Consider the following 115,343-nt stretch of genomic DNA (forward strand, 5'->3'; position numbering starts at 1 on the left):
TGCTGGACGACCACGGCACCGGCGGCGACGCCGACGAGCCCCGCGCCGAGCTGAATCGTTCACACCGAAGAGGTCACTGGTTCGAACCCAGTATCGCCCACCGGATCATCAGGCGGCCCGGCTCACCAGTGGTGAGCCGGGCCGCCTCGTCGTGTGCGGCCGGCGTCGCGCGTTCGCGGCGGGCCGCCACCGGGTGAGGCTCCCTCCCGTGTGTCCGAGGCGTTCCGCTTCCGGTCGCCTTCATCCAACCGTGACCTTCCGCCACGCCTGTCCCGCTCGGCCCCGTCGCGTTCGATCGGTCGGCCGCAGGGCTTCCACCTGGGCTTTTGTGGTCGGGCGGAGCCCTGCGGACGAGACGGCCGGCGCCGGCGCCGGGGCGCGGCGCCCATGAATTCCTGTCCGAATCATTGACGTGCCCGTAGGCCCTCCGTAACTTGTGCCAGCAAGCGCTTACTTGAAACGATTCATGAGGCGGAAGCGAACGTCGCTGGGGAGGCTCATATGCAGCAGGGTGGGAATGTGGAGAGGCGGACGATCCTCAAAGCGGCGGGGGCCTCGCTGGCCGTCGCGGGGCTGGGCGCGACGGCCACCGCGTGCGGCGGCGGCAGTGGTTCCGGGGACGGGACGGTGACGCTCCGCTACGCGTGGTGGGGTGGCGAGCCGCGCACCATCGCCATCAAGAAGACGATCGAGCTCTTCGAGAAGAAGTTCCCGAAGATCAAGATCAAGCCGGAATTCACCGACTACGAGGCCTTCTGGGAGAAGTTCCAGACCCAGGCCTCCGGCGGGAATCCGCCGGACGTTTTCCAGAATGCGGTCGGCTTCCTGCGCAAGTACGACAAGCGCGGTGTTCTGCTGGACCTCAAGTCGCAGGCGGACGCCGGGAATCTGAACCTCGAGAACTTCCGCAACGGCGTCCTGGCCAACGGCCAGGTCGACGGCAAGCAGATCGCCGTCCCCGTCGGCGCCAACACCATGGCGCTCGTCATCGACCTCAAGGCCTTCGAGAAGGCCGGGGTGGAGGCGAAGTTCGGCTGGACCTGGGACGAGTACTTCGACGCGCTGCAGACGATCCAGGACAAGCTGAAGATCGCCGGTGACACCGGCTACTTCAGCATCATGTACCTCTACGACCTCTACCTGCGCCAGAACGGCAAGGCCTTCTTCACCGACACCGATCTCGGCTTCACCGAGGACGACCTGACGCAGTGGTGGGAGGACGGCTACAAGCGCGTGCGGTCCGGGCTCGTCGCCGACCCGAAGAAGGTCGAGCAGGTCAAGCCCAAGTCGGCGCTCTCCGCGGGCCTCGCGGCGTCCGAGTTCACCTGGGACAACTTCTCTATCCGCTACGAGGGCGAGGGCGAGTCGGACTACGGGCTCGCGCCGATCCCCACCACGGACGGCAAGGCCACCGGCCAGTACCTCGGTTCGCTGATGCTGAGCGCCTTCTCCGGGACCAAGCACCCCAAGGAGGTCGCCCAGTTCATCGACTTCATGGTCCACGACCCCGAGGTCGGCGAGATCATGGGCTACGACCGCGGCATCCTCGCCACCACCGAGCAGTACGAGGCGTTCACGCCCACCGACGAGAACAACAAGGGCGTCAAGGCGTACGAGGAGGAGGTCGCCGCGGCCGGCGTCCTCGGCAAGATCACCCCGCACCCGTCGGGCGCCGACGTCATCGAGGCGGCGTTCCTGCGCATCGGCGGCGAGGTCGCCCAGGGCAAGACCAAGCCGGCCGACGCCGCCAAGGCACTGTTCAGCGAGGCCAAGGCCGCGTTCGCCGGCTGAGGGGACGTACCACCATGACGCTCGTCAAGGAAGCGCCCGCGCGCCCGGCCGGGAAGCGGCCCGCCGCTCCCGCCGCCGGGCGGCGCGGGCGGCGCCGCGAGACCCTCGCGGGCTATCTGTTCATGTCGCCGTGGATCGCGGGGTTCCTGCTGCTCACGGCGGGGCCGATGATCGCGTCGCTCTACTACGCGTTCACCAGCTACAACCTGTTCACGCCGCCCCAGTGGGTGGGCCTGGACAACTTCACGACGATGTTCCAGGACCCGCGCTGGCAGAAGTCGGTCGAGGTCACCCTCAAGTACGTCGTCGTGGCGACCCCCCTGAAACTGCTGCTCGCGCTCGGCGTCGCGCTGCTGCTCGCCCAGAAGCGGCGCGGACAGGGCCTGTACCGGGCCGCGTTCTACATGCCCTCGCTCATCGGCGCCAGCGTCTCCGTCGGCTTCGTGTGGCGGGCGCTGTTCTCCGACGACGCGGTCGTGGACCGTACGCAGAAGATCTTCGGTCTCGACGTGGGCGGCTGGATCGGCAACCCGGACTACGTCATCTACGCCCTGGTGGCCCTGAGCATCTGGCAGTTCGGCGCCCCCATGGTCATCTTCCTGGCCGGTCTCAAGCAGGTCCCGCAGGAGCTGTACGAGGCCGCCGAGATGGACGGTGCCGGACCGCTGCGCAGGTTCTGGAACGTCACGCTGCCGATGATCTCCCCGGTGCTGTTCTTCAACGTGCTGCTGGAGTCCATCCACGCGTTCCAGGTGTTCGGCTCCGCCTACGTCGTCTCCGACACCCGGTGCGGGCCCGCCGACGCCACGCTCGTCTACACCTGTTACCTCTACCAGAAGGGCTTCAAGGAGGCCCAGATGGGCTTCGCCTCCGCGATGGCCTGGACGCTGGTGGTCGCGGTGGCGCTCGTGACGGCGGTCCTGTTCTGGTCGCAGAAGAAGTGGGTGCATTACGAGGAGGCCGCCAAGTGACCAGTGCCACCAGCCCCGCCCTGCCCACCGCCGGCGAACGGCGGCGCGTCGGATCGATCGCCTGGCACGTGGGCGCGCTCCTCGTCCTCGCGGTCGTCCTCTATCCCGTGGTCTGGGTGGTCGGCGCCTCGTTCAAGCCGAGCAAGGACATCATCGCCAGCCTCGACCTGCTGCCCACCGAGCCGGTCTGGGCGAACTTCTCCGGGCTCGCCGACGGCATCTCCGGCATCCCCGTCAGCAGCTTCTTCTGGAACTCGCTGATGTACGCGGTCCTCGCCGTGGTCGGTGTCGTGCTGTCCAGTTCGCTGACCGCGTACGCCTTCGCCAAGATCCGGTTCGCCGGGCGGAACCTGCTCTTCACGCTGATGATCGGCACGCTGCTGCTGCCGTACCACGTGCTGCTCATCCCGCAGTACGTGCTCTTCCGCAACATGGAGCTCACCGACACCCTGGTGCCGCTCGTCGCGGGCAAGTTCCTGGCCACGGAAGCCTTCTTCGTCTTCCTGATGGTGCAGTTCATGCGCGGACTGCCCAGGGAGCTGGACGAGGCCGCCAAGCTCGACGGCTGCGGGCACCTGCGCACCTACTGGTCGATCGTGCTGCCGCTGAGCCGGCCCGCGATCATCACCAGCGCGATCTTCACCTTCATCAACGCCTGGAACGACTTCATGGGGCCGCTGATCTACCTCAACACCCCCGAGAAGTACACCGTCTCGCTCGGCCTGATGATGTTCCGCGACCAGGAGGGCATCTCCAACTACGGCAGCATGATCGCGATGTCGCTGGTGGCGCTGGTGCCGGTCATCGCCTTCTTCATGGCCTTCCAGCGCTACCTCATCGACGGCATGGCGACCTCCGGACTGAAGGGCTGAGGCGGTCACCATGGCGCAAGCACGCGTGAAGGCGCGCACCTCGCGCAGGGAGTCCGTGTTCGGCGAGCGCTTCGCGGTCTTCGCCGAGTGCCTGCTCACCGGCGTGTGGATCGCCGTGGCCTGTCTCGGGGTCGTCACCTACCCCGCGGCCTTCGCCGCCGGCGCGCGGCACCTGCGGCGCCGCACCACCCACCAGGGCGGCGGCCTGCGGGAGTTCACCGCGGACTTCCGTACGGCCGTGCGCGGCGGGTGGGCCGTCGGGCTCGCCGGATGGGCCGTGGCCGGCGCGGTCTGGGTGGACGTCCTGGCCGTGCGGGCCGGACTTCCCGGCGGGCCGCTCGTCGGGGCCGTCGGTGTCCTCGCGCTGATCGGGGCCGCCGTGGCCCTGCTGCGGGCGGCCGCCGTCTGGGCGCCCGGTGCGACCTGGCGGACGCTGCTCGCCGACGCCGGGCGGCGGACCGTGCTCGACCCGGCCGGGTCCTTCCTGGTCGTCTGCGGACTGGCCGTCGTGGCCCTGTCCGCGGGGTTCGTCCCGCCGCTGGCGGTCCCCGTCCTGGGGGCCGTCGCGGCGGCGGCCGTCGCCGTGGAGGAGCGGTACCGGCACCGCTGACGGGCGGTGCCCCTTCTCGAGGTCGGCGCTTCGGCGCCGCACCTCTTTCTGTCATGCCCTTGACATCACCTTGCTCGTCGCAACGGAAAGGAAAGGCCATGTCCCCCATCCCCCGCAGATCCCTGCTCAAGGCGGCCGCCGTCGCCGGAGCCGCCGCCCAGTTCAGCTGGGCCCTGGGAACGCAGAACGCCGCCGCCGCGCCCCGCGCGGAAGCCGCCGGCGCCGACCCGGTCACCCTCGACTGGCTGGAGGACGGCGGCCTCGGCGCGGCCCCCGGCTCCACCGTCGGCGTGCCCTGGCCCAGGGGCGCCCACCAGGAGGACCAGACCTTCGCGCTGACCGACGCCGACGGGAAGTCCGTCCCCGTCCAGTCCTGGCCGATCGCCTACTGGCCCGACGGCTCCCTCAAGTGGACCGCGCACGCGGTGAGTTCGGGCTCCGGCAAGCTCACCCTGACCGCCGGGGCACCCGCCGCACCCGAGAAGAAGGTCACCGTCGACAGGCGCGGCGGCACCATCGACGTCTCGACCGGCGTCATCACCGCGAGGATCGGCACGTCCGGCGCCACCCTCGTCAAGTCGGTCACCCGCGGCTCCACCGAGATCGCCAGGAACGGCCGCCTCGTCGTCCTGCGGCAGCCCGAGTACGAGGACGGCGACCAGACCACCGTCAGGACCGAACGCTTCGACGGCGCCGTCACCGACGTCACCGTCGAACAGGACGGCCCCGTCCGCGCGGTCGTGCGCGTCGACGGAAAGCACCGCAAGGGCCACCGCGACCTGCTGCCCTTCTCCGTCCGCCTCTACTTCTACGCCGGCGCCGACTCCTTCCGCATGGTGCACACCATCACCTACGACGGGAAGCAGGAGCCCGGCAAGGCGAGCGGCGACTTCATCCGCGGCCTCGGCGTCCGCTTCACCGTCCCCCTGCGCGACGAGTCCTACGACCGCCACATCCGCCTCGGCGGCGAGGGCACCGGCCTGCTCCGCGAGGCCGTCAAGGGCATCACCGGACTGCGCCGCGACCCCGGAGCCGCCGTCCAGGCGGCCCAGTTCGCCGGTGAGAAGCTCCCCGACCCCGCCACCTGGGACCAGCGGGTCACCACCCGCCTGCAGTACATCCCCGAATGGGGCGACTACACCCTCTCCCAGCTCTCCGCCGACGGCTTCACCCTGCGCAAGCGCACCAAGAAGGGCCACGGCTGGATCGGCGCCGGCGGCGGCCGCCGCGCCTCCGGCTTCGGCTACGTCGGCGGCGTCAGCGGCGGCCTCTCCTTCGGCCTGCGCGACTTCTGGGAGAAGCACCCCGCCCAGCTCGACATCCGCGACGCCCACACCGACGAGGCCGAGGTCACCCTCTGGCTCTGGTCGCCCGAGGCCCAGCCCATGGACCTGCGCTTCTACCACGACGGCATGGGCCAGGACACCTTCCCCGAACAGCTCGAGGGCCTCAACATCACCTACGAGGACTACGAGCCCGGGTTCGGCACCCCGTACGGCATCGCCCGCACCTCCGAACTCCTCTTCTGGGCCAACGACTCCACCCCGAGCGCCGAGGAACTCGCCGAACAGGTCGAGGCCGTCCGCGTCCCCCCGCAGCTCGCCGCCCCGCCCCGGCAACTCATCACGGCGGGCGTCTTCGGCAAGGGCCTGTTCGCCGAACCGGACCGCTCCACCCCGGCCAAGGCGAAGATCGAGGACCACCTCGACTTCCTCTTCACCTACTACAAGGACCAGGTGGAGCAGCGCCGCTGGTACGGCTTCTGGGACTACGGCGACATCATGCACACCTACGACACCGTCCGGCACCAGTGGCGGTACGACGTCGGCGGCTACGCCTGGGACAACTCCGAGCTCTCACCCGACCTGTGGCTCTGGTACGCGTACCTGCGCTCCGGCCGCGCCGACATCTTCCGCTTCGCCGAGGCGATGACCCGCCACACCGGCGAGGTCGACGTCTACCACATCGGCGAGTGGGCCGGCCTCGGCACCCGGCACGGCGTCCAGCACTTCGCCGACAGCGCCAAGCAGCAGCGCATCGCCAACACCACCTACCGCCGCTACTACTACTTCCTCACCGCCGACGAACGCGTCGGCGACCTCATGCACGCATGCGTCGACTCCGACGAGACCTTCCTCGTCCTCGACCCCATCCGCAAGATCCGCACCGAGCCGTACACGCCGGACCGCAACGCCCTGTCGATCGGCTTCGGCACCGACTGGAGCGGACTGGTCTCCGCCTGGCTCACCGAGTGGGAACGCAAGGGCCCCAAGTGGGAGAAGGCCAGGGCCCGTGTCCTGTCCACCATGGAGACCATCGCCGCCCAGCCCAACGGCTTCGTCCAGGGCACCGGCCTGTACGACCTCGACACCGGGAAGTTCGCGATCGCGGAGGAGCCCGTGGTGGGCGTCTCCCACCTGTCGGCGGTCTTCGGCCTGGGCGAACTGTGCGCCGAACTCATCGACCTCGTCGACATGCCGGAGTTCAACGAGGCGTACTACGACTACTGCCGCTACTTCAACGCCACCAAGGCCGAGCAGGCGGCACGCTACGGCTCCCACTTCGGCAGCCTGATCCTCTTCCAGGGCCACTCCCGCCTCGACGCCTACGCCGCCGTGCGGACCGGTGACGAGAAGCTCGCGAAGCGGGCCTGGGACAAGTTCTACAACTCCGACGGCTACAAGGAGTCGGCACCCTGGAAGACCGAGAAGGTGAGCGGCCCGACGGCCCTGGTCGCCGGCAGTGAGGCCACCTGGGTGTCCACCAATGACACCGCGCTCTACGGCCTCGCCGCCATCGAGCTGCTGTCGCTGCTGGGGGACCGGATGCCGTAGGCACATCACGGGCGCGGGCGGGAACACTGCGTCCATGGACTGGAACCATCACCGCTTCCGCAGTCTGTGGACCCTGCCCGCGCCCGCCCCGGTGGTCCACCGGATCCTGGAGCGGATCGAGGACTACCCCCTGTGGTGGCCCCAGGTACGGGACGTCACCCGGCTCGACGACACCAGCGGGATCGTCACGATCCGCTCCCTCCTGCCGTACGACCTGACCTCGACCGTGCGGGAGGGCCGGCGCGACCCGGAGACCGGGATCCTGGAGGCCGGCCTGTCCGGCGACATCGACGGCTGGGCCCGCTGGACCGTCACCCGCCTGGGACCCCACCGCTGCCTCGCCCACTACGAGCAGGAGGTCGACGTCCGCAAGCCGCTGCTGCGCCTGCTCGCCGTGCCGGGGCGGCCCGTCCTCCGCGCCAACCACGCCCTGATGATGCGGGCCGGCCGGCGCGGCCTGGCCGCCCACCTGGAAGCGGTTTGAAGGAACCCTCCCCGGACCTGTATTGTTCAGTGCGTTCCCGGGCGATTAGCTCAGTGGGAGAGCGCTTCGTTCACACCGAAGAGGTCACTGGTTCGAACCCAGTATCGCCCACCGGGAAAGCCGGTCCGTCCCCGACGGACCGGCTTCTTGCGTTCCCGGGGGTGCTCTCAGGCCGCCGTCGGCAGGTCCGGACGCAGCGGCCACGCCGGGTCCACCACCTCCTCCGTACCGGTGCGCGCGAACCACGCCTGGAGCCCCCGCGCCTGCGCCGCGTGCCACACCGCCTGCAGGGTGTGCAGCTCACCGGGGGAGAGCCGCTCCAGCCGGGAGGCGAAACGCCGCCCCACCGCCCGGGTCACCTCCAGCGCGGCCACCGCGTCCGCCGCCGCGTCGTGCGCCCCCTCCAGGGCGACCCCGTAGTGCGCGCACAGGTCGGTCAGCGTGCGCCGGCCCTTGCGATAGCGGTCCAGGTGCTTGTCCAGCACCCAGGGGTCCAGCACCAGCAGCTGCGCCCGCTCCAGCCAGCGGCCCAGCGACGACGCCCGGTGCCGGCGCAACTCCCGGTCCAGCAGCGTCAGATCGAACGGCGCGTTCATCACCACCAGCGGCCGTCCCACCCTGGCCTGCTCCGCCAGCGCCTCCGCGACCTCGTACATCACCGGCGCCGGCCAGCGGCCGTGGCGCTGCAGATGATCGTCCGTCAGCCCGTGCACCTCCGTCGCCCCGGCCGGCACCGGCACCCCCGGATTCACCAGCCAACGGACCACCCGCGGCCGGGTGCCCGGCGCGTCCTGCACGACGAGGGCGGCCGACACGATCCGGTCGGTCTCGACGTCCACACCCGTCGTCTCCGTGTCGAAAGCGGCCAACGGCCCTTCGTACCAGCACGCCATACCCAACAACCCCTCGTTCCCCATCGGCAGCCGACACACAGTCCGCTGCCCGAAACGGTGATACCCGGGCTGTTTGCGCCGTACGCCGGAAGGAGACAACAGGAGTACGGGTCAGCGCAGTTCAGCGGCCCGCAGCGGGGATCCACCAGTGGGGAAGGCTGTTGGCCATGGCCGTAGCGCAGCCCGAGCGGGGCGGGCTGCTGCCCGAGCGCACCGCACCCGCTCGCGGCTCTCTCGCCACCACCGCCTGCATGGAGACACTGCAGGTCGGCTATCTGCACGCCGTCGCGGCCGCGGCCGGCTGCTCGTTGTCCCAGCCGTTCCCGGACAACGGCATCGACTGGCACGTCAGCCACAGCGCGCCCGGACACACCGTCGACGACGAGGTGACCATCAAGGTGCAGCTCAAGGCCACGTACCAGATCCCTCCGGACCCGCCGGGCCGCTTCTTCTCCTTCACCCTCGACAACGACCACCTGACGAAGCTCGCCCGCACGCCCGTGTCGGTGCACAAGATCCTCGTGGTGATGATCGTCCCGCGCTCGCGGGACCAGTGGCTGCGGGCCGGGCACGACCGGCTCGACCTGAGGCACTGCTGCTACTGGACCAACCTCGCCGGACAGCCGGTCACCGGCCGGCGCCGCACGACCGTGCGGATACCGACCTCACGCATCTTCGACGACCGGGCGCTGTGCGAGATCATGACGCGGGTCGGGACGGGAGGGACACCGTGACGCACCGCTCGACCGACGAGCCCCTGAGGCCCGTGCGCCCCCATCCCGCCGACGCCCTCCGGGAGGGCGCGCCGCCCGATCCCGGCGCGGTCGACCCGGCCGTGCTCGCCGCCCTGCTGCAGCGGCACGGCTGGCAGCGGCGCGGCGGCGCCCCCGGCCGCTACAGCCGCTGGACGCCGCCCGGACCGGGCCGCTCCGGCACCAGTCTGCTGGTGCCCGAGAGCCGTGCCTTCCCCGACAGCGAGGACCTGCTCGGCGAGGCCCTGCTCGCCCTGACCCGCAGCGGCACGCCCGCCGCCCGCGAGGTCCTCCTCGCCCTCGCCGTCCCCAGCGACGAGATCCGCTGGTGGCGTGATGCGCCCTCCGGTCCCGGGGACGCCGCACCCTGGACCGTCGAGGAGCGGCTGCGCACCGCCGCCCGCGCCGTGCTGCTCGCCGCCGCGCTCACCACGCGCGCGCGGGCCGGCTACCACGGCGCCCGGCACCGGCGCGCCGCCGCCGCCGCCCTGGAGGACGTCCTGGTCGGCCCCGCGCCCGGCGGCCGCCGGCTGACCGCGTTCGTGCCCGTCGCCACCGGCCGTCCGCTCGCCGTGTGCCTGCACCAGGCGCTGCACGCCACCCGCGAGGCCGTCGACTACCGGCGGGCCACCGGCGGCATGGACGCCTTCGACTCCGCCGTGGCGGCGGGGGTCAGCCACGAGCTGACCGAGGCGCTGGTCGCCCTGGTACGGGGCTCGGAGGGCGCCCGGATCGCCGTGGAGTGGGCCCCGGCCGCCGGCGTCCCCGAGGGCTGCGCGGCTCCGGCCGAGCCCGTCGAGTTCTCGCCCGGCGACCTGCCCGCCCTGCGCGAGGCCGGCCTGCGCTACCTCCGGGCCGAGCCGTCCGTGCCGGTGCGGATCACCGGCACGGTGGTGCGGATGCGCAGGTCGGGGCCGCGCGGTGCGGGCACCGTACGGCTGCGGGTGCTGGCCGGCGCCGAGGTCCCGCACGTCCGGATCGCCCTGGAGGAGGAGGCGTACCGCATCGCCGGGCACGCCCACCTCGTCGGACTGCCGGTCCGGGTGCACGGCCGGCTGGAGAGCCGGGGCGGCTTCCGGCGCCTCACCGGGGCGGGCGAGGTGGTCCCCGTACAGGTCGACGACGCGGAGCGGGACCGCCTGATGAAGGCGCTCCAGGAGGACCTCGACTTCTTCGAGGAGGTCTGCGGCGGGGACTGATTTCGCGGTGGGCGGCCCCGGGTCGGTACGATCCCAGGGACGCGTGCGCTCCGGTATGGCGCCGCGACCCCCCTTCAGTCAGGAGAGACCGGTGTCAGACGTCCGTGTGATCATCCAACGCGATTCCGAGCGGGAAGAACGCGTGGTGACGACGGGCACTACGGCCGCCGAGCTCTTCGCCGGCGAGCGCTCGGTGATCGCCGCGCGCGTGGCCGGTGAGCTCAAGGACCTCTCCTACGAGGTCGGGGACGGCGAGACCGTCGAGGGCGTGGAGATCTCCTCCGAGGACGGCCTCAACATCCTGCGCCACTCCACCGCGCACGTCATGGCCCAGGCCGTGCAGGAGCTGTTCCCCGAGGCCAAGCTGGGCATCGGCCCGCCGGTCCGGGACGGCTTCTACTACGACTTCGACGTGGAGAAGCCGTTCACGCCCGAGGATCTCAAGGCCATCGAGAAGAAGATGCAGGAGATCCAGAAGCGCGGCCAGCGCTTCTCCCGCCGCGTGGTGACCGACGAGGCCGCCCGCGAGGAGCTCGCCGACGAGCCGTACAAGCTGGAGCTGATCGGCCTCAAGGGCTCGGCCTCCAGCGACGACGGCGCGGACGTCGAGGTCGGCGCCGGCGAGCTGACGATCTACGACAACCTGGACGCCAAGACCGGTGACCTGTGCTGGAAGGACCTCTGCCGGGGCCCCCACCTGCCCACCACCCGGAACATCCCTGCGTTCAAGCTGATGCGCAACGCCGCCGCCTACTGGCGCGGCAGCGAGAAGAACCCCATGCTCCAGCGCATCTACGGCACCGCCTGGCCGTCCAAGGACGAGCTGAAGGCGCACCTGGAGTTCCTCGCCGAGGCCGAGAAGCGCGACCACCGCAAGCTCGGCTCCGAGCTGGACCTGTTCTCCATCCCGGAGCAGATCGGCTCCGGCCTCGCCGTCTTCCACCCCAAGGGCGGCATCATCCGCCGGGTCATGGAGGACTACTCGCGGCGCCGCCACGAGGAGGAGGGCTACGAGTTCGTCTACACCCCGCACGCGACGAAGGGGAAGCTCTTCGAGACCTCGGGCCACCTGGACTGGTACGCCGACGGCATGTACCCGCCCATGCAGCTCGACGAGGGCGTGGACTACTACCTCAAGCCCATGAACTGCCCGATGCACAACCTGATCTTCGACGCGCGCGGGCGTTCCTACCGCGAACTGCCGCTGCGGCTGTTCGAGTTCGGCACCGTGTACCGGTACGAGAAGTCGGGCGTCGTGCATGGCCTGACCCGCGCCCGCGGCTTCACCCAGGACGACGCGCACATCTACTGCACCCGCGAGCAGATGGCGGAGGAGCTCGACAAGACGCTCACCTTCGTCCTCAACCTGCTGCGCGACTACGGTCTGACCGACTTCTACCTGGAGCTGTCCACCAAGGACCCGGAGAAGTTCGTCGGCTCCGACGAGGCGTGGGAGGAGGCGACCGAGACGCTGCGCCAGGTCGCCGAGAAGCAGGGCCTGCCCCTGGTCCCGGACCCGGGCGGCGCCGCCTTCTACGGTCCGAAGATCTCCGTCCAGGCCAAGGACGCCATCGGCCGCACCTGGCAGATGTCGACCATCCAGCTCGACTTCAACCTGCCGGAGCGCTTCGACCTGGAGTACACCGGCGCGGACGGCTCCAAGACCCGCCCGGTCATGATCCACCGCGCGCTGTTCGGCTCGATCGAGCGGTTCTTCGCGGTGCTCCTGGAGCACTACGCGGGCGCGTTCCCGGCGTGGCTGGCGCCGGTGCAGGCGATCGGCATCCCGATCGGCGACGCGCACGTCGAGTACCTGGAGAAGTTCGCGGACACGGCCCGCAAGCAGGGGCTGCGCGTCGAGGTCGACTCCTCCTCGGACCGCATGCAGAAGAAGATCCGCAACGCCCAGAAGCAGAAGGTTCCCTTCATGGTCATCGCGGGCGACGAGGACATGGCCAACGGCGCCGTCTCCTTCCGCTACCGCGACGGTTCGCAGGAGAACGGCATTCCGGTCGACGAGGCCATCGCGAAGATCGCGAAGGTCGTCGAGGAGCGGACGCAGGTCTGACCGCGGATGACTCCGAGGCCCCCGGGAGCGATCCCGGGGGCCTTTTCCGCGGTCCTCCGGTGACGCCATATGCTGCACGCATGACGAGTGAGCCGGAGCAGCAGTCGGGAGTGGGCACGCAGGACGCGTTCCAGCGTCTGTGGACGCCCCACCGGATGGCGTACATCCAGGGCGAGAACAAGCCGAGCGGCCCGGGCGCCGACGACGGCTGCCCCTTCTGCTCCCTCCCGGCCAAGTCCGACGAGGACGGGCTGATCCTGCGGCGCGGCGAGCGGGTCTACGCGGTGCTCAACCTCTACCCCTACACGGGTGGTCATCTGATGACCGTGCCGTACCGGCACGTGGCCGACTACACGGACCTCACCGCGGAGGAGACGGCGGAGCTCGCCGAGCTCACCAAGCAGGCGATGACGGCGCTGCGCACGGCGTCGGGCGCCCACGGCTTCAACATCGGCATGAACCAGGGCACGGTCGCTGGCGCGGGCATCGCCGCCCACCTCCACCAGCACGTCGTCCCGCGCTGGGGCGGCGACACGAACTTCATGCCCGTGATCGGCCACACGAAGGTGCTGCCGCAACTGCTGGCGGACACGAGGAAGATGCTCGCGGAGGCCTGGCCCGTGGCTCCCTAGCCGCGGGCAGCCGTGCCCCCGCTCGAGCGGAGCCGAGAGCGGGGTCACGGCGGCACCTCGTCGGCGCCGAGCCGCGCCCCCACCCCCGCCCAGCCGCACCCCGCCGTACGTGACGCTCACGCGTCGTACACGTCGGCCTTCTTGGGCGTGGCCTCCTGCACCGCGGTGCTGAGGGACGACGACCGCGCACCGAACTTCGTGGTGTCCACCCCGTTCTCCTCCAGCACCTTGATCGCCGCCGAGTGCACCACCCGCAGCACCGGCGTGGCCGCCCGCAACGCGTCGTCGGCCATGAACCGGTGCCGCCACGGCCTGTCCGCCCACGCGTGCCGCAGACCGAAGGGCTCCGGCAGGCTCAGCTTGCCGCCCAGCCAGTACAGCAGCGGCGGGTACCAGGTCAGCGGCGCCCTGGCGGCCAGGCGCACCACCTCGTCCGAGTCGACCAGCGGGAGCTTCACCTTCCGGGTCTCCCAGAACCTGATCGACTTCTGGACCTCCTTCTCCTTGGCCGCCGGCTTGCTGGTGAACAGCGAGTGCACCGGCCCCAGCGCGTGCCCGGTGACCTCGATGCGCAGCGTCTCGTGCAGCACGGTCACGGTGATCAGCATGGTGATCACCAGCTGGCCGTCCCACAGCGTCCACTGCACGCCCAGGTAGTGCCGGTCGCCCGCGCCGAACTGCTGCTTGTTGCAGATGTCCTGTATGGCGTGCGGCTTGATCTGGTACGCCTCGACGTCCGTGCCCTCCGGCCGGGACACCGCCGTGGCGTTCTCCCCGATCGGTGTGACGATCCAGTGCCGTACCGACGGCTTGGTGAAGCCTCCGGTGTGCAGTGGTCCGCGCTCCAGCATCCGCAGCCGGTCGTGGATGGCCTTGATGACGTCCCAGCTGCGGAACGGGTTGATCTCCCGGTCCGGGTCGGCGGGCACCAGGTCCTCGGCGAGCTGCCAGCTGCCCCAGCGGGTGCCCATGCCGAGTATGCCCTTGGGCCCGGCGTAGAAGACCGAGTTGGACTGCTGCTCGGCGCTGAGCCGGGCCAGGGACTGGCGCAGTTGCTCGGCCGCCGTCTCGCCGGGACTGCTCGGCACCGCCTCGGGCACCTTGGCGCCGACGCTGCTGCCGGAGAGCAGGCTGTCCCAGCGCTCGCGCAGGTCCCTCGCCGTGCGCTCGCAGATCCGCTTGGCCCAGAACCAGCCCAGCACCGGGGCGACCACCGACGCGCGCGCGTACCAGCCCCAGAACCCGTCGAACGGCATGCGGAGCAGGAACAGCACGGCGAGGGCGCCCACCGCGACCAGCAGGGTGGTGGCCAGCGCGCCGGCCCGCTTGTCCTCCCGCCTGGCCATCGTCGTGCGGATCTGGAAGACCAGCAGCCACACCACCAGGCCCGGCAGGAAGAGCAGCCCGCACAGGACCATGACGGCGCTCAGCCAGTTGTCCCGCTCGCGGCGGATGCGGTGCGCCGCCAGCGAGTGCTCGACCACCACCTGGGGCTGGATGCCGAAGGACTGGATGAGCGGCGCGCGGCCGGAGCCGAGCATCCGGTCGATGATCGCCCTGGAGAACGCCTCGCCCAGATTCGGCCGGAACAGCTTCAGCCTGGGTGCGCTGACGGCTGATTTGTGCCACTCGTTGTCGGCCTTGAGTATCTCCTCGACCTCGTTGTCCCGATAGGCCGCCGAGGCCAGCGCGAACGTCGGCGTCTGCCCCTCGTCGCCCGTGCGCGGCACCTGCGGACCGAAGAACTCCGCGTAACCGCTCTCAACGGTCATTCCCGCCCCCGATCGCCGCGACTGTCGTCTTGCGGCCTTCCCGACTTCCCTGCTGCGCACACCTGTTGATCAGGTCTTCAGCGTATCCGTACCCGCCGTCGTCCGTAGGCGGACGGCCGAAGCCGTCCGCCACCACGGAGTGAAGCATTCCGAGACGGTTCCGGTGCGAGGCGCGTACGCGGGCGCCCGCCGGGTCCTCCCGGGTGCGCCCGTCGTCGGCTATGAGGCGGTACGCGCCTCCTCCTTGACCCGTTCCGCCACGTGCGGCGGCATGGGTTCGTGCCGCGCGTACCGGCGGCTGAACCGGGCGGTGCCGTGCGAGAGGGAGCGCAGGTCGATGGCGTACCGGCCGATCTCGATCTCCGGGACCTCGGCCCTGACGAGGGTGCGTCCGCCGGGCGACTGCTCGGTGCCGAGCAGCCGGCCGCGGCGGCCGGACAGGTCGCTCATCACGGCGCCGACGTAGTCGTCGCCGACCAGGACGCTCACCTCGGCCACCGGTTCCAGCAGGTGGATCCTCGCGTCCGCGGCCGCCTCCCGCAGGGCCAGCGCGCCGGCCGTCTGGAACGCGGCGTCGGAGGAGTCCACCGAGTGCGCCTTGCCGTCCAGCAGGGTCACCCGCACGTCGATGAGCGGATGTCCCGCGGCGACCCCCTTGACGGCCTGGGCCCGTACGCCCTTCTCGACGGAGGGGATGAACTGGCGCGGCACCGCGCCGCCGACCACCTTGTCGACGAACTCGATGCCCGAGCCGTTCGGCAGCGGCTCCACCTCGATCTCGCAGATGGCGAACTGCCCGTGTCCGCCGGACTGTTTGACGTGCCGGCCGCGCCCGGACGCCTTGCCGCCGAACGTCTCCCTGAGCGGCACCCGGTGCGGTACGACGTCGACCTGGACGCCGTAGCGGCTGCGCAGGCGCTCCAGGGCCACGTCCGCGTGCGCCTCGCCCAGGCACCACAGCACCACCTGGTGGGTGTCCTGGTTCTGTTCCAGCCGCATCGTCGGGTCCTCGGCCACGAGCCGGGACAGCCCCTGCGAGAGCTTGTCCTCGTCGGGTTTGCTGTGCGCCTGGATGGCCAGCGGCAGCAGCGGGTCGGGCATGTCCCACGGCTCCATGAGCAGCGGGTCGTCCTTGGCGGACAGGGTGTCCCCGGTCTCCGCGCGGCTGAGCTTCGCCACGCACGCGAGGTCGCCCGCGATGACGTGGGAGACGGGCCGCTGCTGTTTGCCGAACGGCGTGGACAGGGCGCCGATCCGCTCGTCGACGTCGTGGTCCTCGTGGCCGCGGTCGGCGAGCCCGTGTCCGGAGACGTGCACGGTCTGGTCGGCGCGCAGGGTGCCGGAGAAGAGCCGGATCAGGGAGAGCCGGCCGACGTACGGGTCGGAGGAGGTCTTCACGACCTCCGCGACCAGCGGGGCGTCCGGGTCGCACGGTTTCAGCTCGCGCGGCCTGCCGTCGACGGTGGTCACGCTCGGGGTGCCGTGCTCCAGCGGGGTCGGGAAGCCGCCGGTGATCAGCTCGAGGAGTTCGACCGTGCCGAGTCCCTGGCGGGCGCCGTCGGCGGCGGGCGCGGCGGCCAGGACGGGGAAGAACACCCCGCGCGCGACCGCCCGTTCCAGGTCCTCGATCAGCGTCCCGACGTCGATCTGCTCGCCGCCGAGGTAGCGGTCCATGAGGGTCTCGTCCTCGCTCTCGGCGATGATCCCCTCGATGAGCCGGCCGCGGGCCTCCTCCATCAGCGGCAGCTGGTCCTCGCCGGGCTCGGACTCCTTGCGTTCGCCGGTGGAGTAGTCGAACAGCTTCTGCGACAGCAGTCCGGTCAGGCCCGTCACGGGCGCGTGCCCGTCGGGCCCCTCCGGGCCGTGCAGCGGCAGGTACAGCGGCAGCACGGCGTCGGGGTCGTCGCCGCCGAACGCCTCCGCGCAGACGCGGGTCGTCTCCTCGAAGTCCGCGCGGGCCGCCTCCAGGTGCGTGACGACGATGGCGCGCGGCATGCCGACCGCCGCGCACTCGTCCCACACCATGCGGGTCGGGCCGTCCACGCCGTCCGAGGCCGAGACGACGAAGAGGGCCGCGTCCGCCGCCCGCAGACCGGCCCTGAGCTCCCCGACGAAGTCGGCGTACCCGGGGGTGTCCAGGAGGTTGACCTTGATGCCGTCCCATTCGAGGGGCACCAGGGAGAGCTGTACGGAGCGCTGCTGCCGGTGCTCGATGTCGTCGTAGTCGGAGACGGTGCCGCCGTCCTCCACGCGGCCCGCCCGGTTCACCGCCCCCGCGGTCAGCGCGAGGGCCTCCACCAGGGTCGTCTTGCCCGATCCGGAGTGGCCGACCAGCACCACATTCCGTACGGACGTGGGATGGTCGGCCGCCTGCGCCCTGCCGGCGGCTCCGGGGTGTGTGTGCGCCTTGTCGCCCATGATCCTGCCTCCCGTGCACGGTGAGGTCACTGTGGGCGCGGACCCGCGGAATCCGCGTGCGGTGCGGCTCCGGCGACGCCCGCGGTCCTTCGAGCTTTCCACTCCCTTCACGGTGCGTCCATACGAAGGACGTGATCCCGGCGTCCGGCCCTGCTCACGGCGGCGCCCCGCGGGCCGGGTGAGCAGGGACGACGGGGTGGTCCCGGGCGGGGGAGCCCCGCCGCGCGAGCGAAGCCGGGCGTGGGGGAGCCGGCGAGTGACGACAGCGCGGCCGGGGTGCCGTCCACGTCCTCCGGACAGCGGGGGAGTGCGCGCCGGGCACCGCGTCCCCGGCACGATCCGCCGGGCAGGACCCCGCCTCCGTACGGGCGTACGGGTGCCCCGCGGCCGCCCGTGCGTGCGCGTGACTACGATTGGGCCCGCCGGGTGGCCAGCAGGGGCCGCGCGGCCCCACCGACCGTCGGGAAGGCCATGCTGAACAAGTACGCGCGTGCATTCTTCACGCGTGTCCTCACACCGTTCGCCGCGTTTCTCATCCGGCGGGGGGTCAGCCCCGACACGGTCACGCTCATCGGCACCGCGGGAGTGGTCGCGGGCGCGCTGGTCTTCTACCCCGTGGGCGAGTTCTTCTGGGGCACGGTCGTCATCACGCTGTTCGTCTTCTCCGACCTGGTCGACGGCAACATGGCCCGCCAGCTGGGCCGCTCCAGCCGCTGGGGCGCCTTCCTGGACTCCACCCTGGACCGGGTCGCCGACGGGGCGATCTTCGGCGGCTTCGCCCTCTGGTACGCCGGGGGCGGCGACGACATCGCCCTGTGCGCGGTGTCGATCTTCTGTCTGGCCAGCGGCCAGGTGGTGTCGTACACCAAGGCGCGCGGCGAGTCGATCGGCCTGCCGGTCGCCGTCAACGGTCTGGTCGAGCGGGCCGAACGGCTGGTGGTCTCGCTGGTCGCGGCCGGTCTCGCGGGCCTGCACGCGTTCGGTGTGCCCGGCATCCGGTACCTGCTGCCGGTCGCCCTGTGGATCGTCGCCGTCGGCAGCCTGGTCACGCTGATCCAGCGGGTGGTCACCGTGCGCCGCGAGTCCGCCGAGGCGGAGGCCGCGGAGCGGCATGAGGCTCAGGGGCGCGAGGCCGCGACGTGAGCGCCCGGGAACGGCTGACCGACGCCCTGTACGGCGCCGGCTGGGGCACCGTCAAGAAACTCCCCGAGCCCGTCGCCGTGCGCCTCGGCCGGAGCATCGCCGATCTCGCGTGGAAGCGGCGCGGCAAGGGCGTCCTCCGGCTGGAGGACAACTACGCGCGCGTCGTGCCGGACGCGGGCCCGGAACGGCTGGCCGAACTCTCCCGCGCGGGCATGCGGTCGTACCTGCGCTACTGGATGGAGTCCTTCCGGCTGCCCGCCTGGAGCCCCGAGCGCGTCGCGTCCGGCTTGGACGTCAAGGACCTTCACCACCTGACCGACGGCCTGGCGGCCGGCAAGGGCGTCGTCCTGGCGCTGCCGCACCTCGCCAACTGGGACCTGGCCGGCGCCTGGGTCACCACGAAGCTCGGCATACCGTTCACCACCGTCGCCGAGCGGCTGAAGCCGGAGACGCTGTACGACCGTTTCGTCGCCTACCGCGAGGGCCTCGGCATGGAGGTGCTGCCGCACAACGGCGGCTCCGCCTTCGGCACCCTGGCCCGGCGGCTGCGCGACGGCGGGCTGGTCTGCCTGGTCGCCGACCGCGACCTGTCCGCCTCCGGTGTCGAGGTCGACTTCTTCGGCGAGAGGGCCCGGATGCCGGCCGGACCCGCCCTGCTCGCCCAGCAGACCGGGGCCCGGCTGCTGCCGGTGACCCTCTGGTACGACGACTCGCCCGTGATGCGGGGCCGGGTCCATCCGCCGGTCGAGGTCCCCGGGTCAGGCACGCGCGCGGAGAAGACGTCCGTCATGACACAGGCGCTGGCCGACGCCTTCGCCACGGGGATCGCCGACCATCCGGAGGACTGGCACATGCTGCAGCGCTTGTGGCTGAAGGACCTCGACCCCGCGCGGGATCCCGCGACGGCCCCCGGGCAGGACCGGGAGGGGACCCCGTGAGGATCGGCATCGTCTGCCCGTACTCCTGGGACGTGCCGGGAGGCGTCCAGTTCCACATCCGTGACCTGGCCGAGTACTTCATCCGGCTCGGTCACGAGGTGTCCGTCCTCGCCCCGGCCGACGACGACACCCCGCTGCCGCCGTACGTCGTCTCGGCCGGCCGCGCGGTGCCGGTGCCGTACAACGGGTCGGTGGCCCGGCTCAACTTCGGCTTCCTGTCCGCCGCGCGGGTACGGCGCTGGCTGCACGAGGGCGCCTTCGACGTCGTCCACATCCACGAGCCGACCTCGCCCTCGCTGGGCCTGCTGACCTGCTGGGCGGCCGAGGGGCCGATCGTCGCCACCTTCCACACCTCCAACCCGCGCTCCCGCGCGATGATCGCCGCGTACGCGATCCTCCAGGCCGCCCTGGAGAAGATCAGCGCGCGGATCGCGGTGAGCGAGTACGCCCGCCGCACCCTCGTCGAGCACCTGGGCGGCGACGCGGTGGTCATCCCCAACGGCGTCGACGTCGACTTCTTCGCCAAGGCCGAGCCCAGACCGGAGTGGCAGGGCGACACCATCGGCTTCATCGGCCGGATCGACGAGCCCCGCAAGGGCCTGCCGGTGCTGATGAGGGCCCTGCCGAAGATCCTCGCCGCCCGGCCGCGGACGCGGTTGCTGGTCGCCGGGCGCGGCGACGAGGAGGAGGCGGTCGAGTCGCTGCCCCGGGAGCTGCGCCCGCGCGTGGAGTTCCTCGGCATGGTCAGCGACGAGGACAAGGCCCGCTTCCTGCGCAGCGTCGACCTGTACGTGGCGCCCAACACCGGCGGGGAGAGCTTCGGCATCATCCTGGTCGAGGCGATGTCGGCGGGCGCGCCGGTGCTCGCCTCCGACCTGGACGCGTTCGCGCAGGTCCTCGACCGGGGAGCGGCGGGCGAGCTGTTCGCCAACGAGGACCCGGACGCGCTCGCGCGGGCGGCGGTACGGCTCCTGGAGGACCCGGAACGCCGCGCGGAGCTCAGTGACCGCGGCAGCGCCCACGTCCGCCGCTTCGACTGGTCGACGGTCGGCGCGGACATCCTGTCGGTCTACGAGACGGTGACGGCGGGCGCGGCGGCGGTGGCGACGGACGACCGCGCGACGGGGCTGAGGGCCCGGCTGGGCCTGGCACGGGACTGACGGCCGGGCAGCAGGTTCCGCCCCCAGGGACGGGATCCGCGGCCGGCGGTACTAGCCTTGCCGCCCGTGACCGCAACCCTCATCTGGATCCTCGTCGCCCTCGTCGCCGTCGGCCTCTACCTGAGCTGGACGGCGGGACGCCTGGACCGGCTGCACGCCCGTATCGACGCCGCCCGGGCCGCGCTCGACGCCCAGCTGCTGCGCCGCGCCTCCGTGGCCCAGGAACTGGCCACCTCGGGCGTGCTCGACCCCGCCGCGTCGATCGTGCTCTACGAGGCCGCGCACGCCGCGCGGCAGGCGGTCGAGGAGCAGCGCGAGGTCGCGGAGAGCGAGCTCAGCCAGGCACTGCGCGCGGTGTTCGGCGACGCGCAGCAGGTGGACGCGGTCAGGGAGGCGCCAGGGGGAGAGGAGGCGGCCCTGGAGCTCGCCGAGGCGGTGCGCAGGGTGCCGATGGCCCGCCGCTTCCACAACGACGCCGTACGGGCGGCACGGGCGCTGCGACGGCACCGCAAGGTGCGCTGGTTCCGGCTGGCGGGACACGCGCCCTTCCCGATGGCCTTCGAGATGGACGACGAGCCTCCGGCCGCCCTGGTCGAGCGGGCGGCCTGACCGCGGTATCCGGCCGCACGGCGGACCGCCGCCGACCGAAAAGGATCCACCGGCTACCCATTGGCCCTTGCTGTGGACTGCTCCGTTCACGTTTCCTCAGTGCTGCAGAAACCCCCTCCTTCCCCTCAGCGAGGTCATTCGTGTCCAGCACGCTCTCCGAAAACCAGGGTCCCGAGACCGGCACCGCCCGCGTGAAGCGCGGCATGGCCGAACAGCTCAAGGGCGGCGTGATCATGGACGTCGTCACGCCCGAGCAGGCGAAGATCGCCGAGGACGCGGGCGCCGTCGCCGTCATGGCCCTGGAGCGGGTCCCGGCCGACATCCGCAAGGACGGCGGCGTGGCCCGGATGTCCGACCCGGACATGATCGAGGGCATCATCGACGCGGTCTCCATCCCCGTGATGGCCAAGTCCCGCATCGGCCACTTCGTCGAGGCCCAGGTGCTGCAGTCGCTCGGCGTCGACTACATCGACGAGTCCGAGGTCCTCACCCCGGCCGACGAGGTCAACCACTCCGACAAGTGGGCGTTCACCACCCCGTTCGTCTGCGGTGCCACCAACCTGGGCGAGGCCCTGCGCCGCATCGCCGAGGGCGCCGCCATGATCCGCTCCAAGGGCGAGGCCGGCACCGGCAACGTCGTCGAGGCCGTGCGCCACCTGCGCCAGATCAAGAACGAGATCGCCCGCCTGCGCGGCTACGACAACCACGAGCTGTACGCCGCCGCCAAGGAGCTGCGCGCCCCGTACGAGCTGGTCAAGGAGGTCGCCGAGCTGGGCAAGCTCCCCGTCGTGCTGTTCTCCGCCGGTGGTGTGGCCACCCCGGCCGACGCCGCGCTGATGCGCCAGCTCGGCGCCGAGGGCGTCTTCGTCGGCTCCGGCATCTTCAAGTCCGGCGACCCGGCCAAGCGCGCCGCCGCCATCGTCAAGGCGACCACCTTCTACGACGACCCGAAGATCATCGCGGACGCGTCCCGCAACCTCGGCGAGGCCATGGTCGGCATCAACTGCGACACCCTCCCCGAGGCCGAGCGCTACGCCAACCGCGGCTGGTGACCGTGATCATCGGTGTCCTGGCCCTCCAGGGCGACGTACGGGAGCACCTCGTCGCCCTGGCCGCGGCCGACGCCGTGGCCAGGCCGGTCAGGCGCCCCGAGGAACTCGCCGAGGTCGACGGCCTGGTCGTCCCCGGCGGGGAGTCCACCACGATCTCCAAGCTGTCGGTCCTCTTCGGCCTGATGGAGCCCCTCCGCGCGCGCGTGCGCGAGGGCATGCCCGTCTACGGCACCTGCGCCGGCATGATCATGCTGGCCGACAAGATCCTCGACCCGCGCTCGGGCCAGGAGACCGTCGGCGGCATCGACATGATCGTGCGCCGCAACGCCTTCGGACGGCAGAACGAGTCCTTCGAGGCCGCGGTCGACGTCAGGGGAGTCGAGGGCGGCCCCGTGGAGGGCGTCTTCATCCGCGCCCCCTGGGTGGAGTCCGTCGGCGCCGGGACCGAGGTGCTCGCCGAGCACGGCGGCCACATCGTCGCCGTCCGCCAGGGCAACGCGCTGGCCACGTCGTTCCACCCGGAACTGACCGGCGACCACCGCGTGCACGGCCTCTTCGTCGACATGGTGCGCGCGTGCCGGGCGGCCGAGTCCTTGTAGGATTCCTGCGTTCGTTGCAGAGATGGGTTACGCGAAGGAGACAGGCAGATGTCCGGCCACTCTAAATGGGCCACGACGAAGCACAAGAAGGCCGTGATCGATGCCAAGCGCGGCAAGCTCTTCGCGAAGCTGATCAAGAACATCGAGGTCGCCGCGCGGATGGGCGGCGTCGACCTGGACGGCAACCCCACGCTCTACGACGCCGTCCAGAAGGCCAAGAAGCAGTCGGTGCCGAACAAGAACATCGACTCCGCCATCAAGCGCGGTGGCGGTCTCGAGGCCGGTGGCGCCGACTACGAGACGATCATGTACGAGGGCTACGGTCCGAACGGTGTCGCGGTGCTCATCGAGTGCCTCACCGACAACCGCAACCGCGCCGCCTCCGACGTGCGCGTCGCGATGACCCGCAACGGCGGCTCCATGGCCGACCCGGGCTCGGTGTCCTACCTGTTCAACCGCAAGGGCGTGGTGATCGTCCCCAAGGGCGGGCTGACCGAGGACGACGTCCTCACCGCCGTCCTGGACGCGGGCGCCGAGGAGGTCAACGACCTCGGCGAGAACTTCGAGGTGCTCAGCGAGGCCACCGACCTGGTCGCCGTGCGCACCGCCCTGCAGGACGCCGGGATCGACTACGACTCCGCCGAGGCCAACTTCGTCCCGACCATGCAGGTCGAGCTGGACGAGGAGGGCGCCAAGAAGATCTTCAAGCTCATCGACGCGCTGGAGGACAGCGACGACGTGCAGAACGTCTTCGCCAACTTCGACGTGAGCGACGAGATCATGGAGAAGGTCGACGCGTAACGCGTCCACTGCTCAGCGGGCCGGCGGGACACTTCCGTCGGCCCGTCGCCTTGTCAGTGGCACCCGATAGCCTGCACGGACAGGTGATCGAGGGAAAGGGCCGGCCGTGCGTGTACTGGGGGTGGACCCGGGGCTGACCCGGTGCGGTGTCGGCGTCGTCGAGGGCGTCGCCGGACGGCCGCTCACTATGCTCGGCGTGGGCGTCGTCCGCACACCGGCGGACGCCGACCTCGGCCACCGCCTCGTCGCCGTCGAGCAGGGCCTCGAACAGTGGCTGGACGAGCACCGGCCCGAGTTCGTCGCCGTGGAGCGCGTCTTCAGCCAGCACAACGTGCGCACGGTGATGGGCACCGCCCAGGCCAGCGCCGTCGCCATCCTGTGTGCCTCCCGCCGGGGCATCCCCGTCGCCCTGCACACGCCCAGCGAGGTCAAGGCCGCCGTCACCGGCTCGGGCCGCGCCGACAAGGCCCAGGTCGGCGCCATGGTCACCCGGCTGCTGCGGCTGGACGCGCCGCCGAAGCCCGCGGACGCCGCCGACGCCCTCGCGCTCGCCATCTGCCACATCTGGCGCGCCCCCGCGCAGAACCGGCTCCAGCAGGCCGTCGCCCGGCACGCCTCGAGAACCCCCCGCACACCCCAATCCCCGCACGCATCGAAAGGCCGTACGGCATGATCGCCTTCGTCAGCGGCACGGTCGCCGCCCTCGCTCCCGACGCCGCGGTGGTCGAGGTCGGCGGGGTCGGCATGGCCGTCCAGTGCACGCCGAACACGCTCTCCACGCTCCGCGTCGGACAGCCCGCGAAACTCGCCACCTCCCTCGTCGTCCGCGAGGACTCCCTGACCCTGTACGGCTTCGCCGACGACGACGAGCGCCAGGTCTTCGTACTGCTCCAGACCGCCAGCGGCGTGGGCCCCCGGCTGGCCCAGGCGATGCTCGCCGTGCACACCCCCGACGCCCTGCGCAGAGCCGTCTCCACCGGGGACGAGAAGGCGCTGACCGCCGTCCCCGGCATCGGCAAGAAGGGCGCCCAGAAGCTGCTCCTCGAGTTGAAGGACCGCCTCGGCGAGCCGCTCGGCGCCCCCGCCGTCGGCGCACCGGTCACCAGCGGCTGGCGCGACCAGCTGCACGCCGCCCTGATCGGCCTCGGGTACGCGACCCGCGAGGCCGACGAGGCCGTGTCCGCCGTGGCCCCCCAGGCGGAGGCCGCCGGGGGCACCCCGCAGGTGGGGCAGCTGCTGAAGGCGGCCCTGCAGACCCTGAACCGCGCCCGATAGCCCGCGCCCCCTGGCCCGTACGAAGAGCTGAGGCACACGCACATGAACTGGGACGACACCACCGACACCTCCGCCGAGGAGCGGCTCGTCGGGGCGTCCGCCGACCGCGAGGACCAGGCCGTCGAGGCCGCCCTGCGCCCCAAGGACCTGGGCGAGTTCATCGGCCAGGAGAAGGTCCGCGAGCAGCTGGACCTCGTGCTGCGCGCCGCACGCGCCCGGGGGGCCACCGCCGACCACGTGCTGCTCTCCGGAGCCCCCGGCCTCGGCAAGACCACCCTCTCGATGATCATCGCCGCCGAGATGGAGGCCCCCATCCGCATCACCTCGGGCCCCGCCATCCAGCACGCCGGTGACCTCGCGGCGATCCTCTCCTCCCTCCAGGAGGGCGAGGTGCTCTTCCTCGACGAGATCCACCGCATGTCCCGGCCCGCCGAGGAGATGCTCTACATGGCGATGGAGGACTTCCGCGTCGACGTGATCGTCGGCAAGGGCCCCGGTGCCACCGCCATCCCCCTCGAACTGCCCCCCTTCACCCTGGTCGGCGCCACCACCCGGGCCGGCCTGCTGCCGCCCCCGCTGCGCGACCGCTTCGGCTTCACCGCGCACATGGAGTTCTACGAGCCCGCCGAACTGGAGCGGGTCGTCCACCGCTCGGCGAGCCTCCTCGACGTGGAGATCGACCCGGCGGGCGCCGCGGAGATCGCCGGCCGGTCCCGCGGCACGCCCCGTATCGCCAACCGCCTCCTGCGCCGCGTCCGGGACTACGCGCAGGTCAAGGCCGACGGGGTGATCACCAAGGACATCGCCGCGGCGGCCCTCGCCGTCTACGAGGTCGACGCCCGGGGCCTCGACCGGCTGGACCGGGCCGTCCTCGAGGCCCTGCTCAAGCTGTTCGGCGGCGGACCCGTCGGCCTGTCCACGCTCTCCGTCGCGGTCGGGGAGGAACGTGAGACCGTGGAGGAGGTGGCCGAACCCTTCCTCGTACGGGAGGGGCTGCTCGCCCGCACCCCGCGCGGGAGGGTCGCCACCCCTGCGGCATGGGCGCATCTCGGCCTCACGCCGCCCCGCTCAGGAGCCCCCGGAAACGGACAAGGGGACCTGTTCGGGGCGTGACGGCGAGGACGTTGGCCCAGGCAGGAACCCCGGTGCGATGCTGAGCGTTGTTCCCTGCGCGCGGACTCGCTTAGACTCCGCCGATGCCGCCCTTGTCGGCGGCAGTACACACCCCCAACCATCAGGCCGTTCACCATCGCGGTCGTGTGAAGGAAGTTCCGACCCGTGAGTCTCGTGACCCTCCTCCCGTTCATTGTGCTCATCGGGGCCATGTTCCTGATGACCCGGTCGGCCAAGAAGAAGCAGCAGCAGGCCATCGACATGCGGAACCAGATGCAGCCCGGTTCCGGCGTCCGCACCATCGGGGGCATGTACGCCACGGTCAAGGAGGTCAGCGAGGACACGGTCCTCCTCGACGCCGGCCCGGGTGTGGAGCTGCTGTTCGCCAAGAACTCGATCGGTGCCGTCCTGACCGACGAGGAGTACAACCGCATCGTCCACGGCATCGAGCACGACCTGAAGTCCGACGCCGACCTCGTCCCCGACGACGCCTCCTCCCTCACCGAGACCGACGACTCCTCCGACGCTGCCGCCGCCTCCGACGACACGCCTGTCGACCTCGGCAAGAAGGACGCGGTCGACGAGCCGGCCGACACCGCCGACGAGGCGAAGGCGGACGCGCAGTCGAAGAAGTCCGACGGCGACTCCGACGCGAAGTAGTCGTGGCCCGGGGCGCGCGGGTGCTGCCCGCGCGCCCCGGGACATGCCCGACTCGCACGGAGTCCCGACACCATGTCATGGCCGCCGGCCCGCCGATCCGGCGCGAGGCGGCCCGAGAGGGAGTACGAGAAGGTGGCAGCAGTCAAAAAGGGACGGAACGCGAGCGCCACAAGTAAGCCGTGGCGCTCGCTGGCTCTGATCCTGATCGCCATCGTGGCGCTCACCGGAGGGATGTTCGCCTCCGGGCACACCACTCCGCGTCTCGGCATCGACCTGGCCGGTGGCACGAGCATCACACTGGCGGCGGTCCCCGAGGCCGGCCAGGAGTCCGCGATCAACAAGACCAACATGGACACCGCGGTCTCCATCATGGAGCGGCGTGTCAACGGTCTTGGCGTCTCCGAGGCCGAGGTCCAGACGCAGGGCGACCGCAACATCATCGTCAACATTCCCAAGGGCACGAACTCCGAGCAGGCCCGGGAACAGGTCGGCACCACCGCCAAGCTCTACTTCCGTCCCGTCATCGCCACCGAACTCGCCGGTGGCGGCGCCGCGCCCACGCCCAGCGCGACCGGCGACGGCTCGGCACAGGACTCCGACAAGGACAAGGCGACCGACAAGGCGACCGACGAGGCCACGGAGAAGGCGACCGACGGTTCCTCCCCGTCGGCGAGCGCCACCACCCAGGGCCGCGCCGTCACCGACGCCCTGAAGGCCGACGAGACGCCGTCCGCCTCCCCGAGCGGCGCGGCCGGCCCCTCCCCGTCCGCGACCGGCGGCACCTCCGGCGACGCGGACAGCAAGCTCCAGGCACAGTACGCCGCGCTCGACTGCACCAAGGAGAGCGTCCGCGCCAAGGCCGGTGACGGTTCCAAGGCCACCGACTCCACCGTGGCCTGCGGCCAGAACTCCCAGGGCCAGTGGCAGAAGTACATCCTCGGTCCCGCCGCGGTCGACGGCACGGACGTCGACGAGGCCAGCGCCGTCCTGAACACCCAGAGCGGTGCCGGCTGGGTCGTCACCATGGACTTCACGGACAAGGGCGCCAAGAAGTTCGCCGACATCACCGGCCAGCTCGCCCAGAACCAGTCCCCGCAGAACCAGTTCGCCATCGTCCTGGACAACGAGGTCGTCTCCGACCCGTACGTCAGCCAGGCCCTGACCGGCGGCAACGCGGAGATCTCCGGCAACTTCACCCAGCAGTCGTCGCAGGAACTGGCCAACATGCTGTCCTACGGCGCCCTGCCGCTGACCTTCCGCGAGGACAGCGTCAACACCGTCACCGCCGCGCTCGGCGGTGAGCAGCTGAAGGCCGGTCTGATCGCCGGCGCCATCGGCCTCGCCCTGGTCGTCCTCTACCTGCTGGTCTACTACCGCGGCCTGTCCTTCATCGCCATCGCCTCCCTGCTGGTCTCCGCGGCCCTCACCTACGTGATCATGTCGCTGCTCGGCCCGACCATCGGCTTCGCGCTGAACCTGCCGGCCGTGTGCGGTGCCATCGTCGCGATCGGCATCACGGCGGACTCGTTCATCGTCTTCTTCGAACGGGTCCGGGACGAGATCCGTGAGGGCCGCACCCTGCGTCCCTCCGTGGAGCGGGCCTGGCCGCGCGCCCGGCGCACCATCCTGGTCTCCGACTTCGTGTCCTTCCTCGCCGCCGCGGTGCTCTTCGTCGTCACCGTGGGCAAGGTCCAGGGCTTCGCGTTCACGCTCGGTCTGACCACCGTGCTCGACGTCGTGGTGGTGTTCCTCTTCACCAAGCCCCTGCTCACGCTGATGGCCCGCCGGAAGTTCTTCGCGAGCGGCCACAAGTGGTCCGGTCTCGACCCGAAGGCGCTGGGTGCGAAGCCGCCCCTGCGCCGTACCCGCCGTCCCTCCGCCCCTGCCCAGACGAAGGAGGCGTGAGAGATGTCGAAGCTCGGCACCCTCGGCGCCCGACTGCACCACGGCGAGGTCGGCTACGACTTCGTCAAGAACCGCAAGATCTGGTACGGCATCTCCATCCTGATCACCATCACGGCCATCGTCGGCCTGGCGGTGCGCGGCCTGCACATGGGCATCGAGTTCCAGGGCGGAGCGGCCTTCACCACCCCGAAGAACATGAGCGTCTCGGTCGCCCAGGCCGAGGAGTACGCGGAGGACGCCTCCGGCCACGACGCGATCGTCCAGAAGCTCGGCGACGGAAGCCTGCGCATCCAGGTCGCGGGCATCGACACCAACACGTCGGACAAGATCAAGGACACGCTCGCCGAGGACCTCAAGGTCGACGGCGAGCAGATCAACGCCGAACTGGTCGGTCCCAGCTGGGGCGAACAGATCGCCAACAAGGCCTGGCAGGGCCTCGGCATCTTCCTCGTCCTGGTCGTGATCTACCTGGCGATCGCCTTCGAGTGGCGCATGGCACTCGCCGCGTTCGTCGCCCTGATCCACGACATCACCATCACCGTCGGCATCTACGCCCTCGTCGGCTTCGAGGTCACGCCGGGCACGGTGATCGGTCTGCTCACCATCCTCGGTTACTCGCTGTACGACACGGTCGTCGTCTTCGACAGCCTCAAGGAACAGACCAGGGACATCACCAAGCAGACCCGCTGGACGTACAGCGAGATCGCCAACCGCTCCATCAACAGCACCCTGGTCCGTTCCATCAACACCACGGTGGTCGCGCTGCTGCCGGTGGCGGGCCTGCTGTTCATCGGTGGCGGTGTCCTCGGCGCCGGCATGCTGAACGACATCTCGCTGTCGCTGTTCGTCGGCCTCGCCGCCGGTGCGTACTCCTCGATCTTCATCGCCACCCCGCTCGTGGCCGACCTCAAGGAGCTCGAGCCGTCGATGAAGTCCCTGAAGAAGCGCGTCCTGGCCAAGCGCGCCCAGGGCGCGGCCGCGGGGGAGGCGCAGGAGTCCCCGGTCGCCGACGAGGACTACGACGACGAGCCCGAGGACGCCGCACCCGCGGTCGTCGGCCCGCGCGACCAGTCGGCCGCCCGTACCCGCGGCCGGGGCCGTTCCTCCGGGAAGCGCCGATGACGGAGATCCGAGAACTGCTGCTCAGCCGCATCCGGGACGTGGCGGACTACCCGGAACCGGGCGTGATGTTCAAGGACATCACCCCGCTCCTGGCGGACCCCGCGGCGTTCGCCGCGCTCAGCGACGCCCTGGCCGACATCGCCCGCGCCACCGGCGCCACCAAGGTCGTCGGTCTGGAGGCCCGTGGATTCATCCTCGGCGCCCCGGTCGCCGTCCGCGCGGGCCTCGGCTTCATCCCCGTGCGCAAGGCGGGCAAGCTCCCCGGAGCCACCCTCAGCCAGGCGTACGACCTGGAGTACGGCTCCGCCGAGATCGAGGTGCACGCCGAGGACCTGAGCGCGGCCGACCGCGTCCTGGTGGTCGACGACGTCCTCGCCACCGGCGGCACCGCCGAGGCGTCGGTCCAGCTCATCCGCAGGGCGGGCGCCGAGGTGGCGGGCCTGGCCGTGTTGATGGAGCTCGGCTTCCTCGGCGGCCGCGCCCGGCTGGAACCGGCCCTGGCCGGCGCCCCGCTGGAGGCGCTGCTCACGGTCTGACCAGCGGTGTCGCACGCGAACCGCGCACAGGGAACACCGCTCGGGCGGGCCCGGAGGAATCCGGTGCCCGCCTCGGGTGTTTCAGGGGCAGACCGTCCTCACGACCGCCCGCAGGCGATCCACGGCCACGGGATCGCTACCATGGGGTGTCCGGAGCCTGACCGGGGGACCCGGATCGCGCACGAGGAGCCCTCTTGCCAGACGAGGCCCAGCACCTGACCGCCGCCAAGCCCGAGTCCGCCTCGGCGGCCGCGGCCAAGCCCGCGCCGAGCGCGCCCCACGCGAAGAACGACACGCGCGGGCCGGTCCAGCACGCCCAGTCGGCGCCCGTCGACAAGCCCGAGCAGCCGCGCCCCAAGCCGGCCCCTCCCGAGCGTTCGGCCACCCTGGCCCGCCCCAACACCGGCCAGCCGCGCTCCGGCTCCTCCAACCGCGTCCGCGCCCGCCTCGCCCGGCTCGGCGTCCAGCGCGCCAACCCGTACAACCCGGTCCTCGAGCCGCTGCTGCGGATCGTGCGCAGCAACGATCCCAAGATCGAGAACGCCACGCTCCGCCAGATCGAGCGCGCCTACCAGGTCGCCGAGCGCTGGCACCGCGGCCAGAAGCGCAAGAGCGGCGACCCGTACATCACGCATCCGCTCGCCGTCACCACCATCCTCGCCGAGCTGGGCATGGACCCGGCCACGCTGATGGCCGGACTGCTGCACGACACCGTCGAGGACACCGAGTACGGCCTGGAGGACCTGCGCCGCGACTTCGGCGACGTGGTCACCCTGCTCGTCGACGGCGTCACCAAGCTGGACAAGGTCAAGTTCGGCGAGGCCGCGCAGGCCGAGACCGTGCGCAAGATGGTCGTCGCCATGGCCAAGGACCCCCGCGTCCTGGTCATCAAGCTCGCCGACCGCCTGCACAACATGCGCACCATGCGCTACCTCAAGCGCGAGAAGCAGGAGAAGAAGGCGCGCGAGACCCTGGAGATCTACGCGCCGCTCGCCCACCGCCTGGGCATGAACACCATCAAGTGGGAGCTGGAGGACCTCGCCTTCGCGATCCTCTACCCCAAGATGTACGACGAGATCGTCCGCCTGGTCGCCGAGCGCGCGCCCAAGCGCGACGAGTACCTCGCCATCGTCACCGACGAGGTGCAGCAGGACCTGCGCGCCGCCCGCATCAAGGCGACCGTCACCGGACGCCCCAAGCACTACTACAGCGTCTACCAGAAGATGATCGTCCGCGGCCGTGACTTCGCGGAGATCTACGACCTGGTGGGCATCCGCGTCCTCGTGGACACCGTCCGCGACTGCTACGCGGCCCTCGGCACCGTGCACGCGCGATGGAACCCGGTCCCCGGCCGGTTCAAGGACTACATCGCGATGCCCAAGTTCAACATGTACCAGTCGCTGCACACGACGGTCATCGGCCCCGGCGGCAAACCCGTCGAGCTGCAGATCCGCACCTTCGACATGCACCGCCGCGCCGAGTACGGCATCGCCGCGCACTGGAAGTACAAGCAGGAGGCGGTCGCCGGCGCCTCCAAGATCCGCACCGACGCGCCGAAGTCGTCCGGCAAGGACAAGGACGCCATCAACGACATGGCGTGGCTGCGGCAGCTCCTCGACTGGCAGAAGGAGACCGAGGACCCCGGCGAGTTCCTGGAGTCGCTGCGCTTCGACCTGTCCCGCAACGAGGTCTTCGTCTTCACCCCCAAGGGTGACGTCATAGCGCTTCCCGCCGGCGCCACGCCGGTGGACTTCGCGTACGCCGTCCACACCGAGGTCGGCCACCGCACCATCGGGGCGCGGGTCAACGGCCGCCTGGTCCCGCTGGAGTCGACCCTCGACAACGGCGACCTGGTGGAGGTCTTCACCTCCAAGGCGGCCGGCGCCGGACCCTCCCGCGACTGGCTCGGCTTCGTCAAGTCGCCGCGCGCCCGCAACAAGATCCGCGCCTGGTTCTCCAAGGAGCGCCGCGACGAGGCCATCGAGCAGGGCAAGGACTCCATCGTCCGCGCGATGCGCAAGCAGAACCTGCCGATCCAGCGCATCCTCACCGGCGACTCGCTGGTCACGCTGGCGCACGAGATGCGCTACTCGGACATCTCCGCGCTGTACGCGGCGATCGGCGAGGGTCATGTCTCCGCGCAGAACATCGTGCAGAAGCTCGTCCAGGCCCTCGGCGGCGAGGAGGCCGCCACCGAGGAGATCGACGAGTCGGTCCCGCCGGCCCGCGGCCGGGGCCGCAAGCGCCGCTCCAGCGCCGACCCCGGTGTCGTCGTCAAGGGCGTCGAGGACGTCTGGGTGAAGCTCGCCCGCTGCTGCACCCCGGTGCCCGGCGACCCGATCATCGGCTTCGTCACCCGCGGCAGCGGCGTATCGGTGCACCGCAGCGACTGCGTCAACGTCGACTCGCTGTCCCGGGAGCCCGAGCGGATCCTCGACGTCGAGTGGGCGCCCACCCAGTCCTCGGTCTTCCTGGTCGCCATCCAGGTCGAGGCCCTCGACCGGTCCCGGCTGCTGTCGGACGTCACGCGCGTACTGTCCGACCAGCACGTCAACATCCTCTCCGCGGCCGTCCAGACCTCCCGCGACCGCGTCGCCACCTCCCGCTTCACCTTCGAGATGGGGGACCCGAAGCACCTCGGCCACGTCCTGAAGGCCGTACGCGGCGTGGAGGGCGTCTACGACGTCTACCGGGTCACCTCGGCCCGCAACCGCACGTAGCGGACGGCAGACGCACGGAAGGGGGCTCCCGCACCTCGGTGCGGGAGCCCCCTTCCGTGCGTCGTGCGAGAGGTCAGCCGCCGAACTCCTGCAGACCCTTCAGCGCCTGGTCCAGCAGGGCCTGGCGGCCCTCCAGCTCCCGCTCGAGCTTCTCCGCCTTGGCGGTGTTGCCCTGTGCCCTGGCCTGCTCGGCCTGGCCCTTCAGCTTGTCCACGGCGGCCTGGAGCTGACCGGTCAGACCCGCGGCACGCGCGCGTGCCTCCGGGTTCGTCCGGCGCCACTCGGCCTCCTCGGCCTCCTGCAGGGCCCGCTCCACGGTGTGCATCCGGCCCTCGACCTTCGGGCGGGCGTCCCGCGGCACGTGGCCGATGGCCTCCCAGCGCTCGTTGATCCCGCGGAACGCGGCCCGCGCGGCCTTCAGATCCGTGATCGGCAGGAGCCTCTCGGCCTCCTCGGCCAGCTCCTCCTTGAGCTTGAGGTTCTCCGCCTGCTCCGCGTCCCGCTCGGCGAAGACCGAGCCGCGGGCGGCGAAGAAGACGTCCTGGGCACCGCGGAAGCGGTTCCACAGATCGTCCTCGTGCTCGCGCTGGGCGCGGCCCGCGGCCTTCCACTCCGACATCAGCTCGCGGTAGCGGGCGGCCGTCGCCCCCCAGTCCGTCGAGCCCGACAGCGACTCGGCCTCGGCGACCAGCCGCTCCTTGACCCGGCGGGCGTCCTCGCGCTGCGCGTCCAGCTGCGCGAAGTGCTGCTTGCGCCGCTTGGAGAACGCCGACCGCGCGTGCGAGAACCGGTGCCACAGCTCGTCGTCCGACTTGCGGTCCAGCCGCGGCAGACCCTTCCAGGTGTCCACCAGGGACCGCAGCCGCTCACCGGCGGCCCGCCACTGGTCGGACTGCGCCAGCTCCTCCGCCTCGGCGACCAGCGCCTCCTTGGCGTGACGCGCCTCGTCGGACTGCTTGGCCCGCTGTGCCTTGCGCTCCTCGCGGCGCGTCTCCACCAGCTCCACGAGCTTGTCCAGCCGGGCCCTGAGGGCGTCCAGGTCACCGACCGCGTGGTGCGCGTCCACCTGCTCGCGCAGGTGCCCGATCGCGGTCTGGGCGTCCTTGGACGACAGGTCGGTGGTCTTCACTCGCTTCTCGAGGAGGCCGATCTCGACAACCAGGCCCTCGTACTTGCGCTCGAAGTAGGCCAGCGCCTCCTCGGGGGAGCCGGCCTGCCAGGAACCGACGACCTGCTCGCCGTCGGCCGTACGCACGTACACGGTCCCCGTCTCGTCGACGCGGCCCCACGGGTCGCTGCTCACAGCGCCTCCTCCACATGATGCCGTCGAGGGGGCCTCGAAGCTCCCCCGGGCATCGTCCACAGTTTCGTCACGGCCAACATAGGCGACCGACGGGATGCCTGTCCGCATCCCGCGCGACCGAAATTTCGCAGTTGGGGGTCAGGATTTGGTGACGGTCGCCTTGTCGATCACGACCGTCGCGTTGGGCGCCCCGTCACCCGCTCCGGTGCTCTCCCCGGCGTCGGCGATCTTCTTCAGCACCTTCATGCCGGCGTCCGAGACGGTGCCGAACGGGGTGTAGCTGGGCGGAAGCTGGCTGTCCTGGTAGACCAGGAAGAACTGGCTGCCGCCACTGTCCTTCTGCCCGGTGTTGGCCATCGCGACCGTGCCCGCCGGGTAGATGTTGTCCTTCAGGCTTTTGTCCTTCAGGTTCTCGTCCGGGATCGTGTAGCCGGGGCCGCCGGTACCGGTGCCCGTCGGGTCACCGCACTGCAGCACGTAGATGCCGTTCGTGGTGAGCCGGTGGCACTTGCTGTGGTCGAAGTAGCCCTTCTTCGCCAGGAAGTCGAACGAGTTGACCGTGTGCGGGGCCGCCGACGCCTTCAGCGCCACGTCTATCCCGCCGCAGGTCGTGTCCAGCTTCAGGGTGTACTCCGCCGACTTGTCGATGGTGACCGCCGGCTCCTTCTTCCAGGTCTCCGACTTGACCTTGCCCTCGGCGGGCTTGTCGCACGGGTCGGGCGCCTTGCTCGGCGCCGAGGCGCTCGGCGTGACCTCCGCGTTCGCGTTGGTCTTGTCGTCGTCCTGCTTGAGCGTTCCGGTCGTGTACAGCGCGAGGCTGCCCACGAGGACCACACCGAGCACGGACGCGATCACCGAGTTGCGGATCCGCGACTTGCGCCGCGCTTCGGTGCGCCGCTGCTGCTGCCGCAAGAACTTCTCCCGGGCGAGCTGACGCCGCCGCTGTTCCTGGCTGACCACCGGGTTCTCTCCTCATGCGTCTCGTGTGCCGGCCGGTACGCGTGCGTGCGTGCGGTGAGCCGACCGCCTGCGTGTGCCCCGTACCGTATATGGGTTCGCTGAGGAATCGGCAGCGCCGGTAGGCTCTGACGACGGGCGCAGCCCTGTCGCAAGCCTCTCGTATCGACACAACGAAGGACGATCGTGCTCATTGCCGGGTTCCCCGCCGGGGCCTGGGGGACGAACTGTTATCTCGTCGCCCCCGCCGCCGGTGAGGAGTGCGTGATCATCGACCCCGGCCACCAGGCCGCCGACGGCGTCGCGGAGGCGGTCCGCAAGCACCGGCTCAAGCCCGTCGCCGTCGTCCTCACCCACGGCCACATCGACCACGTCGCCTCGGTCGTCCCGGTCTGCGGAGCGCACGACGTGCCGGCCTGGATCCACCCCGAGGACCGGTACATGATGAGCGACCCCGAGAAGGCGCTCGGCCGCACCATCGGCATGCCGCTCATGGGTGAGCTGACCGTCGGCGAGCCGGACGACGTCCGGGAACTGGCCGACGGCACGAAACTGGAGCTGGCGGGCCTGGAGCTGACGGTCGCGCACGCGCCGGGCCATACCAAGGGGTCGGTGACCTTCGGCCTGCCCGAGGCGGCGGACATCCCGCCGGTCCTCTTCTCGGGCGACCTGCTGTTCGCCGGCTCCATCGGACGCACCGACTTCCCCGGTGGCTCCATGGACGACATGCTCGAGTCCCTGGCCCGCGTGGTCCTGCCGCTCGACGACGCGACCGTGGTGCTGCCCGGTCACAACGACTACACGACCATCGGCCGGGAGCGTGCCACCAACCCGTATCTGCGGCAGGTGGCGGCCGGCCAGGGAGCCACGACCGAGGCCCCCCGACGAGGAATGTGACGAGAGACTTCCGTGAGCACCTTCAAGGCCCCCAAGGGCACGTACGACCTGATCCCGCCGGACAGCGCCAAGTACCTCGCCGTCCGCGAGGCCATCGCCGCCCCGCTGCGCGGCTCCGGCTACGGCTACATCGAGACGCCCGGCTTCGAGAACGTCGAGCTGTTCGCGCGCGGTGTCGGCGAGTCCACCGACATCGTCACCAAGGAGATGTACGCCTTCGAGACCAAGGGCGGCGACCGGCTCGCCCTGCGCCCCGAGGGCACCGCGTCCGTGCTGCGCGCCGCCCTGGAGGCCAACCTGCACAAGGCGGGCAACCTCCCGGTCAAGCTCTGGTACTCCGGCTCGTACTACCGCTACGAGCGCCCCCAGAAGGGCCGTTACCGCCACTTCTCCCAGGTCGGCGCCGAGGCGATCGGCGCGGAGGACCCGGCCCTCGACGCCGAGCTGATCATCCTCGCCGACCAGGCGTACCGCTCGCTGGGCCTGCGCGACTTCCGCATCCTGCTCAACAGCCTCGGCGACAAGGAGTGCCGCCCGGTGTACCGGGCCGCGCTGCAGGACTTCCTGCGCGGCCTCGACCTGGACGAGGACACGCTGCGCCGCGCGGAGATCAACCCGCTGCGCGTCCTGGACGACAAGCGCGAGTCGGTGCAGAAGCAGCTCACCGGCGCGCCCCTGCTGCGCGACTACCTCTGCGACGCCTGCAAGGCGTACCACGAGGAGGTCCGCGAGCTGATCACGGCGGCGGGCGTGGCCTTCGAGGACGACCCCAAGCTGGTGCGCGGCCTGGACTACTACACGCGCACCACCTTCGAGTTCGTCCACGACGGCCTGGGTTCCCAGTCCGCGGTGGGCGGCGGCGGCCGCTACGACGGCCTGTCCGAGATGATCGGCGGCCCCGCGCTGCCGTCCGTCGGCTGGGCCCTGGGCGTCGACCGCACGGTGCTGGCCCTGGAGGCGGAGGGCGTCGAACTCGAACTCCCCGCCACCACCAGCGTGTTCGCCGTCCCGCTCGGCGAGGAGGCCCGCCGGGTGCTGTTCGCCAAGGTCACCGAACTGCGCAAGAACGGCGTGGCGGCGGACTTCTCCTACGGCGGCAAGGGCCTCAAGGCCGCGATGAAGGCCGCCAACCGCTCGGGTGCCCGCTACGCCCTGGTGCTGGGCGAACGCGACCTCGCCGAGGGTGTCGTCCAGCTCAAGGACATGGAGTCCGGTGAGCAGACGGCGGTCGGCGTCAACGAGATCGTGGCGGAACTGGAGTCACGGCTCGGCTGACCTCCTCGCCCGGGAAGGAAGGCGCCGGACGCCCGCGCGGGGCACCGGCGCCTTCGTCGTCAACGCGCGCGGGCGGCTTCACCCGGCCGGACGGTCCGAGGGGAGCGTGTGCACGGCCGCCCCACGGACATCGGCCGAAACCGCACGCTCAGGGGCGAACGCCGGTACGTCCTTGTGCCCGCTCGACGGCGGACCACAGTTCCGTACGGCACAATGGCCCCTGCCCGAAGCAGGTCCACACTCCCCAGTGACGGAATCGGCGTGATGAGCAAGACGACAGTCAGGGACGTCGACATGGAGCCCGAGCCCTCGGCCGCACCGCGGCGCACCGCCTCCGTGCCGCGCACGGAGGGCGCGAGCCGGGCGTTCGCCCTGCTCCTGGTGATCACCGGCGCCGCCGGCGTGCTCGCCGCGTGGGTGATCACGCTCGACAAGTTCAAGCTGCTCGAGGCCAAGGTCAAGGGCGAGACGTTCGTCCCCGGCTGCAGCCTCAACCCCGTCGTCTCCTGCGGCAGCGTCATGGAGAGCGACCAGGCCTCCGTCTTCGGCTTCCCCAACCCGATGCTCGGCCTCGTCACCTACGGCATCGTCGTCTGCGTCGGCATGAGCCTGCTCGCCCGGGCCCGCTTCCCGCGCTGGTACTGGCTCACGTTCAACGCGGGCACCCTCTTCGGCACCGTGTTCTGCGCCTGGCTGATGTTCCAGTCCCTGTACCGGATCAACGCCCTGTGCCTGTGGTGCTGCCTGGCCTGGGTCGCCACGATCATCATGTTCTGGTACGTGACGTCGTTCAACATCCGCCAGGGCTTCCTGCCCGCCCCGGGCTGGCTGAAGGGCTTCTTCGGCGAGTTCACCTGGGTCATGCCGGTCCTGCACATCGGCATCATCGGCATGCTGGTCCTGACCCGCTGGTGGGACTTCTGGACCAGCTGACCGCCCGCCCCGGGCTTGTCGGTGCGGTGCTTTAGGGTTTCAGCGTGGAGCCCGACCTGTTCACCGCCGCAGCCGAAGAACGCCAGGAGAAGGACCCGACCGGCAGCCCCCTGGCGGTCCGGATGCGCCCGCGCACCCTCGACGAGGTGGTGGGCCAGCAGCACCTGCTGAAGCCGGGCTCGCCCCTGCGCAGACTGGTCGGCGAAGGCGCGTCGGGCCCCGCGGGACCCTCCTCGGTGATCCTGTGGGGGCCGCCCGGCACCGGCAAGACCACCCTGGCCCACGTCGTCTCCAGGGCCACCAACAAGCGCTTCGTCGAGCTGTCGGCGATCACCGCGGGCGTCAAGGAGGTCCGCGCGGTCATCGACGGCGCCCGCCGCGCCTCCGGCGGGTACGGCCAGGAGACCGTCCTCTTCCTCGACGAGATCCACCGCTTCAGCAAGGCGCAGCAGGACTCCCTGCTCCCGGCCGTGGAGAACCGCTGGGTCACCCTGATCGCGGCGACCACCGAGAACCCCTACTTCTCGGTCATCTCCCCGCTGCTCTCCCGCTCCCTCCTCCTCACCCTCGAACCGCTCACCGACGACGACATCCGGGACCTGCTGAAGCGCGCCCTCACCGACGAGCGGGGCCTGAAGAGCGCCGTCACGCTTCCCGGGGACACCGAGAACCACCTCCTGCGCATCGCAGGCGGCGACGCCCGCCGCGCGCTGACCGCCCTGGAGGCCGCCGCCGGGGCCGCGCTCGACAAGGGCGAGCCGGAGATAACCCTGGCCACGCTGGAGGAGACGGTCGACCGGGCCGCGGTGAAGTACGACCGCGACGGCGACCAGCACTACGACGTCGCCAGCGCCCTGATCAAGTCCATCCGCGGCTCCGACGTGGACGCCGCCCTGCACTACCTGGCCCGCATGATCGAGGCCGGCGAGGACCCCCGCTTCATCGCCCGCCGGCTGATGATCTCCGCGAGCGAGGACATCGGCCTGGCCGACCCGAACGCGCTGCCGATCGCGGTCGCCGCCGCCCAGGCCGTCGCCATGATCGGTTTCCCCGAGGCCGCCCTCACCCTCAGCCACGCCACCATCGCCCTCGCCCTGGCGCCCAAGTCCAACGCGGCGACCACCGCGATCGGCGCCGCCCTGGACGACGTGCGCAAGGGACTGGCCGGACCCGTGCCGTCCCACCTGCGGGACAGCCACTACAAGGGTGCGACGAAGCTGGGGCACGGGAAGGGCTACACCTACCCGCACGACCTGCCCGAGGGCATCGCCGCACAACAGTACGCGCCGGACGCCCTGAAGGACCGCGAGTACTACGAGCCCACCCGGCACGGCGCGGAGGCCCGGTACGCGGACGCGGTGGAGTGGACCAGGAAGCACCTCGGTCGGAAGCGGTCCTGACCACCCTGTAGAATCCGCAGGAGTGCTGAGTCCCGTGTCCGGCTCCGGTCGGCGCCTCAGGCGGGACACCCAGCCGGATCTTCGATCCAGGAGCGTCGCGCACCGTCGTAGGTGTCGCGGGCAGCCCACCACCCCCCGGACAGTCCCGGGACCGGTCGGTGGGCCGTTCGTGTGCTGCACGTATGTGTCCAGACCAGGGGAGCGGCTGCCCACCACGTCCCTCGCGGACCTGATGGGAATTCCCCGGCTGCGGATGCGACCTCCCGTAACCCTGAGGCAGCCGACAAGGAAAAGGAAAAGAAGTGGCGAACCAGTCCCGCCCCAAGGTCAAGAAGTCGCGTGCCCTCGGCATCGCGCTGACCCCGAAGGCCGTCAAGTACTTCGAGGCCCGCCCCTACCCGCCGGGTGAGCACGGCCGTGGCCGCAAGCAGAACTCGGACTACAAGGTCCGTCTGCTGGAGAAGCAGCGTCTGCGCGCGCAGTACGACGTGTCCGAGCGCCAGCTCGTCCGCGCCTACGAGCGTGCCTCCAAGGTCCAGGGCAAGACCGGTGAGGCCCTGATCATCGAGCTCGAGCGCCGTCTCGACGCGCTGGTCCTGCGTTCGGGCATCGCCCGCACGATCTACCAGGCCCGCCAGATGGTCGTCCACGGCCACATCCAGGTCAACGGCAAGAAGGTCGACAAGCCCTCCTTCCGTGTCCGTCCGGACGACGTGGTGCAGGTCCGTGACCGTTCCAAGGAGAAGACCCTCTTCACGATCGCCCGTGAAGGCGGCTTCGCCCCCGACGGTGAGACCCCGCGCTACCTCCAGGTGAACCTCAAGTCCCTGGCGTTCCGCCTGGACCGTGAGCCGAACCGCAAGGAGATCCCGGTGATCTGCGACGAGCAGCTCGTCGTCGAGTACTACGCCCGCTGACCCCGGCAGGCACGCGGTATCCCGAGCCCGCCGTCCCCCCGCCCCTCCCGGCGGGGGGACGGCGGGCTCGACTCGCTCCGTACGACTCCGTACGACTTCGCATCGCTCCGCATCGCGACTTCACCGGTGGCGGACGGTAATCCGGTACGGAGTCCCGTCACCGGCGCGATAGGCTCGACCCCACGACTTTCTCGATGTTCAGGCGCGTTTCAAGGGAGCGGGTGCACACAGTGTCCGGTGGCGAGGTGGCCGGAATCCTGGTGGCCGTGTTCTGGGCGATCCTGGTCTCCTTCCTCGCCGTCGCGCTGGCGAGGCTGGCCCAGACGCTCCGGGCGACCACCAAGCTGGTGGCGGACGTGACCGACCAGGCCGTCCCCCTGCTGGCGGACGCCTCGGCGGCGGTGCGTTCCGCGCAGACCCAGATCGAACGGGTCGACGCGATCGCCTCCGACGTCCAGGAGGTCACCTCCAACGCCTCCGCGCTGTCGACCACCGTGGCCTCCACCTTCGGCGGCCCCCTGGTCAAGGTCGCGGCCTTCGGCTACGGCGTGCGCCGCGCCGTCAGCGGCCGCAAGGACGACGCCCCGGCCAGGGAGCCGAGGCGTGACGTGATCGTGGGCCGCACCGTTCCGGGCGCGCGGCGTGACAAGCGGACCCGGGGAAAGAGGGACTGACCCAGCGATGTTCCGCCGAACGTTCTGGTTCACCACCGGCGTCGCCGCCGGAGTGTGGGCCACCACCAAGGTCAACCGCAAGATCAAGCAGCTGACGCCCGAGCACCTCGCCGTCACCGCGGCGAACAAGGCCATCGAGGCAGGCGGCAGGCTCAAGGACCGCGCGGTCGACTTCGCGCTCGAGGTCCGCGACAACATGGCCCGGCGGGAAGCCGAACTGGGCGACGCGCTGGGACTCAACGCCCCCGTCGACCGCGAACTCCCCGCGCCCCGGAGCTACGCCGTCATCGAGAACCGCAACAGCCCCAAGTACGTCGAGGGCCCGGCGCGGAAGCCGACGCACCCGACGTACCCGACGTACCCGTACAACCGGAATGAGGACCACTGATGGAGTCGGCCGAGATCCGCCGCCGCTGGCTGAGCTTCTTCGAGGAGCGCGGGCACACCGTCGTCCCTTCGGCGTCGCTCATCGCGGACGACCCGACTCTGCTGCTCGTCCCGGCCGGCATGGTGCCCTTCAAGCCCTACTTCCTGGGCGAGGTCAAGCCGCCCTTCGACCGCGCCACCAGCGTGCAGAAGTGCGTGCGCACACCCGACATCGAAGAGGTCGGCAAGACCACCCGCCACGGCACGTTCTTCCAGATGTGCGGCAACTTCTCCTTCGGCGACTACTTCAAGGAAGGCGCCATCAAGTACGCCTGGGAGCTGCTCACCAGCCCCCAGGACAAGGGCGGTTACGGCCTCGACCCCGAGCGCCTGTGGATCACCGTCTACCAGGACGACGACGAGGCCGAGCGCATCTGGCACGACGTCGTGGGTGTCCCGTCCGAGCGCATCCAGCGCCTGGGCAAGAAGGACAACTACTGGGACATGGGCGTCCCCGGCCCCTGCGGCCCCTGCTCCGAGATCAACTACGACCGCGGCCCCGAGTTCGGCGTCGAGGGCGGCCCCGCCGTCAACGACGAGCGGTACGTGGAGATCTGGAACCTCGTCTTCATGCAGTACGAGCGGGGCGAGGGTCCGGGCAAGGACTACCCGATCCTCGGTGACCTGCCGAGCCAGAACATCGACACGGGCCTCGGCCTGGAGCGGCTCGCCATGATTCTGCAGGGCGTGCAGAACATGTACGAGATCGACACCTCCATGGCCGTCATCAACAAGGCCACCGAGCTGACCGGCGTGGCCTACGGCGACGCCCACGCCTCGGACGTCTCCCTGCGCGTGGTCACCGACCACATGCGCACCTCCGTGATGCTCATCGGCGACGGCGTCACCCCCGGCAACGAGGGCCGCGGCTACGTGCTGCGCCGCATCATGCGCCGCGCCATCCGCAACATGCGTCTGCTCGGTGCCACCGGTCCGGTCGTCAAGGACCTCGTCGACGTCGTGATCGGGATGATGGGGCAGCAGTACCCCGAGCTCATCACCGACCGCGAGCGGATCGAGAAGGTCGCCCTCGCCGAGGAGAACGCCTTCCTCAAGACGCTGAAGGCCGGCACCAACATCCTCGACACCGCCGTCAGCGACACCAAGGCCGCCGGCGGCACGGTCCTCTCCGGCGACAAGGCCTTCCTGCTCCACGACACCTGGGGCTTCCCGATCGACCTCACCCTGGAGATGGCCGCCGAGCAGGGCCTGTCCGTGGACGAGGACGGCTTCCGCCGCCTGATGAAGGAGCAGCGGGAGCGCGCCAAGGCCGACGCCCAGGCCAAGAAGACCGGTCACGCCGACCTCGGCGCCTACCGCGAGATCGCCGACCGGGCCGGGGTCACCGACTTCATCGGCTACACCGACACCGAGGGCGAGTCCACCGTTGTCGGCATCCTCGTCGACGGCGTCTCCTCGCCGGCCGCCACCGAGGGCGACGAGGTCGAGATCGTCCTCGACCGCACCCCGTTCTACGCCGAGGGCGGCGGCCAGATCGGTGACACCGGCCGCATCAAGGTCGACACCGGTGCCGTCGTCGAGATCCGTGACTGCCAGAAGCCGGTGCCGGGCGTGTACGTCCACAAGGGCGTCGTCCAGGTCGGCGAGGTCACCGTCGGTGCCAAGGCCCACGCCTCCATCGACGGCCGCCGCCGTACGGCCATCGCCCGCGCCCACTCGGCCACCCACCTCACCCACCAGGCGCTGCGCGACGCCCTCGGCCCGACGGCCGCCCAGGCCGGCTCCGAGAACCAGCCCGGCCGCTTCCGCTTCGACTTCGGCTCCCCGTCCGCCGTACCGACGGCCGTGATGACCGACGTCGAGCAGAAGATCAACGAGGTGCTCGCCCGCGACCTGGACGTCCGTGCCGACGTCATGGGCATCGACGAGGCCAAGAAGCAGGGTGCCATCGCCGAGTTCGGCGAGAAGTACGGCGAGCGCGTGCGCGTCGTCACCATCGGCGACTTCTCCAAGGAGCTGTGCGGCGGCACCCACGTGCACAACACCGCGCAGCTGGGTCTGGTGAAGCTGCTCGGCGAGTCGTCCATCGGCTCCGGTGTGCGCCGCATCGAGGCCCTGGTCGGCGTGGACGCCTACAACTTCCTCGCCCGAGAGCACACGGTCGTCGCCCAGCTCCAGGAGCTGATCAAGGGCCGCCCGGAGGAGCTTCCGGAGAAGGTCTCCGCCATGCTCGGCAAGCTCAAGGACGCCGAGAAGGAGATCGAGAAGTTCCGCGCGGAGAAGGTGCTCCAGGCCGCCGCCGGTCTCGCCGAGTCCGCCAAGGACGTCCACGGCATCGCCCTCGTCACCGGTCAGGTCCCCGACGGCACCACGCCGGACGACCTGCGCAAGCTGGTCCTCGACGTGCGGGGCCGCATCCAGGGCGGCCGGGCCGTGGTCGTCGCCCTGTTCACCGTGAACAACGGCAAGCCGCTGACGGTCATCGCCACCAACGAGGCCGCCCGCGAGCGCGGCCTCAAGGCCGGTGACCTGGTGCGCACCGCCGCCAAGACGCTCGGCGGCGGCGGTGGCGGCAAGCCGGACGTCGCCCAGGGTGGCGGCCAGAACCCCGCCGCCGTCGGCGAGGCCGTCGACGCCGTCGAGCGGCTCGTGGCGGACACCGCCAAGTGAGCGAGGACCAGCGGGACACCCCGGCGCTGCGCCGGGGCCGCCGCCTCGCGATCGACGTCGGGGACGCCCGCATCGGGGTCGCCTCGTGCGACCCCGACGGGATCCTCGCCACGCCGGTCGAGACCGTCCCCGGCCGGGACGTCCCCGCGGCCCACCGCAGGCTGAGGCAGCTCGTCGAGGAGTACGAGCCGATCGAGGTCGTCGTCGGTCTCCCCCGCTCCCTCAAGGGGGGCGAGGGCCCGGCCGCGGCCAAGGTCAGGGGCTTCGCGCAGGAGCTGGCCCGCGGCATCGCGCCCGTCCCGGTGCGCCTGGTCGACGAGCGGATGACCACGGTCACGGCGAGCCAGGGCCTGCGCGCCTCCGGCGTCAAGTCCAAGAAGGGCCGCTCGGTCATCGACCAGGCCGCCGCTGTGATCATCCTCCAGCAGGCACTGGAATCCGAACGGGTGTCAGGCAGGCCACCCGGCGAGGGCGTCGAAGTGGTCATCTGATCGCGATACGGTAACGTTCCGCGCGATGCGGACGGTGTTCGAACAGCCGCCGCACAGAGAGAGGCGGGACGGGAGCCGTGGTCTTCAGGCGGCCGCGCGCCCGCCGCCTCGCGGCTCTAGGGGATCGATGACTGAGTATGGCCGGGGCCAGGGCTCCGAACCGTGGCATCCGGACGACCCGTTGTACGGGGACGGCGGATGGGGCGGACAGCAGACCCAGCAGGGTCAGCCGTCCCCCTACGGCGGCCAGCCGCAGCACTATCCGCAGCAGCCGCAGACGCAGACGCAGCAGCAGTACGGCGACTGGGGCACCGGCGAGCAGCACGGGTACGGCGGGCAGCAGTACCCGCAGTACGACCAGCAGCAACAGCCGCAGTACGACCAGCCGCAGTACGCCCCTCAGCAGCAGCAACAGCCGCAGTACGACCAGAACGGCTGGCCCACGGGCTCCTACCCGCAGGACCCCTACGCCGCCGACCCGACGGACCCGTACGGGCCGCAGTCCGGGACCTATGGCGGGGAGCAGGCCGACCACTACGGCACCCCCGACGCCTACCCACCGCCCGAGCCCCCCGGCCGCCGCCGCGCCGAACCCGAACCCGAGACGGACTGGGACCCGGGCCCCGACCAGGGCGAACACGCGTTCTTCGCGGGCGGTGGTGACGACGACGGCGAGCGCGACGACGAGCCGGGCGACAGGAGCGGGCGCGGCGACCGCCGGGGCCGGGGCGGCAAGGAGAGGAAACGACGCAGCGGCCTGGCCTGTCTCGTCGTGGTCGTGGTCTTCGGCGGCGGCATCGCCGGTGTCGGCTACTTCGGCTACCAGTTCTACCAGGATCGTTTCGGCAGCGCCCCGGATTTCGCGGGGGCCGGCAACGGCGAGCAGGTGACCGTCACGATCCCCAAGGGCTCCGGCGGGTACGCCATCGGCCAGGAGCTCAAGAAGATGGGCGTGGTCAAGAGCGTCGACGCCTTCGTCGCGGCCCAGGCGGCCAACCCGCAGGGCAAGAACATCCAGGACGGCGTCTACACGCTGGAGAAGGAGATGTCGGCCGCGAGCGCGGTCGAGCTGATGCTCAGCCCCAAGAGCCGCGACAACCTGATCATCGCCGAGGGCAAGCGCAACGCCGCCATCTACGAGCTGATCGACAAACGCCTCAAGGTGGACAAGGGCACCACGGCCGAGGTCGCCGAGACCGAGTGGAAGACCCTCGGCCTGCCCGACTGGGCCGTGAACCACGAGGACGTCAAGGATCCGCTGGAGGGCTTCCTCTACCCGTCCAGCTACGCCGTCGCCAAGGGCCAGAAGCCCGAGGACGTGCTGAAGCAGATGGTGGCCCGCGCCACCGAGAAGTACGAGGAGCTGGACTTCGAGGGGAAGGCCGAGAGCCTCGGTCTCGACGGGCCGTGGGAGCTGGTGACGGTCGCGAGCCTGGTGCAGGCGGAGGGCAAGACCCACGAGGACTTCCGCAAGATGTCCGAGGTCATCTACAACCGCCTCAAGGCCACCAACACCGAGACGAACCGGAAACTCCAGTTCGACTCGACCTTCAACTACCTCCTGGGTCAGAGCGAGATCGACATCTCCGAGTCGGAGATCAACAGCAACCCGGACCCGTACAACACGTACACCAATACGGGCCTGCCGCCCGGCCCGATCGGCAACCCGGGCGAGGAGGCCTTGCAGGCCGCGCTGAATCCGACGGGCGACGGCTGGATGTACTTCGTGGCCACGGACGGCATGCACAAGACCGAGTTCGCCAAGACCATCGCCGAGCACGAGAAGCTGGTCGAGAAGTTCAACGCGTCGAGGGGCAACTGATGTCCGCCGCCCGCAGGGCCGCCGTGCTCGGCTCACCGATCGCCCACTCGCTCTCCCCGGTGCTGCACCGCACCGCCTACGCCGAGCTGGGCCTGGAAGGCTGGACGTACGACCGCTTCGAGGTCGACGAGAAGTCCCTGCCCGGCTTCTTCGACACGCTCGGGACCGAGTGGGCGGGACTGTCGCTGACCATGCCGCTGAAGCGGGCGGTGATCCCGCTGCTCGACTCGATCAGCGAGACCGCGACGTCCGTCGAGGCGGTCAACACGGTCGTCCTCACGCCGGACGGCCGCCGGACCGGCGACAACACCGACATCCCCGGAATGGTCGCCGCCCTGCGTGAGCACGGCATCGACAAGGTGGAGTCCGCCGCCATCATCGGCGCGGGCGCCACCGCCTCCTCCGCCCTCGCCGCGCTGGCCCGGATCTGCTCGGGCGAGGTCACCGTGTATGTCCGCAGCGAGGCCCGTGCGACGGAGATGCGCCAGTGGGCCGAGCGGCTCGACGTCGCGGTGCGCATCGCCGACTGGGACGACGCCGAGCAGGCCCTGCACGCCCCGCTGGTCGTCAGCACCACCCCGGCCGGCGTCACGGACACCCTCGCCAGGGCCGTCCCGGAGCGTCCGACGGCCCTCTTCGACGTGCTCTACGACCCCTGGCCGACCGTTCTCGCCGCCCGCTGGTCGGCGTACGGGGGCGCCGTGGTCAGCGGGCTGGACCTGCTGGTGCACCAGGCGGTGCTCCAGGTGGAGCAGATGACGGGGCGTTCACCGGCCCCACTGGAGGCCATGCGAAAAGCGGGCGAGCGGGCTCTCGCGGCCCGCTAGGATCCACCCTCGGTTCCGCAGGGGGCGGAACGGGGGAGGGAAACGCGTTCCATGTCCGCAGGCATGCCGCTGGCGTCGGTGAAGTCCCAGATATTCGAGTCCGTGCTGGGTTTCCTGCCCGACTGGGTGCAGATCACGGTGCTGGCCCTGATCGTGCTCGCCGTCGTCGCGTCCTGGGTCGTCAAGATCAAGCGCAAGATCGCGTACCGCCGCGCCGTCCGCAACGGCCGGCCGATCCACGCGGCGGCCCAGCACGGCCAGGGCAGCGGGGCGGATCACCTGGGCCAGTACGCCCCGCAGCGGACCCGGCCCGCGCCGCAGGCTGCCCGGCAGCCGAGCGGCGCCGACCACCTGAGCCGATACGCGCCGCAGCAGGGCAGCGGCGCCGGCCACCCGGGTGCGCGGGCTCCGCAGCCGAGCGGCGCCGACTTCCTCGGCGCCTACGCACCCCGGCCCCGCCAGGACCAGGGCGGTCCGGCCTGATCCCTCCACCGCCCGGCCCGTGATCCCGTCCGTCCGCCTGATGGACCGGCGGCCGGGTGCCCGGCCCGGACGTGGGAGGATCGGAGGTGGCGGACCGGGGCCGCGCACCCCGTCACGCCACGCCGTACACGAGGACACGTGTACGCAGGGCAGTACCGGGGCGCGAGCATTGAGGAGCACCGTTGAGCAGGTTGCGCTGGCTGACCGCGGGGGAGTCGCACGGTCCCGCACTCGTCGCGACGCTGGAGGGCCTCCCCGCCGGCGTGCCGATCACCACGGACATGGTGGCGGACCACCTCGCGAGGCGGCGGCTGGGCTACGGTCGCGGCGCCCGGATGAAGTTCGAGCGCGACGAGGTCACCTTCCTCGGCGGCGTCCGGCACGGTCTGACCCTCGGTTCCCCGGTCGCGGTCATGGTGGGCAACACCGAGTGGCCGAAGTGGGAGCAGGTCATGGCGGCCGACCCGGTCGACCCGGAGGTGCTGGCCGGCCTGGCGCGCAACGCCCCGCTGACCCGCCCCCGCCCCGGCCACGCCGACCTGGCCGGCATGCAGAAGTACGGCTTCGACGAGGCCCGCCCGATCCTGGAGCGCGCCTCGGCCCGCGAGACCGCGGCCCGCGTGGCGCTGGGCGCGGTGGCCCGGTCGTACCTGAAGGAGACGGCCGGCATCGAGATCGTCAGCCACGTCGTCGAGCTGGCCGCGGCCAAGGCGCCGTACGGCGTGTACCCGACCCCTGCCGACGTGGAGCGGCTGGACGCCGACCCGGTGCGCTGCCTGGACGCGGACGCCTCGAAGGCGATGGTCGCCGAGATCGACCAGGCCCACAAGGACGGCGACACCCTCGGCGGCGTGGTCGAGGTGCTGGCGTACGGCGTCCCGGTCGGCCTGGGCTCCCACGTCCACTGGGACCGCCGTCTGGACGCGCGCCTGGCCGCCGCCCTCATGGGCATCCAGGCGATCAAGGGCGTCGAGGTCGGCGACGGCTTCGACCTCGCCCGCGTGCCCGGCTCCAAGGCGCACGACGAGATCCTCGCCACCGACGAGGGCATCAAGCGGGCCTCCGGCCGCTCCGGCGGCACCGAGGGCGGACTGACCACCGGTGAGCTGCTGCGCGTACGCGCGGCGATGAAGCCGATCGCCACCGTGCCGCGGGCACTGAAGACCGTGGACGTCGTCACCGGCGAGGAGGCCGCCGCCCACCACCAGCGCTCCGACGTGTGCGCCGTGCCGGCCGCCGGCATCGTCGCCGAGGCCATGGTCGCCCTGGTCCTCGCGGACGCGGTCGCGGAGAAGTTCGGCGGCGACAGCGTCACCGAGACCCGCCGCAACGTGACGTCGTACCTCGAGAACCTGGCCATCCGATGAGCTCACCGGTCATCGTGCTGGTCGGCCCCATGGGCGTGGGCAAGTCCACGGTGGGGCGGTTGCTGGCCGAGCGGCTGGGGGTCGGCTACCGGGACACCGACGACGACATCGTCACCGCCGAGGGCAGGACCGTCGCCGACATCTTCGTCGACGAGGGCGAGCCCGCCTTCCGCGCCATCGAGAAGCGCGCGGTGCGTACGGCGCTCACGGAGCACGACGGCGTCCTGGCGCTCGGCGGCGGCGCGATCCTCGACGCGGAGACGCGCGCCCTGCTCGCCGGACAGCGGGTCGTGTACCTCTCGATGGACGTCGAGGAGGCGGTCAAACGCACCGGCCTCAACGCCGCCCGCCCGCTGCTCGCGGTCAACCCGCGCAAGCAGTGGCGCGAGCTGATGGAGGCGCGCCGGCACCTGTACGAGGAGGCCGCCACGGCCGTCGTACCCACGGACGGCCGCACCCCCGAAGAGGTCACGGAAGCCGCCCTGAACGCACTGGAGTTGAAAGAAGCATGAGCGAGGCAGTGACGCGGATCGCCGTCGGCGGCACGGCGGGCACCGACCCCTACGACGTCCTGGTGGGGCGTCAGCTCCTCGAAGAGCTGGGCGGGTTGATCGGTGACCGGGCCAAGCGGGTCGCGATCGTGCACCCCGAGGCGCTCGCCGAGACCGGCGACGCGCTCCGCGCCGACCTGGCCGGCCAGGGGTACGAGGCGATCGCCATCCAGGTGCCCAACGCGGAGGAGGCCAAGACCGCCGAGGTCGCCGCCTACTGCTGGAAGGCGCTGGGCCAGTCCGGCTTCACCCGCACCGACGTCATCGTCGGCGTGGGCGGCGGCGCCACCACCGACCTGGCCGGCTTCGTCGCCGCGACCTGGCTGCGCGGAGTCCGCTGGATCGCGATCCCGACCACGGTGCTCGCCATGGTGGACGCGGCCGTGGGCGGCAAGACCGGCATCAACACGGCCGAGGGCAAGAACCTGGTGGGCGCCTTCCACCCGCCCGCCGGCGTGCTGTGCGACCTGGCCGCCCTGGACTCCCTCCCGGTCAACGACTACGTCTCCGGACTCGCCGAGGTCATCAAGGCCGGCTTCATCGCCGACCCGGTGATCCTGGACCTCATCGAGTCCGACCCCCAGGCCGCCCGCACCCCGTCGGGCCCGCACACCGCGGAGCTGATCGAGCGCTCGATCCGGGTCAAGGCGGAAGTCGTCTCGTCCGACCTGAAGGAATCGGGTCTCCGCGAGATCCTGAACTACGGTCACACCCTCGGCCACGCCATCGAGAAGAACGAGCGCTACAAGTGGCGCCACGGCGCGGCGGTCTCCGTCGGCATGCACTTCGCCGCCGAACTGGGCCGTCTCGCGGGCCGCTTGGACGACGCCACCGCGGACCGCCACCGCACGGTCCTCGAATCGGTCGGGCTCCCCCTGCACTACCGCTACGACCAGTGGCCCAAGCTGCTGGAGAACATGAAGGTCGACAAGAAGTCCCGCGGCGACCTGCTGCGCTTCATCGTCCTCGACGGTCTCGCCAAGCCCACGGTGCTCGAGGGACCGGACCCGGCCGTGCTGCTCGCCGCGTACGGCGAGGTCGGGGAGTAGTCCCGGGCACTCATCGCCGCCCCCGGCCGTTCACACAACGACGGCAGGGGGCGGTACCGTTCGGTAGCACGCGGGTCACCCCCGCTGTCAGCGCCCCATCGCCTGTACGAGACGGAGTGGCACCGGATGCAGCACGCAGTGGGTTCTCCGCTGCCGCCGCCCCACCAGCCGGGGCACGGACCGGCCGTCGGCTGGTCACCGGCCGCACACCACCCGGGCCAGCACCCGGGAGCGCACCAGGGACCCGTCCCTGTGCCCGGGCCTCCTCCGGCACCGGGCTATCCCGCGCCCCCGCCCGGACCCACCCCGCCCCCCGCGGATCCGCGGCACGCCTCGATGCCCCCGCCGCCGGACACCACCGGCCACGTACCGCTGCCGCCCGGCGGTCCGGTCGCCATGCCCAGCTCACCGCAGGCTCCCGCGGCCCCCGACCCGGCCGGCACGATCATCGCCGTGCTGCTCATAGGCCCCGCGGGCGCCGGCAAGACGAGTGTGGCCAAGTACTGGGCGGACCACCGCCGGGTCCCCACGGCCCACATCAGCCTCGACGACGTACGCGAGTGGGTCCGCTCCGGTTTCGCCGACCCGCAGTCCGGGTGGAACGACCACTCCGAGGCGCAGTACCGCCTGGCCCGCCGCACCTGCGGCTTCGCCGCCCGCAACTTCCTGGCCAACGGGATCTCGTGCATCCTCGACGACGCGGTCTTCCCCGACCGCCCGGTCGTCGGCCTCGGTGGCTGGAAGCGGCACGTGGGCCCCGGCCTGCTGCCGGTGGTCCTCCTGCCCGGCCTGGACATCGTCCTGGAGCGCAACGCGGAACGTTCCGGCAACCGACGCCTCAGCGACGAGGAGGTGGCCCGGATCCACGGCCGGATGGCCGGCTGGTACGGCTCGGGCCTCCCCATCATCGACAACTCCCAGCTGGACATACCGGAAACGGCCCGCATCCTGGACGACGTCCTGGCCCGTGCGATAGCGAGCCCTCCGCAGTGGTGAACGAGGGGCCCCGGGCCACCCGGGGGTACTTCCCAGGCCTTTAAAGCACTGGGGGAGGCGCGACTGCCCGCAGCTGGGTATTGCGGTTGCAGGGTCGTGCCGCAGACGCAGACGCAGACGCCGACGGACCGGAGCGGGGTGCGGGGGTGCGGCGGAGCCCGCCGCTCACCTGGTCCCCGCCCGGTCCACTGCGGCAGCGCCGGAGGGTCGCGACTGCGGCGGGCGAGCCGCACCCCCACACTCCCGACCGCACGACGCGACCGCACGCGCCCCCGCCGCACCCCTGCCACACACCCCCCGCCGCACCCCCACTCGGCCCCGCTCGACCGGCGACATCCAGCCACCGCTCCTACGCTCGAAGAATGTCAGAGGTCTACGCGGTCCGCCGGACGCGGCTACGGGAATGCTGCAACGCGGGCGGCAGCGCGGCGGCGCTGGTGTCCCGGCCCGCAAACGTGCGCTACCTCGCCGGCGCCGCCCCCGAGGGCGCCGTGCTCCTGCTGGGCAGGACCGAGGACCTGCTGGTCTGCGCCGGCCCACCCGACGACCGCTCACCGCAGAGCCGCCCCGACGAATCCCTCCGTGTGCACGTCGTACCCGGCATCGGCGGCGACGCCACCCTCGCGGCCGCCGGCCTCGCCGTCGGTCAGGGCGTCGACTCCCTCGCCGTCGAGGAGCACCACCTCACCGTCACCCGCCACCGCGCGATCCGCGACGTCGCCCCCCGCCTCCGCCTCGCCGGCATCGGCTGCGCGGTCGAACAGCTCCGCGTCGTCAAGGACGAGGAAGAGATCTCCTGCCTCCGCATCGGCGCGGAGATCGCCGACCAGGCCCTCGGCGAACTCCTGGAGTCCATCCTCGTCGGCCGCACCGAACGCCACCTCGCCCTGGAACTCGAGCGCCGCCTGGTCGACCACGGCGCCGACGGCCCCGCCTTCCCCACCTCCGTCGCCACCGGCCCGAACGCCGGCCGACCCGGCCACCGTCCCACCGACCGCCGCGTCGAGGAGGGCGACTTCCTCTCCGTCTGCCTGGGCGCCACCTACCGCGGCTACCGCTGCGAGATCGGCCGCACCTTCGTCATCGGCACGGCCCCCGCGGACTGGCAGATCGAGCTCTACGACCTCGTCTTCTCCGCCCAGCGGGCCGGCCGCGAGTCCCTCGTCCCCGGCGCCGCCTGCCGGGATGTGGACCGCGCGGCACGCCACGTCCTGGATTCCGCCGGGTACGCCGAGGCACTCCCCAAACTCACCGGTCACGGCGTCGGACTCGAAATCGACGAGGACCCTCAATTGACCCCCGCGGCCATGGGTAAACTGGACGCTTGCGTGCCGGTCACCGTCGAACCGGGGGTCCACCTCCCGGGCCGGGGCGGAGTCCGGATCGATGACACGCTCGTCGTACGCCCCGAGGCGGACGGCGGACCCGAGCTACTCACCATCACGACCAAGGAGCTGCTCGCGCTCTAGCCCCACGCTGGGCGCGGGCGCACGCCCCGGCCGTCGTCCACGTCAGTCCAGTCCAGGAGATTCCGCAACCGTGGCTTCCACGAACGACCTCAAGAACGGCATGGTGCTCAAGCTCGAAGGCGGCCAGCTCTGGTCCGTCGTCGAGTTCCAGCACGTCAAGCCCGGCAAGGGCCCGGCCTTCGTGCGCACCAAGCTCAAGAACGTGCTCTCCGGCAAGGTCGTCGACAAGACCTTCAACGCCGGCGTCAAGGTCGAAACGGCCACCGTCGACAAGCGCGACATGCAGTTCTCCTACATGGACGGCGACTACTTCGTCTTCATGGACATGGAGACCTACGACCAGCTCATGGTCGACCGCAAGGCCGTCGGCGACGCCGCCAACTTCCTCGTCGAGGGCTTCACCGCCACCGTCGCCCAGCACGAGGGCGAGGTGCTCTTCGTCGAGCTCCCGGCCGCCGTCGAGCTGACGATCCAGGAGACCGAGCCGGGCGTCCAGGGCGACCGCTCCACCGGCGGCACCAAGCCGGCCACGCTGGAGACCGGCCACCAGATCCAGGTCCCGCTCTTCATCACCACCGGTGAGAAGATCAAGGTCGACACCCGCACCAGCGACTACCTCGGCCGGGTGAACAGCTAACCGTGGCTGCCCGCAACACGGCCCGCAAACGCGCCTTCCAGATCATCTTCGAGGGCGACCAGCGCGGCGCCGAGGTCCTGACCGTCCTCGCCGACTGGGTCCGGCACGCCCGGTCCGACACCCGGCAGCCGCCGGTGAGCGAGTACACGATGCAGCTCGTCGAGGGCTACGCGGAGCACGCGCAGCGCATCGACGAGCTGCTCGCCCAGTACTCGGTCGGCTGGACGCTCGACCGGATGCCGGTCGTCGACCGCAGCATCCTGCGGCTGGGCGCCTACGAGCTGATCTGGGTCGACGAGACCCCGGACGCCGTGGTCCTCGACGAGATGGTGCAGCTGGCGAAGGAGTTCTCCACGGACGAGTCGCCCTCCTTCGTGAACGGGCTGCTCGGCCGACTCAAGGAACTGAAGCCGTCCTTGCGCCGGGAGTAGAAGCGCGCCCCGTAGGGGCGCGGGGAACTGCGCGCTCAGCCCTCGACGGCCCGCGGCCGGCAAGAGACCGCAGCCGGCTGACGAAAAACCGCCGGGGTGGCCGGAACCAACGTTGGTTCCGGCCACCCCGGCGGCACGTTTCTGCGTACCCGCGGAGCGGGTTACGCCTCCTCGTGCGTGGCCACCGCGCGGCGGGCGTCCGCGTCCAGGACGCCCCAGCTGATCAGCTGCTCGGTGAGGACCGACGGCGACTGGTCGTAGATGACGGCGAGGGTGCGCAGGTCGTCCTGGCGGATCGAGAGCACCTTGCCGTTGTAGTCACCGCGCTGCGACTGGATCGTCGCCGCGTAGCGCTGCAGCGGGCCCGCCTTCTCGGCCGGCACCGTGGCCAGCCGCTCCAGATCCAGGACCAGCTTCGGCGGCGGCTCGGCGGCGCCGCCCGGGGTCGTACCCGGCAGCAGCTCCTGCACCGGAACGCCGTAGAAGTCCGCCAGCTCCGCGAGGCGCTGCACGGTCACGGCGCGGTCGCCGCGCTCGTACGAACCGACCACGACCGCCTTCCAACGGCCCTGGGACTTCTCCTCGACACCGTGGAGGGAAAGGCCCTGCTGGGTGCGGATCGCCCGGAGCTTGGCCCCGAGCTGTTTGGCGTATTCGCTGGACATATAGCTCCCCGGCACTGTGTCGACGCGACTCTGGCTGGTTTCCATGCCGCGCGGCTGGTAACTCACTGTGAGGTTACGCAGCGTTACTCTCGTGCGTCAAGCCGAATGGTCCACACCGACTCTTCCGTGGTAGCGAAGATCGGCTACGCCATTGGAGTGATCGGGGGTGTCGCTCCGCGCGCATTGCGGCCTGATAGCCTGAGTGGCGCAATCCGACGTCCTTTAAGGTCCGTCCCGTGAGGCGGAGAAGGAGGTCCGTTTCACATGGACAAGCAGGACACGCAGGACAAGCAGGAACCGCAGTCCGATGCGCGGCCCGTTCTCGAAGGCCCCGACATCGCGCGGGTGCTGACCCGCATCGCCCACGAGATCGTCGAACGCGCCAAGGGCGCCGACGACGTGGTGCTCCTCGGCATCCCGACCCGAGGCGTCTTCCTCGCCCAGCGGCTCTCCGCCAAACTGGAGCAGATCACCGAGCGCAAGATCCCGGTCGGCTCGCTGGACATCACCATGTACCGCGACGACCTGCGCATGCACCCGCCGCGTGCGCTGGCCCGCACCGAGATCCCCGGTGACGGCATCGACGGCCGGCTGGTCGTCCTCGTCGACGACGTGCTCTTCTCCGGCCGCACCATCCGCGCCGCCCTCGACGCGCTGAACGACATCGGGCGCCCCCGCGCGGTGCAGCTCGCCGTCCTCGTCGACCGCGGCCACCGCGAACTGCCCATCCGCGCCGACTACGTCGGCAAGAACCTCCCCACGTCGCTGCGGGAGACGGTCAAGGTCCTGCTCGCCGAGGAGGACGGTCGCGACACCGTGCTGCTCGGCGCCAAGCGGACCGCCCAGTAGCACCGCGGAGCGCACGCCGACGGCGTGCGTCGGCCCGGCACGCCCACGCGCGTACCCGTCTGCCCGATTTCGCCTCATTGAACTGCCTTACGGAGCCTGACAGATGCAGCGTCATCTCATCTCGGCCGCCGACCTCACCCGCGACGACGCCGTCCTGATCCTCGACACCGCCGAGGAGATGGCCCGGGTCGCCGACCGGCCGATCAAGAAACTCCCGACCCTGCGCGGCCGGACCGTCGTGAACCTCTTCTTCGAGGACTCCACCCGCACCCGCATCTCCTTCGAGGCCGCCGAGAAGCGGCTCTCCGCGGACGTCATCAACTTCACCGCCAAGGGCTCCAGCGTCTCCAAGGGCGAGTCCCTGAAGGACACCGCCCAGACCCTGGAGGCCATGGGCGTCGACGCCGTGGTCATCCGGCACGGCGCCTCCGGGGCCCCGTACCGCCTCGCCACCTCCGGCTGGATCGACGCCGCCGTCATCAACGCGGGCGACGGCACCCACCAGCACCCCACCCAGGCCCTCCTCGACGCCTTCACCATGCGGCGCCGGCTGGTCGGCCGGGACGCCGGACTCGGGCAGGACCTGTCGGGACGGCGCATCACCATCGTCGGCGACGTCCTGCACAGCAGGGTCGCCCGCTCCAACGTCGACCTGCTGCACACCCTCGGCGCCGAGGTCACCCTCGTCGCCCCGCCGACCCTGCTGCCGGTCGGCGTGGACACCTGGCCCTGCGAGGTGTCGTACGACCTCGACTCGACGCTGACCAAGTCCGACGCGGTGATGATGCTGCGCGTCCAGCGCGAGCGGATGAACGCCGCGTTCTTCCCCACCGAGCGGGAGTACTCGCGCCGCTACGGCCTCGACGGCGACCGCATGGCGCGGATGCCCGAGCACGCCATCGTGATGCACCCCGGCCCGATGGTCCGCGGCATGGAGATCACCGCCGAGGTCGCGGACTCCGACCGCTGCACCGTGATCGAGCAGGTCGCCAACGGGGTCTCCATCCGGATGGCCGTCCTCTACCTGCTGCTGGGCGGCAACGAACCCGCCGTGACCCACGCCCGTACCACCGAGGAGAAGTAAGAACAATGAGCAAGATCCTGATCCGCGGTGCGAAGGTGCTCGGCGGCGAGCCGCAGGACGTCCTGATCGACGGCGAAACGATCACCCGGGTCGGCACCGGCCTGCCCGCCGAGGGCGCGGAGGTCGTCGAGGCCGGCGGCAAGGTCCTGCTGCCCGGCCTGGTCGACCTCCACACCCACCTGCGCGAGCCCGGCCGCGAGGACTCCGAGACCGTGCTGACCGGCACCCGCGCGGCGGCGAGCGGCGGCTACACCAGCGTCTTCGCCATGGCCAACACCTTCCCGGTCGCCGACACCGCCGGCGTCGTCGAGCAGGTCTGGCGGCTCGGCCAGGAGTCCGGCTACTGCGACGTGCAGCCCATCGGCGCCGTCACCGTCGGCCTGGAGGGGCGGAAGCTCGCCGAACTGGGCGCCATGCACGAGTCCGCGGCCGGCGTCACCGTCTTCTCCGACGACGGCAAGTGCGTCCACGACGCCGTGATCATGCGCCGCGCCCTGGAGTACGTGAAGGCCTTCGACGGGGTCGTCGCCCAGCACGCCCAGGAGCCGCGGCTGACCGAGGGCGCCCAGATGAACGAGGGCGTCGTCTCCGCCGAACTCGGCCTCGGGGGCTGGCCGGCCGTCGCCGAGGAGTCGGTCATCGCGCGGGACGTGCTGCTCGCCGAGCACGTCGGCTCCCGCGTCCACATCTGCCACCTCTCCACGGCGGGCAGCGTCGAGATCGTCCGCTGGGCCAAGTCCCGCGGCATCCGCGTCACCGCCGAGGTCACCCCGCACCACCTCCTCCTCACCGACGAGCTGGTCCGGTCGTACAACCCGGTCTACAAGGTCAACCCGCCGCTGCGCACCGAGCGCGACGTCATGGCCCTGCGCGAGGCGCTCGCCGACGGCACGATCGACATCGTCGCCACCGACCACGCCCCGCACCCGCACGAGGACAAGGACTGCGAGTGGGCCGCCGCCGCCATGGGCATGGTCGGCCTGGAGACCGCGCTGTCCGTGGTGCAGGAGACCATGGTCGACACGGGGCTGCTCGACTGGGCCGGCGTCGCCGACCGCATGTCCTTCACACCCGCGCGCATCGGACGGGCCGAGGGCCACGGCCGTCCCGTCTCGGCAGGTGAGCCCGCCAACCTCACCCTCGTCGACACGGCATACCGTGGTCCCGTGGACCCCGCGGGCTTCGCCTCGCGCAGCCGCAACACCCCGTACGAGGGCCGTGAGCTGCCGGGCCGTGTCACGCACACCTGGCTCCGGGGCAAGGCCACGCTCGTCGACGGGAAGCTCACGTGACACCTGTACTCCTGCTGGCCGCCGAGAAGGAATCGGCGGAAGTGACCGACTGGGCCGCCCGGATCGGCTGGGTCGTCGGACTCGCCCTCTTCGTGGCGCTCGTCTACTGGCTGATGCGCGAGGGCTGGAAGTGGCGCGGCACGCTCCAGGGCGACCTGCCCGAGCTGCCTGGCGCGCCGGACGACCCCGGCCCGGTGAAACTGAGCATGAGCGGCCGCTACCACGGCTCCACCACCGCCGGTCAGTGGCTCGACCGCATCGTGGCGCACGGCCTGGGCACCCGCAGCCGGGCCGAGCTCACGCTGACGGACGCCGGACTGGACGTCGTACGCCCCGGCGCGCACGACTTCTTCGTCCCGGTCGCCGCGCTGCGCGAGGCCCGGCTCGACAAGGGCATCGCCGGCAAGGTCCTCACCGAGGGCGGCCTGCTGGTCGTCACCTGGGAGCACGGCGACAGGCTGATCGACTCCGGCTTCCGCTCCGACCACGCGGCCGAGCACAACGAGTGGGTCGAAACACTGAACGACATGATCAACAAGACGGAAACGGAAGGCGCACGATGACGACCTCCACCCGGGGAGCCGGCAAGGCTCCCGCCGTACTCGTCCTGGAGGACGGCCGGATCTTCCGCGGCCGGGCCTACGGGGCCGTGGGGGCCACGTTCGGTGAAGCCGTGTTCTCCACCGGCATGACCGGCTACCAGGAGACCCTCACCGACCCGTCGTACCACCGCCAGGTGGTCGTGATGACCGCCCCGCACGTGGGCAACACCGGCGTCAACGACGAGGACATGGAGTCCAAGAGGATCTGGGTCTCCGGCTACGTCGTCCGCGACCCCGCGCGCGTGCCCTCCAGCTGGCGTTCCCGCCGCACGCTGGACGACGAGCTGGCCGCCCAGGGCGTCGTCGGCATCTCCGGCATCGACACCCGCGCCCTCACCCGCCACCTGCGCGAGCGCGGCGCCATGCGCGTCGGCATCTTCAGCGGTGACGCCATCCAGGACGACGCCGCTCTGCTGGCCCGTGTCCAGGAAGCACCCCAGATGACCGGCGCCGACCTGTCCGCCGAGGTCGCCACCACCGAGCCGTACGTCGTCCCCGCGATCGGCGAGAAGAAGTTCACCGTCGCCGCCGTCGACCTCGGCATCAAGGGCATGACCCCGCACCGCATGGCCGAGCGCGGCATCGAGGTGCACGTCCTGCCGGCGACCGCCACCGTCGAGGACGTGTACGCGGTCGACCCGGACGGCGTGTTCTTCTCCAACGGCCCCGGTGACCCGTCCACCGCCGACCACCCGGTCTCCGTCATGCAGGGCGTCCTGGAGCGCGGCACCCCGCTCTTCGGCATCTGCTTCGGCAACCAGATCCTGGGCCGCGCCCTCGGCTTCGGCACCTTCAAGCTGAAGTACGGCCACCGCGGCATCAACCAGCCGGTGCAGGACCGTACGACCGGCAAGGTCGAGGTCACCGCGCACAACCACGGATTCGCCGTCGACGCCCCGCTCGACAAGGTCTCCGACACCCCCTACGGCCGCGCCGAGGTCTCCCACGTCTGCCTCAACGACAACGTGGTGGAGGGCCTCCAGCTCCTCGACAAGCCGGCCTTCAGCGTCCAGTACCACCCCGAAGCGGCAGCGGGCCCGCACGACGCCGCCTACCTGTTCGACCGCTTCGTTTCCCTGATGGAGGGCCAGCGTGCCTAAGCGCACCGATATCCAGTCCGTCCTGGTCATCGGCTCCGGCCCGATCGTCATCGGCCAGGCCGCCGAGTTCGACTACTCCGGCACCCAGGCGTGCCGGGTCCTGAAGTCCGAGGGCCTGCGGGTCATCCTCGTGAACTCCAACCCGGCGACGATCATGACCGACCCGGAGATCGCCGACGCCACCTACGTCGAGCCGATCACCCCCGAGTTCGTCGAGAAGATCATCGCCAAGGAGCGCCCCGACGCCCTGCTGCCCACCCTCGGTGGCCAGACCGCGCTCAACACCGCCATCTCGCTGCACGGCAACGGCGTCCTGGAGAAGTACGGCGTCGAGCTGATCGGCGCCAATGTGGAGGCCATCAACAAGGGCGAGGACCGCGACCTGTTCAAGGAGGTCGTCGAGGAGGTCCGCAGGAAGACCGGCCACGGCGAGTCCGCCCGGTCCTACATCTGCCACTCCATGGACGACGTCCTCAAGGGCGTCGAGGAGCTCGGCGGCTACCCGGTCGTCGTGCGCCCCTCCTTCACCATGGGCGGCGCCGGCTCCGGCTTCGCCCACGACGAGGAGGAGCTGCGCCGCATCGCCGGGCAGGGCCTCACCCTCTCGCCGACCACCGAGGTGCTCCTGGAGGAGTCCATCCTCGGCTGGAAGGAGTACGAGCTGGAGCTGATGCGCGACAAGAACGACAACGTCGTGGTCGTCTGCTCCATCGAGAACTTCGACCCCATGGGCGTGCACACCGGCGACTCGATCACCGTCGCGCCGGCGATGACGCTCACCGACCGCGAGTACCAGGTGCTGCGCGACGTCGGCATCGCGATCATCCGCGAGGTCGGCGTCGACACCGGCGGCTGCAACATCCAGTTCGCGGTGAACCCCGAGGACGGCCGGGTCATCGTCATCGAGATGAACCCGCGCGTGTCGCGTTCCTCGGCGCTCGCCTCCAAGGCGACCGGCTTCCCGATCGCCAAGATCGCCGCCAAGCTCGCCGTCGGCTACACCCTGGACGAGATCCCGAACGACATCACGCAGGAGACCCCGGCCTCCTTCGAGCCGACGCTCGACTACGTCGTCGTGAAGGCCCCCCGGTTCGCCTTCGAGAAGTTCCCGAGCGCCGACTCCACCCTCACGACCACCATGAAGTCGGTCGGCGAGGCCATGGCCATCGGCCGCAACTTCACCGAGGCCTTCCAGAAGGCGCTGCGCTCGCTGGAGAAGAAGGGCAGCCAGTTCACGTTCGTCGGCGAGCCCGGCGACAAGGCCGAGCTGTTGCGCGAGGCCGTCCGGCCGACCGACGGCCGGATCAACGCCGTCATGCAGGCCATCCGCGCGGGCGCCACGCCGGAGGAGGTCTTCGAGCACACGAAGATCGACCCCTGGTTCGTCGACCAGCTCTTCCTCATCAAGGAGATCGCCGACGAGCTGGCCGCCGCCCCCGAGCTGACAAGCGAGCTGCTCGCCGAGGCCAAGCGGCACGGCTTCTCCGACCAGCAGATCGGCGAGATCCGCGGCCTGCGCGAGGACGTCGTCCGTGAGGTCCGCCACGCGCTGGGCGTCCGCCCGGTCTACAAGACCGTCGACACCTGCGCCGCCGAGTTCGCCGCGAGGACGCCGTACTTCTACTCCTCCTACGACGAGGAGACCGAGGTCGCGCCGCGCGAGAAGCCCGCGGTGATCATCCTGGGCTCCGGCCCGAACCGCATCGGCCAGGGCATCGAGTTCGACTACTCCTGCGTCCACGCCTCCTTCGCGCTGAGCGACGCCGGGTACGAGACCGTGATGGTCAACTGCAACCCGGAGACCGTCTCCACCGACTACGACACCTCCGACCGGCTCTACTTCGAGCCGCTCACCCTGGAGGACGTCCTGGAGATCGTCCACGCCGAGCAGCAGGCAGGACCGGTCGCGGGCGTCGTCGTCCAGCTCGGCGGGCAGACCCCGCTCGGCCTGTCGCAGGCGCTGAAGGACAACGGCGTGCCGATCGTCGGCACCTCCCCGGAGGCCATCCACGCCGCCGAGGACCGCGGCGCCTTCGGCCGGGTCCTGGCGGAGGCCGGACTGCCGGCCCCCAAGCACGGCACCGCCACCACCTTCGCCGAGGCCAAGGCCATCGCCGACGAGATCGGCTACCCGGTCCTCGTCCGCCCGTCCTACGTGCTCGGCGGCCGCGGCATGGAGATCGTCTACGACGAGACCCGGCTGGAGTCGTACATCGCCGAGTCGACCGAGATCAGCCCCTCCCGGCCGGTCCTCGTCGACCGCTTCCTCGACGACGCCATAGAGATCGACGTGGACGCCCTGTACGACGGCGAGGAGCTCTACCTCGGCGGCGTCATGGAGCACATCGAGGAGGCCGGCATCCACTCCGGCGACTCGGCGTGCGCCCTGCCCCCGATCACCCTCGGCGGCTTCGACATCAAGCGGCTGCGCGCCTCCACCGAGGCCATCGCGCGCGGTGTCGGGGTGCGCGGTCTGATCAACATCCAGTTCGCACTGGCCGGGGACATCCTGTACGTCCTGGAGGCCAACCCGCGCGCCTCGCGCACCGTGCCCTTCACCTCGAAGGCGACCGCGGTGCCGCTGGCGAAGGCCGCCGCGCGGATCTCGCTGGGCGCCACCGTCGCCGAGCTGCGCGCCGAGGGCCTGCTCCCGGCGAACGGCGACGGCGGCGAGCTGCCGCTGGACGCGCCGATCTCCGTCAAGGAGGCCGTGATGCCGTGGTCCCGCTTCCGGGACATCCACGGCCGCGGCGTCGACACCGTCCTCGGCCCGGAGATGCGCTCCACCGGCGAGGTCATGGGCATCGACTCCGTCTTCGGCACGGCGTACGCCAAGTCGCAGGCGGGCGCGTACGGCCCGCTGCCGACCAAGGGACGCGCCTTCATCTCGGTCGCCAACCGCGACAAGCGCTCGATGATCTTCCCCGCGCGGGAGCTGGTGGCGCACGGCTTCGAGCTGCTCGCCACCTCCGGCACCGCCGAGGTGCTCCGGCGCAACGGCATCAACGCCACGGTCGTGCGCAAGCAGTCCGAGGGCCCCGGTCCGAACGGCGAGAAGACCGTCGTCCAGCTCATCCACGACGGCGAGGTCGACCTCATCGTCAACACCCCGTACGGCACCGGCGGCCGCCTCGACGGCTACGACATCCGCACGGCCGCCGTGGCACGGTCCGTGCCCTGCCTGACGACGGTCCAGGCGCTCGCCGCCGCCGTCCAGGGCATCGACGCGCTCAACCGAGGCGACGTGGGCGTCCGCTCACTGCAGGAACACGCGGAACATCTGACCGCGGCCCGCGACTAGCAGCAGCCCGCAGGGGGACACCGGAAACGGTGTCCCCCTCTCCATGAGGACACCATGTACAAGATTCTCTTCACCCTGCTCTTCCGGCGGATGGACCCCGAGCAGGCCCACCACCTGGCCTTCCGCTGGATCCGCCGCGTCGCGCGGATCCCCGGCCTGCGCACCTTCGTCGCCGCCGTGCTCGCCCCCCGCCACGAGGAACTGCGCACCGAGGCCCTCGGACTGCGTCTGCACAGTCCCTTCGGCCTCGCCGCCGGCTTCGACAAGAACGCCGTCGGCATCGACGGCCTGGCGATGCTCGGCTTCGACCACGTCGAGATCGGCACGGTGACCGGGGAGCCGCAGCCCGGCAATCCCAAGAAGCGGCTGTTCCGCCTGGTCGCGGACCGGGCCCTGATCAACCGCATGGGCTTCAACAACGAGGGTTCGCTGGCCGTCGCGGCCCGCCTGGCCTCCCGCACGCCCGTCTTCAGGACGGTGGTCGGCGTCAACATCGGCAAGACCAAGGCCGTCCCCGAGGACGAGGCCGTCGCCGACTACGTGAAGTCCGCCGAGCGGCTGGCGCCGTACGCCGACTACCTGGTCGTCAACGTCTCCTCCCCGAACACCCCGGGACTGCGCGACCTGCAGGCCGTGGACCACCTGCGCCCACTGCTCGCCGCCGTCCGCGAGGCCGCCGACCGGACCGTCCCGGCCCGCCGGGTGCCGCTGCTGGTGAAGATCGCCCCCGACCTCGCCGACGAGGACGTCGACGCGGTCGCCGACCTCGCCGTGGAACTCGGCCTGGACGGGATCATCGCCACCAACACCACCATCGCCCGCGAGGGACTCGGCCTGACGTCCTCGCCCGCCCTCGTCCAGGAGACCGGCGGCCTCTCCGGCGCCCCCCTCAAGGCGCGCTCCCTGGAGGTGCTGCGCCGCCTCTACGCGCGCGTGGGCGACCGGATCACCCTGGTCGGCGTCGGCGGCGTCGAGAACGCCGAGGACGCCTGGCAGCGCATCCTGGCCGGTGCCACGCTGGTCCAGGGGTACAGCGCGTTCATCTACGAGGGCCCCTTCTGGGGCCGCGCCATGCACAAGGGGCTCGCCGCGCGGCTGCGCACCAGCCCGTACGCCACGCTCGCCGACGCGGTGGGCGCCGACGTGAGGACGACGGTATGACCGGCCCGGAACCCTTCGGCGCGCGGCTGCGCCGCGCGATGGACGAGCGCGGCCCGCTGTGCGTGGGCATCGACCCGCACGCCTCCCTGCTCGCCGAGTGGGGCCTGGACGACGACGTCACGGGCCTGGAGCGGTTCAGCCGCATGGTCGTCGAGGCGCTGGCCGACCGGATCGCCGTGCTCAAGCCGCAGAGCGCCTTCTTCGAGCGCTTCGGCTCGCGCGGTGTCGCCGTCCTGGAGAAGACGGTCCGGGAGGCGCGGGCGGCCGGGGCGCTGGTCGTCATGGACGCCAAGCGCGGCGACATCGGCTCCACCATGGCCGCCTACGCCGAGTCCTTCCTGCACGAGGACGCGCCCCTGTTCTCCGACGCGCTCACCGTCTCGCCGTACCTCGGCTACGGCTCGCTCAGCCCGGCCGTCGCGCTGGCCCGCGAGACCGGCACCGGGCTGTTCGTGCTGGCGCTGACGTCCAACCCGGAGGGCGGCGAGGTCCAGCACGCGATCCGCGCCGACGGGCGCACCGTCGGGGCGACCATGCTCGGACACCTGGCCGTCGAGAACGCCGGCGAGGAGCCGCTCGGGTCCTTCGGCGCGGTGGTCGGCGCGACGCTCGGCGACCTCTCCTCGTACGACCTGGACATGGGCGGGCCGATCCTCGCGCCGGGTATCGGCGCGCAGGGGGCCACGGCGGCCGACCTCCCGGCGGTCTTCGGCCGCGCGGTGCGCAACGTCGTGCCGAACGTCAGCCGGGGGGTGTTGCGCCACGGTCCCGACGCGGTCGCTCTGCGTGACGCCGCGGAGCGGTTCGCGGAGGAGATCGGCACCGCCGTGACGCGGGCCTGAACCGGCGGACGGGGGAATCCGTGGTCGCCGGACTCTGGATACATCCTCAAATCCGGGGGATTATGTCTTAAATGTCCGGCCTGGCGGAGGCTGACCAGGACTTTTCCGCAGTTCTCGCTGACTCCGGCGGAGTTGGCCGCTAGTCTCCGACGGAGAGTGAACGGGCGACGGTGTTGCTCGTGACTCCTCAGGTGTGGGGCGACTAGGTTCCTCACCGGTCCGTATCCGACAGTTCGACATCCGAGGTGACGTAGGCGTGGCTCTTCCGCCCCTTACCCCTGAACAGCGCGCAGCCGCGCTCGAAAAGGCCGCCGCGGCTCGCCGGGAGCGGGCCGAGGTCAAGAATCGACTCAAGCACTCCGGCGCCTCCCTTCACGAGGTCATCAAGCAGGGCCAGGAGAACGACGTCATCGGCAAGATGAAGGTCTCCGCCCTGCTCGAGTCCCTGCCGGGCGTGGGCAAGGTCCGCGCCAAGCAGATCATGGAGCGACTGGGCATCTCCGAGAGCCGCCGCGTACGCGGTCTCGGTTCCAACCAGATCGCCTCCCTGGAGCGCGAGTTCGGCAGCACCGGTTCCTGAGTACGGGCCGGTCCGGGGCCGACGTCCCGGGCATCCCGCGATTGCTGGAATAATCGCTGCATGACTGAACGTCCGCGGCTGACCGTGCTCTCCGGCCCCTCCGGGGTCGGCAAGAGCACGGTCGTCGCCCATATGCGCAAGGAACACCCCGAGGTCTGGCTCTCGGTGTCGGCGACGACCCGGGCGCCCCGTCCCGGGGAGCAGCACGGAGTCCACTACTTCTTCGTCACCGACGAGGAGATGGACAAGCTGATCGCCAACGGCGAGCTGCTGGAGTGGGCCGAGTTCGCCGGCAACCGCTACGGCACCCCCCGCGCGGCGGTGCTGGAGCACCTGGAGGCGGGCGTGCCGGTGCTGCTGGAGATCGACCTCCAGGGCGCGCGGCAGGTCCGTGAGTCCATGGCCGAGGGCCGGCTGGTGTTCCTGGCCCCTCCCTCCTGGGAGGAGCTCGTGCGCAGGCTCACTGGCCGGGGCACCGAGTCGCCCGAGGTCGTCGAGCGCCGACTGGAGGCCGCGAAGATCGAACTGGCGGCCGAGCCGGAGTTCGACACCACCCTGGTCAACACCTCCGTCGAGGACGTGGCCCGCGAGCTGCTAGCCTTGATGAACGTCGTGTGATCGTGGGCAGTCGTTCACCGGTCGCGCCGACTGAATCTTTTCCATCCATCGGAAGGTAGAGCGTGTCCTCTTCCATCTCCGCGCCCGAGGGCATCATCAACCCGCCGATCGACGAGCTCCTCGAGGCCACGGACTCGAAGTACAGCCTCGTGATCTATGCGGCCAAGCGGGCCCGCCAGATCAACGCGTACTACTCCCAGCTCGGCGAGGGCCTGCTCGAGTACGTCGGTCCCCTCGTCGACACCCACGTCCACGAGAAGCCGCTCTCGATCGCCCTGCGCGAGATCAACGCGGGACTGCTGACCTCCGAGGCCGTCGAAGGCCCCGTTCAGTAACCGGTCGGCAGGCCGCACCAGCTGCTCGCAGCTGACTTCTCCACAGGCCCGGCAGCACGGCTGCCGGGCCTGTGGTGTCTCATGGGAGTGGTCGCACATTTCCGAGGTCCGGGGAGAGACGGTGGACAAGCCGAAGGTCGTTCTGGGGGTCAGCGGCGGCATCGCCGCGTACAAGGCCTGTGAGCTGCTCAGGCGGCTGACGGAGTCGGGGCACGACGTCCGGGTCGTCCCCACCGCCTCCGCGCTGCACTTCGTCGGCGCCGCCACCTGGTCCGCGCTCTCCGGGAACCCGGTCTCCACCGAGGTCTGGGACGACGTCCACGAGGTGCCGCACGTCCGCATCGGACAGCACGCCGACCTGGTGGTCGTCGCCCCCGCCACCGCGGACACGCTGGCCAGGGCGGCCCACGGCCTGGCCGACGACCTCCTCACCAACACCCTGCTCACCGCCCGCTGCCCGGTCGTCTTCGCCCCCGCCATGCACACCGAGATGTGGGAGCACCCGGCCACCCAGGAGAACGTGGCCACCCTGCGCCGCCGCGGCGCCGTCGTGATCGAACCGGCCGTCGGCCGCCTCACCGGCGCCGACACCGGCAAGGGCCGGCTGCCCGACCCGGGCGAGATCTTCGAGGTCTGCCGCCGGGTGCTGGCCCGCGGCGTCACCGCGCCCGACCTCGCGGGCCGGCACGTCGTCGTCAGCGCCGGAGGCACCCGCGAGCACCTCGACCCCGTCCGCTTCCTCGGCAACCGCTCCTCCGGCAAGCAGGGCTACGCCCTCGCCCGCACCGCCGCCGCCCGCGGCGCCCGCGTCACGCTGATCGCGGCCAACACCGCCCTGCCCGACCCGGCGGGCGTGGACCTCGTCCGGGTCGGGACCGCCGTGGAGCTGCGCGAGGCCGTCCTCGGCGCCGCCGCCGACGCGGACGCCGTGGTCATGGCCGCGGCCGTCGCCGACTTCCGGCCGGCCGCCTACGCCACCGGCAAGATCAAGAAGAAGGACGACCGGGAGCCCGAGCCCATCACCCTGGTACGGAATCCGGACATCCTCGCCGAGATCTCCGGTGACCGGGTGCGCGCCGGACAGGTGATCGTCGGCTTCGCCGCCGAGACCGACGACGTGCTCGCCAACGGCCGCGCCAAGCTGAAGCGCAAGGGCTGCGACCTGCTGGTGGTGAACGAGGTGGGGGAGCACAGGACCTTCGGCTCCGAGGAGAACGAGGCCGTGGTGCTGGGCGCCGACGGCAGCGAGACCCCCGTGGCGCACGGCCCGAAGGAAGCCCTGGCCGAAACCGTGTGGGACCTGGTGGCCGAACGCCTCGGATGAGTGATTCATTCTTCGTCCGCGGTTCCCCGAAACCCGGCTCGTTCGGGGCGTGGCGCCTCTGGCCAACCTCGCCCGGCGTGGGCAGAATGCCCGTGCCGCAGGTCACAGCGCTCTCGCGAGACGAGACAGGGGGACCCGTGGCGAAGCGCGACCGATAAACTGTTCCACGGACGGCGTCGGGTGCAGCCCCCGCCGTCCGCCAATGATCAGCCAGCAGCCGCTGCAACCCCAGGGAGCGTTGTGTCCCGTCGTCTGTTCACCTCGGAGTCCGTGACCGAGGGTCACCCCGACAAGATCGCTGACCAGATCAGCGACACCATTCTCGACGCACTCCTCCGTGAGGACCCGACCTCCCGGGTCGCCGTCGAGACCCTGATCACCACCGGCCTGGTGCACGTGGCCGGCGAGGTCACCACCAAGACGTACGCGGACATCGCGACGCTGGTGCGCAACAAGATCCTGGAGATCGGCTACGACTCCTCGAAGAAGGGCTTCGACGGCGCCTCCTGCGGTGTGTCGGTGTCCATCGGCGCGCAGTCCCCGGACATCGCGCAGGGCGTCGACGCCGCCTACGAGGCCCGCGTCGAGGGCGACGACGACGAACTCGACCGGCAGGGCGCCGGCGACCAGGGCCTGATGTTCGGCTACGCGACGGACGAGACGCCGACGCTGATGCCGCTGCCGGTCTTCCTCGCGCACCGCCTGTCCAAGCGCCTGTCCGACGTGCGCAAGAACGGGACCATCCCCTACCTGCGCCCGGACGGCAAGACCCAGGTCACCATCGAGTACGACGGTGACAAGGCGGTCCGTCTGGACACCGTGGTCGTCTCCTCCCAGCACGCCTCCGACATCGACCTGGAGTCGCTGCTCGCCCCCGACATCCGCGAGTTCGTCGTGGAGCCGGAGCTGAAGGCGCTCCTGGACGAGGGCATCAAGCTCGACACCGAGAAGTACCGGCTGCTGGTGAACCCGACCGGCCGCTTCGAGATCGGCGGCCCGATGGGCGACGCCGGCCTCACCGGCCGCAAGATCATCATCGACACCTACGGCGGCATGGCCCGCCACGGCGGCGGCGCCTTCTCCGGCAAGGATCCGTCCAAGGTGGACCGCTCGGCGGCGTACGCGATGCGCTGGGTCGCCAAGAACGTGGTGGCGGCCGGCCTGGCCGCCCGCTGCGAGGTCCAGGTGGCGTACGCCATCGGCAAGGCGGAGCCGGTCGGCCTGTTCGTCGAGACCTTCGGCACCGCCAAGGTCGACACCGAGAACATCGAGCGGGCCATCGACGAGGTCTTCGACCTCCGCCCGGCCGCGATCATCCGCGACCTCGACCTGCTGCGCCCGATCTACGCCCAGACCGCCGCCTACGGCCACTTCGGCCGTGAGCTGCCCGACTTCACCTGGGAGCGCACCGACCGCGTCGACGCCCTGCGCAAGGCGGCGGGGCTGTAAGCCCCACCCCGCGTCTCCCCGAGGCCCGGCGGCCCCCTTCAGAGGGGCCGCCGGGCCTCGGCGCGTACGGGGCGCCGTACGTACCCGTGCACGCCGCACAAGTACGTGCGGCGCTCGTGGTGCGGCGGCGTCACGGCCCGGTGCGAAGGGCACGGACACTTCCGGGGACGCCGCCCCTCGCGGGTCCGGATCCTGCTGACGGTCCCGGACCGGTACGGCCGAGCGGCCCGAGGCGGAAGCCCCTTCGGACGTCCGTGCCCGGCGCCGATCCCGGGCCCGGCGCCGCTGTCAGTCGCGTTTGGTAAGAATGCAGGCGTGAGCAGCGAGAACGGACAGCCGGAGGGCGGCGCGGAGGGCGCGCCGCCCGAGCAGCTCGCGCTCATCAGGGAGAGCGTGCGCAAGGCCAGGGCGCCCCGGGCCAAACCACGCACCTGGCGCGGCGCCGCACTCGCCGGGGAACTGCCCGTCGCCCGGGTCCTCGTCGACAAGGGCGTGCTCCACCTCGACCGCTACTTCGACTACGCCGTGCCCGAGGAACTGGACGCCGACGCGCAGCCGGGGGTGCGGGTGCGGGTGCGGTTCGGGGCCGGACGGCACCGGGTGCGGGAGGGGCGGCGCGAGGGCGGCGGACTGATCGACGGGTTCCTCGTCGAGCGCCTCGCCGAGTCCGACTACTCGGGACCCCTGGCGGCGCTGGCGCAGGTGGTCTCGCCCGAACCGGTGCTCGGCGAGGAGCTGCTGGGCCTCGCCCGCGCGGTCGCCGACCGGTACGCGGGCAGCCTCGCCGACGTCCTCCAGCTCGCCGTGCCGCCGCGCAACGCCCGCGCGGAGCGACGGCCCTCGCCCGACCCGCTGCCGCCGCCCCCGGCGCCCGCACCCGGCTCCTGGGAGCGGTACGAGCAGGGGCCGGCCTTCCTGGAGTCGCTGGCCTCGGGAGGCGCCCCACGGGCCGTGTGGAACGCGCTGCCGGGGCCGCGGTGGAGCGAGGAACTGGCCCGCGCCGTCGCCGCGACCCTGGCCTCCGGGCGGGGCGCGCTGGTCGTCCTGCCGGACGGGAGGGCCGTGGCCCGCGTCGACGCGGCGCTCACCGAACTGCTGGGGGAGGGACGGCACGCGGTCCTCACCGCCGACGCCGGGCCGGAGAAGCGGTACGCGCGGTGGCTCGCCGTGCGGCGGGGCTCCGTACGGGCCGTCGTCGGGACCCGGGCGGCGATGTTCGCGCCGGTCCGGGACCTCGGGCTGGTCGCCGTCTGGGACGACGGCGACGACAGCCACAGCGAGCCGCACGCCCCGCAGCCGCACGCCCGTGAGGTGCTGCTGCTGCGGGCGGCGCAGGACAGGTGCGGCTTCCTGCTGGGCAGCCGGCACTGCACCGTGGAGGCCGCCCAGCTGGTGGAGACCGGCTGGGCCCGGCCGCTGGTCGCCGGGAGGGAGCGGGTGCGGGCCGCCGCGCCGCTGGTGCGGACCGTGGGGGACGGGGACCTCGCGCGTGACGAGGCCGCCCGCGCGGCGCGGCTGCCGAGCCTCGCCTGGCAGGCCGCCAGGGAGGGGCTGCGGCACGGGCCGGTGCTCGTACAGGTGCCCCGCCGTGGCTATGTGCCGCGGATGGCGTGCGCCGGCTGCCGGGCCCCCGCCCGGTGCCGGCACTGCTCCGGGCCGCTGCAGGCACCGGGGTCCGACGATCTGCGGTGTGAGTGGTGCGGGCGCGAGGAGAGCTGCTGGCACTGCCCCGAGTGCGGCGGGTTCCGGTTGCGGGCCCAGGTGGTCGGGGCGCGGCGGACCGCCGAGGAGCTGGGCCGGGCCTTCCCCGCGGTCCCGGTGCGCACCTCGGGGCGCGAGCACGTACTGGACACGGTGCCGGGGACACCCGCGCTGGTGGTGAGCACCCCCGGCGCGGAGCCGGTGGCCGAGAGCGGATACGCGGCGGCGCTGCTGCTGGACGGGTGGGCCATGCTGGGCCGGCCCGATCTGCGGGCCGGGGAGGACGCGTTGCGCCGCTGGATCGGCGCGGCGGCGCTGGTCCGGCCGCAGTCGGCGGGCGGCACGGTGGTCGTGGTCGCCGAGCCGACCCTGCGGCCCGTGCAGGCGCTGGTCCGGTGGGACCCGGTCGGGCACGCGGTACGGGAACTGGCCGAGCGGGGCGAACTGGGGTTCCCGCCGGTGTCCCGGATGGCTGCGGTGTCCGGGCCGGGCGAGGCGGTGGCCGAGTTCCTCCGCGCGGTGGAGCTGCCCGCGCGGGCGGAGATCCTGGGTCCGGTGCCCCTGCCGGTCACCCCGGCGGGCCGCCCGCGCCGGCCGGGCGCACCGCCCCCCGGCGAGCACTGGGACCGGGCGCTGGTCCGGGTGCCTCCCGGCAACGGCGCCGCGCTGGCCGCCGCGCTGAAGTCCGCCCAGGCGACCCGCACGGCCCGGGGCGGGACCACCCCCGTATGGGTCCGCATCGACCCTCCGGACATCGGCTGAACCCGCCGGGACGTGCCGCGCCCTCCCGGGGGCGGTGCGTCCGGGAGGGCGCGGTGGGGCGGCGAGCGGGGGCTCAGCCGTTGCGGGGGGAGGGCAGGGCCGTCGGGCGTGGGTCGTCGAGGAGGGACGGACTGCCGGCCGTGGGCTGGGTCGGCATGGAGTGGGCCGCGGGGACCGTCGGCACCGTGGTGACGCCGGCGACCGCGTTCACCGTGCGGGTGCCCGGCGCCTCCGCGGCGGCCTCGGCGGCCGCCGACGCCTGGGCGGCGGCGCGGCGGGCGCCGTAGCGGCGGTGGACCGCCTGCTTGGTGACCCCGAGCGCCGAGCCCACGGCGTCCCACGAGAAGCCCAGGGAGCGGTCGAAGTCCACGGCCGCCGTGACCAGGGTCTCGACACTGTCCCGCAGCTCCTGGGCGAGACGGACCGTGGGGGCGGGAGCACGTCCGTAGACGACGAAGCCCGTGGAGGGCCCGGAGCGGCGCGGGCGGTAGACGTTGCCCAGCTGGGCGGTGAGCGTGCGCAGCGCGTCCACCTGCCGGCGGACCCGCTCGATGTCCCGCACCAGCAAGTGCAGGCTGGCCCGAGCCTGGGCGTCGTGGGTTGCGTGGTCGGCCATGAACAAGCCTCTCGAACCGGCGTGAAAGGAATCGGGCCCGTGGCGGGGCCCTTGGTCAACTCTTTCTTGACCAACGCGTAGGCGCTCCGCTGGTCACGGGGTGGGGGCGTGGCGGCATATGCGTACGCCCCCGCGCGGGGTGCGCCTCGGCCCTCGGCCCCGGCGTGTCCGCCACCCGCGCACCATCCGTTCCCGGTGAGTCGGGAGGCGGAGACCTGCCGTGGGGCTGCCTCGCCGTCGGCGGCTCTCCCCGCACGGGTGGTTCCTTCGGCACCCCCATAGACTGGTGCGCCGCCCGTGTCCGTCCTCGCCCGAGAGGCCCCAAGCACCCCATGAAGCTCGTCTTCGCCGGTACCCCCGAGGTCGCCGTTCCCGCACTGGACGCTCTTCTCGCCTCCGGGCGGCACGAGGTGGCCGCCGTCGTCACGCGGCCCGACGCGCCCGCCGGGCGGGGGCGCAGGCTCGTCGCCTCCCCCGTCGCCGAGCGGGCGGAGGAGGCCGGGATCGAGGTGCTGAAGCCGGCGAAGCCCAGGGACCCCGAGTTCCTGGCGCGGCTCGAGGAGATCGCGCCGGACTGCTGCCCCGTCGTCGCCTACGGCGCCCTCCTGCCCAGGGCCGCCCTCGACATCCCCGCCCGGGGCTGGGTCAACCTGCACTTCTCGCTGCTGCCCGCCTGGCGCGGCGCCGCACCCGTGCAGCACGCCATCATGGCCGGCGACGAGATCACCGGCGCCGCCACCTTCCTCATCGAGGAGGGCCTCGACTCCGGGCCCGTCTACGGCACCGTCACCGAGGAGATCCGCCCCACCGACACCAGCGGCGACCTGCTCACCCGGCTCGCCTTCGCCGGCGCCGGGCTGCTCGCCGCCACCATGGACGGCATCGAGGACGGCACCCTGAAGGCCGTACCGCAGCCCGCCGACGGCGTCAGCCTCGCCCCCAAGGTCACCGTCGAGGACGCCCGCGTCGACTGGGGCACCCCGGCGCTGCGCGTCGACCGGGTGGTGCGCGGCTGCACCCCCGCGCCCGGCGCCTGGACCACCTTCCGGGGCGAGCGCCTGAAGATCGTCCAGGCCGCCCCCGTACCGGACCTGACCGACCTCGCGCCCGGGCAGCTGTCCGTCGGCAAGAACAACGTGTACGTGGGCACCGGTTCGTACGCCGTGGAGCTGCTGTGGGTGCAGGCCCAGGGCAAGAAGCCGATGCGGGCGGCGGACTGGGCGCGCGGGGTGCGGATCGCCGCCGGGGAGACCGTCGGCGCCTGACGCCCCCGGATCTCCACGACGTAGGCTGGAGAGCGCACTTCACCCCACATCCGGAGCACTTTTTTCGTGAGCGACCAGCCCCGTCGGCCCCGCAGGCCCGCCAAGCCCTACCGCCGGCCCAAGAAGGACCCCGTCCGCATCCTCGCCTTCGAGGCCCTGCGGGCCGTGGACGAGCGGGACGCGTACGCCAACCTCGTCCTGCCCCCGCTGCTGCGCAAGGCGCGCGAGAACGGCGACTTCGACGCCCGCGACGCGGCGCTGGCCACCGAGCTGGTGTACGGCACGCTGCGCCGCCAGGGGACGTACGACGCGATCGTCGCCGCCTGCGTCGACCGGCCGCTGCGCGAGGTGGACCCGCCGGTGCTGGACGTGCTGGACCTCGGCGCGCACCAGCTGCTCGGTACGCGGATCCCGACGCACGCCGCCGTGTCCGCCACCGTCGAACTGGCCCGGGTGGTGCTCGGCGACGGCCGCGCCAAGTTCGTCAACGCCGTGCTGCGGAAGATCGCGCAGGACGATCTCGACGGCTGGCTGGAGCGGGTCGCGCCGCCCTACGACGAGGACCCCGAGGACCACCTCGCCGTCGTGCACTCGCACCCCCGCTGGGTCGTCTCCGCGCTGTGGGACTCCCTCGGCGGCGGGCGCGCCGGCGTCGAGGAGCTGCTGCGGGCCGACAACGAGCGGCCCGAGGTGACCCTGGTCGCCCGTCCCGGGCGGGCGACGACCACCGAACTGCTCGACGAGGAGGCCGCCGTCGCCGGCCGCTGGTCGCCGTACGCGGTGCGGCTCACCGAGGGCGGGGAGCCGGGCGCCGTCCCGGCGGTCGCGGAGGGCCGGGCCGGCGTGCAGGACGAGGGCAGCCAGCTCGTCGCGCTCGCGCTCGCGAACGCGCCCGTCGAGGGTCCCGACCGGATGTGGCTGGACGGGTGCGCCGGGCCGGGCGGGAAGGCCGCGCTGCTCGGCGCGCTCGCCGCCGAGCGGGGCGCCGTGCTGCTGGCCTCCGAGAAGCAGCCGCACCGGGCCGGTCTGGTGGCGAAAGCGCTCGCCGGGAACCCGGGGCCGTACCAGGTCGTCGTCGCCGACGGGACGCGCCCGCCGTGGCGGCCCGGCAGCTTCGACCGGGTGCTGGTCGACGTGCCGTGCACCGGCCTCGGTGCCCTGCGCCGCCGCCCCGAGGCGCGCTGGCGGCGCCGCCCGGAGGACCTGGACGGCTTCGCCCCCCTCCAGCGCGGGCTGCTGCGCACCGCCCTGGAGTCCGTACGGGTCGGCGGTGTCGTCGGCTACGCCACCTGCTCCCCGCACCTCGCGGAGACCCGGGCCGTGGTCGCCGACCTCCTCAAGCAGTTCCCGGAGGCCGACCTGATCGACGCCCGGCCGCTGCTGCCCGGCGTACCGGATCTGGGCGAGGGCCCCGACGTACAGCTGTGGCCGCACCTGCACGGCACCGACGCGATGTACCTGGCCCTCATCCGTCGGACCGGCTGAGGCTCTCCTCGGGCTCCCTCACCTCGCCGCCGTCCTCGCGGGCCAGCCGGTGCGGCCACCACACCTTCGGGCCCACGTCCAGGAACAGGGACGTGACCAGCACCGACCGCACGACGAAGGTGTCCAGCAGCACGCCCAGGGCGACCGCGAAGCCGATCTCGGCGAACGCGACCATGGGCAGCGTGCCGAGGGCGGCGAAGGTGCCGGCGAGGACCAGGCCCGCCGAGGTGATGACGGCGCCCGTGGCCGCGAGGCCGGTGACCACGCCCGGCCGGGTGCCCTGGCGGGCGGCCTCCTCGCGGATGCGGGTGGTCAGGAAGATGTTGTAGTCGATGCCCAGGGCCACCAGGAAGACGAAGACGAACAGCGGGAAGTCGGTCGACTCGCCCGCGTAGCCGAAGACGTGCCGGAAGGCCAGGGCGCTGAGGCCGAGCGCCGCCGCGAACGACAGGATCACCGTCGCGATCAGCAGCAGCGGGGCGATCAGGGCGCGCAACAGCACGCACAGGATCAGCAGGACGACCACCAGCACCAGCGGGATGATCAGCCTGTTGTCGTGGGCGGTCGCCTCGTCCATGTCCAGCAGCGCCGCCGTACCGCCGCCCACCTGCGCGTCGGCGTCCGGTACCGCGTGCACGGCGTCACGGACCCGCTCCACGGTCTGCTTGGCCGCCTCGCTGTCCGACGGGGCGGTCATGGTGGCCTCGAAGAGCACCTTGCCCTCGAACGACGGCTTCGTGCCCGGGGGAAGCCCGAGGGACTCCGGGACGACCCCCTCCGTACCGGCGACCGCGCGGCCGACCTGCTCGGCCTGCGCCCGGTTGCCGACGACGACCAGCGGATCGCCGCTGCCGGCCGGGAAGTACCGCGCGGAGACCTCCTGCCCGGTGATCGAGTCCGGTTTCCCGGTGAACGCGTCCGCGTTGCCGATGCCCTCCGCGCGGAGCTGGACCAGGCCCAGCGAGCAGACCGCCAGCACCACCGTCGTCACACCCCAGACCAGGCGCGGGCGGCGGGCGATGCGGCGGCCCGTGCGCGCCCACACGCCCCGCTCGGTCGGATCGGGGGCGCCGTGGTGCGGGATCACCGGCCAGAAGATCCACCGGCCGCAGACGACCAGCAGCGCCGGGAACAGCGTCAGCATGGCCAGCAGGGCGACCGCGACACCGATCGCGGCGACCGGGCCGAGTCCCCGGGTGGAGTTCATCTCGGCGGTCAGCAGCACCAGCATGCTCAGGACGACGGTCGCGCCGGAGGCGAGCACCGCCGGACCCGCGCGGTGCAGGGCCAGCGCCATCGCCTCGTGCCGGTCCTCGTGCCGGCGCAGCTCCTCCCGGTAGCGGGCGACCAGCAGCAGGGCGTAGTCGGTGCCCGCGCCGAAGACCAGCACGGTGAGGATGCCGGCGCTCTGCCCGTTGACCGTCAGCCCCGCGTACTCGGCCAGGAAGTAGATCAGGGCCTGCGCCGTGAACAGCGCGCAGATCACCGCGAGCAGCGGCACCAGCAGCAGGGTGGGGCTGCGGTAGGTGATCAGCAGCATCACGACGACGACGGCCATCGCGGACAGCAGCAGCGTGGAGTCGATGCCCTCGAACGCCTCGGCGAAGTCGGCGGACGTGCCGCCGGGGCCGGTGATGTGCACGGCGAGTCCGTCACCGCTCCCGCCGACGTGGTCGCGGACGGAGTCGACCGCGGGGCCGATCCGCTCCCAGCCCTGCGCGTCCATCGTGATCGGCACGAAGACCTGCGCGGCACGGGGGCCGGCCTCCCGGTCGAAGACCGGGCCGAGGGTCTCGTCGCCCCTGACGCCGTGGTCGTCCAGCCGCTCGAGCTGCTCCACGTCCTCGGCGATCCGCGCCCGGTCGGCGGCCGTCAGCCCGCTGTCCCGCGCGTAGACCACGATCGCGGGGATCTGCTCGGGCCGGAAGCCCTCGGAGATCTCCAGCACCTGCGTGGACTCGGCGGACCCCGGCAGCCACGACGCCGCGTCGTTGTCCTGCGCGTCGGCCAGCTTCTGGGCGAACGGTGCCGTCAGGAGCAGCACCACGACCCACAGCCCGAGCACCAGCCACTTGGAGCGCCGCCCGCACACGAGACGCGCGACACCACGGCCACCTGTCATGGAGACCTCCGCAAGAGCGCCCCCAGAGGGGCGCGGGGCAGCAACGTCCGGGGCTTCGCCGAGCGGGCACGGGCGGCGACGACCGGCCCGCGGACCACGCACGACCGTCCCCGCACGGGACCCACGCACACAACCCCCGGAGGGCATGGCAGTCTTGACGCATGGCCCCGCAGATCAGCCCCAGCATCCTGTCCGCCGACTTCGCCCGCCTCGCCGACGAGGCGAAGGCGGTGGAAGGAGCCGACTGGCTCCACGTCGACGTCATGGACAACCATTTCGTCCCGAACCTCACGCTCGGCGTGCCGGTCGTGGAGTCGCTCGCCCGCGCGACGGACACCCCGCTGGACTGCCATCTGATGATCGAGGCCCCCGATCGATGGGCGCCCCAGTACGTGGAGGCGGGGGCCGGTTCGGTCACCTTCCACGTCGAGGCGGCCACCGCGCCCGTACGGCTCGCCCGGGAGATCCGCGCCAAGGGCGCCCGTGCCTCCATGGCGCTGAGGCCGGCGACCCCCGTCGAGCCGTACGAGGACCTGCTCCCCGAACTCGACATGCTGCTGATCATGACGGTCGAGCCGGGGTTCGGGGGCCAGGCCTTCCTCGACATCATGCTTCCGAAGATTCGCCGCACCCGCGAGTTGATCAACAAGCACGGTCTCGAGCTCTGGCTCCAGGTCGACGGCGGGGTCTCGGCGTCCACCATCGAGCGGTGCGCCGACGCCGGCGCCGACGTCTTCGTCGCGGGTTCCGCCGTGTACGGGGCGGCGGACCCGGCCGAGGCGGTACGTGCACTGCGCAACCAGGCCGAGGCCGCGACGGCCAAGGCGTCGTGGGCATGCGACCACTGAGCGTCAGGAACATGAACGGCGCCCGGCAGGGCTGATCGACCGCGCCGGATCTGCAAGGATGAACGGCGAATCCAGAGTGTGAACAGCAGTGAGGAGATCGCCGTGTCGGGTATGTCGGCGGGCCGGTCAGCCATGCGGATGGGACCCGCTGAGCTGGTGCAGGCGGCGGCCATGGCCCGCCGCTTCTACCTCGAGGGCAAATCCAAGATCCAGATCGCCGAGGAGTTCGGCGTCAGCCGCTTCAAGGTGGCCCGGGTCCTGGAGACCGCCCTCGAACGGGATCTCGTGCGGATCGAGATCCGCGTGCCGGCCGAGCTGGACGCCGAGCGCTCCGACGCGCTCCGCGCCCGGTACGGCCTGAGGCACGCCGTCGTGGTCGAGTCCCCGGCCGAGGCCGCGGAGACACCCGACCCCGAGAACCTGGGAGAGGTGGCCGCCGACCTGCTCGGTGAGCTGGTCAACGAAGGGGACGTGCTGGGCCTGGCCTGGGGCAGGTCCACCATCCACATGGCGGCGGCCCTGGACCGGCTGCCGCCCTGCACGGTCGTGCAGCTCACGGGCGTGTACGACGCCGGGACCGCCGAGCGCGGCTCGGTGGAGGCCGTGCGCCGCGCCGCGCAGGTGTCGGGCGGCGACGCCCACCCCATCTACGCGCCGATGCTGCTGCCGGACGCGGCCACCGCCCAGGCGCTGCGCCACCAGACCGGCATCGCGCGGGCCTTCGAGTACTTCGACAAGGTCACCGTCGCCTGCGTCTCCATCGGTTCCTGGGAGCCGGGCATCTCCACGGTGCACGACATGCTCAGCGACGAGGAGCGGGCGCACTACGCCTCCCTCGGTGTCGCCGCGGAGATGTCCGCGCACCTCTTCGACGCGGAGGGGCGCCGGGTCGGCCGGGACCTGGGGGAGCGGTGCATCACGGTCAAGACCGACCAGCTGCGCCGGGTTCCCGAGGTCGTCGCGATCGCGGGCGGTCAGCGCAAGGGGCCCGCGATCGACGCCGTACTGCGCTCCGGTCTCGTCACCAGCCTGGTGACGGACACGTCGGCCGCGGACTACCTGATGACGGCGGGGACCACCCCGCGGTCCGCCCTCAACCGCGCGGACCCGGACGGCCCCTGACGGCGGGTGAGGCGGGGGCGGGCCCGGCGGCATCGCCGCACGGTGCCGCGACAGGCCCTGCTCCCGCGTCCCGCCCGCCCTGCCGGCCGGCCGCTCGTCCGCCGGTGACGACGGGCCGGCGCCCGCGTGGGCCGACGGCACGGACACCGTCCGGACAGCCGGTCCGCCCGCCGGGGCGTGCCGCACCCCGGAGCCCGTCGACGCGGGTGGCCCCCTTCCCGCACGACCGGGACGGCGCCGTCCTCGGCGACTTCGAGGGCCTGCGGCCCCGGCACGGACGCGGTTGCCCCCGCCGACCGGTTCGGCCGCGACGGGGACGTCCTCGCCGACTCCCTCTCCGATCACACCGTCCGGCTCGAGGGAGCCGTGGAACGAGGGCCGCTGATCGTCGTACGCGGCCGGCGGGCGTACGCGGCGGCGCGTTCCGCAGAGTGGGCGACCGCCCGGGACGTGTTCGCCGAGACGGCCGGCCTGACGCCGCCCCCATCGTGGCCCCGACCCTTGGAGGATCCTCCGAGCAGGGCTCTGACCAGCCTGGACGATCCGCCCGGAGATGGCGCTCCGGTCGACATGGGACAATGAAGTACGTGCTCTTCCCCCTGGCTGACCTGTCCGGGGGCCACCTCTGATCGACTGGGATGTGCAGCACGTGCGTTTCCTCAACGACATCCAGCCCGCGTACGACCTGACGTACGACGACGTCTTCATGGTGCCGAGCCGCTCCGCGGTCGGCTCGCGGCAGGGCGTGGACCTCAGCTCCCCGGACGGCACGGGCACCACCATCCCGCTGGTCGTCGCCAACATGACCGCCATCGCCGGCCGCCGCATGGCCGAGACCGTGGCCCGTCGCGGGGGACTCGTCGTCATCCCGCAGGACATCCCGATCGAGGTCGTCACCGAGGTCGTCTCCTGGGTGAAGGGCCGCCACCACGTCCTGGACACCCCGATCGTGCTGGCCCCGCACCAGACCGTCGCCGACGCGTTCTCCCTGCTGCCCAAGCGGGCGCACAACGCGGGCGTCGTCGTCGACGACGAGTACAAGCCGATCGGCGTGGTCACCGACACCGACCTCTCCGGAGTGGACCGCTTCACCCAGCTCGAGGAGGTCATGTCCAAGGACCTGATCCTCATCGACGCGGACACGGACCCGCGCGAGGCCTTCCACACCCTCGACGCCGCCAACCGCCGCTACGCGCCCGCCGTGGACCGGGACGGCCGCCTGGCCGGCATCCTCACCCGCAAGGGCGCCCTGCGCGCCACCCTGTACACCCCGGCCACCGACGCGCAGGGCAGGCTCCGCATAGCCGCCGCCGTCGGCATCAACGGCGACGTGGCCGGCAAGGCCCGGCAGCTGCTGGACGCCGGCGTCGACACGCTCGTCATCGACACCGCGCACGGGCACCAAGAGTCGATGATCAGCGCGCTGAAGCTGGTGCGCGACCTCGACCCGCGGGTGCCGATCGTCGCCGGCAACGTCGTCGCCGCCGCGGGCGTCCGCGACCTGATCGAGGCCGGCGCCGACATCGTCAAGGTCGGCGTGGGCCCCGGCGCCATGTGCACCACCCGCATGATGACCGGCGTCGGCCGGCCGCAGTTCTCCGCCGTCCTGGAGTGCGCCGCCGAGGCGAGGAAGTACGGCAAGCACGTGTGGGCCGACGGCGGTGTCCGGCACCCGCGCGACGTGGCGATGGCGCTCGCCGCCGGCGCGTCCAACGTGATGATCGGCTCCTGGTTCGCCGGGACCCACGAGTCCCCGGGCGACCTCCAGCACGACGCGGACGGCCGTCCCTACAAGGAGTCCTTCGGCATGGCCTCCGCGCGTGCCGTGCGCAACCGCACCTCCGAGGAGTCCGCCTACGACCGCGCCCGCAAGGGCCTGTTCGAGGAGGGCATCTCCACCTCCCGCATGTTCCTCGACCAGGCCCGCCCCGGCGTCGAGGACCTGATCGACTCGATCATCGCGGGCGTCCGCTCCTCCTGCACCTACGCGGGGGCCGGATCGCTCGAGGAGTTCGCCGAGAGGGCCGTCGTCGGCGTCCAGAGCGCCGCCGGCTACGCCGAGGGCAAGCCGCTGCACGCCAGCTGGAGCTGACGGCCCCCGTCCCCGCCCGGCCCCCGTCGATCCCGCCCCGGGATCGACGGGGGCCGGCGCGCAACGGTCGAAAGCCCCCGCGCAACGAACACCCGCGTCCCCGCCGGTAACGCAATGATCTTGCGCAGGTGCGCAAGGTTGCTGCATTTCAGAAGCAACGAAGAACCTCGTAGGGTTACGCGCTGTACGTGGTGCGGCGAGGACCCCGCCCGACGGGTTCCGGCTGTCGCGGGACGTCGTCGGTCCCTGCCGCGGAAGACCGGCAGCGACGAAGGAGTCAGCGCGTGCTCGACCAAGGCGCACCCCCGCACAACGGCCACCCCGCCGCCCCGCCGTCTCCGGGCGTCGCCGCGCGCCTCATGCGCCGCAAGCCCGTGGAACGCCTGGTCGCGGAGGGTGGCCAGGGTGAGGGCGGCTCCCTGCGGCGGTCCCTGGGGCTGTGGCAGCTGACCATGATCAGCATCGGTGCCACCCTCGGCACCGGCATCTTCGTCGTCCTCGGCGAGGCCGTCCCCAAGGCCGGTCCGGCCGTCACGCTGTCCTTCGTCATCGCCGGTCTCACGGCCCTCTTCTCCGCCCTCTCCTACGCCGAGCTGGCGGGCACCATCCCGGTCTCCGGCTCCTCCTATTCGTATGCGTACGCAACGATGGGCGAGCTTGTCGCCTGGGTCTGCGGTTGGTGCCTGATGCTGGAGTACGGGGTCTCGGTCGCCGCCGTAGCCGTCGGCTGGGGCGAGTACCTCAACGAACTGCTCGACGGCACCGTCGGCGTCACCATCCCGGCGGCGCTGTCCGCCCCGCCCGGCGACGGCGGCGTCTTCAACCTGCCCGCGCTGATCGTCGTCCTGCTCGCCATGGCGTTCCTGATGGGCGGGGCCCGCGAGTCCGCCCGCGCCAACACGATCATGGTCGTCGTGAAGATCGGCGCGCTGGTGCTGTTCTGCGCCATCGGCGTCCAGGGCTTCCGCTCCGGCAACTACGAGAACTTCATGCCGCTCGGCATGGCCGGCGTCAGCGCCGCCGGGGCGACGCTGTTCTTCTCGTACATCGGCTTCGACGCCGCCTCCACCGCCGGTGAGGAGGCCAGGAACGCCCAGCGCGACCTGCCCCGCGCCATCCTGCTGTCGCTCGCCATCATCACCGCGCTGTACGTCCTGGTCGCCGCCGTCGCCGTGGGCACCAAGCCCTGGCGGCACTTCACCGACTCCGAGGCCGCGCTCGCCCAGATCATGCGCGAGGTCACCGGCCAGAGCTTCTGGGGCACCCTGCTGGCGTTCTGCGCCGTCATCGCCATCGCCAGCGTCGTCCTGACCGTGCTCTACGGCCAGACCCGCATCCTGTTCGCCATGTCCCGGGACGGCCTCGTGCCCAAGGCGTTCGGCAAGGTCAGCCCGAAGACCGGCACGCCCCGCACCAACACCCTGATCGTCTCCCTCTTCTGCGGCGTGCTGGCCGCCGCGATCCCGCTCGGCCAGCTCGCCGACGCCACCAGCATCGGCACCCTGTTCGCCTTCGCGCTGGTCAACGTGGCCGTCGTGGTGCTGCGCCGGACGCGCCCCGACATGCCCCGCACCTTCCGGGTGCCGCTGTCGCCGCTCATGCCCGCCCTCGGCTTCGCGTTCTGCGTGTGGATGATGGGCAGCCTGTCCACGATCACCTGGGTGGTCTTCGGTGTCTGGATGGCCGCCGGACTCGTGTTCTACTTCCTGTACGGCTACCGCCGCTCCCGGCTCGCCGCACCGGACACATCAGAAGCGAAGTGAACCACCCGCAGTGCTGAACGATCTCGACGAACGCATCGTGCACGCCCTCGCCGAGGACGCCCGCCGCTCCTACGCGGACATCGGCCAGCTCGTCGGCCTGTCCGCCCCCGCCGTGAAGCGGCGGGTGGACCGGCTGCGCGCCACCGGGGCCATCACCGGGTTCACCGTACGGGTCGCCCCCGCCGCCCTCGGCTGGCAGACGGAGGGGTTCGTCGAGATCTACTGCCGCAGCAACACCTCCCCGGAGACCATCCAGCGGGGTCTGGAGCGCTACCAGGAGGTCGTGGCCGCCTCCACCGTCACCGGTGACGCGGACGCGGTCGCCCAGGTCTTCGCCTCCGACATGCGCCACTTCGAACGGGTCCTGGAACGCATCGCGGGCGAGCCGTTCGTCGAGCGGACCAAGTCCGTGCTGGTGCTGTCCCCGCTGCTGCGGCGGTTCTCGTCGGGATCGCCCGCGTAGGGAGGCCCGTACCGGCGTAGGCTGACGTCATGCTGGATCGGCATGATTCCGGACATATGGGGATCGAATCGCCGGCCGGTGTGAGCGTTCCCGTGTTCGTCGACTCCTCCGGCAGGCGTGCGCGCGTGCTCCGGCGTACCGGATACGGCGTGGCCGGCCTGGCGGCCGCGTACATGGCGATGCTGGGACTGAGCCTCATGGGAGCGACGCCCTTCGCGCCGGGGGCGATGCTGCCGCCCCTGCCCGGAGACGTCACGGCACCGTCCGCGCCGGAACGGCGGAGCCCGGACGACGGGGGCCGACTGCCCGGCGGCGTGCTCGATCCGGGACGCCGAGGCCTCGGCGGCGTCGCGGGCGGTCCGGGCTCCCCGCCGGTTCCGCTGCTGACGTCGCCCGGTGCCCCGCTCCTCACTTCCGGCTCCCTGCTCGTCCCCGGCGGGCCGGTGCCGACGGTCCCGGCCGAACCGGAGCCCTCCGCGACGGGGACGCCGGCGGACCGGCCCGCCGCCCCGGCCCCCGGTGACCCGTCCGCACCCACGCCCGGCACGGGAAGCGGCCCCGCCCCTCCGCCGCCCCCGGGCACGGACGAGCCGCCCGCAGCGGATACGGACGATCCGTCGGCCCCGCCGCCGGCACCCGAGCCCCCGCCCGGAACGCCGCAGCCCACCCCGCCCGCGCCCCCTCAGGAGGCGCCGTCCGGCACCCCCGGCGACCCGGGCGCCTCCCCGCCCGGCGACGCACCGGTGACCGGAGCCCCCTGATGCGGCGGCGCCCGCACCGGCCGGTCCGCCCCCCACCGGCGACACCCGGGCCGCGGCGGACCCGAGCGCCCCTGCCGTCCCGGCACCGCTTCCGCGTCGTCGTCCCGCTCGTCCTGCTGGCCTTCGTCGTCTCGGTGCTCCTGGTCGAGGGGTACACGACCCGGGGCTTCTCCGGAGACCAGGAGGGGCGCACCGGAGAACCGGTCACCGGCGCCCCCCGGGAGGTCACCGGCGGCGGCCCGGTCGTCGACACCACCCGTGACGGCCTGAGCACCTACCGGGCACCGGACAGGACGGTGGTCCTGACCTTCGACGACGGCCCGGACCCCGTCTGGACGCCCCGCGTCCGGGCCGTTCTCGACCGCCACGGCGCGCCCGGTACCTTCTTCGTCACCGGCCGGCAGGTCGTGCGCCACCCCGAGACCCTGCGCGAGGTGATCCGGTCCGGTCACGAGATCGGGGTGCACACCTTCTCCCACCCGGACCTGGCCACGCGGTCCGCGAGCGACATCGACCGCGAGCTGGCGCTGACGCAGCTCGCCCTCGCCGGAGCCGGAGGCATCAACAGCTCACTCATGCGGATGCCGTACTCCTCGACCACCGCCGCCCTGGACGGGCCGGCCTGGTCCGTCGCCCGGCACCTGGGCGGGAAGGGCTACGTCCTGGCGTTCATCGACCAGGACACCGAGGACTGGCAACGGCCGGGCGCCCGGGCGATCGCCGACGCTGCCACACCGAGGGTGCCGGGCCGGGGAGCGGTCGTCCTCCTGCACGACGCGGGAGGGGACCGGTCGCAGACCGTTGAAGCGCTCGACATCCTGATCCCCCGGCTCCAGGCCCAGGGCTACCGCTTCACCACCCTCGCCGACCTCCTCGGCACCGACAGCCTCACCAGCCCCGCCGACACCGGAACGTCGTGGAAGGGCCGGATGATCGTGGCCGCCGTGACCGTCTCGGGGACGGCGGTGTCGGTCGTCGGCGTGCTGTTGCTGACCGTCGGGGCGCTCGTCCTCGCGCGGTGCGCGCTGATGCTGGTCCTCGCCCACCACCACGCCCGTCGGCGCCCGCCCCCCGGCCCCGGCCGGCCCGTCACCCGGCCCGTCAGCGTCGTCGTCCCCGCCTGCAACGAGAAACTGTGCATCGCCAAGACGCTCCGCTCGCTCGCCGCCGGCGACCATCCCGTCGAGATCATCGTTGTGGACGACGGTTCCGACGACGGCACCGCCGACGTCGCGGAGTCCCTCGGCCTCCCGGAGGTCACCGTCCTGCGCCGGCCGAACGGCGGCAAGGCGTCCGCCCTCGACACCGGCATCCTGCGGGCCTCCCACGACCTCGTCGTGATGCTGGACGCCGACACGGTCTTCGCCCCCTCGACCGTCCGCCGCCTCGTCCAGCCGTTCGCCGACCCCGCCGTCGGCGCCACCGCCGGGAACGCCAAGGTCGGCAACCGCCGGAGCCTGCTCGGCCGGTGGCAGCACATCGAGTACGTCATGGGGTTCAACCTCGACCGCCGCATGTACGACCTGCTGCGCTGCCTGCCCACCGTCCCCGGCGCCGTCGGGGCCTTCCGCGCCGAGGCCCTCCGGGACGCCGGGATGATGAGCGGGGACACCCTCGCCGAGGACACCGACATCACCATGGCCCTCCACCGGGCCGGATGGGAGATCCGCTACGTCGAGGATGCCCTCGCCTGGACCGAGGCGCCGGGATCGCTGCGGCAACTGTGGCGCCAGCGCTACCGATGGAGCTACGGCACCATGCAGGCCGCGTGGAAGCACCGGCACGCGCTGTTCGAACGCGGCCACGCGGGCCGCTTCGGCCGCCTCGGCCTGCCGATGCTGGCCGTCTTCCAGATCGTCACCCCGCTCCTCGCCCCGCTGATCGACCTGCTGACCGTCTACGGCCTGCTGTTCGGCGACCCGCTCGCCACGATGCTGGCGTGGACCGGCGTGCTGGCCGTGCAGGCCCTCTGCGCGGTCTGCGCCTTCCGCCTCGACGGTGAGAGCCTCCGCCCCCTGTGGGCACTCCCGTTCCAGCAGGTCGTCTACCGCCAGCTGATGTACCTCGTGCTCACTCAGGCGTGCCTCACCGCGCTCAGCGGATACCGACTGCCCTGGCAACGGCTCAAGCGCAGCGGGGACGTGCTGCTGCCGCCCCAGCCGTCCGCCCGGGAACCGTGAGCGCCCGACCGCGCGGGAAAAGACGGCACCGGACCCGTCGGTCCGACTAACATCGGTGGCATGACCTGGCGACATTGATCCACCAGCCGCGCCTCCCGAGGGCCGCCTCGGACGCCGTACGTCCTCCACGTCCGGTGTCCGAACCGCCCCTACGGGAAGGCCTCATGACTCCCACGCCCACGCGTGCCACCGACGTCCGCGTGCGACGGCTGACGACCACGCTGTACGGCTACGCGTTCCTCGAAGACTTCATCCTGCTCTACCCGGTGTACGCGCTGCTGTTCAGCGACACCGGTCTGTCCGTCGGGCAGATCTCCTCCCTGTTCGCCCTGTGGTCGGTGACCGGCGTACTGCTGGAGGTCCCCTCCGGCGTCTGGGCCGACGCCGTCTCCCGCCGCCTGCTGCTGTGGCTCGGCCCGCTGCTCACCGGCGCCGGCTTCGCCCTGTGGGTGCTCGTCCCGTCGTACGGTGCCTTCGCCCTCGGCTTCGTGCTGTGGGGCGCCGGCGGAGCGCTCGGCTCCGGTGCGCTCGAGGCCCTGGTCCACGACGAACTGGAACGGCTCGGCACGGCCGGCCGCTACGCCCGGGTCATGGGCCGGGCCCGCGCGGCCGGACTGGTCGCGGTGATGGCGGCGATGGGACTGGCCGGTCCGGTGTTCGCCCGGGGCGGCCACACCGCCGTCGGGGCCGCCAGCGTGGCGGTGTGCCTGCTGGCGGCGGCCACGGCGCTCCGGTTCCCCGAGCACCGCTCCCCGAAGACCGGACACGAGAGCTGGACGGCGACCCTGCGCGCCGGGCTCGCCGAGGCCCGCGCCGACCGGTCGGTGCGCGGGGCGCTGCTGCTCGTTCCGGCCGTGAGCGCCGTCTGGGGCGCCCTCGACGAGTACACGCCGCTGCTGGTGCGGGGGACCGGCGTCGCGGACGGGACGGTTCCCTGGCTGCTCCTGCTGGTCTGGGCAGGTGCCACCGCGGGAAGCCTGCTGGCCGGCGAGGGCGAGCGGCTCGGCACGACCGGGTTCGCCGCGCTGCTCGCCGGTGCCGGCCTCGCCCTGGCCGTCGGCGCGGCCGACGGCTCCCCCTGGGGGCTGGGTCTCGTCGCCCTCGCCTTCGGTGGCTTCCAGGCGGCGACCGTGCTGGCCGACGCCCGCCTCCAGCGGCGCATCGGGGACACCGGCCGCGCCACCCTCACCTCGGTGGCGGGCCTGGGCACGGAGCTGGCGACGATCGCGGTCTACGGCGGCTACGCGCTGATCGCCTCGGGCGGCGCGCACAGTACCGCTTTCGCGGTGTTCGCGGTGCCGTACCTGGTGACGGCGGTGCTGCTGCTCGTCGGGACCGGAGCCGGGACCGCCAAGAAACGCCCGTGAGCGATGCCGGTCCGGGGGCGGGCGCAGCGCCTGCGACCGCCCCCCACCCCCAGGGCGATGGGGGTTCCCCCGCTCGAGCGAAGCCGAGAGTGGGGGAGAAGCCGAGAGCGGGGGAGGCACCCCGCAAGCGCCGAGCCGCGCGAACACCCTCCGGCCCACACCACCGCGGAGCACTCCGTACGGTGCCGGACCGCGCGACCCCGCCCCCACCGTCCCCACCCCCACCAGGCTCGCCGGACCGCCGGCACCCCGGGAACGGACGCCGCGCAACGAATCGCCGCCGCCCCCCGACCGGACGCAACGAACCGCTCACCGACGCGCAACGGCTCCGCCTTGTCCGCCCGAGCCGGCCGACCGTACCTTCTATCTGGCCCCCCGAACCCCCGCGTACCGACGAGGAACACGCATGCGCACCGCCCTGCTCCAGAGCTCCGGCCGGCCCGGATCCGTCGCCGAGAACCTCAAGGTCCTCGACGAGGCGGCCGCCCGTGCCGCCGCCGCGGGCGCCGGGCTGCTCGTCACCTCGGAGCTGTTCCTCACGGGGTACGCGATCGGCGACGACATCGGCCGGCTCGCCGAGCCCGCCGACGGCGACGCGGCCGACGCGATCGCGGAGAGCGCCGCCCGGCACGGCCTGGCGGTCGCCTACGGCTACCCCGAGCGGGACGGCGAGCGCGTCTTCAACTCCGTGCAGCTGATCTCCGCCGACGGCACCCGCCTCGCGAACCACCGCAAGACCCACCTCTTCGGCTGCTTCGAACGGGACCACTTCACACCGGGCGAGCGGCCCGTCGTCCAGGCCGAGCTGAACGGCCTCACCGTCGGCCTGATGATCTGCTACGACGTCGAGTTCCCGGAGAACGTGCGCGCCCACGCCCTCGCCGGCACCGACCTCCTGCTCGTGCCGACCGCGCAGATGCACCCGTTCCAGTTCGTCGCCGAGCACCTGGTGCCGGTGCGGGCCTTCGAGAACCAGATGTACGTGGCGTACGTCAACCGGGTCGGCCGCGAGGGCGAGTTCGAGTTCGTCGGGCTGTCCACGCTCGTCGGACCCGACGGGGTGGCCCGCACCCGCGCCGGCCGCCAGGAGGAACTGGTCCTCGCCGACGCCGACCCGGTCTTCCTCGCCGCCTCCCGCGAGGCGAACCCGTATCTGGCCGACCGCCGCCCCGGCCTCTACGGGTCCCTCGTCTGAACACCCCCGCCCCCCGCTTCACCCGTGCAAGGAGTCCGTACCCCATGACGTCCACCGTGCCCAACGCGATCGAGCACGCCGACGAGCAGCAGCCGCCGATCACCATGTTCGGCCCGGACTTCCCGTACGCCTACGACGACTTCCTCGCCCACCCGGCGGGCCTCGGACAGGTGCCGGCGACCGAGCACGGCACCGAGGTCGCGGTGATCGGCGGTGGCCTGTCCGGCATCGTCGCCGCGTACGAGCTGATGAAGATGGGCCTGAAGCCGGTCGTGTACGAGGCCGACCGGATCGGCGGTCGGCTGCGCACCGTGGGCTTCGACGGCTGCGACGACTCCCTGACCGCCGAGATGGGCGCGATGCGCTTCCCGCCGTCCTCCACGGCGCTCCAGCACTACATCGACCTGGTGGGCCTTGAGACCCGCCCCTTCCCCAATCCCCTCGCCGAGGCGACGCCGTCCACCGTCGTCGACCTCAAGGGCGAGTCGCACTACGCCGAGACCCTCGACGACCTGCCCCAGGTCTACCGCGACGTGGCCGACGCCTGGGCCAGGTGCCTCGAAGAGGGCGCCGACTTCTCCGACATGAACCGCGCCCTGCGCGAGCGCGACGTCCCGCGCATCCGGGAGATCTGGGCGAAGCTGGTCGAGAAGCTCGACAACCAGACCTTCTACGGCTTCCTCTGCGACTCCGAGGCCTTCAGGTCCTTCCGGCACCGCGAGATCTTCGGCCAGGTCGGCTTCGGCACCGGCGGCTGGGACACCGACTTCCCCAACTCCATCCTGGAGATCCTCCGCGTCGTCTACACCGAGGCCGACGACCACCACCGCGGCATCGTCGGCGGCTCCCAGCAACTGCCGCTCAGGCTCTGGGAGCGCGAGCCGGAGAAGATCGTCCACTGGCCGTACGGCACCTCGCTGAAGTCCCTGCACCCGGACGGCGAGCCCCGCCCGGCGGTCACCCGGCTCAACCGCACCGCGGGCAACCGCATCACGGTGACGGACGCCGACGGGGACATCCGCACCTACCGGGCGGCGATCTTCACCGCCCAGTCCTGGATGCTGCTGTCCAAGATCGCCTGCGACGACTCACTCTTCCCGATCGACCACTGGACCGCCATCGAGCGCACCCACTACATGGAGAGCTCCAAGCTCTTCGTGCCCGTGGACCGGCCGTTCTGGCTCGACAAGGACGAGGAGACCGGGCGGGACGTCATGTCGATGACGCTCACCGACCGGATGACCCGGGGCACCTACCTCCTGGACGACGGCCCGGACAAGCCCGCCGTCATCTGCCTCTCCTACACCTGGTGCGACGACAGCCTGAAGTGGCTGCCGCTGTCCGCGAACGAGCGGATGGAGGTCATGCTGAAGTCGCTCGGCGAGATCTACCCCAAGGTCGACATCCGGAAGCACATCATCGGCAACCCGGTGACCGTCTCCTGGGAGAACGAGCCCTACTTCATGGGCGCGTTCAAGGCCAACCTGCCCGGCCACTACCGCTACCAGCGCCGCCTGTTCACCCACTTCATGCAGGAGCAGCTGCCCGAGGACAAGCGGGGCATCTTCCTCGCCGGTGACGACATCTCCTGGACGGCCGGCTGGGCGGAGGGCGCCGTCCAGACCGCGCTGAACGCGGTCTGGGGCGTCATGCACCACTTCGGCGGCGAGACCGACCCGACCAACCCGGGCCCCGGCGACCTCTACGACGAGATCGCCCCGGTCGAACTCCCCGAGGACTGAGCCCGCCTCCCCGCCGCCGGGTCAGTCCGGCAGCGGGGTGAGCAGCATGCGGCCGGCGAAGCCCACCGCCGTGTCCAGGCGTTCGGTGAACTCCCCGGCAACGTCCGGCAGTCCGCGCAGCGCCCACAGGGCGCGGGCCGCCGTCCAGGCGGCTTCCCGGGCGCGTTCCAGGCTCCACGCGCCCAGCAGATGGGTCAGCGGGTCGGCGATCCGCAGCAGTTCGGGTCCCGGGGTCAGCTCCTCGCGGATCCGGTCCTCCAGCGAGAGGAGGAGATCGCCCACCTGGTCGAACTCGTCCTCCAGATCGCAGGGTTCGCAGGCGAGCGTACGACAGGTGTCCACGACGGCGAGCGCGAGGTCGTGGCCGATGTGCGCGTTGACGCCCGCGAGCGCGAACTGCAGCGGGCGTACTCCGGGGTGCCGGCGGAACTGGAACAGCGGGCGCCAGCAGGCCGGTGGCCGCCGCTCCCGGGACACCGCGTCCACCGCCGCCAGATAGCGTTCCGCGAACCGCACGTCCAGCGTGATCGCCGCCCGCGCGTCCGGGAACCGGCCCGCGTCGATCCGCCGGTCCACGGCCTCCGTGACGGTGAGGTAGACACGGTTGAACACCGCGACCCCGTCCCGCGCGGGCAGGGCCGCGTCGAGCGCGCGCAGACGGGAGATGACCCCGTCCACAGGTGTGAGGACTTGTTCGCATTGCGGCATGAGCGCAGAGTCGCACCTTTAGGGTGGGACCAGTGGCGGCGGGCCCGACGCTTCCCCGGAACGGGGGAACGCGCCCGTCGTGGGGGAGGGGGAGCAGTACCGTGTCAGGCCCGCGTGCCCAGCGCCTGTCCGCGCGAAGGGCCGAGCGTCGGCGTGCCGCCCGGCGCGGCGCGATGGTCGCGGCGGCCTCCGTGGTGGTCGCGGTCGGCACCGCCGCCGGGATGATGTCGGCGGTCGGCGACGGACGCGGCGCGGACGAGGCCCGCCCCGTGGTGACCTCGTCACCACGCCCGCAATCGTTGCCCGCCGTGCCGTCGCCGTCGCCGTCGTCCTCCCCGTCGGCGTCGGAGTCGGAGTCCCCTTCTCCCCCGGCGAGTCCGAAGGAGGAGGCGAGCCCGAAGACGTCCGCGTCAAAGGCCGAGGAGAAGCGGTGGACCGCCCCCGTGTCCACCCGTCTCTACCGCCACCCCGACTCCCAGGTGCTGGAGTGGGTGCGGGACAACCCCGACGACCCGCGCCGCGCGGTCATCGAGTCCCGGATAGCCGACCGGCCGGCGGCCGTGTGGTTCGCGGACCACTCCCCGGACTCGATCACCTCCCGGGTGCGTGCCGTGGTGTCGCGCGGGGCGGCGCAGGGCCGGGTGCCGGTGCTCGTGCCGTACGTGATCCCCGACCGCGACTGCGGCGGGCACTCCCAGGGCGGGGCGCCCGATCTGGCCGCCTACGACGCCTGGATCGACCGGTTCGCCGCCGGACTGGGCGACGGCGAGGTCATCGTGATCCTGGAGCCCGACTCGATCGCCCAGTCCGAGTGCCTCCCCGCCGGGCGGCGCGCCGACCGCTTCGCCTCGCTGGCCCGGGCCGGCAGGGTGCTGAAGGAGGCCGGTCCCCGGACCCGGGTCTACTTCGACGCCGGGCACTCCGGCTGGAACGCGCCCGCCGAGCAGGCCGCCCTGCTGCGGCAGGCCGGGGCCGCCTCGGCCGCCTCCTCCGACGGCGTCTTCAGCAACGTCTCCAACTTCCACGTCACGGCCGACGAGGTCGCCTACGACCGTGCCGTGCTCGACGCACTCGGCGGCCCGCCGGGCCTCGGCGCGGTGATCGACACCAGCCGCAACGGCAACGGCGCTCCGCCGGACGGCGCATGGTGCGACCCGGCCGGCCGCAAGCTGGGCCGGACCCCGACGCTGAGCACCGGGGAGGCCGGCATCGACGCCTACCTGTGGGTGAAGCTGCCGGGGGAGTCCGACGGCTGCAAGGGGGCGCCGGGCACCTTCACCCCCTCGTACGCCTACGACTTGGCGCGCTGATCACCTTCGGCGCCGTCGGTGTCGTAGGAGGACGTGCCCTCGTCGAGCAGCGGCTCCTGCGTCTTGAGGTGGGCGGGCGCGAAGGCGCGCAGCGCGTGGTAGCCGGTGATGACGACCAGCGTGCCGAGCGCGATGCCGCTGAGCGAGAAGGTGTCGGTGAACTCCAACGAGACGTTGCCGACGCCGATGATGATGCCCGCCGCGGCCGGCACCAGGTTCAGCGGATTGCGCAGGTCCACCTTGGCGTTGATCCAGATCTGCGCGCCGAGCAGGCCGATCATGCCGTACAGGATGACGGTGATCCCGCCGAGCACCCCGCCCGGAACGGCCGCCACGACCGCGCCGAACTTCGGGCAGACGCCGAACAGCAGGGCGAAGCCGGCGGCGGCCCAGTACGCGGCCGTGGAGTAGACGCGGGTCGCGGCCATCACGCCGATGTTCTCGGAGTAGGTGGTGTTGGGCGGGCCGCCGACCGCGGTGGACAGCATGGAGCCGACGCCGTCGGCGGAGATGGCCGTGCCGAGCTTGTCGTCGAGGTTGTCGCCGGTCATCTCACCGACCGCCTTGACGTGCCCCGCGTTCTCGGCGATCAGCGCGATGACCACCGGCAGGGCGACCAGGATCGCCGACCACTCGAAGGACGGGCCGTGCAGGGTCGGCAGCCCGATCCAGTCGGCCTGGCCCACGCCGGACAGGTCCAGGCGCCAGTGGTCGGTGACCTGGCCGCTCGCGTCCGCCGAGTGGATCTTCCCGAAGACCCGGTCGAGCGCCCAGGACAGGGCGTACCCGAAGACCAGCCCGAGGAAGATCGCGATCCGGGACCAGAAGCCGTGCAGGCAGACCACGGCCAGCCCGGTGAACAGCATCACGGACAGGGCGGTCCACTGGTCCTGCGGCCAGTAGGTGGAGGCGGTCACCGGCGCCAGGTTGAAGCCGATGAGCATCACCACCGCACCGGTGACGATCGGCGGCATCGCGGCGTGGATGATCCGCGCCCCGAACCGCCGCACCGCGAGACCCACCAGGAACAGCGTGCCCCCCACCACGAACACCGCGCCGGTGACGGTGGCGCTGGAGCCGCCGTCGGCCCGGATGACCGCGGCGACGCCGACGAAGGAGAGCGAGCAGCCGAGGTAACTCGGCACCCGGCCGCGGGTGGCGAGCAGGAAGACGACGGTCGCGACGCCCGACATCATGATCGCCAGGTTGGGGTCCAGACCCATGAGCACCGGGGCGACGAAGGACGCCCCGAACATCGCCACGACGTGCTGGGCACCCAGACCCGCCGTGCGCGGCCAGGAGAGCCGTTCGTCGGGGCGGACCACCGCGCCGGGGGCCGGGGTGCGTCCGTCGCCGTGCAGTGTCCAGCGGACGCCGAGATCCATGGGCTGTCGCTTTCGTCGTGTGTGCAGCGTGTCCGGACCATTGTGGGGGCTGGGCGGCAGTGCTTCGTACAGGTGGACGGGCGTGGCCGACCTGGCTGAGCGTCTGCTTAGGATGAGGGTGCGCCGCTGTTCGATGTAGGCGGCACTCATCCCGTACGTCCCAGGAGTCCCGCCCGTGACCGCCGAAGCCCCGCCCGCCCCCGCCCTGTCGTACGGCCGGCTGATCCCCGTGACCGTCCACTTCGACGACCTCGACGCGCTGGGGCTGCTGCACAACGCCCGCTATCCGCTGCTCGTCGAGCGGGCGTGGACGGAGCTGTGGCAGGAGAAGGGCGTCCGTTTCGACGGCGACTGGGCGGCGGCCGGCGACGCCTGCAACGCGGTCCGGGAGCTGCGCATCGGCTACGAGGCCCCGGTGACCCGCGCCGGTGCGTACGCGGTCCACCTGTGGCTGGAGCGGCTCGGCACGACCGGACTCACGTACGGCTTCCGCTTCTGCTCGGCGGACGGGACGGTGACCTACGCGCGGGGCAGCCGGGTGCTGGTGCGGCTGGACGCCACGACCCTGCGCCCGGCGCCCTGGAGCGAGGCGTTCAGGGACGGGGCTCGGGAACTGCTGCTTCCGGACGCGTGACCTTCACACGGTCTCCCGCGCGCAGCACGCCCGCGAAGCCCGCGATGCCGCACGACAACACCGTCACCAGGACGAACGACACCATCAGGCTGGTCGCCTGGGCCAGCAGGCCGATCGCGCTCGGGGCGATCAGGCCCGAGGTGTAGGTGATGGTCGCGACGCCCGCGATGGCCAGGCTCGGGTTGGTGCCGCTGCGGCCGGCGGCGGCGAAGCACAGCGGCACGACCACCGCGATGCCGAGCCCCATCAGCGCGAACCCGGCCATCGCCGTCGCGGGGTGCCCGGCGAACACGATCAGCAGTCCGCCCAGCAGGGCGACGACCCCGCTCGCGCGGACCGTGCGCACGGCGCCGTAGCGGTCCACCACGTGGTCCCCGGCGATCCGGGCGATGGCCATGGTGAGCGTGAAACCGGTGGTGCAGGCGGCCGCGAGGCCGGCCGAGGTCTCCAGTTGGTCGCGCAGGTAGACCGCCGACCAGTCCAGGCTCGCGCCCTCCGCGAACACCGCGCAGAAGCCGATCGCGCCGATGAGCAGCGAGGAGCGGGGCGGCAGCGCGAACCGCGGCGGCGGTTCCTCGTCCGCGGCGGGCTGCAGGTCGAGCACCCAGGTGCAGGCGGCCACGCCCACCACCGTCAAGGCGGCGGCCGCGAGCGCGTGGTGCAGCCGGGCGTCCGTGCCCAGGTGGGCGGCGAGCGTGCCGGCCGCCGAGCCGACCAGGGCGCCGGCGCTCCACATGCCGTGCAGTCCCGACATGATCGACTTGTCGAGCCGGTTCTCCACCTCCACGCCCAGCGCGTTCATCGCCACGTCGGACATGCCGGCCGTGGCGCCGTAGACGAACAGGGCCAGACAGAGGGTCAGCAGGTTCGGGGCGGCCGACGGCAGGACCAGTGCGAGCGTCCACATCGCGATCAGACCGCGCAGCGCCGTGCGGGCGCCGAAGCGGTGGCTGATGCTTCCCGCGAGCGGCATCGCGACGGACGCCCCGAGCGCGGGGAAGGCGAGCGCGAGACCCAGCTGCCCGGCACTCACCCCGGCGTGGTCCTGGATCCAGGGAACGCGGGTGGCGAACGAGCCGGTGACGGCGCCGTGCACGGCGAACACGGCGGCCACGGCGTACCGCGCCCGCCTCACGTCGCGCTGTCGGTGGACCACTGCGCTCATCGTCCCGCCCCTCCCGGCCGTCGGTTCCCGTACGCGCCGCCGTAAACTATCAGGAACCCTGCCTGAAAGATATGGGGTATCCGGAGGCGGAGCAGACGCCGACCGGTCCCGCCGATCTGGAAGGATCCCGGCATGGCCGCATCCCCGAGCACCGCCAGAGCCATCAACGACCGGCTCGCCCTGCGCCTGCTCCAGCAGGAGGGCCCGCTGACCGCAGGGCAGTTGAAGCAGCTGACCGGGCTGTCCCGGCCGACCGTCGCCGACCTCGTCGAGCGGCTCACCGCCGCCGGACTCATCGCGGTGGCCGGCGAGGCGGGGGAGCAGCGGCGCGGACCCAACGCCAAGCTGTACGGCATCGTCGCGGACCGGGCGCACCTGGCCGCGCTGGACGTCCGCACCGAGGGCGTCACCGTGGTCGTGTCGGACCTCGTCGGCGGGGTCCTGGCCGAGGCCGCCCTGCCCATCACCGGGGACGCGGGCACCGGACCGGCGGTCGAACAGGCGGTCGCGCTGGTCGAGCGGACGGCGAAGGAGGCGGGCGCCGACCGGCTGCACACCGTCGGGATCGGGGCGCCCGGGCTGATCGACCCCGCGAGCGGCGAACTGCGCGACTCCACGGGGCTGCCCGAGTGGCACCGGCGCCTGGTCGCCGCGCTCCAGGAACGGCTTCCCGAGGCCCGGGTCAGCGTGGAGAACGAGACCAACCTCGCCGCGCTGGCCGAGCAGCGCGACGGAGCGGCCCGCGACCGGGACACCTTCGTCCTGCTGTGGCTGGGCCACGGCACCGGCGCCGCCGTGATCCTCGACGGCACCCTGCGCAGGGGCGCCTCCGGCGGCACGGGCGAGATCGGCTTCCTCCCGGTCCCGGGCACCCGCGGTCTGCCCTCGGCCACCGACTGCGGGGGCGGTTTCCACTCCCTGGTGGGGGCGGCGGCGGTCGCGGAGCTGGCGGAGGAGTACGGCGTCGTGGCGGAGCCGGGGACCGAGCCGCCGGCGGCGGGTGCGGTACGGACGGCCGTCGCGGCGGCCGGACCCGCCTCCCCCTCCGGACCCGCCTCCCCGCCTGGGCCCGCCTCCCCGGAGGCACGCTTCCTCGACGCCCTGGCCGACCGGATCGCGGTGGGCGTCGCCTCGGTGGTCGCGCTGCTCGACCCCGGCCACGTGGTCCTGGGCGGCGAGGTCGGCCAGGCCGGCGGCGAGGCACTCGCCGCGCGGGTGCGGGACCGCCTGGCCGCCCTCTCACCCCTGCCCGCCGACGTACGGCCCAGCACCCTGGGCGGCGGCGCGGTGCTCCGCGGAGCCCTCCTGACGGCCCGCGACCAGGCCCAGGACGAACTGTTCGGCGCGCCCGGGCACTAGAGCCTCCGCCACCGCCCGGCCGGGCCGGCGGCCCGCCCCGCCCGGCCGCGGCCGCACCGCTCACCGGTGCGGGACGTCGGCTCCGAACCGTTTCGTCAGGTACTCGTCGAACGTGCCCCTGCCGACCGCCCGCTCCGGGGCGAGGTGACCGCCCGCACGGAAGGCGTCGTAGGCCGCGCCGCGCAACGGGACCCCCACCACCGCGCGGCGGCGGCCCGTGGCCTTCAGATACGCGCGGGCCAGGGACTCGAACGTCCGGACTTCCGGACCACCCATGTCGTCGACGCGGCCCGCCGGCACGCCCCGGGCCAGCTCGGCCAGGCGGTCCGCGACCTCCGTGACGTCGACCGGCTGGTCCTTCACCCGGGCAGGCAGCAGCAGGACCGGCAGCCTGGCCATGCCCTGGAGAACCGTGCACACCAGGTCGTGGAACTGGGTGGCGCGCAGCACCGTCCAGCCCAGCCCCGACTCCTCGACCAGCCGCTCCACCGCCAGCTTCGACCGGTAGTAGCCGAACGGCACCCGGTCGACACCGACGATCGAGATGTACACGAGGTGTCCGACCCCGGCCCGCCGGGCCGCCGCGATCAGGTTCCGCGCGGCCTTCTCGTCGCCACCGCGCGGTGACGATGCGCAGTGCACGATCGTGTCCACGCCCGCGACGGCCCTGTCCAGCCCCTGTCCGCCTTCGCGCAGGTCGACGGCGTACGGCTGCGCGTGCCGGCTGAGCACCCGCACCTCGCGCCCGCCCGCCCGCAGCCGCTCGGCGACGTGCCGGCCCAGCGTTCCGGTACCGCCGGTCACCAGGATCGTGGTCATGCTGTTCCGTTCCTTCGGACACCCGGCGCTCCCCGGCGGAACGCCCCGTGCCAGATGGACGGACCGGCCACCGCCGGACGTGACATCGGTCCCGGGCGCCGTCCCGTACGGAGTCCAGCTTCTCCGGGTCCGGCACCGGGCGCATCCGCGCGTGGTGAGGCCCGGCGGCGGGCAAGGGCCGTCGTCACCGCCGCCGGGCCGGTCCTCCGGGGGTCAGCAGGCTCCCTGGTCCCGCCAGACCCCCCATTCGCCGGTGGTGCCGGGCTCCTCGCCCTGCGTCCACCACTGCGCCTTCCAGACGCGGCCCTCGTGGGAGACCACGCTGCCCCCGCCGTACGCGGCCGAGGCGTTCCACGCCGGGTCCGCGCAGTCGCCGGGCTCACCGGGCGGAGTCGTCGGCGGGTCCGTCGGCGTCGTGCCGCCGCCCGGCTCGACGACGGTCGTCCCGCGCGCCAGGTCCCCGGCGAGGGCGTACGCCTTGCCGCCGATCGTCACCGTCCAGTTCGACGGGGTCGACACCGGCAGGTAGTAGTTGAACGACAGGTCCACGGTCGCCCCCGGCGCCAGCGACTGCCACGCCGGCAGCTTCAGCGACACCCGGTGGAAGTCGCCCTTCAGACCGCCCACGTTGCCGCCCGTGTGGTCGCTGCTGATGACCTTGGTACCGAAGCCGGACTGGTCGGAGGCGTTCCCGGGGGCTGCGGTCGCGTAGTCGAACCGGAACTCCGTGCCGCCCGGCAGCGCGGTCTTCGTGTTGTTGGTGATCCGCAGCTTGGGGGTGATCGGGTAGTTGGAGTCGCCCAGCTTGAAGTCCGTGAACTCCACGCCCACGTTCACGGCCTCCGCCGGCAGGGCCGCGTTCGACTTCTTCGCGCCGTACGGCGCGGCCGACTTGAACTTCTCGTACATCAGCGAGGTGAGCGTGTCGCCCGTCTCGTACTGGCCCTTGGCGGCGTTCCAGGCGTAGTCGCCGGCCAGCTCCCAGACCATCGTGCCGCCGATGCCGCGGTCCGCGACGTAGTCGGCCTTGGCGGCGACCGACTGCTCGTCCTCGGTGGAGAGGAAGACCTTCTTCTCGGCGTTCCACAGCCAGGGGGCGACCAGCGTGGAGTCGTACTTGCGGGCGTACGTCCCGGTCAGCTTCGTGTCCGCCGGGAAGCCGTAGTCGGTGACGTAGTCGCCGACGATCCCCTTCTCGAGGTTCTTGGCGTGCCACATCGGGTTGGAACCCGCGGGGGACTCCTTGCCGTCGGTGTCGAGGTCGTGCCAGAGGTTGTCGATGCCGACGGCGCCGTCACCGCACTTGGTCAGGCCGGAGCCCGCCGGACAGGAGGACGCGGCTGCCTTCCCCCACAGGCCGTCGGTCCCGCCCTGCACGTTCTTGTGGCCGCGGGTGTAGTACGGCAGGCCGATGTTGATCCGGCCGGCCGGCATGGAGCCGCGGAAGTAGTGGTAGGCCCAGTCGGTGTTGAGGTAACCGATGCCGCCGTACTGGGCGCTGCCGTAGACGTTCGCGGCGGCCAGCTCGGCGTCCTTGCCGTCGTCGAACAGGGAGGCGTTCGGGCCGACGTACTCGTTCCAGGCGCCGTGCAGGTCGTACGACATGATGTTGACGTAGTCCAGGTACTTCTGGACCTGGAAGGTCTCCATGCCGCGCAGCAGATAGCCGGACGAGGGGGCGGCCACGGTGAGCATGTAGTGCTTGCCGTCGGCGGCTCCGGCCCGGTCCAGCTTCTCGCGCAGCGTCTTCATCAGCGCCGCGTAGCCCTTGACCAGACCGGCCCGGCGGGCGTTGGCGAAGGACCAGTCGAGCGGGTTGCCCGCGTCCTTCATCGTCGTCGGGTACTCGTAGTCGATGTCGACGCCGTTGAAGCCGTACTTCCGGATGAAGTCGACCGCGGAGTCGGCGAAGGTGTCGATGCCGACCTGGTTGACCGAGCCGTCGGCGTTGGTGGCCATCGAGTAGAAGCCGCCGGAGTCCACCCGGGTGCCGCTGTCGTCGAAGTAGCCGCCGGTCTCGGCCCAACCGCCCACCGAGATCAGCGTCTTGACGTCGGGGTGCTGCTTCTTGAACTTGTTGAGCAGGTTGAAGTGGCCCTTGTAGGGAAGCTGCGGGTCCATCTCCGCGCCGGCCGTCCCCGGCCATGTCATGCCCGTCGCCGGGTTGGTGGCGCCGTCCGAGCCGACGGAGAGCTTGTTGCCCTTGTCGACGTGCGCGAACGCGTAATTGATGTGGGTGATCTTGTCCCACGGGATGTCGGACGCCAGATAGGCGGGCCTCCCGTCCTTGCCGGTGCGCCAGCCGGTGAAGTAGCCGATCACCCGGCGCTGGTGGTCGGCGCCCATCTTCTCCCGGCCGGCCGAGTCGTAGACCGAGCAGTACGGGACGTCGACGCCCGGCGTCGAGTACAGCCCGTCGGGACGGCAGGACTCCTGGTCGGCGGCGTGCGAGACGGTGGCCGGGAGGGCGGCGAGCAGCAGGCCGGTGACGGCGGCGGCGGAGGCGAGCAGCGCGGGTCTCGCTCCGGGACGTGAGGGGGACGGCACAGTGGGTTCCTCTCCACGGAAGTTGGCTCGGACCTTAAGAGGACTAGACCAAAGCGTCAATAGGTATGGACCAATCCGGCGGACCGTCGGGGGCGCCGCGGCGGGGGGTCGCTCCTCGCGCGACCCTCGGCAGTCCCCGCGTCACTTCCTGTGAGGCACTCCACACCCCTCGCCCGCATGGACGGTGGTCGGCCGTGGCACACTGGCCCTGTACCAGTAGCAGCGCACTCCGGGGTCGGTGAAAGTCCGAACCGGCGGTTACAGTCCGCGACCCGGTCGCCTCCAGCGGCCGGTTGACCAGGTGAAATTCCTGGACCGACGGTTAAAGTCCGGATGGGAGGCAGTGCGCGGCGGGCGGGCATCCATGCGCGCCGCCGTACCGGTTCGCCGTCCGGGCGAGCCCTGTCCGGCGTCGCTCCCGGTGTCCTCGCCCGCGATGTCCGCCGTCGTCGGCAGCCCCGGAGTCCGTGCCCGAAGAGGCAGGAGGACCCGGGAAGTGTTCACCGGAATCGTCGAAGAGCTGGGCGAGATCACCGCCGTCGAAACCCTCGACGACGCCTGTCGCTTCCGGCTGCGCGGCCCCGTCGTCACCGAAGGCGCGAAGCACGGCGACTCCATCGCCGTCAACGGCGTCTGCCTCACGGTCGTCGAGCACGAGGGCGACGAGTTCACCGCCGACGTCATGGCGGAGACCCTGAAGCGCTCCAGCCTCGGCGTCCTCGCCGTCGGCTCCCGCGTCAACCTCGAACGCCCCACGGCCGTCGGCTCCCGCCTCGGCGGCCACATCGTCCAGGGGCACGTCGACGGCACCGGCGAGATCCTCGGGCGCGAGCCGTCGGAGAACTGGGAGATCGTGAAGATCTCCCTCCCCGCCGGCCTCTCCCGCTACGTCGTGGAGAAGGGCTCCATCACCGTCGACGGCATCAGCCTCACCGTCGTCGACGCCGGGCCCGACTTCTTCACCGTCAGCCTGATCCCCACCACCCTCGCCCTGACGACCCTGGGCCTCAAGCAGCCCGGCGACCCGGTCAACCTCGAGGTGGACGTCATCGCCAAGTACGTCGAGCGGATGCTCGGCGACCGCGCCACCGGCGAGGGGGCGGCCCGGTGAACTGGCTCAACTCCGAGGCCTTCACCCTCTTCGACCAGCACATCAAGTGGTCGGACATGATCGGCAACGTGGTCGGTCTGATCGCCCTCGCCCTCGGCTGGCGCCGCTCCCTGTGGACCTGGCCCGCCCAGTTCGTCTCCGGCCTGATCCTCTTCACGGCCTTCGCCACCGCCCACCTCTCGGGCAGCGCCGGCAAGCAGGTCGTCGTCATGCTGGTCGCCGCCTGGGGCTTCTGGCAGTGGAACCGCGGCCGGCGGCAGGCGCAGGACGGCTCCATCGCCGTACGGTTCGCGACCAACCTCGAACGAGTCCTCCTCGTGGGTGCCGCGGCCGTCGGCACCCTCGCCGTCGGCGGACTGTTCACCGCCTACCCGTCCCTGTCCTGGGACCCCTGGCCGGACGCCTACATCTTCGTCGGCACCATCGTCGCCATGTACGCGCAGGCCCGCGGCATGGTCGAGTTCTGGTTCGCCTGGCTGCTCGTCGACCTCGTCGGCGTCCCCCTGAACTTCGCCAACGGCTTCGCCTTCTCCGGCTTCGTCTACGTCATCTACGGCGCACTGGTCCTGTGGGGCCTGCGCGACTGGTGGCTGCGCTCCCGCGAGGACGCGCGGCCCGCCCTGAAGGGAGCGCCGGCATGAGCGCCCGCCCGTCACCCGCCACCACCCCGAACGAGACGCTTCGCGCCACTCCTCCGATCCCACCGATCCTGTACAGCACCGACGGCCTCGAGGACCTCACGCTCGACCCGGTCGAACAGGCGATCGCCGACATCGCGGCCGGCCGCCCGGTCGTGGTCGTCGACGACGAGGACCGCGAGAACGAGGGCGACCTCGTCATCGCCGCCGAGAAGGCCACCCCCGAGATCATCGCCTTCATGATGAGCGAGTGCCGCGGCCTGATCTGCGCCCCCATGGAGGGCGGCGAACTGGACCGGCTGCGCCTCCCGCAGATGGTCGACGACAACACCGAGTCGATGAAGACCGCGTTCACCGTCTCCGTCGACGCCTCGGCCGCCCACGGCGTGACCACCGGCATCTCCGCCGCCGACCGCGCCACCACGCTCCGGCTGCTGGCGAGCGGCACCGCGCAGGCCGACGACCTCGTCCGCCCCGGCCACATCTTCCCGCTGCGCGCCCGCGAGGGCGGCGTGCTCGTGCGCAACGGGCACACCGAGGCCGCCGTCGACCTCGCCCGCCTCGCCGGCCTGCGCCCGGCCGGCGCCATCGTGGAGATCGCCGGCGAGGACGGCCGGATGCTCCGGCTGCCCGAGCTGATCCCGTTCGCCCGCAAGCACGGCCTGACGATCATCTCCATCGAGGACCTGATCGCCTACCGCCGCTCCGCCGAACCCACCGTCCGCCGCGAGGCCGAGGTCCGTCTGCCCACCTCCCACGGCACCTTCACCGCGTACGGCTACCGCTCCACCGTCGACGGCGTCGAACACGTCGCCCTCGTCCACGGCGACATCGGCGACGGCGAGGACGTCCTCGTCCGCGTCCACTCCGAATGCCTCACCGGTGACGTCTTCGGCTCCCGGCGCTGCGACTGCGGCCCCCAGCTCGACGCCTCCCTGGAGCGCATCCAGGCCGAGGACCGGGGCGTGGTCGTCTACCTGCGCGGCCACGAGGGACGCGGCATCGGCCTGATGTCCAAGCTGCGCGCCTACGAACTCCAGGAGCGCGGCCGGGACACCCTCGACGCCAACCTCGAACTCGGCCTGCCCGCCGACGCCCGCGACTACGGCGCCGGCGCGCGGATCCTCGCCGACCTCGGCGTCCGCAGCGTCCGCCTGATGACCAACAACCCCGACAAGTCCGACGCGCTCGCCCGTCACGGCATCGAGGTCACCGCGCGCGAGCCGATGCCCGTCACCGCGGGCGAGCACAACCTCCGCTATCTGCGCACCAAGCGGGACCGGATGGGCCACGACCTGCCCTGGCTGGACACGCCGACCGTGCCCGCCTGCGGCAACCAGTAACGAGAACCACCGAGGAGAGACGTGAGCGGCAAGGGTGCACCGGAACTGTCCGTACGCGACGTGGGGGACCTGCGGGTCGCCGTCATCGCGGCGCAGTGGCACGAGAAGGTGATGGACGGACTGGTGGACGGCGCCCTGCGCGCCCTGCACGACCTCGGCATCGACGAGCCGACCCTGCTCCGGGTCCCCGGCAGCTGGGAACTGCCGGTCGTCGCCAAGGTCCTGGCCGGCCGCGGCTACGACGCGGTCGTCGCCCTCGGCGTCGTCATCCGGGGCGGCACGCCCCACTTCGACTACGTGTGCCAGGGCGTCACCCAGGGCCTCACCCAGGTCTCGGTCGACACCGGCGTCCCCGTCGGCTTCGGCCTGCTCACCTGTGACGACGAGGAGCAGGCCCTCGACCGCGCCGGACTGCCCGGCTCCAGCGAGGACAAGGGGCACGAGGCGGTCACCGCGGCGGTGGCCACCGCGGCCTGCCTGCGTTCGGTATCCGAACCCTGGCGGTGAGCAGCCCCCGTCACCGCGTAGGGTAAGGACCACCATGTCCAAGAAGACGTTCGAGGAGCTCTTCACCGAGCTCCAGCAGAAGGCCGCCCACGGCGACCCCGCCACCTCCCGCACCGCCGAGCTGGTGGACAAGGGGGTCCACGCCATCGGCAAGAAGGTCGTCGAAGAGGCCGCAGAGGTCTGGATGGCCGCCGAGTACGAGGGCAAGGAGGCGGCCGCCGAGGAGATCTCGCAGCTGCTCTACCACGTCCAGGTGATGATGGTCGCCCGCGGCATCTCCCTCGACGACGTCTACGCCCACCTGTAAGAACCGACGTTCGCGACCCACCCCTCCCACACGAAGGAAGCCGACCTCATGCTGCGCATCGCCGTCCCCAACAAGGGTTCACTGTCCGGCCCTGCGGCGGAGATGCTGCATGAGGCCGGCTACCAGCAGCGCCGCGAGTCGAAGGAGCTGCGGATCGTCGACCCGGGGAACGACGTCGAGTTCTTCTACCTCCGCCCCCGCGACATCGCCATCTACGTCGCCTCGGGGCAGCTCGACATCGGCATCACCGGCCGTGACCTGCTGATCGACTCCGGTGCCGACGCCGAGGAGATCCTGCCGCTGGGCTTCGCCCGCTCCACCTTCCGTTTCGCCACCAAGCCGGGCACCGTCGGCGACGACCTGGCGGACCTGAAGGGCAAGACGGTCGCCACCTCCTACGAGGGCATCGTCGCCAGGCACCTCGCCGACCACGGCATCGACGCCTCCGTCGTCCACCTCGACGGCGCCGTCGAGACCGCCATCCAGCTCGGTGTCGCCCAGGTCATCGCGGACGTCGTCGAGACGGGCACCTCGCTGCGCAACGCCGGCCTGGAGGTCGTCGGCGAGCCGATCATGCAGTCCGAGGCCGTCGTCATCCTCCCCCGGGCTCGAACACACTCGCCCGGGGGGACCCCCACCACCGGCGCGGACGGCGAGGAGCCCAAGGTGCGGCAGTTCCTGCGCCGCCTCCAGGGCGTCCTGGTCGCCCGGACGTACGTGATGATGGACTACGACTGCCGGGTCGAGCAGCTCGAGAAGGCCGTCGCCCTCACCCCCGGCCTGGAGTCCCCCACCGTCTCCCCGCTGCACAACGAGGGCTGGGTCGCCGTCCGCGCGATGGTCCCGTCCAAGGAGGCACAGCGGGTCATGGACGACCTGTACGACATCGGCGCCCGCGCCATCCTCACCACGGCCATCCACGCCTGCCGCCTCTGACCGGGTCCGGAGCACCACCATGTCCGAAGCGACCGCGGGCCGGCTGCCCGAACTGCCCGTCACCTTCCGCCCGGGCCGCACCCGCGCGGTGCTGCTCACGGCCGGCACCGCGCTCTTCGTGGTCATCACCCTGATCGCGCTGCTGCTGGACCAGCTCGGCCCGGGGGAGCGGCTCAGCTTCGTGTTCACCGCCGCGCTGCTGGCCGGCGTGCTGTTCCTGCTGGCCCGGCCGAAGGTCGACGCCGACGAGACGGGTGTCACCGTCGTCAACATCGTGAGCCGGCGCCACCTGGAATGGGCGGAGATCCTTCAGGTGAACCTCCGTCCCGGTGATCCCTGGGTCTTCCTCGACCTCAGCGACGGCACCAGCCTGCCCGCGCTCGGCATCCAGCCGGGCATCGCCAGACAGCGGGCCGTCACCGACGCGCGGGCCCTGCGGGCGCTCGTCGAGGCCCGTTCCACGGCCGGGCCCGAGGCACCCCGGAGCTGACTCGGGGCCACCCCCGGGACGGTTCGGGGCCGGGCTCCGGGAAGCACCGGGGACGTCCACCTGCCGCAGTCGCCCATGTCTTGATTAATCTGGTGGGCACAGGCGCGACGACCGCGCCTGTGCCCCTGCCGCCCCGCCCGGTGCACAGGGGCTCCAGCTACCCGAGGAGTGACCCTCTCCGGCGATGGACGGATCGTCCTGTAGTACCTGCGCCGCCCCCTGCCGACATAGCGCGGACCCGTTCCCCGAGGTCCGCGCGCATGTGGAGGCGGCGGCACCATGACCACCCCCCTGCTGCTCCTCGCAGCCGCTTTCCTGCTGATCCTGGCCAACGGATTCTTCGTGGCCGCCGAGTTCGGCCTGGTCACCGTCGAGCGACCGGACGCCGAACGGGCCGCCGCAGGCGGCGACCGGCGCGCCCGCCGGGTCGTCGAGTCGCTCAGGGAGCTCTCCTTCCAGCTCTCCGGCACCCAGCTCGGCATCACCATCACCTCCCTCGTCGTCGGCATGCTGGCCCAGCCGGCGCTCGCCGGACTGCTGCACGGCCCCTTCACCGGCATCGGCATCCCCGAGGGCGCGGCCCCCGGCGTCTCCGTCGTCGTCGGCATGCTGCTGGCCTCCGCGGTGCAGATGGTGATCGGCGAACTCGTGCCGAAGAACTGGGCGGTCTCCCGCCCCCTGCAGGTCGCACGCTTCGTGGCCGGCCCGCAGCACGCGTTCGCCCGGCTCTTCCGCCCGGTCATCGCCGGGCTGAACGCCGTGGCCAACCGCCTGGTGCGGGCCATGGGCCTCGAACCCGCCGAGGAACTGGCCTCCGCCCGCACCCCCGGCGAACTCGTCTCCCTGGCCCGGCACTCCGCCCGGGCCGGCGCCCTGGAACAGGACACGGCGGACCTCTTCGTCCGCACCCTGTCCCTCGGCGAACTGACCGCGCAGCACGTCATGACGCCACGCGTGAAGGTCAGCGCCCTGCAGGCATCGGCGACCGCCGAGGACGTGGTCAACCTGACCCGGGCCACCGGCCTGTCCCGCTTCCCCGTCTACCGGGAGCGCATCGACGAGATCGTCGGCATGGTGCACCTCAAGGACGCCCTCGCGGTGTCCGTGCACGACCGGCTGCGCACCCCCGTGGGCCGCATCGCCCGTCCGGCGCTGCTCGTCCCCGAGACTCTGCCCGTACGGCCGCTGCTCACGCGGTTGCGCAGCGAGCAGCCCATCGCGGTCGTCGTGGACGAGTACGGCGGCACGGCCGGCGTCGTCACGCTGGAGGACATCGTCGAGGAGATCGTCGGCGAGGTGCGCGACGAGCACGACGGACAGGACGTCCCCGAACTCGCCCCCGCCCCGCCCGAGGACGGCAACCCCGCCTGGGACGTCGACGGCGGCGTCCGGGTCGACATCCTGCGGCGCATAGGCCTGGAGGTGCCCGAAGGCCCCTACGAGACGGTGGCCGGCCTGGTCGCCGATCTGCTCGGCCGGATCCCGGCCGTCGGCGACCGCGCGGAACTGCCCGGCTGGCGGCTGTCGGTGCGCCGGGTCGGCCACTACCGCGCCGAACGCGTCCGCCTGGTCAGAACGGCCCCGCTGCCCCTGGTGGAGGTGGCCGGATGAGCGTGCTGCAACTCCTCTTCGCCGGGCTGCTCGTGCTGGGCAACGGGTTCTTCGTCGGCGCCGAGTTCGCGCTCGTGTCGGTCCGCCGCAGCCAGATCGAACCGCTCGGCACCGCCCGCGCCCGCCAGGTGCTGTACGGCCTGGAACACCTGCCGCAGATGATGGCGGCGGCCCAGTTCGGCATCACCGTCTGCTCGCTGACCCTGGGCGCCGTCGCCGAACCGACGGTCGCCCACCTGCTGGAGCCGGTCTTCGCGTGGATGCACCTGCCGCACGGCATGATCCACCCGCTCGGCTACGTCATCGCGCTCGCCGTGGTGGTCTTCTTCCACCTCGTCATCGGCGAGATGGTCCCGAAGAACCTGGCGATGGCGGCCCCCGAGAAGGCCGCCCTGTGGCTGAGCCCCGGCCTGGTCTGGTTCGCCCGTCTGTGCAAGCCGGTCACGATCGCGCTCGGCGCCTGTGCCCAGACCGTCCTGCGGCTGTTCCGCGTCGAGCCGAAGGACGAGGTCGAGGCCGTCTTCACAAGTGAGCAGCTCAACCGGCTGGTGGAGGACGCCGGCCAGGCCGGCCTCCTCGACCCCGAGGAGGCCGAGCGCCTGGAGGACGCGCTGGAGCTGGGCTCCCGCCCGGTGACGGACGTCCTGCTGGACCGCGAGTCGCTGGTGACGGTCACGCCCTCGGTCACCCCGGGGCAGATCGTGGAACTCACCGCCCGCACCGGGTACTCCCGGTTCCCGGTGGCCGCGGGCAACGGTGCCTTCATGGGCTACCTGCACGTCAAGGACGTCCTGGACCTGGAGGACTCCGACCGTGCCGTCCCGCAGCACCTGTGGCGCCCGATGACGACCCTCCGCCCCGAACTCCCCCTGGACGACGCCCTCACGGTGATGCGCCGTGCCGCGACCCACCTGGCCCAGGTCTCCGACGCCTCCGGCAAGGTCCTGGGCCTGGTCGCCCTGGAGGACGTCCTGGAACTCCTGGTGGGCGAGGTCCGTGACCCGGCCCACCGAGAAGTGACGGTCACCCCCCAGAGAGCGAGCGGAACCCCGGAGGAAGCCATGGCGACATAGCTCCCGTAGCTGCGGGCAGCCACGCCGCCGCCTCAGCTGCGGGCAGTCGTGCCGCCCCAGCTGTGGGCAGCCACGCCGTCCCAGCTGCGGGCAGTCGTGCCGCTGGGGCGGCACGGGTGGGCGCAGCGGCACCCCTCCAGCGGGGCGGAGCGGAAACCACCCACCGGGGCTTCACAGCCCCGGTGGGTCCGCCGGCCCCCGCCCGGACAAGACCTCGCCGTACGCCTGCATCAGATCCGGCAACCGCAACGTGGCCAGGTCGTCCCGGCTCAACGCCCCGGGATACACCGACAACCGCAGATCCCGGTACGCACAGCTCTTCTCGTACAGCGTCCGCAGAAACCGCCCGTTCCCCAGCTCGTCGATCCACCCCTGATCCACCACGTGCCCGGCGATCGACCGCAGCTCGTCCAACGCCTCCTCGTCCCACACGTCCCCGTTCTCCTCCGCCAGCACCTCACCGATCGAGGTCAGCTCCAGCGGCCGGTACGAGGGGAAGTCCACCCGTGTGGTGAACCGCGAGGACAGCCCGGGGTTCGCGGCCAGCAGCCGGTCCATGCCCTCCGGATACCCGGCGAGGATCACCACCAGATGGTCCCGGTTGTCCTCCGCCCGCTTCAACAGCACCTGAAGCGCCTCGTCCCCGTACGCGTCCCCCTTGCCGTACCCGGAGTTGGACAGGGAGTACGCCTCGTCCACGAACAGCACCCCGCCCAGCGCGGAGTCGATCAGCTCATTGGCCTTCACCGCGGTCTGCCCCAGGTACTCACCGACCAGATCCGCCCGCTGGGCCTCCACCAGATGGTCACCGCCGAGCAGCCCGAGGGCGTAGAACACCCGGCCGAGGATGCGGGCCACCGTGGTCTTGCCGGTCCCGGACGGTCCGGAGAAGACGAAGTGGCGTTTCGGCGGCTGCACCGGCAGCCCCTGCCCGGCGCGCAGCCGCGCCATGTTCAGCTGCGCCGACAACGCCTTGACCTGGCGCTTCACCGGCTCCAGGCCCACCATGCGCTCCAGCTCGGCGAGCGCCTCCTCCAGCAGCGCGGGGTCCGTGGGTCCGGTGGGCAGCGGTGACGTCCCGGTGCCCGCCCGCTCCCGCACGCCCGGAGCGGTGACCGGAGGCGGGGGGCCCGGCACGGGCTCGGGCTCGGGCAGCCGCAGGTCACGCCCCTCGGTGCCGAACAGGGGATCGAGCATGTCGGGGCCGTCCACGGCATCCTGCCCGGCCCCGGTGAGCGTGATCGCGGCGAGGTCCGCGGAGTCGTCGTACCCGTCGCCCTCGGCGATCGCGGCGAGCCGGGCGGAGGTGTCCATGAAGGCCGGATCGACCCGGTGCACGGCCCGGTACAGGGGAAGCGCGGCGGCGCTGCGTCCGGTGCCCTCGTGGGCGCGAGCCAGCCAGTAGCGCAGCTCCTTGCGCTGCGGCTGTTCGCTGCGGCACCGCATCAGCGCCGCCGACAGCAGCGGTTCGGCCTGTCCGTACATCTCCAGTCGCACCCGCGCCATGCCGCCGAACAGACCGGCCTCGATGCCCAGCATCGGGTCCTCGACGAGGGAGTCCGTGTACCGGACCAGCTGCTCCCAGTCCTTGACCAGGTAGGCGCGGCAGGCGTGCAGGAAGCGGACCTGCGGATCGGCGTCCACCGGGGGCAGTCCGGCGAGCGCCCGGTCCAGCTCGGGGACGTGGCGCCCGTCCAGCCAGTGGGAGGCGTGCGCCAGCAGCAGGTCGCGGGGGCTCTCCAGCACCGGCTGCACCCACCAGCCCAGCCAGTACCAGGAGTTGAGGGTGCGGCGGTGCCGGGTGCGCTGCTCGCCGAAGCGCTCCCGGTGCCGGAACATCCTGAGCAGCGCGGTCGTCGTGTCGACGCGCAGCGCGTGCAGCCCCAGCCAGCCGTCGGCCATCCCCGGGTCGATCCGCACCGCGGTCCGGAACTCCTCCTCCGCCTGCGGGTAGGCGCCCATCGTGTAGGCGTCCACGCCTCGCAGCCAGGCGAGATCGGCCGGGGCCTGCGGGTCCTGCGTGCCGAAGTCCATCACGTCCCCCACGAACCGTGCCCCCGTCGGTGTGCCGGCCGGCCCGCGTCCGTCGGCTCCCGTTGGTCGAACCGCTGTGCCGCGGACCGGAGTTGCAAGGTGCGCGAAGCAGCGTCCGTAGGTCGCACCGAGGGCATCGTACCTGCGGCGGCGTCACGTCCGTAGGGTGCCGTGCGCGCCGAAGGGCGAGGTGGGAGGGGGAGCACGAAGCACGCGTGGTGACCCAGGGTGATCGTCATATGCCACTGGGCGCCCGAAAAGCGTGAAGAGGGCAGAACGAAGCCCCCGATCACGGGGGAACAACCGGGGGCTTCGCGTCTGCCGGCGGCTCCGAAGGGCCGCACATTGAGAACGTAAGACCTGTACGCGCCCCCGGTCAAGCCGAGTTGGGGTACTTCGGCAACTTGTCCGGGACCGCTCTTCACGGGTTCACCACAACGCGGACGGGCCGTCACCGTGAGTGATCGGAGGGGGTGGCTCACCCGCCCCGGCAGGCCCGGGAAGCAGCTCGTATCCCTTCGGGCGCTGCCGTACCAGAAGACCGGCGAAGGGCCGCGAGGGATCGCCGGTGAAGTGCTCGCGCTCCGCGCGGACCCAGCCGTCCCAGAACCCCTGCTGCTCCGCTCCGTCGCGGGCCCGTCCCCGTGACCAGGACTCCTCCCGGGGGAGATCCATCCACAGCAGCAGCGCCAGATGGGGGCGCAGGGCCCGGCGTCCCGCGCCGACGCCCTCCACGACGATCACGGGGGCGGGCGGCAGCGGGCGGGGCGGTCCGAAACGGCGGGTCCGCCAGTCGTAGGGGGAGTAGTGCGCGGTCTCGCCGCGGCCGAGCGGCTCGATCACCTGGCTCAGCAGCCGTCCGGTCCAGTCGAACAGTTCGGTGTGGCTGGCGATGTCGTCGAGCCGCAGCACCGGAGCGCCGTCCAGGGCCCCGGCCAGCCGCACGGCGAACGTCGACTTCCCCGACCCGGCGTGTCCGTCGACACCGACGAGCCGGACCGGGCCGCAGGAGGGGGCGAGCCGGCGGATGCGGGAGGCGAGACCGTGCAGGGCCGGTCCCTGGGGCGGGGAAGGTGGAGGGCTCACCGGAGCACTCTAGGCCCCCGGACGGACGAGCCCGGATGCCCGGACGGAGAAGCCCTCGAGCCCTCGGCCGGACAGGCCCGCCGCGGGTCCCGCCATTGGTCGAGTCCCATGTCGGTGGGACTCGGTACGGCCGGGGTGCTGGCAGGATCCGCCCGGCTGCGTTCATAGTTGGCGCACACCCGCTCCATCCGGCGGACGTACGCCGTCCGGCCGACCGTGCTTTGGTCCTGTCCCGACTCCGACACCCGGGGGTCCTCCACCCATGAGCAGAGCCGAACTGCCCTCCCGCAGATCCCTCCTGGCCGCGGCGGTCGTCGCCGCCGTCGCCGGGAGCGCGGGCCCGGCGTCCGCCGGCATCCCGACGGCCGGCATCCCGGCCGGACGCGCCACCGACACCTCCGGCACCGGCCGGACCGCCGCCCGTCCCGTCGACAACCGGGCCTGGACCTCGTACGCCGACTGGCGCGGCGGCACCGCCGACGGGACCCGGGCCGTCGCCGGCGCCCGCCCCGGCCTCGTGATCGCGCGGCCCGCCGGCACCACGGACTACACCGACCCGCACACCGGCCGCACGGCCGCCTGGGAGTACGCGAGCTGGACCTCACCCGTGCACCGTCCCGGGGTTCCGGCGACGGAGGTCATCGCCTCCTGGAACGCGCACACCCCCGAGGGCACCTGGCTCCAGATCGAGCTGAAGGGCACGTACTCCGACGGCACGGACACCCCCTGGTACGTCATGGGCCGCTGGGCCGCCGGCGACCAGGACATCCGGCGCGCCTCGGTGGACGACCAGAGCGACGGGAAGAGCACCGTCTGGACGGACACGCTCTCCGTGGACGACACGGCCTCGGGCCCGCGCATCGTCTCCTACCGGCTGCGGCTGACCCTCCACCGCCGCCCCGGCACCCGGCTCACCCCGACGGTGTGGCGGCTCGGCGTCATGGGCTCCGACGTCCCCGACCGGTTCACCGTCCCCGCCTCGGAGCCCGGCCTCGCCGGGGAGCTGATCGTCCCGCGTTACTCGCAGGAGATCCACAAGGGCCAGTACCCGGAGTACGACAACGGCGGCGAGGCCTGGTGCAGCCCCACCTCCTCGCAGATGATCATCGAATACTGGGGAGGGCGGCTCACCGAGGAGCAGCTGTCCTGGGTCGATCCGTCCTACGCCGACCCGCAGATCTGCCACGCGGCCCGGTACACGTACGACTACCAGTACGCCGGCTGCGGCAACTGGCCGTTCAACGCCGCCTACGCGGCCACCTTCGACGGCCTCCAGGGCGTGGTCACCCGCCTCGGCTCCCTCACCGACCTGGAGACGCTGATCGCCGCGGGCATTCCGGCCATCACGTCGCAGTCGTTCCTCGCGGAGGAGCTGACCGGGGCGGGGTACGGCACCTCCGGGCATCTGATGACGGTGATCGGCTTCACCGCCGACGGCGACGTGATCGCCAACGACCCCGCCTCGGACGACAACGAGGCCGTGCGCCGTGTCTACGACCGGCGCGAGTGGGAGAACATCTGGCTGCGGACCAAGCGGTACAACGCCTCCGGGAAGGTCGTCTCCGGCACCGGGGGGATCTGCTACCTCTACTTCCCGGCCCGGCCGACCTCGCGGCAGCGCAAGGCGCTCGCGGCGGTGGGCGTGCGCTGAGCCGGTCCGTCTGACGGGCCCCGGCCGACCGGGGCCCGTCGGACGGCTGTGACCAACCTCTCGGCCACACAGGCCGCTCACGGTGGCAAGGTGGACGTCAGTCGCAGGGGGAGTCCACCGCACCACAGAGACCAGCGAGAAGCCATGACCGCGAACGCAGCCACCGTCACCCGCGCCCGCACCGGCGGCCCCCGGGAGGACGGCCCGAAGATCTTCGAACACGCCATGGGATGGACCCTCGTCGTGGTCCTCGCGATGTTCGTGACCCAACTGGGACTGCTGTAACCCGAGGTCGCGGGGATGCCGGCCCGGGCCCTTCGGACGACCTGACATACTGCGGCGGGATGTCCCACCGCCCGCAGGAAGACCTGGGTCGAAATTGAACATCAGCCGGCAGTCCGCCGTACGCCCCGCGGCGCGCGGTACCGAGCGTTCGTCCGCGCGCCGCGCCGAACTCATCGCCATCGGGCGGAGGTTGTTCGCGGACACGTCGTACGACGCGCTCTCGATGGACGACATCGCACGCCAGGCGCGGGTCGCCAAGGGGCTGATCTACTACTACTTCCACTCCAAGCGCGGCTACTACCTGGCGATCATCGAGGACTCGGTGGCCGGCCTGGTCTCCTTCGCCGCGGACGGGGCCGGACTGCCGCCCGTGGAGCGGGTGCACCGCACCGTCGACAGCTATCTGCGGTACGCCGAGCACAACCAGGCCGCCTACCGCGCGATCGTCAGCGGCGGCGTCGGCTTCGACACCGAGGTGCACGCGATCCGGGACGGGGTGCGCGAGGCCATCGTCGCGACCGTCGCCGAGGGTGCCTACGGCCGTACGGACATCGCGCCGGTGGCGCGGATGGGGCTGCTGGCCTGGGTGTGCAGCGTGGAGGGCGCCGCGCTCGAGTGGATCGACCGCGGTGAACTGTCCCGCGAGACCATGAGCGAGCTGCTGGTGAAGACGCTCGGCGGGGCCATGCGCGCCATCGAGGAGCTGGACCCCGCCCACCCGGCCCCGGCGCCCGCCCGCCGCGACGCCTGAGACGCATCCCGGCAGGAGCCGCCGACGGGCGAGCCGGACGCCGAACCGGACCACCGCGGCTCGGCCGGGACGGGGACGCCACGCGTCGCTTTCCGCCGGACGTCCCGTTCGGCGAGTGCGCGGAAACTTCTTGGAGTGAGCGGTCGTTAACTAGTGACTGGATGCCGCCGATCGGGCATACTCGCAGCGCACAGCCGCTGGTCAGCAGCTTCCGAGACCCGGGAGTGCGAGCATCGGCCAGGCACCGATACGACCCCGGCGGAGCCGCCCCCACCCAAGGCGCACGCCGATGTGCCCGAACAGGGAGGAGAGCGTCGCCATGCCCGACCGCGCCCCGCAGCCGGTGGACCGGCAACTGCCCACGGACGAGGCCCGGGACCTGATCTCGCTCGTCCGCGACATCGCGCAGCGCGAGGTCGCCCCGCGGGCGGCCGAGGAGGAG

General features: G+C 71.8%; 103 protein-coding genes, 1 tRNA gene and 1 riboswitch (1 of these 105 running past the window's edge). Of the genes, 89 read left to right on the top strand and 15 right to left on the bottom strand.

All coding sequences use genetic code 11. The features are described 5' to 3' along the window. From AB0A94_RS20385 to AB0A94_RS20420, 8 genes are all read left to right on the top strand, one after another. On the top strand, positions 1-197 hold a 197-nt coding region (locus AB0A94_RS20385; protein ID WP_361746149.1), incomplete at its 5' end, for a hypothetical protein. A 304-nt stretch (positions 198-501) separates the two neighbouring features. Further along, complete coding sequence (locus AB0A94_RS20390; protein ID WP_361746151.1) at positions 502-1,791, top strand: extracellular solute-binding protein; 1,290 nt, start codon at positions 502-504, stop codon at positions 1,789-1,791. A 14-nt stretch (positions 1,792-1,805) separates the two neighbouring features. Further along, on the top strand, positions 1,806-2,762 hold the full coding sequence (locus AB0A94_RS20395) for a sugar ABC transporter permease (RefSeq protein ID WP_217130028.1): 957 nt from the start codon (positions 1,806-1,808) through the stop codon (positions 2,760-2,762). Next, entirely contained in the window at positions 2,759-3,634 is an 876-nt protein-coding gene (locus tag AB0A94_RS20400) for a carbohydrate ABC transporter permease (protein WP_361746153.1), read from the top strand. The genes AB0A94_RS20395 and AB0A94_RS20400 overlap by 4 nt, the downstream gene beginning before the upstream one ends. 10 nt (positions 3,635-3,644) lie before the next feature. After that, positions 3,645-4,244: a hypothetical protein gene (locus tag AB0A94_RS20405; RefSeq protein WP_361746155.1), complete on the top strand. Its 600-nt coding sequence runs from the start codon at positions 3,645-3,647 to the stop codon at positions 4,242-4,244. Positions 4,245-4,342: 98 nt separating this feature from the next. Continuing rightward, the gene (locus tag AB0A94_RS20410) at positions 4,343-7,078 is read left to right on the top strand and encodes a Tat pathway signal sequence domain protein (protein ID WP_361746157.1); all 2,736 of its coding nucleotides are present in this window, start codon (positions 4,343-4,345) and stop codon (positions 7,076-7,078) included. Positions 7,079-7,112: 34 nt separating this feature from the next. Next, positions 7,113-7,562: an SRPBCC family protein gene (locus AB0A94_RS20415; RefSeq protein ID WP_361746159.1), complete on the top strand. Its 450-nt coding sequence runs from the start codon at positions 7,113-7,115 to the stop codon at positions 7,560-7,562. Between the two features lie 39 nt (positions 7,563-7,601). After that, a tRNA-Val gene (locus AB0A94_RS20420) sits at positions 7,602-7,673 on the top strand. A gap of 56 nt (positions 7,674-7,729) precedes the next feature. On the opposite strand, the gene AB0A94_RS20425 is transcribed toward AB0A94_RS20420, so the two are convergent. Continuing rightward, the gene (locus AB0A94_RS20425) at positions 7,730-8,455 is read right to left on the bottom strand and encodes a 3'-5' exonuclease (RefSeq protein ID WP_361746160.1); all 726 of its coding nucleotides are present in this window, start codon (positions 8,453-8,455) and stop codon (positions 7,730-7,732) included. 167 nt (positions 8,456-8,622) lie between these two features. On the opposite strand from AB0A94_RS20425, the gene AB0A94_RS20430 reads away from it, so the two are divergent. The 4 genes from AB0A94_RS20430 to AB0A94_RS20445 all read left to right on the top strand — a co-directional run bounded on the left by AB0A94_RS20430 (position 8,623) and on the right by AB0A94_RS20445 (position 13,106). Further along, positions 8,623-9,189 carry a DUF4365 domain-containing protein gene (locus AB0A94_RS20430; protein WP_361746162.1) on the top strand — a complete coding sequence of 189 codons (567 nt, stop codon included), beginning with the start codon at positions 8,623-8,625 and terminating at the stop codon, positions 9,187-9,189. Then, positions 9,186-10,406 (top strand): hypothetical protein, encoded by a 1,221-nt coding sequence (locus tag AB0A94_RS20435; protein WP_361746163.1) that lies wholly within the window; start codon positions 9,186-9,188, stop codon positions 10,404-10,406. The genes AB0A94_RS20430 and AB0A94_RS20435 overlap by 4 nt, the downstream gene beginning before the upstream one ends. 91 nt (positions 10,407-10,497) lie before the next feature. Beyond that, on the top strand, positions 10,498-12,474 hold the full coding sequence (thrS, locus tag AB0A94_RS20440) for a threonine--tRNA ligase (RefSeq protein ID WP_361746165.1): 1,977 nt from the start codon (positions 10,498-10,500) through the stop codon (positions 12,472-12,474). A gap of 80 nt (positions 12,475-12,554) precedes the next feature. After that, positions 12,555-13,106, top strand: coding sequence for an HIT domain-containing protein (locus AB0A94_RS20445; RefSeq protein WP_361746167.1), 552 nt, complete (start codon positions 12,555-12,557; stop codon positions 13,104-13,106). Positions 13,107-13,222: 116 nt separating this feature from the next. On the opposite strand, the gene AB0A94_RS20450 is transcribed toward AB0A94_RS20445, so the two are convergent. Together AB0A94_RS20450 and AB0A94_RS20455 are read right to left on the bottom strand one after the other, a co-directional pair. Continuing rightward, positions 13,223-14,878 (bottom strand): hypothetical protein, encoded by a 1,656-nt coding sequence (locus AB0A94_RS20450; RefSeq protein ID WP_361746169.1) that lies wholly within the window; start codon positions 14,876-14,878, stop codon positions 13,223-13,225. A 219-nt stretch (positions 14,879-15,097) separates the two neighbouring features. Beyond that, entirely contained in the window at positions 15,098-17,296 is a 2,199-nt protein-coding gene (locus AB0A94_RS20455) for an elongation factor G-like protein EF-G2 (RefSeq protein ID WP_361746171.1), read from the bottom strand. 471 nt (positions 17,297-17,767) lie between these two features. On the opposite strand from AB0A94_RS20455, the gene pgsA reads away from it, so the two are divergent. From pgsA to relA, 15 genes are all read left to right on the top strand, one after another. Next, entirely contained in the window at positions 17,768-18,439 is a 672-nt protein-coding gene (gene pgsA, locus AB0A94_RS20460; protein ID WP_361746173.1) for a phosphatidylinositol phosphate synthase, read from the top strand. Further along, the gene (locus AB0A94_RS20465) at positions 18,436-19,377 is read left to right on the top strand and encodes a phosphatidylinositol mannoside acyltransferase (protein ID WP_361746175.1); all 942 of its coding nucleotides are present in this window, start codon (positions 18,436-18,438) and stop codon (positions 19,375-19,377) included. Before pgsA ends, AB0A94_RS20465 begins: the two co-directional genes overlap by 4 nt. Then, on the top strand, positions 19,374-20,537 hold the full coding sequence (locus tag AB0A94_RS20470) for a glycosyltransferase family 4 protein (RefSeq protein WP_361746177.1): 1,164 nt from the start codon (positions 19,374-19,376) through the stop codon (positions 20,535-20,537). The genes AB0A94_RS20465 and AB0A94_RS20470 overlap by 4 nt, the downstream gene beginning before the upstream one ends. A 66-nt stretch (positions 20,538-20,603) precedes the next feature. Next, entirely contained in the window at positions 20,604-21,146 is a 543-nt protein-coding gene (locus AB0A94_RS20475; protein WP_217130013.1) for a hypothetical protein, read from the top strand. Positions 21,147-21,286: 140 nt separating this feature from the next. Continuing rightward, positions 21,287-22,198, top strand: a complete 912-nt coding sequence (pdxS, locus tag AB0A94_RS20480) for a pyridoxal 5'-phosphate synthase lyase subunit PdxS (RefSeq protein WP_093768304.1) — start codon at positions 21,287-21,289, stop codon at positions 22,196-22,198. Next, positions 22,192-22,797, top strand: coding sequence for a pyridoxal 5'-phosphate synthase glutaminase subunit PdxT (pdxT, locus tag AB0A94_RS20485; RefSeq protein WP_361746380.1), 606 nt, complete (start codon positions 22,192-22,194; stop codon positions 22,795-22,797). The genes pdxS and pdxT overlap by 7 nt, the downstream gene beginning before the upstream one ends. A 48-nt stretch (positions 22,798-22,845) precedes the next feature. Next, a complete protein-coding gene (locus tag AB0A94_RS20490; RefSeq protein WP_361746179.1) occupies positions 22,846-23,598 on the top strand; it encodes a YebC/PmpR family DNA-binding transcriptional regulator in 753 nt (250 codons plus the stop codon). A gap of 106 nt (positions 23,599-23,704) precedes the next feature. After that, entirely contained in the window at positions 23,705-24,271 is a 567-nt protein-coding gene (ruvC, locus tag AB0A94_RS20495; protein ID WP_361746181.1) for a crossover junction endodeoxyribonuclease RuvC, read from the top strand. Beyond that, positions 24,268-24,873 carry a Holliday junction branch migration protein RuvA gene (ruvA, locus tag AB0A94_RS20500; RefSeq protein ID WP_361746182.1) on the top strand — a complete coding sequence of 202 codons (606 nt, stop codon included), beginning with the start codon at positions 24,268-24,270 and terminating at the stop codon, positions 24,871-24,873. Before ruvC ends, ruvA begins: the two co-directional genes overlap by 4 nt. A gap of 42 nt (positions 24,874-24,915) precedes the next feature. Next, positions 24,916-25,986: a Holliday junction branch migration DNA helicase RuvB gene (gene ruvB / locus AB0A94_RS20505; RefSeq protein ID WP_217130009.1), complete on the top strand. Its 1,071-nt coding sequence runs from the start codon at positions 24,916-24,918 to the stop codon at positions 25,984-25,986. A gap of 165 nt (positions 25,987-26,151) precedes the next feature. Next, positions 26,152-26,646, top strand: coding sequence for a preprotein translocase subunit YajC (gene yajC, locus AB0A94_RS20510; protein WP_361746184.1), 495 nt, complete (start codon positions 26,152-26,154; stop codon positions 26,644-26,646). Positions 26,647-26,778: 132 nt separating this feature from the next. After that, positions 26,779-28,551, top strand: coding sequence for a protein translocase subunit SecD (gene secD, locus AB0A94_RS20515; protein ID WP_361746186.1), 1,773 nt, complete (start codon positions 26,779-26,781; stop codon positions 28,549-28,551). Positions 28,552-28,554: 3 nt separating this feature from the next. Continuing rightward, positions 28,555-29,673: a protein translocase subunit SecF gene (gene secF, locus AB0A94_RS20520; RefSeq protein ID WP_361746188.1), complete on the top strand. Its 1,119-nt coding sequence runs from the start codon at positions 28,555-28,557 to the stop codon at positions 29,671-29,673. Continuing rightward, the gene (locus AB0A94_RS20525; protein WP_361746190.1) at positions 29,670-30,209 is read left to right on the top strand and encodes an adenine phosphoribosyltransferase; all 540 of its coding nucleotides are present in this window, start codon (positions 29,670-29,672) and stop codon (positions 30,207-30,209) included. The genes secF and AB0A94_RS20525 overlap by 4 nt, the downstream gene beginning before the upstream one ends. Before the next feature lie 194 nt (positions 30,210-30,403). After that, positions 30,404-32,929 carry a GTP pyrophosphokinase gene (gene relA / locus AB0A94_RS20530; RefSeq protein ID WP_361746192.1) on the top strand — a complete coding sequence of 842 codons (2,526 nt, stop codon included), beginning with the start codon at positions 30,404-30,406 and terminating at the stop codon, positions 32,927-32,929. Between the two features lie 73 nt (positions 32,930-33,002). Here relA and AB0A94_RS20535 read toward each other — a convergent pair whose 3' ends face one another. Both AB0A94_RS20535 and AB0A94_RS20540 read right to left on the bottom strand, forming a co-directional pair. Beyond that, entirely contained in the window at positions 33,003-34,232 is a 1,230-nt protein-coding gene (locus AB0A94_RS20535; protein ID WP_361746194.1) for a DUF349 domain-containing protein, read from the bottom strand. A gap of 138 nt (positions 34,233-34,370) precedes the next feature. Beyond that, complete coding sequence (locus AB0A94_RS20540; RefSeq protein ID WP_361746195.1) at positions 34,371-35,192, bottom strand: peptidylprolyl isomerase; 822 nt, start codon at positions 35,190-35,192, stop codon at positions 34,371-34,373. A gap of 183 nt (positions 35,193-35,375) precedes the next feature. Here AB0A94_RS20540 and AB0A94_RS20545 point away from each other — a divergent pair, with 183 nt between their 5' ends. The 19 genes from AB0A94_RS20545 to nusB all read left to right on the top strand — a co-directional run bounded on the left by AB0A94_RS20545 (position 35,376) and on the right by nusB (position 54,465). After that, on the top strand, positions 35,376-36,086 hold the full coding sequence (locus AB0A94_RS20545) for an MBL fold metallo-hydrolase (protein WP_361746197.1): 711 nt from the start codon (positions 35,376-35,378) through the stop codon (positions 36,084-36,086). A 12-nt stretch (positions 36,087-36,098) separates the two neighbouring features. Continuing rightward, a complete protein-coding gene (gene hisS, locus AB0A94_RS20550) occupies positions 36,099-37,361 on the top strand; it encodes a histidine--tRNA ligase (RefSeq protein ID WP_217130000.1) in 1,263 nt (420 codons plus the stop codon). 264 nt (positions 37,362-37,625) lie between these two features. Then, entirely contained in the window at positions 37,626-38,294 is a 669-nt protein-coding gene (locus tag AB0A94_RS20555; protein WP_361746200.1) for a vitamin K epoxide reductase family protein, read from the top strand. 44 nt (positions 38,295-38,338) lie between these two features. After that, on the top strand, positions 38,339-39,694 hold the full coding sequence (locus tag AB0A94_RS20560) for a replication-associated recombination protein A (protein WP_361746202.1): 1,356 nt from the start codon (positions 38,339-38,341) through the stop codon (positions 39,692-39,694). A 302-nt stretch (positions 39,695-39,996) separates the two neighbouring features. Continuing rightward, a complete protein-coding gene (gene rpsD / locus AB0A94_RS20565; RefSeq protein WP_145870366.1) occupies positions 39,997-40,611 on the top strand; it encodes a 30S ribosomal protein S4 in 615 nt (204 codons plus the stop codon). Between the two features lie 221 nt (positions 40,612-40,832). Continuing rightward, positions 40,833-41,285, top strand: a complete 453-nt coding sequence (locus tag AB0A94_RS20570; protein WP_361746204.1) for a DUF948 domain-containing protein — start codon at positions 40,833-40,835, stop codon at positions 41,283-41,285. Between the two features lie 7 nt (positions 41,286-41,292). Continuing rightward, positions 41,293-41,673: a hypothetical protein gene (locus AB0A94_RS20575; RefSeq protein ID WP_361746205.1), complete on the top strand. Its 381-nt coding sequence runs from the start codon at positions 41,293-41,295 to the stop codon at positions 41,671-41,673. Further along, positions 41,673-44,342, top strand: a complete 2,670-nt coding sequence (gene alaS, locus AB0A94_RS20580) for an alanine--tRNA ligase (protein WP_361746207.1) — start codon at positions 41,673-41,675, stop codon at positions 44,340-44,342. The genes AB0A94_RS20575 and alaS overlap by 1 nt, the downstream gene beginning before the upstream one ends. Next, positions 44,339-44,833: a Holliday junction resolvase RuvX gene (gene ruvX, locus AB0A94_RS20585; protein ID WP_361746209.1), complete on the top strand. Its 495-nt coding sequence runs from the start codon at positions 44,339-44,341 to the stop codon at positions 44,831-44,833. The genes alaS and ruvX overlap by 4 nt, the downstream gene beginning before the upstream one ends. 127 nt (positions 44,834-44,960) lie before the next feature. Further along, positions 44,961-46,655, top strand: coding sequence for an endolytic transglycosylase MltG (mltG, locus tag AB0A94_RS20590; protein WP_361746211.1), 1,695 nt, complete (start codon positions 44,961-44,963; stop codon positions 46,653-46,655). Then, positions 46,655-47,482 (top strand): shikimate dehydrogenase, encoded by an 828-nt coding sequence (locus AB0A94_RS20595; RefSeq protein WP_361746213.1) that lies wholly within the window; start codon positions 46,655-46,657, stop codon positions 47,480-47,482. The genes mltG and AB0A94_RS20595 overlap by 1 nt, the downstream gene beginning before the upstream one ends. 51 nt (positions 47,483-47,533) lie before the next feature. Further along, positions 47,534-47,965 (top strand): hypothetical protein, encoded by a 432-nt coding sequence (locus tag AB0A94_RS20600; RefSeq protein ID WP_361746215.1) that lies wholly within the window; start codon positions 47,534-47,536, stop codon positions 47,963-47,965. Positions 47,966-48,147: 182 nt separating this feature from the next. Further along, a complete protein-coding gene (gene aroC / locus AB0A94_RS20605; RefSeq protein ID WP_361746217.1) occupies positions 48,148-49,332 on the top strand; it encodes a chorismate synthase in 1,185 nt (394 codons plus the stop codon). Beyond that, positions 49,329-49,844, top strand: a complete 516-nt coding sequence (locus tag AB0A94_RS20610; protein WP_361746219.1) for a shikimate kinase — start codon at positions 49,329-49,331, stop codon at positions 49,842-49,844. The genes aroC and AB0A94_RS20610 overlap by 4 nt, the downstream gene beginning before the upstream one ends. Continuing rightward, the gene (aroB, locus tag AB0A94_RS20615) at positions 49,841-50,932 is read left to right on the top strand and encodes a 3-dehydroquinate synthase (protein ID WP_361746221.1); all 1,092 of its coding nucleotides are present in this window, start codon (positions 49,841-49,843) and stop codon (positions 50,930-50,932) included. Before AB0A94_RS20610 ends, aroB begins: the two co-directional genes overlap by 4 nt. Positions 50,933-51,058: 126 nt before the next feature. Next, complete coding sequence (locus AB0A94_RS20620; protein ID WP_361746223.1) at positions 51,059-51,928, top strand: Pro-rich N-terminal domain-containing protein; 870 nt, start codon at positions 51,059-51,061, stop codon at positions 51,926-51,928. 362 nt (positions 51,929-52,290) lie between these two features. Continuing rightward, complete coding sequence (locus AB0A94_RS20625) at positions 52,291-53,397, top strand: aminopeptidase P family protein (protein WP_361746225.1); 1,107 nt, start codon at positions 52,291-52,293, stop codon at positions 53,395-53,397. 70 nt (positions 53,398-53,467) lie between these two features. After that, positions 53,468-54,034, top strand: coding sequence for an elongation factor P (efp, locus tag AB0A94_RS20630; RefSeq protein WP_006131211.1), 567 nt, complete (start codon positions 53,468-53,470; stop codon positions 54,032-54,034). Between the two features lie 2 nt (positions 54,035-54,036). Next, positions 54,037-54,465: a transcription antitermination factor NusB gene (gene nusB, locus AB0A94_RS20635; protein ID WP_217129985.1), complete on the top strand. Its 429-nt coding sequence runs from the start codon at positions 54,037-54,039 to the stop codon at positions 54,463-54,465. Between the two features lie 161 nt (positions 54,466-54,626). On the opposite strand, the gene bldD is transcribed toward nusB, so the two are convergent. Continuing rightward, entirely contained in the window at positions 54,627-55,130 is a 504-nt protein-coding gene (bldD, locus tag AB0A94_RS20640) for a transcriptional regulator BldD (RefSeq protein WP_014671524.1), read from the bottom strand. 264 nt (positions 55,131-55,394) lie between these two features. On the opposite strand from bldD, the gene pyrR reads away from it, so the two are divergent. The 14 genes from pyrR to AB0A94_RS20710 all read left to right on the top strand — a co-directional run bounded on the left by pyrR (position 55,395) and on the right by AB0A94_RS20710 (position 72,130). Next, entirely contained in the window at positions 55,395-55,979 is a 585-nt protein-coding gene (gene pyrR / locus AB0A94_RS20645; RefSeq protein WP_361746228.1) for a bifunctional pyr operon transcriptional regulator/uracil phosphoribosyltransferase PyrR, read from the top strand. Positions 55,980-56,082: 103 nt separating this feature from the next. Next, positions 56,083-57,063, top strand: a complete 981-nt coding sequence (locus AB0A94_RS20650; protein ID WP_361746230.1) for an aspartate carbamoyltransferase catalytic subunit — start codon at positions 56,083-56,085, stop codon at positions 57,061-57,063. A 5-nt stretch (positions 57,064-57,068) separates the two neighbouring features. Then, a complete protein-coding gene (locus AB0A94_RS20655; protein WP_361746231.1) occupies positions 57,069-58,355 on the top strand; it encodes a dihydroorotase in 1,287 nt (428 codons plus the stop codon). Continuing rightward, positions 58,352-58,918, top strand: a complete 567-nt coding sequence (locus AB0A94_RS20660; protein ID WP_361746233.1) for a hypothetical protein — start codon at positions 58,352-58,354, stop codon at positions 58,916-58,918. Before AB0A94_RS20655 ends, AB0A94_RS20660 begins: the two co-directional genes overlap by 4 nt. Then, positions 58,915-60,057 carry a glutamine-hydrolyzing carbamoyl-phosphate synthase small subunit gene (carA, locus tag AB0A94_RS20665; protein WP_361746235.1) on the top strand — a complete coding sequence of 381 codons (1,143 nt, stop codon included), beginning with the start codon at positions 58,915-58,917 and terminating at the stop codon, positions 60,055-60,057. The genes AB0A94_RS20660 and carA overlap by 4 nt, the downstream gene beginning before the upstream one ends. Next, on the top strand, positions 60,050-63,358 hold the full coding sequence (gene carB / locus AB0A94_RS20670) for a carbamoyl-phosphate synthase large subunit (protein ID WP_361746237.1): 3,309 nt from the start codon (positions 60,050-60,052) through the stop codon (positions 63,356-63,358). The genes carA and carB overlap by 8 nt, the downstream gene beginning before the upstream one ends. A 54-nt stretch (positions 63,359-63,412) precedes the next feature. Then, the gene (locus AB0A94_RS20675; protein ID WP_361746239.1) at positions 63,413-64,519 is read left to right on the top strand and encodes a quinone-dependent dihydroorotate dehydrogenase; all 1,107 of its coding nucleotides are present in this window, start codon (positions 63,413-63,415) and stop codon (positions 64,517-64,519) included. Beyond that, complete coding sequence (gene pyrF, locus AB0A94_RS20680; protein WP_361746241.1) at positions 64,516-65,361, top strand: orotidine-5'-phosphate decarboxylase; 846 nt, start codon at positions 64,516-64,518, stop codon at positions 65,359-65,361. Before AB0A94_RS20675 ends, pyrF begins: the two co-directional genes overlap by 4 nt. Positions 65,362-65,617: 256 nt before the next feature. Then, positions 65,618-65,941, top strand: coding sequence for an integration host factor (locus tag AB0A94_RS20685; RefSeq protein ID WP_003977346.1), 324 nt, complete (start codon positions 65,618-65,620; stop codon positions 65,939-65,941). Between the two features lie 60 nt (positions 65,942-66,001). Further along, the gene (gmk, locus tag AB0A94_RS20690) at positions 66,002-66,559 is read left to right on the top strand and encodes a guanylate kinase (protein WP_217129976.1); all 558 of its coding nucleotides are present in this window, start codon (positions 66,002-66,004) and stop codon (positions 66,557-66,559) included. 62 nt (positions 66,560-66,621) lie between these two features. Then, on the top strand, positions 66,622-66,894 hold the full coding sequence (gene rpoZ, locus AB0A94_RS20695) for a DNA-directed RNA polymerase subunit omega (RefSeq protein WP_187823194.1): 273 nt from the start codon (positions 66,622-66,624) through the stop codon (positions 66,892-66,894). Between the two features lie 121 nt (positions 66,895-67,015). Beyond that, positions 67,016-68,218, top strand: coding sequence for a bifunctional phosphopantothenoylcysteine decarboxylase/phosphopantothenate--cysteine ligase CoaBC (gene coaBC / locus AB0A94_RS20700; protein WP_361746244.1), 1,203 nt, complete (start codon positions 67,016-67,018; stop codon positions 68,216-68,218). Positions 68,219-68,458: 240 nt separating this feature from the next. Continuing rightward, entirely contained in the window at positions 68,459-69,667 is a 1,209-nt protein-coding gene (gene metK / locus AB0A94_RS20705) for a methionine adenosyltransferase (RefSeq protein WP_361746246.1), read from the top strand. 315 nt (positions 69,668-69,982) lie between these two features. Beyond that, positions 69,983-72,130 carry a primosomal protein N' gene (locus AB0A94_RS20710; protein ID WP_361746248.1) on the top strand — a complete coding sequence of 716 codons (2,148 nt, stop codon included), beginning with the start codon at positions 69,983-69,985 and terminating at the stop codon, positions 72,128-72,130. 73 nt (positions 72,131-72,203) lie between these two features. On the opposite strand, the gene AB0A94_RS20715 is transcribed toward AB0A94_RS20710, so the two are convergent. After that, on the bottom strand, positions 72,204-72,746 hold the full coding sequence (locus tag AB0A94_RS20715) for a hypothetical protein (RefSeq protein ID WP_361746249.1): 543 nt from the start codon (positions 72,744-72,746) through the stop codon (positions 72,204-72,206). Positions 72,747-73,078: 332 nt separating this feature from the next. On the opposite strand from AB0A94_RS20715, the gene fmt reads away from it, so the two are divergent. Beyond that, on the top strand, positions 73,079-74,011 hold the full coding sequence (gene fmt, locus AB0A94_RS20720) for a methionyl-tRNA formyltransferase (protein ID WP_361746251.1): 933 nt from the start codon (positions 73,079-73,081) through the stop codon (positions 74,009-74,011). A 66-nt stretch (positions 74,012-74,077) separates the two neighbouring features. After that, positions 74,078-75,496, top strand: a complete 1,419-nt coding sequence (locus AB0A94_RS20725) for a transcription antitermination factor NusB (protein ID WP_361746253.1) — start codon at positions 74,078-74,080, stop codon at positions 75,494-75,496. Here AB0A94_RS20725 and AB0A94_RS20730 read toward each other — a convergent pair. Further along, positions 75,477-77,618, bottom strand: coding sequence for an MMPL family transporter (locus AB0A94_RS20730; RefSeq protein WP_361746255.1), 2,142 nt, complete (start codon positions 77,616-77,618; stop codon positions 75,477-75,479). The two genes, AB0A94_RS20725 and AB0A94_RS20730, sit on opposite strands and share 20 nt — an antisense overlap. 161 nt (positions 77,619-77,779) lie before the next feature. Between AB0A94_RS20730 and rpe the strand changes: the two genes are divergently transcribed. From rpe to AB0A94_RS20785, 11 genes are all read left to right on the top strand, one after another. Continuing rightward, a complete protein-coding gene (gene rpe / locus AB0A94_RS20735; RefSeq protein WP_361746257.1) occupies positions 77,780-78,466 on the top strand; it encodes a ribulose-phosphate 3-epimerase in 687 nt (228 codons plus the stop codon). A 78-nt stretch (positions 78,467-78,544) separates the two neighbouring features. Next, positions 78,545-79,588, top strand: coding sequence for a sugar-binding domain-containing protein (locus tag AB0A94_RS20740; protein WP_217129967.1), 1,044 nt, complete (start codon positions 78,545-78,547; stop codon positions 79,586-79,588). 177 nt (positions 79,589-79,765) lie between these two features. Then, entirely contained in the window at positions 79,766-80,170 is a 405-nt protein-coding gene (locus AB0A94_RS20745) for a barstar family protein (protein WP_361746259.1), read from the top strand. A 67-nt stretch (positions 80,171-80,237) separates the two neighbouring features. After that, the gene (locus AB0A94_RS20750) at positions 80,238-81,680 is read left to right on the top strand and encodes a GuaB1 family IMP dehydrogenase-related protein (RefSeq protein WP_361746382.1); all 1,443 of its coding nucleotides are present in this window, start codon (positions 80,238-80,240) and stop codon (positions 81,678-81,680) included. Positions 81,681-81,964: 284 nt separating this feature from the next. Next, on the top strand, positions 81,965-83,443 hold the full coding sequence (locus AB0A94_RS20755; RefSeq protein ID WP_361746261.1) for an amino acid permease: 1,479 nt from the start codon (positions 81,965-81,967) through the stop codon (positions 83,441-83,443). Positions 83,444-83,453: 10 nt separating this feature from the next. Continuing rightward, positions 83,454-83,906 (top strand): Lrp/AsnC family transcriptional regulator, encoded by a 453-nt coding sequence (locus AB0A94_RS20760; RefSeq protein ID WP_361746263.1) that lies wholly within the window; start codon positions 83,454-83,456, stop codon positions 83,904-83,906. Positions 83,907-83,962: 56 nt separating this feature from the next. Next, positions 83,963-84,667, top strand: a complete 705-nt coding sequence (locus AB0A94_RS20765) for a hypothetical protein (RefSeq protein ID WP_361746265.1) — start codon at positions 83,963-83,965, stop codon at positions 84,665-84,667. Beyond that, a complete protein-coding gene (locus AB0A94_RS20770; protein WP_361746267.1) occupies positions 84,667-86,847 on the top strand; it encodes a bifunctional polysaccharide deacetylase/glycosyltransferase family 2 protein in 2,181 nt (726 codons plus the stop codon). The genes AB0A94_RS20765 and AB0A94_RS20770 overlap by 1 nt, the downstream gene beginning before the upstream one ends. Before the next feature lie 164 nt (positions 86,848-87,011). Then, positions 87,012-88,214, top strand: coding sequence for an MFS transporter (locus tag AB0A94_RS20775; RefSeq protein WP_361746269.1), 1,203 nt, complete (start codon positions 87,012-87,014; stop codon positions 88,212-88,214). A gap of 406 nt (positions 88,215-88,620) precedes the next feature. Continuing rightward, the gene (locus tag AB0A94_RS20780) at positions 88,621-89,409 is read left to right on the top strand and encodes a carbon-nitrogen hydrolase family protein (RefSeq protein ID WP_361746271.1); all 789 of its coding nucleotides are present in this window, start codon (positions 88,621-88,623) and stop codon (positions 89,407-89,409) included. 44 nt (positions 89,410-89,453) lie between these two features. After that, entirely contained in the window at positions 89,454-91,151 is a 1,698-nt protein-coding gene (locus AB0A94_RS20785) for an NAD(P)/FAD-dependent oxidoreductase (RefSeq protein ID WP_361746273.1), read from the top strand. A gap of 21 nt (positions 91,152-91,172) precedes the next feature. Here AB0A94_RS20785 and AB0A94_RS20790 read toward each other — a convergent pair whose 3' ends face one another. After that, complete coding sequence (locus AB0A94_RS20790) at positions 91,173-91,859, bottom strand: DUF5995 family protein (protein WP_361746275.1); 687 nt, start codon at positions 91,857-91,859, stop codon at positions 91,173-91,175. Between the two features lie 173 nt (positions 91,860-92,032). On the opposite strand from AB0A94_RS20790, the gene AB0A94_RS20795 reads away from it, so the two are divergent. Next, entirely contained in the window at positions 92,033-93,169 is a 1,137-nt protein-coding gene (locus tag AB0A94_RS20795; RefSeq protein ID WP_361746384.1) for a glycoside hydrolase family 6 protein, read from the top strand. Here the strand turns inward: AB0A94_RS20795 and AB0A94_RS20800 are convergent. Next, on the bottom strand, positions 93,151-94,554 hold the full coding sequence (locus AB0A94_RS20800) for a solute carrier family 23 protein (protein WP_361746277.1): 1,404 nt from the start codon (positions 94,552-94,554) through the stop codon (positions 93,151-93,153). The two genes, AB0A94_RS20795 and AB0A94_RS20800, sit on opposite strands and share 19 nt — an antisense overlap. A gap of 175 nt (positions 94,555-94,729) precedes the next feature. Here AB0A94_RS20800 and AB0A94_RS20805 point away from each other — a divergent pair, with 175 nt between their 5' ends. Further along, complete coding sequence (locus AB0A94_RS20805) at positions 94,730-95,188, top strand: thioesterase family protein (RefSeq protein WP_361746279.1); 459 nt, start codon at positions 94,730-94,732, stop codon at positions 95,186-95,188. On the opposite strand, the gene AB0A94_RS20810 is transcribed toward AB0A94_RS20805, so the two are convergent. After that, entirely contained in the window at positions 95,148-96,353 is a 1,206-nt protein-coding gene (locus AB0A94_RS20810) for an MFS transporter (protein WP_361746281.1), read from the bottom strand. The two genes, AB0A94_RS20805 and AB0A94_RS20810, sit on opposite strands and share 41 nt — an antisense overlap. A gap of 132 nt (positions 96,354-96,485) precedes the next feature. On the opposite strand from AB0A94_RS20810, the gene AB0A94_RS20815 reads away from it, so the two are divergent. Continuing rightward, the gene (locus tag AB0A94_RS20815; RefSeq protein ID WP_361746282.1) at positions 96,486-97,712 is read left to right on the top strand and encodes an ROK family transcriptional regulator; all 1,227 of its coding nucleotides are present in this window, start codon (positions 96,486-96,488) and stop codon (positions 97,710-97,712) included. Between the two features lie 60 nt (positions 97,713-97,772). Here the strand turns inward: AB0A94_RS20815 and AB0A94_RS20820 are convergent, their stop codons facing one another. Together AB0A94_RS20820 and AB0A94_RS20825 are read right to left on the bottom strand one after the other, a co-directional pair. Continuing rightward, positions 97,773-98,531, bottom strand: coding sequence for an NAD(P)H-binding protein (locus tag AB0A94_RS20820; protein ID WP_361746284.1), 759 nt, complete (start codon positions 98,529-98,531; stop codon positions 97,773-97,775). A gap of 213 nt (positions 98,532-98,744) precedes the next feature. Further along, positions 98,745-101,078 (bottom strand): chitinase C-terminal domain-containing protein, encoded by a 2,334-nt coding sequence (locus tag AB0A94_RS20825; protein ID WP_361746286.1) that lies wholly within the window; start codon positions 101,076-101,078, stop codon positions 98,745-98,747. A 220-nt stretch (positions 101,079-101,298) separates the two neighbouring features. Further along, a riboswitch (FMN riboswitch) is annotated at positions 101,299-101,429 on the top strand. A gap of 145 nt (positions 101,430-101,574) precedes the next feature. On the opposite strand from AB0A94_RS20825, the gene AB0A94_RS20830 reads away from it, so the two are divergent. The 9 genes from AB0A94_RS20830 to AB0A94_RS20870 all read left to right on the top strand — a co-directional run bounded on the left by AB0A94_RS20830 (position 101,575) and on the right by AB0A94_RS20870 (position 109,094). Then, the gene (locus AB0A94_RS20830) at positions 101,575-102,189 is read left to right on the top strand and encodes a riboflavin synthase (RefSeq protein ID WP_361746288.1); all 615 of its coding nucleotides are present in this window, start codon (positions 101,575-101,577) and stop codon (positions 102,187-102,189) included. After that, a complete protein-coding gene (locus tag AB0A94_RS20835; RefSeq protein WP_361746290.1) occupies positions 102,186-102,830 on the top strand; it encodes a nicotinamide mononucleotide transporter family protein in 645 nt (214 codons plus the stop codon). Before AB0A94_RS20830 ends, AB0A94_RS20835 begins: the two co-directional genes overlap by 4 nt. After that, positions 102,827-104,170, top strand: coding sequence for a bifunctional 3,4-dihydroxy-2-butanone-4-phosphate synthase/GTP cyclohydrolase II (locus AB0A94_RS20840; RefSeq protein WP_361746291.1), 1,344 nt, complete (start codon positions 102,827-102,829; stop codon positions 104,168-104,170). Before AB0A94_RS20835 ends, AB0A94_RS20840 begins: the two co-directional genes overlap by 4 nt. A 21-nt stretch (positions 104,171-104,191) precedes the next feature. Next, complete coding sequence (gene ribH, locus AB0A94_RS20845) at positions 104,192-104,677, top strand: 6,7-dimethyl-8-ribityllumazine synthase (RefSeq protein WP_030867847.1); 486 nt, start codon at positions 104,192-104,194, stop codon at positions 104,675-104,677. Between the two features lie 34 nt (positions 104,678-104,711). Beyond that, a complete protein-coding gene (locus tag AB0A94_RS20850; RefSeq protein WP_029383007.1) occupies positions 104,712-104,984 on the top strand; it encodes a phosphoribosyl-ATP diphosphatase in 273 nt (90 codons plus the stop codon). A 48-nt stretch (positions 104,985-105,032) separates the two neighbouring features. After that, entirely contained in the window at positions 105,033-105,920 is an 888-nt protein-coding gene (gene hisG, locus AB0A94_RS20855; protein ID WP_361746294.1) for an ATP phosphoribosyltransferase, read from the top strand. Positions 105,921-105,939: 19 nt separating this feature from the next. Beyond that, positions 105,940-106,410, top strand: a complete 471-nt coding sequence (locus AB0A94_RS20860) for a PH domain-containing protein (RefSeq protein ID WP_361746296.1) — start codon at positions 105,940-105,942, stop codon at positions 106,408-106,410. 279 nt (positions 106,411-106,689) lie between these two features. After that, positions 106,690-108,021 (top strand): hemolysin family protein, encoded by a 1,332-nt coding sequence (locus AB0A94_RS20865; RefSeq protein ID WP_361746298.1) that lies wholly within the window; start codon positions 106,690-106,692, stop codon positions 108,019-108,021. Continuing rightward, the gene (locus AB0A94_RS20870) at positions 108,018-109,094 is read left to right on the top strand and encodes a hemolysin family protein (RefSeq protein WP_361746300.1); all 1,077 of its coding nucleotides are present in this window, start codon (positions 108,018-108,020) and stop codon (positions 109,092-109,094) included. The genes AB0A94_RS20865 and AB0A94_RS20870 overlap by 4 nt, the downstream gene beginning before the upstream one ends. A 171-nt stretch (positions 109,095-109,265) precedes the next feature. Here AB0A94_RS20870 and AB0A94_RS20875 read toward each other — a convergent pair whose 3' ends face one another. Beyond that, a complete protein-coding gene (locus tag AB0A94_RS20875; RefSeq protein ID WP_361746302.1) occupies positions 109,266-111,128 on the bottom strand; it encodes an AAA family ATPase in 1,863 nt (620 codons plus the stop codon). A gap of 429 nt (positions 111,129-111,557) precedes the next feature. Then, complete coding sequence (locus tag AB0A94_RS20880) at positions 111,558-112,214, bottom strand: hypothetical protein (RefSeq protein WP_361746304.1); 657 nt, start codon at positions 112,212-112,214, stop codon at positions 111,558-111,560. A 262-nt stretch (positions 112,215-112,476) separates the two neighbouring features. Between AB0A94_RS20880 and AB0A94_RS20885 the strand changes: the two genes are divergently transcribed. The 4 genes from AB0A94_RS20885 to AB0A94_RS20900 form a co-directional block, all read left to right on the top strand. Further along, positions 112,477-113,865, top strand: coding sequence for a peptidase C39 family protein (locus AB0A94_RS20885; protein WP_361746306.1), 1,389 nt, complete (start codon positions 112,477-112,479; stop codon positions 113,863-113,865). 144 nt (positions 113,866-114,009) lie between these two features. Then, on the top strand, positions 114,010-114,150 hold the full coding sequence (locus AB0A94_RS20890; protein WP_106979546.1) for an SCO1431 family membrane protein: 141 nt from the start codon (positions 114,010-114,012) through the stop codon (positions 114,148-114,150). Between the two features lie 94 nt (positions 114,151-114,244). After that, positions 114,245-114,901: a TetR/AcrR family transcriptional regulator gene (locus AB0A94_RS20895; protein WP_361746308.1), complete on the top strand. Its 657-nt coding sequence runs from the start codon at positions 114,245-114,247 to the stop codon at positions 114,899-114,901. A 319-nt stretch (positions 114,902-115,220) separates the two neighbouring features. Next, positions 115,221-115,343 carry the start of an acyl-CoA dehydrogenase family protein gene (locus AB0A94_RS20900; RefSeq protein WP_361746310.1) on the top strand. Its footprint extends 1,050 nt past the window's final position, so only the first 123 of its 1,173 coding nucleotides appear in the window; its start codon is at positions 115,221-115,223; the stop codon falls past the right edge of the window.

This window comes from Streptomyces sp. NPDC044984, assembly GCF_040646935.1.
Taxonomy (GTDB): domain Bacteria; phylum Actinomycetota; class Actinomycetes; order Streptomycetales; family Streptomycetaceae; genus Streptomyces.

What these genes read in the sequence shown, in the direction of transcription:
- AB0A94_RS20820 (WP_361746284.1), bottom strand. Translation starts at nt 98,531, where the DNA reads ATGACCACGATCCTGGTGACCGGCGGTACCGGAACGCTGGGCCGGCAC.
- AB0A94_RS20390 (WP_361746151.1), top strand. Translation starts at nt 502, where the DNA reads ATGCAGCAGGGTGGGAATGTGGAGAGGCGGACGATCCTCAAAGCGGCG.
- AB0A94_RS20445 (WP_361746167.1), top strand. Translation starts at nt 12,555, where the DNA reads ATGACGAGTGAGCCGGAGCAGCAGTCGGGAGTGGGCACGCAGGACGCG.
- AB0A94_RS20770 (WP_361746267.1), top strand. Translation starts at nt 84,667, where the DNA reads ATGCGGCGGCGCCCGCACCGGCCGGTCCGCCCCCCACCGGCGACACCC.
- AB0A94_RS20425 (WP_361746160.1), bottom strand. Translation starts at nt 8,455, where the DNA reads ATGGCGTGCTGGTACGAAGGGCCGTTGGCCGCTTTCGACACGGAGACG.
- AB0A94_RS20870 (WP_361746300.1), top strand. Translation starts at nt 108,018, where the DNA reads ATGAGCGTGCTGCAACTCCTCTTCGCCGGGCTGCTCGTGCTGGGCAAC.
- AB0A94_RS20625 (WP_361746225.1), top strand. Translation starts at nt 52,291, where the DNA reads ATGTCAGAGGTCTACGCGGTCCGCCGGACGCGGCTACGGGAATGCTGC.
- AB0A94_RS20775 (WP_361746269.1), top strand. Translation starts at nt 87,012, where the DNA reads ATGACTCCCACGCCCACGCGTGCCACCGACGTCCGCGTGCGACGGCTG.
- AB0A94_RS20600 (WP_361746215.1), top strand. Translation starts at nt 47,534, where the DNA reads ATGTCCGCAGGCATGCCGCTGGCGTCGGTGAAGTCCCAGATATTCGAG.
- AB0A94_RS20405 (WP_361746155.1), top strand. Translation starts at nt 3,645, where the DNA reads ATGGCGCAAGCACGCGTGAAGGCGCGCACCTCGCGCAGGGAGTCCGTG.
- AB0A94_RS20610 (WP_361746219.1), top strand. Translation starts at nt 49,329, where the DNA reads ATGAGCTCACCGGTCATCGTGCTGGTCGGCCCCATGGGCGTGGGCAAG.
- AB0A94_RS20765 (WP_361746265.1), top strand. Translation starts at nt 83,963, where the DNA reads ATGGGGATCGAATCGCCGGCCGGTGTGAGCGTTCCCGTGTTCGTCGAC.
- AB0A94_RS20810 (WP_361746281.1), bottom strand. Translation starts at nt 96,353, where the DNA reads ATGAGCGCAGTGGTCCACCGACAGCGCGACGTGAGGCGGGCGCGGTAC.
- AB0A94_RS20430 (WP_361746162.1), top strand. Translation starts at nt 8,623, where the DNA reads ATGGCCGTAGCGCAGCCCGAGCGGGGCGGGCTGCTGCCCGAGCGCACC.
- AB0A94_RS20715 (WP_361746249.1), bottom strand. Translation starts at nt 72,746, where the DNA reads ATGGCCGACCACGCAACCCACGACGCCCAGGCTCGGGCCAGCCTGCAC.
- AB0A94_RS20575 (WP_361746205.1), top strand. Translation starts at nt 41,293, where the DNA reads ATGTTCCGCCGAACGTTCTGGTTCACCACCGGCGTCGCCGCCGGAGTG.
- AB0A94_RS20455 (WP_361746171.1), bottom strand. Translation starts at nt 17,296, where the DNA reads ATGGGCGACAAGGCGCACACACACCCCGGAGCCGCCGGCAGGGCGCAG.
- AB0A94_RS20840 (WP_361746291.1), top strand. Translation starts at nt 102,827, where the DNA reads ATGAGCGCCCGCCCGTCACCCGCCACCACCCCGAACGAGACGCTTCGC.
- pyrR (WP_361746228.1), top strand. Translation starts at nt 55,395, where the DNA reads ATGGACAAGCAGGACACGCAGGACAAGCAGGAACCGCAGTCCGATGCG.
- ruvA (WP_361746182.1), top strand. Translation starts at nt 24,268, where the DNA reads ATGATCGCCTTCGTCAGCGGCACGGTCGCCGCCCTCGCTCCCGACGCC.
- bldD (WP_014671524.1), bottom strand. Translation starts at nt 55,130, where the DNA reads ATGTCCAGCGAATACGCCAAACAGCTCGGGGCCAAGCTCCGGGCGATC.
- AB0A94_RS20785 (WP_361746273.1), top strand. Translation starts at nt 89,454, where the DNA reads ATGACGTCCACCGTGCCCAACGCGATCGAGCACGCCGACGAGCAGCAG.
- AB0A94_RS20890 (WP_106979546.1), top strand. Translation starts at nt 114,010, where the DNA reads ATGACCGCGAACGCAGCCACCGTCACCCGCGCCCGCACCGGCGGCCCC.
- AB0A94_RS20795 (WP_361746384.1), top strand. Translation starts at nt 92,033, where the DNA reads ATGGTCGCGGCGGCCTCCGTGGTGGTCGCGGTCGGCACCGCCGCCGGG.
- AB0A94_RS20395 (WP_217130028.1), top strand. Translation starts at nt 1,806, where the DNA reads ATGACGCTCGTCAAGGAAGCGCCCGCGCGCCCGGCCGGGAAGCGGCCC.
- mltG (WP_361746211.1), top strand. Translation starts at nt 44,961, where the DNA reads ATGACTGAGTATGGCCGGGGCCAGGGCTCCGAACCGTGGCATCCGGAC.
- AB0A94_RS20800 (WP_361746277.1), bottom strand. Translation starts at nt 94,554, where the DNA reads ATGGATCTCGGCGTCCGCTGGACACTGCACGGCGACGGACGCACCCCG.
- AB0A94_RS20860 (WP_361746296.1), top strand. Translation starts at nt 105,940, where the DNA reads ATGTCCGAAGCGACCGCGGGCCGGCTGCCCGAACTGCCCGTCACCTTC.
- AB0A94_RS20650 (WP_361746230.1), top strand. Translation starts at nt 56,083, where the DNA reads ATGCAGCGTCATCTCATCTCGGCCGCCGACCTCACCCGCGACGACGCC.
- carA (WP_361746235.1), top strand. Translation starts at nt 58,915, where the DNA reads ATGACGACCTCCACCCGGGGAGCCGGCAAGGCTCCCGCCGTACTCGTC.
- fmt (WP_361746251.1), top strand. Translation starts at nt 73,079, where the DNA reads ATGAAGCTCGTCTTCGCCGGTACCCCCGAGGTCGCCGTTCCCGCACTG.
- AB0A94_RS20790 (WP_361746275.1), bottom strand. Translation starts at nt 91,859, where the DNA reads ATGCCGCAATGCGAACAAGTCCTCACACCTGTGGACGGGGTCATCTCC.
- AB0A94_RS20730 (WP_361746255.1), bottom strand. Translation starts at nt 77,618, where the DNA reads ATGACAGGTGGCCGTGGTGTCGCGCGTCTCGTGTGCGGGCGGCGCTCC.
- AB0A94_RS20875 (WP_361746302.1), bottom strand. Translation starts at nt 111,128, where the DNA reads ATGGACTTCGGCACGCAGGACCCGCAGGCCCCGGCCGATCTCGCCTGG.
- alaS (WP_361746207.1), top strand. Translation starts at nt 41,673, where the DNA reads ATGGAGTCGGCCGAGATCCGCCGCCGCTGGCTGAGCTTCTTCGAGGAG.
- AB0A94_RS20815 (WP_361746282.1), top strand. Translation starts at nt 96,486, where the DNA reads ATGGCCGCATCCCCGAGCACCGCCAGAGCCATCAACGACCGGCTCGCC.
- AB0A94_RS20865 (WP_361746298.1), top strand. Translation starts at nt 106,690, where the DNA reads ATGACCACCCCCCTGCTGCTCCTCGCAGCCGCTTTCCTGCTGATCCTG.
- AB0A94_RS20415 (WP_361746159.1), top strand. Translation starts at nt 7,113, where the DNA reads ATGGACTGGAACCATCACCGCTTCCGCAGTCTGTGGACCCTGCCCGCG.
- AB0A94_RS20675 (WP_361746239.1), top strand. Translation starts at nt 63,413, where the DNA reads ATGTACAAGATTCTCTTCACCCTGCTCTTCCGGCGGATGGACCCCGAG.
- AB0A94_RS20850 (WP_029383007.1), top strand. Translation starts at nt 104,712, where the DNA reads ATGTCCAAGAAGACGTTCGAGGAGCTCTTCACCGAGCTCCAGCAGAAG.
- AB0A94_RS20450 (WP_361746169.1), bottom strand. Translation starts at nt 14,878, where the DNA reads ATGACCGTTGAGAGCGGTTACGCGGAGTTCTTCGGTCCGCAGGTGCCG.
- AB0A94_RS20490 (WP_361746179.1), top strand. Translation starts at nt 22,846, where the DNA reads ATGTCCGGCCACTCTAAATGGGCCACGACGAAGCACAAGAAGGCCGTG.
- ruvB (WP_217130009.1), top strand. Translation starts at nt 24,916, where the DNA reads ATGAACTGGGACGACACCACCGACACCTCCGCCGAGGAGCGGCTCGTC.
- pgsA (WP_361746173.1), top strand. Translation starts at nt 17,768, where the DNA reads ATGCTGAACAAGTACGCGCGTGCATTCTTCACGCGTGTCCTCACACCG.
- gmk (WP_217129976.1), top strand. Translation starts at nt 66,002, where the DNA reads ATGACTGAACGTCCGCGGCTGACCGTGCTCTCCGGCCCCTCCGGGGTC.
- aroB (WP_361746221.1), top strand. Translation starts at nt 49,841, where the DNA reads ATGAGCGAGGCAGTGACGCGGATCGCCGTCGGCGGCACGGCGGGCACC.
- AB0A94_RS20885 (WP_361746306.1), top strand. Translation starts at nt 112,477, where the DNA reads ATGAGCAGAGCCGAACTGCCCTCCCGCAGATCCCTCCTGGCCGCGGCG.
- AB0A94_RS20555 (WP_361746200.1), top strand. Translation starts at nt 37,626, where the DNA reads ATGAGCAAGACGACAGTCAGGGACGTCGACATGGAGCCCGAGCCCTCG.
- AB0A94_RS20525 (WP_361746190.1), top strand. Translation starts at nt 29,670, where the DNA reads ATGACGGAGATCCGAGAACTGCTGCTCAGCCGCATCCGGGACGTGGCG.
- AB0A94_RS20620 (WP_361746223.1), top strand. Translation starts at nt 51,059, where the DNA reads ATGCAGCACGCAGTGGGTTCTCCGCTGCCGCCGCCCCACCAGCCGGGG.
- rpe (WP_361746257.1), top strand. Translation starts at nt 77,780, where the DNA reads ATGGCCCCGCAGATCAGCCCCAGCATCCTGTCCGCCGACTTCGCCCGC.
- AB0A94_RS20655 (WP_361746231.1), top strand. Translation starts at nt 57,069, where the DNA reads ATGAGCAAGATCCTGATCCGCGGTGCGAAGGTGCTCGGCGGCGAGCCG.
- AB0A94_RS20595 (WP_361746213.1), top strand. Translation starts at nt 46,655, where the DNA reads ATGTCCGCCGCCCGCAGGGCCGCCGTGCTCGGCTCACCGATCGCCCAC.
- hisG (WP_361746294.1), top strand. Translation starts at nt 105,033, where the DNA reads ATGCTGCGCATCGCCGTCCCCAACAAGGGTTCACTGTCCGGCCCTGCG.
- AB0A94_RS20780 (WP_361746271.1), top strand. Translation starts at nt 88,621, where the DNA reads ATGCGCACCGCCCTGCTCCAGAGCTCCGGCCGGCCCGGATCCGTCGCC.
- secF (WP_361746188.1), top strand. Translation starts at nt 28,555, where the DNA reads ATGTCGAAGCTCGGCACCCTCGGCGCCCGACTGCACCACGGCGAGGTC.
- AB0A94_RS20410 (WP_361746157.1), top strand. Translation starts at nt 4,343, where the DNA reads ATGTCCCCCATCCCCCGCAGATCCCTGCTCAAGGCGGCCGCCGTCGCC.
- pyrF (WP_361746241.1), top strand. Translation starts at nt 64,516, where the DNA reads ATGACCGGCCCGGAACCCTTCGGCGCGCGGCTGCGCCGCGCGATGGAC.